The organism is Brevundimonas sp. M1A4_2e (assembly GCF_053345555.1).
In genome coordinates, this window is sequence record NZ_JBKFAI010000002.1 from 1 (window position 1) to 105,837 (window position 105,837).

A 105,837-nucleotide genomic window follows, 5' to 3' on the forward strand; every position below is an offset into this window, starting at 1 on the left:
ACGGCTGCGCAGGCCGCCCTATTGCCAACCCAACCAATCTCTACCCAGATCAACCTCGGACTCTTGTTATGGCTGGATGAGAAACGGGGGTCACGTCACTTGGAAGAGCTACTGAACTTGACCCGGCGTCAGATTCTGACCCGCCAAATAGACAGCGCGATTTGGCTGCTACGGGTTCGCAAAGAGCCCGTCGTCGCCAACTTAGTCGCACACGCAGCTATCGATGTGCTTCGTAGCCTTGCGAGGGAATCTGGCGCCAAAACCTTCAAGGGCTCGATGGAGGCTTTCATTAAGCCAGACCGCCTCAAGGAGTGGCGAGATCTTGATCGTGCGGCGTACAACCACTCTAAGCATGCTGACAAAGATCCAAATGCCGAACTAAAGGACTACAATCCATCGCTCGCCAGCTTTAACGTGTTGGCAGCGGTGATTGATTTTGGTGAAGTTTTTAAGAAGGTCACGCCTTCCATGCTTATATTTCGGACATTTGAGATGGCGGAATATCCCGAGCTCATTCAGGACGGGGACTTCAAGGATCTTCACGACAAGTTTCTTGATATGGCGAGGTCCTCCTTTGGCTCCAAACCACTACGCGAAGTGTGCGGCGACATGCTGCAGTATGTTGAAAGCAACCCACTCTCGATTGCAGGATGGCCGATGGAGCACTTGGAGCTGACCGAATAGGTTGCAGCGCCGCAGCTTGACAGCGGAGAGGTAATCCCTGACATAAGCCAAACAGGGCGTTTCGGCCCAAGCAAGGCTCCTCCCTCTCGGGCGGGGCCTTTTATTTTGCTCTCCGACCACGTTCTGAGCTGCGGCGTACGGCTGGATCGGAGGACACCCCACGACATTCGGAGATCAACCATGGTCCCCATGAAAGCCCTCGTCGGCTTCTCGCTGTCTGACGGCTCGGCCGCCGCCGGCGCCACCTTCAACGCCAAGGACGCCAAGGCTGCTGATCGCCTGGACGCGGCTGGCGTTGCGGAGCGGGTAAAGGCTGAGGCGCAGCCCTCGCCGAGGCCCCAAGCGAAATCAGTTGGCCGATCTAATTAACGGCCGCCATGAGCGGTTTGGTAGCGGCAGCTGATTGAAAAACAATCAAAGGAAATCAAACGATGGCCCGAGGAGGCGCACGCCCCGGCGCTGGCCGTCGTAAGGGCGCACCGAACAAGGCGACTGTGGTCGTTAGGGACGCTGCACAGGCGTTCACTGAGGACGCGCTGAGCACGCTCGCCAGCATCATGCGCGATGACGCTCAGCCCGCCGCCGCCCGTGTCGCTGCCGCCAATGCGCTGCTCGACCGGGGTCATGGCAAGCCGAAGCAGTCGCTGGACATCGACGCTCGGGTGACGACGCCCAAGACGCTCAACGACTTCTATGGCGGCGACGCTTAATCCAGCCCTGCGGGATTTCTGGCTAACGCCAGCCCGCAACCGGGTTCTGAAGGGTGGCCGGTCGTCATCGAAGAGCTGGGACGCAGCGGGGTTCGCGATCTTCCTGGCGGCCAACTACCGGGTCCGCTTCCTTTGCACCCGTCAGTTCCAGAACAAGATCGAGGAGAGCGTCTACACGCTCCTCAAGATCCAGATCGAGCGCTTTGGCCTGAAGGCAGAGTTCACGATCCTCAACAACCGGATCGTCCACAACACAACCGGCTCGGAGTTCATTTTCTACGGCCTGTGGCGCCACATCGACGAGATCAAGTCGCTCGAGGACATCGACGTCTGCTGGATCGAAGAGGCCCACAACCTCACGAAGGCGCAATGGGAGATTTTGGAGCCGACCGTCCGTAAGGATGGCTCGCAGTTCTGGATCATCTTCAACCCCAGGCTGGTGACGGACTTCGTCTATCGCCGCTTCGTCACGAACACCCCTCCCGACACGATCGTTCGGACGATCAACTACACCGAGAACCCATTCCTCTCGCCGACCATCCTGAAGGTGATCGAGGCCAAGAAGGCCGAGGACGAAGAGGAATACCGCCACGTCTATCTCGGGGAGCCTCGGGAAGACGACGACGCGGTCATTATCAAGCGCTCCTGGATCATGGCGGCCATCAACGCGCGGCATGTCCTGGGCCTGCCCGCAACGGGACGCCGTCGGATCGGCTTCGACGTGGCGGATGGCGGCGACGACAAGTGCGCGACTGTCGAGGCTCACGGCATCGAGGCGGTCCGGGTCGATGAATGGAAGGCCGGCGAAGACGAGCTGCTAAAGTCGGCCTCTCGGGTTCATGCCCAGGCCGTCGAGGCCGGGGCAGAGATCGATTACGACAGCATCGGGGTCGGGGCCTTTGCGGGCGCCCACTTCTCCACCTTGAACGAGCAGAAGAACGCTCGGGTCGCCTACCACAAGTTCAACGCCTCGGGCGCAATCCTGAACCCCAAGGCGCGGATCGACCCGAAAGACCCGAAGAGCCCGGCCAACGAAGACTTCTACCTCAACCTCAAGGCTCAGGCCTGGTGGGAGGTGGCGGCTCGGTTCCGCAACACGTTCAACGCGGTCGCTAAAGGCATGACGTTCGGCGAGGGGGAGCTGATTTCGATCTCTCCTGATTGCGAGCACCTGGACCTGCTGATCGACGAGCTTTCGACGCCACGGCGCGACTATGACGGGAGCGGCAAGGTGAAAGTTGAGAGCAAGAAAGACCTGGCCAAGCGGGACATCCCGTCGCCCAACAAAGCCGATGCGTTTGTGATGGCGTTCGCGCCGCGAGAAGCGCCAGTCACGCTCGACATCGACAGCCTTCTGTGAGGTCAGACCCATGGGTGAAGTGATCACCATCGGCGACGGCCTCGCCAATGCGCTTTCTGGCCTGGGCACGGAGCGGGACAAGGCGGCTTCGACCTACTACGCCGAGCCGACCGTCGACCCGCAGGAGTTGGTCAACGCCTACCGCGGGTCCTGGATGGCGCGGAAGATCGTGGACATCCCGGCGCTGGATAGCTGTCGAGAATGGCGCGCCTGGCAGGCTGCTGATGGCCAGATCGAACTGATCGAGGCCGAGGAGAAGCGGCTCAACATCAAGGGGAAGGTGCTGGAGGCCCGCAAGAAGGCCCGCCTGTTCGGCGGCGCTGCGGTTTATGCGGACTTCGGGGACGACGCGTCGCAGCCGCTGGACCTGAGCCGCGTCCAGAAGGGCGGCATTCGCTTCCTGAAGGTCTTCACGCCTCGCCGACTGGTGGCCGGAGAGATCGAGACGGATCCGCTGTCCGAGTTTTCGGAAATGCCAAAGGAGTTCACCGTCGCGGGCGGCGCGACCGGGCAGGCTCGCATCCACCCGTCCCGCTTGACCATCTTCTACGGCAACGAACTGCCAGAGCCGGACATCACCAGCAGCGCCTTCGGCTGGGGCGACAGCGTCCTGATCGCGGTCATGTCGGCGGTGAAGCAGGCCGAGAGCGCGTCGGCTAACATCAACAGCCTGATCTTCGAGGCCAACGTCGACGTCGTGTCGATCGAAGGCCTGGCCGAAATCCTCAAGATGGCCGGCGGCGAGGACAAGGTCCGCGACCTGCTGAAGATGAACCTGGACGCCAAGTCCAACCTGCGCGCCCTCGTGCTGGACGCCAAGAACACCTACGCCCGCAAGGCCGTCAGCTTCGCCTCTCTGCCCGACCTGCTTGACCGCTTCGACCAGCACGCCGCGGGCGCCGCAGACATCCCGATGACCCGGTTCATGGGCATGTCGCCGGGCGGACTCAACAGCGCGGGCGAGAGCGATCTACGCAACTATTACGACCGCATCGCTGCCGGGCAGACGCTGGAGATGGGGCCGGCCCTGACGCGGCTAGACGAGGCGCTGATCCGCTCGGCCACGGGCTCGCGTGACCCGGCCATCCACTACGACTGGAACCCGCTCTGGCAGCTGTCCGAGAAGGACAAGGCCGACATCTTCAAAACCAAGTCCGACGCCGCTCGCACCATCGCGGGCAATGGCGGCACGTCTGAGCCCCTGATGCCCATCGAGGCGCTGTCGGACGCCCTGGTCAACGAGCTGGTCGAAGACGGCTCCCTGGCCGGGCTGGAGGCGGCCATTGAGGAGTACGGCAAGCTCGGCGATCAGGATGAAGAGGGTGAGGACGATGCTGCGGCCCTGGTGCCGCCCGCCGACCAGCCGAACCCTACCGAGACCAAAGACGCCGCGCCGCGTACCCTCTACGTCCGCCGCGACCTGCTCAATGCCGCTGAGATCAACGCTTGGGCCAAGGCGCAAGGCTTCACCACGACCGTTGACGACCCGCACGTCACCATCGCCTACAGCCGTCGCCCGGTGGACTGGATGAAGGCTGGTGAGCCCTGGAGCAACGACAAGAACGGTAGCCTGACCGTGCCGGCCGGCGGCGCCCGCATCATCGAGACCCTCGGCGAAAAGGGTGCGGTCGTCCTACTGTTCAACTCGTCCGAGCTGTCGTGGCGCCATGAGGCGATCAGGCGGGACGCCGAGGCCTCATGGGACTTCCCGTCCTACCAGCCGCACGTGACCATCACCTACGCCGGCGGCGACATCGATCTGTCCAAGGTCGAGCCGTTCCGCGGCAAGCTGCAGTTCGGCCCCGAGATCTTCGAAGAGATCACTGAGGGCTGGGCCGAGAACCTCCGCGAGGCATAGCCGCATGCAACTGTTCGACGCCGTCACCCTCGGCGAGCCTCGGCTCACGCGGGATGGATACCTCGTGGCCGACGCCAAGATCGCGCGCACCGGCATCCAGCTCTACACGGGCAAGGAAGTGGACCCGGAGAACAAGGCCGGTTTCCGGGACAAGGCCATCGTCCGCGTCTTTAGGCCGGAGAGCGAGGTCTTCTCGTCCGACGCCCTGGCCAGCTTCGCCCATCGGCCGGTGACGAATGATCACCCCGCCGAGGCGGTCTCCGCTACGAACTGGAAGGCACACAGCGTCGGCATGACGGGCAACGAGATCGCCCGCGACGGCGACTTCATCCGCGTGCCCATGGTCGTGATGGATCAGGCCGCCATTCAGGACGTGAAGGCGGGCAAGCGCGAACTGTCCTGCGGCTACCAGAGCAAGATCGTTTTCGACGCCGGCACGACGCCCCAGGGCGAGGCCTACGACGCCATCCAGACAGACATCCGCGGCAACCACCTCGCCATCGTGGCGCGAGGCCGGGCCGGATCGGAATGCCGCATCGGGGACCAGGGCGCCCTCGAGACCGGCTCCCCCAAAGCGCCCAGCCACCATGGAGACCGTCGCATGACGCTCAAGACCATTATCGTGGACGGCCTCCCGGTCGAGACCACGGACGCGGGCGAGGCCGCGATCAACAAGCTGAAGGGGCTGCTGGATCAGTCCGCCAAGGCCCTCGAAACCGCGAACGCCAACCACGCCAAGGCCATCGCGGACAAGGACGCCGAACTGGCCAAGAAGGACGTCGAACTCGAAGAGACCAAGAAGAAGGTCGTCGAGGATGCCGCTCTGGACGCGCTGGTCGCTGACCGCGCCGCCGTCGTCACGAAGGCCAAGGCACTGGATCCGAAGGTCGTCACCGACGGCAAGTCCATCGCCGAGATCAAGCGCGCGGTCCTGGGCGATACGGTGAAGGACAAGTCCGAGGCCTACGTCGACGCCGCCTGGGACCTGAAGGTCGTGGACGCCAAGGACGACACGGTGCGTCACGCAATCCAGTCGCAGGACCACTCCATCAACGCGAACGATGCCTGGAACGACGCGGTCTTCGATCGCGCCGGCGTCGATCTGATCAAGAAGGGGGCCTAAGCGATGGCTCAACTCAACGAGAACCGCGGCACGGCCAACTTCATCGTGTCGGAAGCCAACGGCATGTACCGCTCGCGTGATGTCGGCACCGTGGCCGCTGGCGCCGCGCCTGGCCTGCTACCGGGCACCATCCTCGGCAAGCTGACGGCGGGCGGCAACTTCGTCCGGTATGACCCGGCCGCGTCGACTGGCGCTGAAACGGTCGCCGGCATCCTGTTCGAGGCGGCTGCCGGCACGGTCAAGAAGACCATCGTCGTGCGCGATGCCGAAGTGAACGGCGCGCATCTCATCTACCAGAACGGGGCGAATGACGCTGCGAAGGCTACGGCCAACGCGGCGCTGAAAGCCCTCGGCATCATCGTCCGCTAAGGAGGGCAGACACCATGGCGTCCATGGACATCTTCAACTCGTCGGCCTTCTCGATGACTTCGCTCACCGGCGCGGTCAACAAGGTCGGCTACAAGCCCCAGCTGCTGGGCTCGCTGAACATCTTCGAGCCCATGCCGGTGCGCACCCGCACGGTCTTTGTGGACCGCCGCGAGGGCAAGCTGACGCTGATCCCGTCGAGCCCGGTCGGCGCCCCGCCGAAGGAGCTGGTCGTGGACCCGCGCAATGCGGTGCCGCTGAAAACTACCCGTCTGGCCGAGGGCTTCACCCTCTACGCCGAGGAGATCCAGGGCATTCGCGCCTTTGGCTCCGAGACGGAGTTCGCCCAAGTCCAAGCCGAGTATCTGAAGCGCATGGCTTCGGTGCGCGACGACATGGACCTGACGCACGAGTTCCACCGCTTGGGCGCCCTGCAGGGCCTCCTGCTGGACGCGGACGGGACTACGGTGATCTACAACTACTTCACCGAGTTCGGCGTCACCGAAGCGGCGGCCATCGACTTCGACCTGGACAACGCCAACCCCGCCACTGGCGCGATCCGGCTGAAGACGGCCGAGGTCATCCGCTCCATGTCGCGTTCGGCCGGCGGCGCCTTCACGCCGGGCACTACCATCCACGCCCTCGTCGGTGACGCGTTCTACGACGCCCTGATCACGCATCCGGAAGTCGAGAAGACGTACCAGAACTGGGCGGCTGCTGCGGACCTTCGTCAGGACCGCACTTGGCAGGCGTTCACCTACGGCGGGATCACCTGGCACAACTACCGGGGCACGGACGACAACTCGACCGTCGCCATCGATCCGGACGAGGCCAAGTTCTTCCCGGTTGGCGCCAAGGACGTCTTCAAGAAGGCGATGGCTCCGGCGGAGTTCGGGCCGTACGTCAACACGCTGGGCCAGGACACCTACGCCATGAACATCCCCGACCGGGACCGCCAGGCGTGGACCCGCGGCGAGCTGTACAGCTACCCGCTGTATTTCTGCCAACGCCCGGACGTGCTGCGTAAGGGGGTGAAGTGATGGCAGACGTCACTACCTACGCCGTGAAGAACGGCTCGCCCCTCGACAAGGCCTTCAAGGTGCGCGGCGGCTTCCATGTCGTCGCGGCCAACTCCGAGGCGGAGGTCGCCAATGCGCGGCCGCTGACCGAAGAGCAGATCGACGCCTTCGCCCGTGATGGGGTGAAGGTGAAGCCTGCCGAGAAAGCCAAGAAGACCGAGAAGCCCGCCGAGGGCCCTCAGGCCGTTCACCGCGGCGCCGGCTCCTACTCGGTCGTCGAGGGCACCAAGGAACTGGTCGAAAAGCTGACGAAGGACGAGGCCGAGGCGTTCAACAAGATGGACGCTGACGCCAAGACCGCCTTCATCGCCAGCAAGACCAAGCCGGCGGAGTAAGGGGATGGCGGGTTACGGCACCGATCAGGGCTTTGAGGACTGGCTGACCATGAATGGCCATGTCCTGCCCGAGAGCGCGCCTGCGCCCGCCATCCTACGGCAGCGCGGGAGCCAGTACATCGACGGACTGTATGGCTCCCACTTCTCCGGCCAGCCGACCGGGGGCTTTGCTCAGGATCGCGCTTGGCCTCGTGCTGACGCTAGCGCCCATGGGCAGTCGATCCCCGCTGACGTTATCCCCGTAGCCATCGAGCAGGCGACCTATGCGGCTGCCCTTCAGGAAGCAATCAAGCCCGGCTCCCTGTCGGTTACGGCGACAAGCGCCGGCGCCCTGAAGCGCAAGAAGATCGACGTCATCGAAAAGGAATACTTCGAAGGCAGCGGCGACGCCGTGGCCGACAACACGCTGCGCTTGAGCGCCGTCGAGGGCCTGCTCGCGCCGTACTTCTCCGCCCCGCAGATCGCCGTGTTTGTGGTCTGACATGACCTGTGCGACTGTCCAGATCGTGACCCGCCGCATCGACGCAGATGATCCGCGCCTATCCGCCCATCGCATGCCGATGGCGCTGGCGACGGAAACGATCATGGATTGCGCCTCGACGGCCGGCCAGATGCAGCAGGCCATCGCTCACGGTCAGCCTCAGAGCGAAGTCCAGCGCTATCGTGATCTCGCTAAGGCGCAGTTCGAATCCTACCTCGACCTCATGGCCGAGGCCGCGCACCACGCCGGGCAGCTGAGGCCCTAAGCCCATGGCAAGACGACCGATCCAACGACAGCTCTTCGCGGAGCTGGCGGCGAAGTTTGGCGTGGAGATCGCAGCCGCCTTCTTGGAAGTGGTCGCGGACCTGAAATCCGGCGTGGAGTTCCAGCGTCTGCGGCTCGCCATTGAGCAAGGCGATCTGAACGGCGCCATGGAAGCGCTGCACCTCGACCGCGCCGCCTTCCACGCCCTGGAAGCCAAGATCAACGAGGCCTTCATCGCCGGGGGACAAGCGGCGACGTCTTCGATGCCAGCCAGCGTCGCGGTCGGGTTCCGCTTCGACCCCGGCAACCAGCGCGCCGCCGCCATCATCCGCGCGACAGCCGGGCGCCTCATCACCGGCCTGCTGGAGGCCGAACGCGAACAGGCCCGACAGTTCATCGCCGAGGGCATGGCGCGCGGCGCGCATCCTCGGGCGGTGGGGCTCGACCTGGTCGGCCGCATCAGCAGGCTGACGGGAAAGCGCGAGGGTGGGCTTATGGGGCTCTCGGCCCCGCAGCGGGCCTATGTCGTCACGGCGCGCGCTGAGTTGGCTTCAGCTGATCCGAAGCTGCTGAAGCACTATCTGACGCGGGGACGTCGAGATCGCCGCTTCGACCGCTCCATCACCAAGGCCATTCGAGAAGGCCGAGCCGTTGATCCTGAGATCGCCGCCAAGGCCATCACCGCCTATGAGCGCCGGCTCCTTCAACTGCGCGGCGAGATCATCGCGCGAACTGAGGGCATCCCCGCCATCCGGGCGGCCAAGAAGGAAGCCTATCAGCAGCTGGTCGATAGCGGCCGGATCACTGAAGCCGAGATTGAACGGGCCTGGCACAACGCCGGGGACCGCCGTGTCAGGGACACCCACGACGCCATGGGCGGTCAGAAGGTGCGCGGCCTGACGCTGCCTTTCCAGAGCCCGAGCGGCGCCCTGATGATGTATCCGGGCGACTCATCCCTCGGGGCCGGGGCCGACGAGATAGTGGCCTGCCGCTGCGACGAGAGTATTTCCGTGCGGAGGGCGGCATGAGCATCATCACGGGTGAAGCCGAAGCCGCCTATGAGGACTTCGCCGAGGACTTTGAAGACGGCGTCCTGACGGTGCCAGGGGAGGCGACCTCCGATGGTCAAGGCGGGTGGATACCGGGCGCTCCGGCGACGCATGGCTGCAAGGCGTTGGTGACCGACTACAGCGATTATCGCCGCATCAGCCTGGGCATCCCCGCGACGGATCGGCAGGTGCTGGTTCTCGGCGGGAGTCTCCCCGCAGGCGTTGTCCCGGCCAAGGGACACAAGGTCACCGCACCGGACCCCTCCAACGGCGGGGCTATGCGCACCTTCGACATCATCGCCAAGACCGGCGACCCAGCCAGCGCCCTCTACAAGCTGCAGGCTCGGTGATGACCAAGGTCACGCTCTACGACGGCGTTCTCGCCCGGATCGCTGCGGACGCCGGGGAGAAGGGCCTGCAAGGCGCGCTGGGCAAGGCTGAAACGATCCTGAAGGAAGACATCCTGCGCCGGCCCGGCTCCGGCAAGATTTACGGCAAGCACCAGGCCTCGGCCCCCGGCGAGCCGCCCGCGCCGGACTCCAACAACCTGCGCTCCAACACCAACGCCGATCCGAACATCCGTGAGGAGGGCGATGAGCTGGTCGGACGCATCGTCGCGAATGCCGGTTACGCCGAGGCGCTGGAGAAGGGCACTGAACGCATGGCGCCACGCCCCTTCCTCGGCCTGCTGGCGACCGACCATGCTGACGATCTGCGGCAAGCCTTCATCGAGGGAGCGAGGGATTGAACTCGACCGCAACGATCTTCGCCCGCCTGGCCGCTGTCGCTCCGTCGCTGGCCACCTGGAACAACGCCCCGGCCATCTTCAACGAGACAGCGCCCGACGACTTCCTCGACCAAGAGCCGAAGCCCACCAAGCCGTTTCTGATCATCGCCGTGCCAAGCCGTGACGAAGCGCTGGAGACATTCACCGAGACAGGCCGCCTGATCGTGCAGGAGGTGCGCGGTTATCAGCGCCGGACCGGCTCAGCCGCCCAGCTGGACACGCTGATGCGGCAAGTCCGCGACCTCTTCCACAACCGCCCCGGCGAACTCGTTGTCACCGGCGGCAAGTGCGACGTCGCCCGCGTCACCGGCCCGGTCCAAGCCCCAACCTCGGAGGAGGCCTACACCGGCCGCCGCGTCACGATCCGCCTGGATCTCGTCAACACCTGAACCCCGGCCCAGCCGGTCATCCCCAACGCGCCCAGGGCAGGCTGTGCGCGGCCTTTTCCATGCCTGCAACATAGGAGAGCGCCATGGCTGTTTTGGCCCAAGGTTTCATGAAGCTGCTGCGGGGCACTGGCGAGACCCCGACGTATGATACCGTCCGCGGCGTGTTCGGCGTCGACGGTGGCGGGTTCACGCCCAACAAGATCGACGCCACGGACTTCGACACGCCGGCCGGGACGCGCGAGTACATCTCTGGCCCGCGCGAGCCGTCGCCGTACACCTTCTCGATGCACTACGAGCAGGGCGACGTTCAACAGGAAGCGATGTTCGCCGCGATGGCCTCCAACACGCCCGAGCCCTATCGCATCACGTTCGGTTCGGGCGCCCAGGCCAAGCAGATCAGCTTCAACGCCGTTCCGAACCTGACCCTGTCCGCCCCCGTCGACGGTAAGGTCACCTATTCGGGCACGCTGGAGCCGATGGCCGCACCGGTCCGTGATAATCAGGGCGCCTGATGCAGCCGACCGATGAACGCCTCGGGATCGTCCGCCTGCCCTTGCCGGATGGGCGGGCGGTTCCGCTGCAACTGACCTACGCGGCCTTGGACGCCAAGGGCCATGACTGGCTGCTGGAACAGTTCAAGGCCATGCAGAAAGGCAAGCCGGGGGCGTCTCTGGCTATGGCCGAGGCTCTCGAGATCATGAGCGCCGGCCAGGTCCAGGCTGCGGACGTGATGGCCGCGCCGATGGCCGAATATCCGATGGCCGAATGCTTGAAGGCCTGCTGGAAGGCCTGGGAGCTAGCGCAGTACGGTCCGAGCGGGAGGCCTGCCACGGATGGCTCTGAAAACCCTCCGCGGAGCCCCCGCAGGACGTGGTGGGGGCGCATCTTCGGGCAGCGCTAAGGGCGGGTTTGAAAGAGGCCGAGTTCTGGGGTCTGACCCCCTTCCGGCTCTGCCAGCGCCTGGACGCTGCAATGGAGGCGTTTCTGTTCACCGGATGGTGGGGAGAGCGGTTCGCTCGCGAAGAGCGGTTGCAGGCGCCGCAGCACTATGTCGACACCATGCTCAAGCCCGCCGATCCCGCGCTGGCCGAAGCCGAAGCCCTCGCGAAGTTCCGCCGCATGGCTGAGGACTGGGGGTTGCAGGTCGAGGGCGGCGCGGAATAGCCTCGCGTCGGCATGACCCAGCCCATCCCCCGCTTCATTGGCCCAGCCGTTGTCGGCCTTGCGGTGCTGGCCGTGGCCTTTGCAGGTTTAGGCGGCATGCTCATGGGCGAGAAGGTCTATCCACTCTTCGGTGTTGGCGCTCTTTTCTGCCTATGCATGATCCTCGTGTTCGAGATCATCCTGAGCGGCCTTGTAACGCAGAGGGCTATGATCGGCTTGGCAGCGGGCCAAGGTGCGCTCATGGGCGCCTGCGCCAGCCTGTTTTTCCTTCCTGGCTCAGGTTTGCTGGTTCTCCTGGGCTACACGTCAGGCGGTGCAGTAGTCGGAGCCGTTTCCTTCTGGTGGTACAGGGTTCGCAACTCAATCCTGATTGATCGTTGAGCCCCAGGCGATCGCCTTCACTGCGGTCGATCTCACGGAGCATCCCTCTTCCGCCGTAGAAGGCGACTGACGATGCCTCTCCCGAACTCCCAATAGTCCCAATAGAGCACGTTGATGCCCAGGCCGACGGCGATGCAAAGGGCTAAGGTCAGGATCATCGTCACGACCGACATCTCGCCCTTTCCTTGCAGGACCATTAGGGCCCAGAGCAGCAGGCACCACGCGAGCACCGCGCGTCGAAACCATCGCCGGGCGAACAGTTCTCGCGGTCCGAGTTTGCGTGGGGGCGGCGACGGCGGCCGTTGTCGAACAACCACATCAGGCTTGGGAGCCCTCTGCTCAAGCCGCCTGATGCGCTCGTTCATATCAGCAAAGCGGTCGTCGGGGTCGATGGCCATGGCGGGAGACTATCAGGTGCCCAGGAGATCACCATGACTGAGGAAGAGGCGAGGGAGATCATCGAGCGGTATGAGCGTCTGCTTGCCCGAGTGGCCGGTCACAGCGCCCAGGACTGCGATCTTCCTCTGCACTTCGACGGCGCAGGCCACGTTCTCATCAGCCAGACGGAGCGAATGAGCTGGCCCTGCCTTCGCATTGTTCGGCCGGTTGGCGAAGTATTCGCGCCCGCTTAGAAGTCCAACAAGGCGTCGATTTGCTGGCGTTTGATCTGACCGGCTTCCGTTGATCCTAACGCTAACGCTTCGCCGAACGCGACAAGAGCCACCAACGCTTTGCCTGCTTGGCGTTTCACCAGATCGAAATCTATCATTCGCCATATCTGTGCGGCTTGGCGCATTTGCGCCTGGACGCTTTTGGCGGCTTCGATGGTAATCGGGCCCTGAGCGTTTAGGGTCTCGCTTTTGATGCTCAGGCGCCACATTGCAGCGGGCTCATAAAGGACTACGGCATCTGGATATTGGTCGTCCATGAGCCATATCCGATGCGAGATTGCATCTCGTCCTGCAGAAGCAGCTTTGCAGCAGTCCATGATCTTGATGAGTAGCGCTTTGTCGTCGGGAGATAACGTTTCGTTCGCTACTCGTTTCAGGGCATTTGCCTGAGCTTGCGCACCTCTCAAGCCTTCAAAAATTGCAATTGAAGCGCCGGGGTTCTTACCGAGAAGTTTTGTAAGGAGGTGGCTGACATGCGCCTCCATCAAGGAATGCTCCGCGACCGCCTCCATTCCGGCAGCGAAGAAGAGCATTCGCTTCAGCACCACCTGATCGTTGGTGAGTTGTGGTGAAACGTCATCCGGATACACGCTAGGCACTCTCTTCCCCTCGACCGCTTGTGCGAGTGATTAAACTGCCGCGTCCACAGAACGCCGTCACCCTGAACAGAATTCGAACAAGGCTCGCTCCGGCGGGCCTTTTTCTTTGGAGGCTCCATGGCTGAAGGCAACGTCGTCGGCAGCGCCGAGTTTGAGCTACGGGCCACCCGCAAGAAGCTTGCGGACGATCTGCGTCAGTCTGAGCGCGACGTGAAGGGCTTCATGGATCGCGTTGAGGGCGACGCGAACCGAAGCGCGAAAAGCGTCGGCAACTCCTTCGGCGGCGTGGTGCGCAGCCTGACGCTAGGCATCACGGCACTGACTGCTGTTTTCGCCGCCGGCTTGGCGATGGCACTCAAGTTCGGCCAGGCCAGCCTGAAGATGGCTGACGATATGGCCAACTCCGCGCGCCGCATCGGCATGTCCACTACCGCCCTTCAGGAATGGCAGTACGTGGCCCGTAAAAGCGGGTCTACGGCTACGGAAGCCGGGGCAGCCCTGGAGGCTTTCGCCTCGAAGTGGGAGCAGGCACAGGCGGGCCTATCGAAACAGGCCGGGGACGCGTTCAAGGCGCTCGGCTTCCAGCAGGAAGATCTGCGCCGTTTCGCAAGCGCTGAAGAAGCGCTGGACTCGGTTGTCGATCGCATTGGCGACCTCTCGAGCGCGTCCGACCGCGCCGCTATCGCCGAGAAGCTGGGGCTTGGCGCACTGGTTCCGGCGTTGCGGGAGGGTTCTGACGAAGTGGCGCGCCTCCGCGATGAAGCTGCGGCGCTCGGGTTTGTCATGGACGAGGAGCTTATCCGTAAAGGGGCGGAAGCCCAGGGCAAGCTCGACGACCTGTCGCAGGTCATCGGGATCCAGATGGCCGAGGCCTTCATCAACCTCAGCGACGAGGTCCTGGCATTTACGCAGGTCATCGCCGATGCCCTGAAGGGCCTGAACGATTTCATCGGGAAGTTTGACGCTTGGAAGCGCAGTACTGACGAGGCCTACGGCCCGGGCTGGACGGACAAGTTCCTCTGGCGGGACGCTCCCGGAGCGCTCCGCGACGCGTGGAACGCCGAGACCAGCGGTCGCGCCGGTGCTATGCGTCGAGCCGCCAAGACGCCAAACGGCGACGAAGACGATCCCGCTGTCACCCGCCAGTTGATTGCGCAGCTTGACGCCAGCGCCGGCCGCCGCAACCGAGCCTCCAGCAGTGGTCGAACTTCACTCACGCCGGTCCAGCCGAGAGGGCGGTCCAGCGGCAACAGCGCCCAACGCGAGGCCGAGCGCGAAGCCCGCCGTGCTGAACGTGTGGAGCAGGAAATCTTCCGCGCCCGCCAGCGCGCCCTTGGCATCTTCGACCGAGAGGCCCTGACGGTTCAGGAACGCTTCGACATCGAGCAGGCCCAGGTGAAACTGGAGCGCGAGGCCGAGCAGAAGCAGCTTGAGAGCCGTCTCGCTCGCAAGGACATAACCCAAGCCGAGTTCGACCAGCTCAAACTTCTGAACGACCAGACCGCGACGCTGGAAGACCGGGTGGCCGCGGACATCTTGGCCCGCGATCTGGCCGACGAGCGGCTCGCCCAGGAGCGCATGCTCTCCGACCTCTCGGCCGATCTGCTTTCGCTCCAATCGGGCGCCGCTCGCACGGCCAAGGAGCGCAGAGACATCGAGCTTCGCTTGCTGGCCATGGCGCAGCAACGGGCGCGAGACGAACGCGAGAACGATCCGAAGTTCAGGCAGCTTTCGCCCCAGCGGCAGCAAGCCATTCGCGATGAACAGGAACGCGTCTTCGGCCTGCAGCGAGATGCGGTGAACCGAGCCAATCTGTCGCCGCTGGACGCCTGGCGCGACCAGAGCCTCAAATCCATCGCGGAGGTTCGGGAAGCCTATGAGAGCGTCGCGGCTCGCGGGCTGGATGCGCTGAACGCGGGCATCGTCGACGCAATCATGAATACCCGCGACCTTGGCGAGGTCTTCTCGAACGTCGCGAAGCAGATGATGGCCGACATCGTGTCCATCGGCATCCGTCGCAACCTGACCGAACCGCTCGCCGAGATGCTGTTCGGCGGGGGCGGAGGCGGCGGTGCGAAAGCGGCCGCGCGGGCGGCGAAGGGTATTGGCGGCGGCTCGTCCAACTGGCTGTCGAAAATCTTCTCGGCGGGTCGTTCTTTCCTCGGCTTCTCCGAGGGCGGCTTCACCGGCGCTGGCGGCAAGCATGAGCCTGCGGGGCTGGTCCACAAGGGCGAATACGTCCTTCCTCAGGAGGCCGTCTCCCGCATTGGACTGGCCCGACTGGAGGTCATGCGGTTCGGCAACCTGCCAGGGTACGCGGAAGGCGGCTTGGTAGGCCTGTCGCTTCCGTCGTTCGCGCCGGCAATAGGTGGACTGGCTGCCGTTGGAGCTGGGCGCTCTTCGGAACCGATCATCTTCGACATGCGTGGGGCTTTTGTGCCTGAGACCTTCATGCGCGAGGTCGATCAAAAAGTCGCCGCCGGCGAGGCTCGCGCCTACGGCCGCGCCATGAACGATGCCCCCAAACTCACGATGAGCCAGACGGCCCGGCAGCAGCGCCAGGCGGTCGGGCGCCAGCGACGCGGTTCGTAGGGAAGCTCCATGCCTTTGATACTGCCGACCTCCCCGAGGCCGTCGAAGATGACGCCTCGGCCCGTCTTTGCGCGCAATGAGACCCGGCCGGGCTACGGCGGGCCTGTCGGTCGGAACCTGCGCCCGGGCACGCGCTGGGCTTGGGATTTCGAGTACCCGCCCATGTCGTACGTCGACAGTCTGGCGTTCGACGATCTGCTGACCGAGGACGAGACCATCGTCGCGGACATCCTGCAGCCGGGCCTCGCCATCGGTGATCCCGGCTCGCCCTTGGTCAACGGCGCCATGCAGTCCGGCCGCACCCTGCACCTCAAGGGCGTGGCCCCAGGCTACGTCTTCCGCAAGGGTCAGTGGCTGTCGGTGATCAGCCAGGATCAGCGCTACGCCTACAAGTCGCGCGCTGCGGCCACGGCCGACGGATCGGGCAATCTGGCCGTGCCGCTGCGCACGTTGATCCGCTACCCGTTGGTCAACAACGCCGTCGTCGAGATCGCCCAGCCCAAGGTGGAGGGGTGGGCGACCCTCGAACAGGACGCCCACGCAATCGACGCCGTGGACCGGCTGGTGCGTCTGCGCTTCACCATCGAGGAGCGTGAATAATGGAGCCGGCAGCCGTCGCCGGTCGCTCCGGCAAGGCCCGCTGGCTGGTGCAAATCCTGCGCCTGACCACGGCTGACTTCACCTTGCGCCTGACGACGGGCGGCTTCCTCGTCTGGAACGGCGAACTCTTCACCCAGCGGGACCGAACCTACGGCGTCATCAGCGACCTCCCAACCTTCGAGGACGGCGTCGACGGCCAGACCACGCGCGTGGACATCGGCTTCTATCCGGCCAGCTATGACGCCCTGGTCGCGATGGCCGACCGGAAGCACCAAGATGCCAAGGTCGAGATTTACGACTGCGCGCTGGATCCAGACACCGGCCTGCTGTGGGGCGAACCCGACCTGCTGTTCCAAGGCGAGTACGACTTCGCCCGCTTCATCATCGGCGAGACCGAAGAACTGATCCTCGAATGCGGGACCGAAGAGGCCCGGCTGAACGAGCCGAACGAGGACCGGCGCCTCTCCCATCCCTTCCACCAATCCGTCTGGCCCGGCGAGCTGGGGCTCAGCCACGTCACCGGCCTCGGCCGCAAGATCTACTGGCGGCAGAACGAGCCGCGCGGGTCGATCAGCGGAGGCGGGGGATACGGCGGCGGCGGGGGCGGCGGAAGCTCCAACATTGTGGCGAGCCAAGTATGAGCGACATCGACCACGCGCGCCGCGTGAAGAACCTCCAGCGTCGGATGAAGGCGGCCCAGGCGACCCGGAAGCGGTTTCAGGGCCTGGCCTACGAGCCGGGCAAGCGGGACTGCCCGAAGATGGCTCTGCACGTCCTGCATGGCCTCAGGATCAAGGTGCAGTTCGCCAAGGGCCTGAAGTGGCGAAACGAGGCCGAAGGCCTGCGCGCCCTGAAGGCGTTGGGTTTCGCCAATCTGATCGAGGCCATCGACAGCCTCGGCTTTGCCCGGATCGCTCCCGCTCGCGCTCTGGCGGGCGATCTGGTGGCGCTGGAGACCGACCACGAGGTCGGCTGCATCTCCGTTGCGATGGGCAACAGCAACTACCTGGCCTTCACCGATCACAGCCCGAACGCGGAAGTCCTGACCGGGCTGACGGGTTTCGCGCGCGACGACCTGGGCTACTGCGCATGGAGGACGCTCGATGGGTAAGGCCCTGAAGACGGCCGGCGCCATTATCGGCGGCGCGGTGCTGATGGCTACGGGCGTCGGGGCACTAGCCGGCCTGCAGGTCACGGCGATGGGCATCGCCGGCATCGGCACCATGTCCGTGGCGAACCTGCAGCTGATGTCCGCGGGCCTGATGGCCGCCGGATCGATGCTCGACAAGCCGAAGTCGACGGCCTCGGGCTCTCCCAGCGACTGGACGTCGAACCCCGATCAGGGAATCCCCTTCCTGTTCGGCCGCATGGGCGTGGCCGGGAAGATCGTCCACCGGGACGAGTACGGCCAGGACAACCGCCTGCAGGGCATCGTCTCCGTCTACTCCGGCGCGGGCCCGGTGAAGTCGTTCCAGGGCTTCACGGCTGACGAACTGCCCGTCTCCTTCGTCTCTAACGGCGGCACGGCTGTCGGGAAGTACAATCGCCAGATGTGGCGGTCCTGGCGGATGGGCGCACAGCCCGACACCGCCCTGAGCCTGCCGACCGGCCTCGACGGCGGCGCGGTCATGCCGATGTGGGGGGCGCTCTACAAGCTGTCGGGCAAGGCGTGCGATCTGCTGACGCTCCAGCAGGATTCGAAGTTCAGCGTCTACCCGTCTGGCGAGCCGAAGCCGATGCAGGTGCTGGAAGGCGTCTACGGCTACGACCCTCGTTACGATGACAGCTATCCGGGCGGAGCTGGCCCATGCCGCTACGGCGTGCGCTCGACGTATCGGTACATCGACAACGCCATCATCGCCGCTCTGAACTGGGCGCTCGGCATGGTCGAAAACGGCCAGGTCGTGGGGGGCATCGGCGCGTCGCTGCAGGGCGTGGACCTGCCAGCCTTCGTCGAGGCGGCCAACATCGCCGATGCGAACGCCTGGACAGTCGCGGCCTGGCCCGACACGTCGGAGGACGCTTCGGTCGTTCTGGATGAACTGCTGGAAGCCGGCGGGGCCAAGCGCTCCCGCGTCGCGGGCAAGATCAGCTGCGTCAGCCGCGGTGCTCCGCGTCCGTCCATCGTCACCATCACCCGCCGCGACACGGCAGGGGCCATCGAACTGGACACCGGGGCGAGCCGCTTCAACCGGCTGAACACGATCACGCCGGTGATCATGTCGGAGGCGCACAAGTGGGAGCACGCGCCGATGAACCCGGTGTCGTTCGCGCCGCTGGTGGCCGAGGACGGCGGCAAGCGCAGCGACCAGATCAAGTACCGCTTCGTCTCCAAGGTGAAGCAGGGCGCGGAACTGGCGGCCTACGACATCCTCGACGCGCGCGAGCCATTTGCGGGCACGATCCCCCTGCTGCCGCACCTGCGCCGTCTGAAACCGGGTGACTGCTTCGACATCGACGAACCGGGCTTCATGCTGGACGGCGTGAAGATGCTGGTGCTGGGCCGATCCTACGACCCCAAGGCCGGCGAAGTGCGCATCGCCTTCCGCTCGGAGACGGACAGCAAGCACCCGCTGGCGCTGGGCAAGACCACCACCATGCCGGACTATCCCGGCCTGACGGCGCCCGACCCGACAGAAGTATCGCCACCCCAGCCCGGGGACTGGACGATCATCCCCCGTCCGCCGGCCCCCGGCGGCGGCCAGCTTCCTGTCATCGACCTGAGCGGCATTGTCAGCAACGCCACCGCCGACGCCATGCTGATCAACTGGCGCGAGGTTGCGGCGGGCGAAGACCCTGACGCCCAGCCCCCGTTTATGGACGAGGAGGGCGAGCTTCTGCCCGGTTGGGTGGACGCTGGCGTCTGGCCTCCGACGACGCGCACCCTGTCCATCCAGGGGCCGCAGCCGGGCGCTCACATCTGGATCGCCGTTCGGTACAAACGGGGGAACAACGTCTCTGCGCCGGAGCTGGCGGGGCCGATCACCGTCGGCGACCTCGTCGCGGGCGACGTCATCCCAACCGCCCCGACCATCGTCGGCCTACAAGGTCAGATCAGCGCGGCGTTCGGCGACATCTTCAACGTGTCGGAGCTGGTCGGACGGGCGCGCGCTGATCTGGAGGCGGCGGACGCAACCCTCTACGGCAACATAGTGGTTCTGGATGAGCGCGCTGGCGTCCTGGAAGAGCAGACACAGAGCCTGGAGAACAACAAGGCATCGGTCTCTTCGCTGAACGCACAAATCGCTCGCATCGATGACGTTGAGGCTGTCAACGCGACCCAGGCGCTGGCGTTGGTCGATCTTGAAAACGGCAAGGTCGCACTGAGCGAATACGACACTTTGAAGGGGGAGGTTCAGGCCGCTCGCGATGGCGCTCCCTCTCTGCTCGGCCAGATCCAAAACCTGAAGTCGGTCGATCTCGACCTCCAGGAAAACAAGGCCAGCGTCGCCTCGGTCGACGCCTTGACGGCTCGGACTGCGCACACTGAAGCCGACATCATCGACCTCGAAAACGCTCTGGCCAATGAAGTGGCGGCGCGAGCGGAGGCGATCAGTCAGGTCTCGGCGCGTGCCGGACACCGGGCCAACCTGATCGACAACCCCAGCGGCGCGGATGATTTCAGGGGCTGGATCAAGGAGGGCAGCCCGGCGTCCTATGTAGATGACGACCGTCTGGCAGGCCGGATTTTCGTCGTCTACGGCTATATGGTCTCGCAGGTCTATCCTGCCGCGCCGGGCGATCAACACAGCCTCGGCTTTGTGTCGTCGCCTGTAGGCGATGGGGGCCATGTCCGCCTTCAATATGTGACGCCCGGCGGCTTTGTGGATGCGGCACCCGTTCCTTCGGGCGCGGGCGGGTATGATGTCCGTCGCCGCTCTACAACACCCTCAACGGCCCCGGCGGGCACAACCGGCTTCCGCGTGGTTGTCGTTCCTCCTCCGGGCGGGGTGCTTCCGGTATGGGCCATCAAGGTCAACTTCGGTTCCGTGGCGGCTGACTTCTCGGATGACTACTCGGCCACGGTGCTGGCTGCGACGGTCACCGAGCAGTCCCTCGCCATCGTCGATCTGGAGAACCAGCGGAACATCGCCTCTTGGCGCATCAAGTCGGCGGCGTCAGGAAGCAAGCCTGCGATCATCGAGGCTGTGTCGGCTTTGGGAGGCTCATATGTGGCCTTCGGCGCGGAGCAGATCTACTTCGGCGACAGCACCGTGTTCGACGATGCGACCGATACGATGCAAACCGTCGTCGGTGGCCGGGTTCGGGTAGTTGCGTACGGCGCTCCGTTCGGCGCGGCGAACAATCTGCTGGAGTGGTGGGGCCCCACCGGCGTCGCTCTAGGCGCGATGAACACGGTGAACGGACTTCAGGGCCGAATGACCTCTGCGCCATACGTCTTCGACAACACCATAACTGCGCCTTTCGTGGCCGTATGTAACCCGCCAAGCAGCGGTCGGGTGGTCACAACGCCTGGAACTTACGCCTCGGCTGTGGTCACGGTCGATGTCACCGGCGGGTCGGGCCTCTATGAATATCAGTGGGGCTATTTCGCCGGCAGCACTGGCGCCACCGCGACCAGTCCGACGGGCGCGGCGACCCAGATTAACCAGACGGTGGCCTCGGGCGAAACCAAGAGCGTCGTGTTCCTCTGCATGGTGAGGGACACGGTCACGGGCCGCACGACCACGGCGACCTATCGCTACACCCTGACCCACTCGGCCGCCTGAACCGAAAGCGCCACCATCTTCATCAACCACCCAAAGGAGCCTGAAAATGGAAGTCCTGATCGCACTCGCCTTCGCCGCAGCCGTAGTGGGCCTCATCGCCTACCTGCGCTCTCGCAGAGGTCCCTCCCGCCGCGGACCCGGTGCGGGTGGCCGCCCCGGCGCTGACAAGCATTGATCGGAGCAATCGACATGACCGAACTGACCGACGCCGAAAAACTGGCCGCCGCCGAGGCTGCCATGAAGGCTGCCGCCGAAGCCGCCAAGGCCGCGCGCCTGCCATCCGCCAGCGCCGCTGTGGCGCTGCTGGAGAGCGAAGCCGGCGCGGCCTTTCTGGCTGACCTTAAGGCGACCATAGCCGCCAGCGTAGACGACCTCCCGCGCCCGCTCGGCACGCCCGGCGCGGAAGGCACGAAGCAAATGCTCCAGCGCATCGTCACGTCGATGGAGAGCGGCCTATCCGCCGCTCAGGCGCGCGTCCAGGCTCTACAGCCGACGCCCGAGGCCCCGGTCCAGCCGGAAGCCTGACGAACCAGGTTCGTCCCTGAAGCCACGCCCACGCGTCGGCTGCCTCTCACCTATGGCCGATATTCTTGGAGGGGCGGATGCTCGACCCGAGGGATTTCCCCGCGTTCTGGGGCCTGTGCGGCGGCGTGCTTTTCGGCGCCGTCGGTCTGGTCACCGCCTATTCCGCCAAGGCCGGCAATCCGCTGGCCCAGCGCAAGGCGTGGCTGCATCTGGGGCTCGGCGTCGTAGCCGGTCCCATTCTGGCCGAAGCGTTCACGCCCAGCCTGATCGCCGTCGTTCCCGCGCTCGACATGCGCGGGGTGGCGATGACCTTGGGCTGGATCGCGGCGAACGACCCTCGCGGCTTCTTCGGCTTCACCAAGCGCCTGATCTATGCGGCGCTTCACGCGGTTCTGAAGGAGACACAGCGATGACCGCTCACGACTGGATGGTTCTGGCGACGGGGCTTCTCTTCCTGTCGGCCGGGGCGGTGCTGAGCCAGGTGTTCCGCCTGCTCGGGCCGACCTATCACACCAAGATCACGGCCCATTGGGCAGTGCGGGGCTTCTTCTTCGCCTCGACCCTCATTCTGGTGGCGCGTGGCCTGTCGTTCGTCTTCCCCGGCAGGGCCTTCGCGGCCCAGCATATGAGCGTGCTGGTCCCAGCTTCGGCCGTAGTCGTCCTGGGACTGGCGCTCGTCCTGCTGGAATGGGTGATGCGGGACCGGGCGCCGCCGCCGTGGACGGAGCGGCTGCTGGGCTTTGCTGTCCGCCGGGGCGTCTCTGATCAGGTGGTGGCAGAGATGGCTTTCGCCCTGCCACCTGAACCCCACGGACGATCCGCCAGCGAGCGCGAGCCTTGCCGCTGCCTGCGCCTGTGCATGATGACCGGGGCCGTCGCTGTCATCCTGATCATCGTGGCCGTGCTGCTTACCGCGGCGTGACCGGCCCGCGGGGCTACAGGCTGTTGCCTTCGCCGAATGCTCACGCCGCTCTTTTCCAAATGGGATCAGCGCGAATAGCCGTCAGCTCGATGTCAACTCCGTAATCGCGGAGGATCTGGGCCGCGAGTTCTATACAGCCGAGCACAGGCAAAGTCTCTCCAAAGTGCTGCATCCAAGCGTCAGCAATGATCTGCTCTTTCACCGATAGCATACCTACTCCTACGCGCTGCCGCCCAGCCCATAAGCAGCGCTGAAACGGCGCTTTCTGTTCCTCACAATCTGAACTGGAGACCGACATGGACCGTAAGGCCCTGTTCGACGCCGTGCGCCCCCATGCGCCGGGTGGAAAACTGAAGCCTGACTGGGTGCCGATGATCGACGCCCTTGCTGACGCCATGGGCCTGCCTCGGGCGGCCGACGCTCCTGGCGATCCCGACCCAGAACTGATCGCTGCATTGAAGAAGGACGAAGGGCTGCGGCTCAAAGCCTATCCCGATCCGCTTTCGCCTCGCGCCAAGGCCGGCAAGGGCTCGGGCGCCCCGTGGACGATAGGGTACGGCCGAGCGCGCGGCATCCAGGAAGGCCAGGTCATCACCGAAGCCACCGCCGAGGCTTGGCTGATCGAGGACGCCCGCGAGCACAACCGGGTGATCCACGCCGCCTTGCCATGGCTGAAGCGCCTCGATCCCGTGCGCCGTCGGGTGATCGAGAACATGCACTTCAACATGGGCTGGGACGATCCGAAGACGCCCCAGCGGGAGGGCCTGTCGGGTTTCGTCAACACGCTGGCGCATGTCGAGGCCGGCCGCTACGCCCAAGCCGCCGCCGGGATGCGCGCCAGCCTGTGGGCCAAGCAGGTCAAGGGGCGCGCTGAACGCCTCGCGCGCGAGATGGAAACGGGGCGGGCCGCGCAATGATCCGCCTCCGCGACATCACCGCGACCGGCTGGCTCGCCGTCGCCTGTCTAGTGCTCGCCATGATCCTAGTGACCATGTGCGTCGCCGATGACCGCCAGAAGGCCGCTGACAGGGCTCGGCAGGCCGACGCGAGCAAGACCCTAGCCGACGGCCGCACGGCCGCTGCACGCGACGCCAGCGCCATCCGCGACCGCGCCGACGCCCGAGACCAGTCCACCGCCTCCATCGTCACCCAGGCTGAAAAGGAAATCCGCCATGCGCCTGATCGCAATGCTGCCGCTGATGCTGCTCGCCGCAGGGTGTGCCAGCTCTCCGATTACCGTGACCCACAGTGCGCCGTGTTCCGCACTGATCCCGGCCGGGTGGACTGAGCCTGTCCCGTCCGCCGCCCTTCCGCAGGAGCCCTCCGACGAGCGGTCCTGGATGGCGTTCGGCGTGGCGCAGACCGGCGCCCTGCGGACAGCCAACGGCCGGACGGCGGACGTGATCGGGATCGTGCGGGCGTGTGAGGCGAGGGACGCGGAGGCGGTCGAGCGAATAGGGCGGCCGTGGTGGGCTCGCCTGAGGCCGGGCTAGGTGCCAACCGCCTACTATCCTTGCTGCGTCGAGCCTAAGGCTCCGCTATCGAGGCCCGCTCTCTTCGGAGGGCGGGCGTTTCGTCGTTTCCGGAGCGGAGGCCGCAGCGTGGCCTAGCGGCAAAAGCCTAGCTTCGATCGACATGGGAAACTTGCGCTCCGTGTCAGTCGATGCAAGCTTCGAGGACTAGCTCACGAGAATAAGAATGGCGGCCGAAAAAAAATCAAACTGGGCGCGGAATGTTGTCCTGGTCGTTATAGCGATCACCATCGGCGCCATCATCGGCTCGAAAGTTTATGAGATTTCTAAGACGGTCGATGCCTTGGAGGTCGCGCTTTACGGACCCGCCAAAACGGCTAGCACCGCTCACGGCTTCCAGTTGCGGGATGATTATTCGCCTGTGGAAGACGCAAGGCGCTCTCACTTGCAAAGTTTGGTTTCGTTTGAGCAGGAGCGGCTGACCAACTGGGCTGGGGGATTCATTGCTTATGTGATCGGCGCGCTGCTGTTTCTAACGTTCCTAATTTTCGTGTCTCCGCGATACTATATCGGGTCCCCTCGACTTGAAGACTATGAAGCATTTTTCGACATAGGGCGGAAAGCGGGCGCGAAGGTTACGACGGCCGCATCCTCGGTCAAACGAGCCATTCCCCGTCAGCCGACAGTAGCCGGGCTTTCAGCGGCTGATGAACTCCGCAAGTGGGAAGAGCTGCGGAAAGAGGGTCTCGTTACGGACGAGGAGTTCAAAAGAATGCGCGACAAGCTGGTAGGCTAACGGACGCGTACTTATCCCCGTGCCCCCCCGTGGCGGGGCTTTCTTCGTTACGGACGTCGCATTTCGGACGAGGTGATCAAGATCGGCTTCGACCCGTTGCAGACATGTTGCCAACCTGTCAGTTGCATACTGCGGAGCTTCGCGTTTCAACTGGCGGAACGACGTGTGTCCGCCTCTCTTGGGCGGCGGGATAGGAAAGCAAATGATGCTTCTGAGATTTGCGGTATTGGCGGCGTCATGCGCACTAGTGGGTTGCGGGCTTGCAGGCCAGAAATCTGATGTCGGGGTTCTGGTGCTCGAATGCACTGGCCAATGGAGCGCAACCGGGACAGCTGCTGAGCCTACGGAACGTTCTTACCGCGTGAATTTTGAGACCAAGACTATCGAATACAAAGATGTGCGTTTTGGGACGTGGCACTTCGACAACCGCGGTCAACGGACTTTCCGCGCCGACACGAACACTATCAGTCTCGATGGACAAGATCCGCCGAATACGATGCTCAACTTGTCGTCGACCTACACGCTTCAGTTCGACCGAAGGACAGGCCGTGTGGTGGACGGCCAACGGCAGATCGACATCAGCGGCCACGAGGCACCTATAGAAGAAGCGTTTGAGGGCACCTGTCATCCCGCGAGTGGAATGTCTAACGAGCAGAAATTCTAGGCTCGCTTACATCGGGTGCGTCCGCTTTCCACCCTAGCGGACCTCGCGTATATCCACCTTCTGGCTTATACCCTCGGCTTAAGATCGCGATAGGGCGCGCCCCGCTCTCCTGCGTCGGCGCGGGTCATCACGCGAGTGTCAAACGCGGAGGAGATGGCGATCTTGATCCCTCGATGTCGGACGCCTTCGTCTAATGACTTGGCCGTGTGTTCGATCTGATAGAGCGTTTCGCACCATTCGGCGCTGTTGATTTCGATGAGACCGGGCAAACGGTTGGGGTCGTCGGCAGCGGCCATGGCGTCGAGGTGGCGTTGAGTTCATCGGGGGTCATGGCGCAGCGGTGCAGCTGAGTCGCGAGCATGCGGCCTGGCACGTTCCAAAAATCGTGATTTTGCTGTCTAGACTTGTACGAACGGCGTGATATTCCGCCGTTATGCGCTTAGGCAGGGGGCTTGGGCGGATTAACTTCGGGGCATCCCAAAAAATGAACAAGATCGTCATTCTGGCGGCGCTTGGCGTCGCCACATCGCTCACGTCTGCCTGTGCCTCAGTCACGCGCGGCACCAAAACCGCGTGGGAAGTGACCTCGACACCGCCCGGCGCTCGAGTCGAGACGTCGAATGGCTTCCAATGCCAGGCCACGCCCTGCTCTATCAAAATGCCGCGCAAGTCGGAGTTCATCGCGACCTTGACCTTGGATGGGTATCAGCCCGCGACCGTAACCGTGACCAATAAGGTCTCGACCGGCGGCGGCGTGGCCATGGCTGGAAACGTGCTTGTCGGCGGCATCATTGGTGCGGGCATCGATGCGGGAACCGGCGCAATGCTCGACCTGACGCCTAATCCGGCACATGTCGATATGACCCAAGACCGCGCGCCCGTTACTGGGCGCCCGGAGTAAATTAGGACTCCCTTGGCAACGGCGGTTCTGCACAAGGCCGCCGTTGCTTTCGGACAATATCAGACATCCGAATCGCCAGCAGCGGAACGGCAGCGCTGCTTCAGCAGCCGCGCCGCCTCTTCCTTCCATAGCGCCCGCAAGCGAAGCAGGATCGAGCCGGGCAGGGTGCGGGCTGACCGCGACCGACGGTGCAGGTCGAGGGCTTCGGTCTCGAAGCGGGCAGCCTTCTCGAGATCGGTCTCGCTCATTGGATGACCAATGCGCCGTCTGGCAGCGCCCGCTGAAGCTGTCGCGCGATCTCCCAAGGCGCGTTCATCCAAGCCTCGATCTCTTCCGGCTCGGTCAGGATCACCGGCATGGCCTTGGGGTGAACCGACTTCACCGGCTCGTTGGGCTCGGTCGTCAGGAAGCCGCAGAGGTCGGTTGTGACTTCGCCCTCCTTGAGCTTTCGCACGCTGGTCCACTGCGGCACGAAGATGCCCGCAAAGAAGGCAGGCGCATCAGGGGCGGCGTCCACGAGGTCGAACCAAACGGGCTTGTACTTGCCGTCAGCATCGCGACCCGGCTCGCTAAAGCTGGTGAACGGAACGAGGCACCGGTTCCTGATCCCCTGCCATCGGCCCCAATGGGAGCTGCCAAGGTTACGGACGTTCGTGACGCCCTTGTCAGTCTTCTTTCCCTTCAGGGCGAAGGAGGGTGACGGTAGGCCCCAGCGCGCAGACGTCAGGATGCGGTCCTCGCCGTCCCACCGAACGATCGGGGCGCTGTAGTCGGGGTAGATGTCGCCCGGCGCCAGGTTGCCCACATCCGAACGCATGGCCCTGGCTGCATCCATGATGGCCTGAGGCCCTGAGCCCTGGCGGTAGAGGTTGCACATAAGCGGAACCGATCACGGCTTTCGCGCGCTGTCGAGTCGCAGAGGCGGCTGTAGGGGTGGTGGCCCGCCAGATTGCGCTACCCCATCTAGAACATCTCGACCTTGAGGCCGCGGCCTTCGGGCGGATAGGTCCAGAAGAGCATTCGGCCCTGACAGCGGCGCCGTCGACACCGGGCCGTCCGGCCCCAGAGCACAAAGTCCGGCCCGAGCGCTCGCCGCACGACCGACAGATCTACATCCATCTCCAGACCGCACCGCTGGCAGTGGGCTACGACCGGCCAGCCTTGGCGCTGCAGGTCGCCGACCTTGGCGGCGCGGCCCATCCACTGAGCGCGTGTCCAGGCGTTGTAGCGAGGGTTCATGCCCATGGATCATTTGCCGCGCTTCGCCGCCAGACGAGATCTGGGCCAGTAGTCAGCGCAGTGATGGCCGCCGTAGCTGAACAGGCTGATCACTTCCTTGGGCATCCCCGCCGCCGAAAGGCAGACGTGGTTCACGTCGCGCAGCAGGTAGGCGACATCATCCAAACGCAGCCCGCCCTCAGGCAGCCAGGCCAGCAGCCGGCGGATGCGCACAACCTCGGACGTGTCGCCCGGTCCCTCTCGAAAGCCCTGTGCTGACGGATCGTCGGCGATCGAGAGGGCCAGCCGCTGGGAGCCGCAGGCTTCGCAACGCAGCGTGCATGCCCACTCGCAAGCATCGCGGGTCAGCCAGTCCGGGAAGTCCCTGATCAGCTCCAGGCCCGAGATCTGCCTCCGTGCCCGACAGGCGCAGCAGAGGACGCGCAGCAGGTTTCCCCGGTCGGGCGCCTCGATCAATGGGAAGTGGCGCAGGCCGATGGGGAAGTCGTCGTCAGCGACGGATCCGATGCCGCGCCAGAAGGGGGTGTCCTCTTCCAAAGACATGGCTCAATGCGCCGTCGCCCCCCGCGTCGTGCAGGCTCTGCGCAGCCGGGCCAAAGCCCCAGGGGCCTTCGACTCGATCTCGCGCAGGATGCAACCGGCCCCAGCCCGACCGTCCGCCGTCGTCAGGTCCAACCCGGTCAGGCGCAGCATCAGCGCGGCGAGTTCCTTGTCCCGCTCACTCATTGCGGCCGCCCCACCAGGCGCATGCCGGCGACGAGCCCGGCGACGAGTTCGACTGTCGGAGCAGGGATGTCCGCGCGCTCGCGCTGTTCTAGGTCGCGGTCCAGCTTCTCCAGATCGCGAGCGAAGGCCTCATCGGGGCCAAGGGGTTTCGTTTCCATGTTCGTCCTCCTCAAGCACCGACCCGAGGCGGACTCCTACATGAGAACGAAATAAGAACAAGAGGGGGCGGCGCTGCCCGGATTTAGTTGGGAAAACGGCCGTAACCCATTGAAAACAAACACGGCGAAAGTGGGCCGGTTGGGCGTTAGGCTATTGATTTATCTATGACCCTTGGAGCTTCCCAAGCTGAATGTCGCGAGTTCGATTCTCGCTACCCGCTCCAACACCTCCCAGCGCTTTCTCCAGCATGCAGGGCTTCGACGCAGCGGCAGCGCTCGCGAGTTGTTCAGCGCCTACATTCTCCCTTAAGTTGTGTTGCGCATGATCGCTGCTCAGTCAGGAGCGCGACGATGCAGAAGGCGTGTGGTTCTGGTGTAGCGGGCAGGCGCACAGGCGCGGCGGCGATCGAGTTCGCCATCGTCGGTCCCTTCTTTCTGCTGCTGGTCGTGGGCATGATCGTCTACGGCGGCTGGCTGTGGATGGCCCATTCGGTTCAGGCGGCGGTGTCGGAAGGCGCGCGCGCGGCGGTCGCCGGGCTCGATCCCGCAGAGCGGGAGCAACTGGCCCGTGACGGCGTCGAGGGACATCTGCGCAATCTGGGGTTGAGGGGCGCAGACGCTTCTGTCGAGACCAGCGTTGACGGTCGGTTTTTCCGCGTCGTGGTGGCCTATGACGCCGCTCATCACCCTCTGATGGCCCTGGCGCCCCTGACCGTGTCGCCGCCCAAGGTCATCCGTCGCGCCGCCGTCATTCAGATCAATGAGGCCTGATGTGAACGGGTCGAACGGTCTGCGGCGGGCGATCAGGCGTCTGGGACGCAACCGGCGCGGCGGGGTGACGATCATGTCGGCGGCCTTCGGCGCGCTGATCTGCGTCAGCGCCGCCCTGGCGGTCGATGTGGGAATGGTGGTCCTGAAGGGGCGTGAGCTGCAAGGCGCAGTCGATCTGTCGGCCTTGGCGGCCGCGGGCTCGCTTCAGCGCGCCGAAGCGGCGGCGGAGGCGACGGCGCGCGCCAATCTGGCGGATATCGCGACCTTAAGCGTGCAGACGGGCGTCTATACGCCGGACCCCAGGCTGAAGCCGTCGCAGAGGTTCGTCGCGGCCGAAGGGCAGGTCAACGCCGCGCAGGTGACGGCGACGGCGCCCGCCCCCTTGTTCTTTGGCCGCGTCGTTCTGGGGCGCGATGCGGTGTCGGTCACCAAACAGGCGACAGCCGCGCGGCCAGGCGGCGCGCCGACAGCCCTGTTCTCGATCGGGTCGCGGCTGGGGTCGGTCGACGGGGGGCTGGCCAACAGTCTGTTGTCGGGCCTTCTGGGAGGCCGGGTGTCGCTGACCCTGATGGACTACAGAAGCCTGCTCGACGCCCAGGTCAGCCTGCTGCAGTTTTCGGACGCGCTGGCGGCGGATCTGGGGGTGACGGCGGGGGACTATGACGCCTTGCTGAAGCATGAGGTCGAGACCGGGCGTGTCCTACGCGTGCTGGAGCGGATCGCAGGCGCGGGGCCCAGCAGCGCGCTGAGCAAGCTGACGGGCGCGCCCGCGGACGCCCGTTTGAAACTCGGCGATCTGATCGGCGTGGAGGCCGACGCCCGTCAGGGACTGCGTGAGCGGTTGAACGCCCAGGTGTCTGTCTTTGACCTGCTGATGGCGAGCCTGCAGACGGCGAACAAGGAACGCCAGTTGGCGCTGGATGTGGGCGCGCGGCTCGGCATAGCCGACCTGGATGTCATGCTGGCCATCGGCGAGCGACCGAACCGGTCGCCCTGGCTGACGGTGACTAGTAGAGGCGAGCCGATCATCCGCACGGTGCAGACGCGGCTTTATCTTGAGGCGACGACCGCCAAGGCCCTGTCGGATCTCACCGCGATCAAACTTCCTGTCTTGATCGAAGCGGCGAGCGCGCAGGCGCGGCTGAAGCAGATCGACTGCGGCCCGGGACCCGGTGCAACGCTGGAGGTCAAGCCGGGCGTGGCGCGGGCGGCGATCGGCGCCGTCGACAAGACCAAACTGCGGGACTTCAAGTCTAAACTGACCGTCACGCCTGCGCCTCTGGTGTCGGTCCTGGGGCTTCTCGGCATCAAGGCGGCCAATGTGACCGGCCGGGCGGACATAGAGGCGGCCGACCCTGATTGGCGCCAGGTGCGTTTCACCGCTGCCGATATCGCCGCGGGCGAACCCAAGACAGTGGGCTCCAAACAGTTCGGCCAGGGGGTGATCGCGAGCCTGCTGACGAAACTGGACCTGAAGGTCGAGTTGCTGGGAGGACTGATCAGTCTGCCGGTCAGCGAGCTGTTGGGGAGCGTCCGCGGGCTGCTGACGCCGCTAGGCCCGGTTCTGGACGGGGTGGTTCAGCCCCTGCTGGAGCTTCTGGGCGTGCGTCTGGGCGAGGCGGACCTGCGGGTCCACGGCGTGCGGTGTCCGAATCAGCAAGGCGCGCCGCAACTGGTCGGCTGAGGCGCGACTGTCGCCCGGTATCAGCCTTCGGCGGGACGCAGGCCGTTGGCGGCCTGTTGCACGGCGGCGGGGCGGCGCTGGCCGCCGGCGGCGATGATGCGGTCGATGCGGGCCTTCTCGGCGCGGAAGGCGTTCAGGTCGGCGCCCGCCAGGACGGTGCCTTCCTGGGTCTTGATGCCAGAGGGATTGATCCGCTGGCCGTTGCGCCAGATTTCGTAGTGCAGGTGCGGTCCGGTCGAGGCGCCGGTCGAGCCGACATAGGCGACGACCTGGCCCTGGGTCACGCGCTGGCCCGCGCGCATGCCCGAGGCGTAGCGCGACAGGTGGCCGTAACCGCTTTCCAGGCCGTTGGCGTGGCGGATGCGCAGCCAGTTGCCGTAGCCGCCCCAGCGCCGAGCCTCGACCACCACGCCGTCGGCGGGGGCCACGACCGGGGTGCCGGTCGATGCGGCGAAGTCCATCCCCTGGTGCATCTTGCGATAGCCCGAGATCGGGTGGGTGCGGACGCCGAAGTTGGAACTGACGCGGCGGAAGTTCTGCAGCGGCGTGCGCATCATGGCGGTGCGCGTGTTCTTGCCGGTAGCGTCGAAATACTGGGCCGTCTTCGAGCCGGCGGGCTGGAAGCGATAGAAGGCGTGGCCCTTCAGCTCGGCGTAAAGAAGCTCGCCGGTTTCGACGGTGCGGCCCGATTCGGTGACCTTGCGGTCGAAGACGAGGGTGAATTCGTCGGCGGCGCGCACGTCGCGCTGCATGTCGAACTTGTGGGCGAACAGCTGGCTGGCGCGGCGCACCACGGCCGAGGTGGCGCCCAGTTCGCGGGCGCTGGCGGACAGCGAGCGCTGAACCTTGTCGTTGGCGACGACGGTTTCCTCGGTCACCTTCTCGTCCAGCGAGCGCAGGCGCAGCGCGCCGTCGAAGCTGCGCGACACGGTCAGCTGGCTGGCCGGGCCGGTGCGCATGGTCAGGCCGATCAGGCGGGCGTCGCCCATGCCGCCGCGCGGCTTGGACACGGCGGTTTCAAACTTCAGGCCGGCGCGCAGGTCCTTGAGGTCAAAGGCGCTGGCGACGGTGTCGGCCACGGCGCGGGCTTCTTCGGCGCCGACGCCGGTGCGGCGCACGGCCTGTTCGAACGTCTCGCCGCGACGAATCTGCACGGGAATGGCTTCGGGGGTGGTCATGCCGGCCGGAGCGGCGGCGGCGGCGTAGGCCTGGGCCTCAAGAAATTCGATCTGTTCCGCCGTCAGAGGTGGAACCTCCTCGGCCTTCACCTGTTCAAACCCTCGACCCGCCAGCAGGGCGATGCCGACGGCGGCGCAGGTGGTCAGCAGGTGCGGCGCAAGCCGAACGGGCTGGCGGCGTGGATCGAACTGAGCCATGGGTCCCCGGCGAATCAACGACGCGTGCTGCGCCAGACCAGTCGAAATTAGGTCACGCCGGACGTCCCCGACCGACAGTGAAGCGAGCCGTATAGCCCGGCTGATCCATGATGGGAAGCGGTCAGGTTACATTCGGTTAACTTGGCGGGGGATTGATGAAGTATTTCGACGTTCGCTGCGGTCCTGTCGTGAATCTTCGCCATTTTTAGGGTCTGATCGTCGTGTAGTGGCGACGATGACACGGTAGAGTTGTCGCAAGGCAACGACTGTCATCGTGGCGCATTTTGTGGCGTTGTCGCCTTCAACCGTTAGATGATGATCGTTCCGCGACCTTGACCGAAGACGCCGATCCTTCCTCGCCGCGCGAGCGACCTCGCAAGCCTTCCGCTGTGCGGACCCTGATGAAGGGCGTCGGGGTCGCCTTGATGGTGCTGCTCGTGCTGGCGGCGGCGCTTTATCTGAACCGTCGGGCGGCGGCGCGCGAACTGCTGGTCGGCTGGCTGGAGCGCAAGGGCGTCGACGCCGACGTCGAGGTCGAGCGGCTGGAGGTCAACGGCTTCGTCGGCAAGATCTCCATCGGCGATCCCAAGAATCCGGACTTCAAGGTCGAGCGGGTCGAGGTCGATTACGCCCTGGGCTTGCCCTGGTCGAAGGCCGGGCTGGGCGTGACGCCCAGTCGGGTGCGGCTGGTGCGGCCGATCGTCCGCGCGGCGTGGAAGGACGGCAAGCTGTCGCTGGGCAGTCTGGACCCTCTGGTCGAAGAGTTCACCGGCAGGCCCCCCAGGCCGGATTCGCGCGCGCCTCTGGTCATCGTCGAGCGCGGACAGGCGCGGATCGAGACGGAATACGGCCCGGTCAATCTGCTGGCCGACGCGCGCATCGACAACGGAAAGCTGATGCGGTTGTCGGGCCGGATGCCTGCGGCCTCGCTCAAGAGCGGCGGGATCGAGGCGCGCGGTCTGGGCGGCGTGATCGAGGCGACGACGACGGGCGACCGGCTTGCGGTCGCGCTTGATCTTCAGGCCGAACGGTTTGCGGCCAAGGATCAGGCGAGCGGCGAGGGCGCGGTCCTGCATCTGAAGGGCGACCTGCCTTATCCGGACATGAAGACGCGGCGTGGCGACGGGCGCGTCGCCCTGACCGGCCGGTTCACTGCGGATGCAGTCGGCGCGGCCGGCGTGAACACCCGCGCCGTCAACGCCGACGTGGCTTTCGATGGTCAGGTCGCGGGCTGGATCAATCGCTATGATCTCAAGGGCAAGGGCCGCCTGGCGACCACCGCAGGCTCGGTTACGGCCGAGGGGCTTCAGGCGCGCGCGCTGGATCTTGGTCTGACGGACGCCGAAGTGGCGGTCGCCGGGGGCGTGGAGGCCGACAAGGCGCGCTGGTCGGTGACGACGCGCGCGCGCCTCAACGTCGGGGCGGGCCGCGCAGGCGAGACGCGGCTGGAGGGCCTGAGCCTGAGCTCGGCCAGCGTGCGCGCGGGCGGCCATGGCGACGCGCTGGAGGTGCAGGCGCCGGTGGCGCTGCAGGCGCGATCCGTGCGGGCCAAGGACTTCAGCCTGCGCGGCGCCAGCGGCGCGCTGAATCTGGACATCGTGCGCGACGCGGTGACCCGGATCGATGTTCAGGGCGCCCTGAAGGCCGATCATGCCGCCGTGACCTCGCTGGGCGCGGCGACGGCGGACGACCTGCCGGAAATGGCCGCCTTGAAGCGCGGGCTGGGCGACTTCGCCCTGAACGCTCCGCATATCCGCCTGTCCAGCGACAACGCCGGACTGGAGCTGACGCTGTCGCAGCCGATCACGGCGCGCCCGGCCAACGGCGGCGAGCTGCGGGTGGAGGCGCATCATAAGCCGCTGTTCGCCTCGGGCGAGGGCGCAAGCGGGGGCGGGGCGCTGAGCCTGACCTCCACGCGCGGCGGCGGCCTGCCGGACGCTCGCTTTGAAGGGATCGAGTGGCGCCTGACGCGCGGCGGCTTTGCGGCGCGCCTCAAGGGGCGGGCGGGGCTGGACTTCGGCCCGGCGCGCGACATCGCCTTCAGCACCCAAGGCGAACTGGCCTCGTCGGGCGGGCGGCTGACCTATACGGCGGACGACTGCATCCCGCTGACGATCGGCAAGCTGGACCTGGGCGAGAACTCGGTCGAGGCGATCTCGGGCCGGGTCTGTCCTGGCGACGAGCCGCTGATCACGGCCCAGGGCGGGGCCTGGCGGGCGCGCGGCCGCCTCGCGGACGTGCAGACCACGGCGCCGTTTCTGGAGATGCGTTTTTCGCAGGCGGAAGGCCGCCTGGCCGTCGACGGCGCCGCCAAGGGGCTGTCGATGCGGGCCGCGATCTCTAAGGCCCAGGTTTCCGACGTCGCCGACCCGGCTCGCTTCCTGCCGCTTCAGGCCAAGGGCGAGGCTCAGTTGGCCGATGAGGTCTGGACCGCCGGTTTCGATCTCACCCGACTGGGCCATGAGGTCGGTCGCATCGACCTGCGCCACGACGGGCGCCTTCAGGCGGGCGGGGCGGCGATTGCCGCGCCCAACCTGACCTTCACCGAGCACGGCCTACAGCCGGCCGATCTCAGCCCGTTGGTGGCGGACTATGTAAAGTCGCCGGTCGAGGGCTCGGCCGGGTTCGAGGGGCGGTTCGACTGGACTGCCGAGGGGGCGACCAGTTCCGGCGTCCTGACCGTGCCGGATCTGGATTTCACCAGCCCGGCGGGCAAGGTTCAGGGCCTGAAGGGGGGGGTGGAGTTCACCAGTCTGACGCCCCTGATCACCGCGCCCGATCAGACGCTGACCGCCGATCGGGTGCAGACGGTGACGCCGCTGACCGATTTCCAGCTGACGTTCGGCTTGGACGAAAAGGCCCTGACCATCGGCGGCGGGCGGATCCAGGCGGCGGGCGGGCGCATCAGCGTCGAGCCCCTGTCCCTGCCGCTGACGCCGGGCGAAGGGTGGGGCGGGGTGATCGTCGTCGAGGGCGTGCAGCTGAACGAGCTGCTGAAGAGCGCCAATCTTCAGGACAAGGCGGAGCTGGACGCCGTGGTGTCCGGCCGTCTGCCCTTCACCTATGACCCCAAGGCGGGCTGGCGCATCGTGGGCGGCGTGCTGAACGGGGTGCGGCCCGGCCGTCTGTCGATCCAGCCGGAGGTGTTCGACGATCTGGGCGCCGGCGGGGCCAACTCGGCCGACCTGCCGCCCAACACCATGCAGGACCTCGCCTATCAGGCCATGCAGGACCTGGCGATCAGCGACCTGACGGCCGAAGTGAACAGTCTGGACGAAGGCCGTCTGGGCGTGCGCTTCCGCATCAACGGCCGCCATGATCCGCCTCAGCGCGAGCAACTGCGGCTGACCTTCATGGAGCTGATCCGCCGCGACTTCATGAACAAGAAGCTGAATCTGCCGTCCGATACGCCCATCGACCTGACGCTCGACACGACGTGGAACGCCAACCAGATCGTCTCGGATCTGCTGGAATATGCTCGGCGCGGCGAAGCGCCCGTGCTGACGACGGATGAGCAGCCTTGATCGGCGGCTTCGCTTTGTTCAGAACCCGTTCACTCGCCGCAGCGTTAGATGGCGGTGACTTCCAACGCCGCCTTCGGAGATCGGCCCCATGATCAGCAAGCGTCAGATCGTCGCCATGCTTGGCCTTAGCGCCGTCAGCCTGGCCGCATGCGCGCCTACGGTGAACATCAAGTTCAGCGAGCCGCTGCAAATCTACGCCAAGCTGGACGCCGATATCCGCATCAAGCTGGATCAGGAACTGCAGAACCTGCTCCGCGAAAACCCCAACCTGTTCTGATACGAAAGGGGGCTTTGACATGACGAACCGCAAACTCTTCGTGGCCGTGGCCGCTGTGGCCGCCCTGGGCGTCGCCGCCGGCGCCGCCGTGGCCCAGACCGCTTCGCAGAAGGCTCTGGTCGACCGGGCCAAGGCCGCCGGCGCGGCGGGCGAACAGGCCGACGGCTATGTCGGCGTGCGCACCTCGGTCGACGGCGACACCCAGGCCGCCATCAGCGCGACCAACGCCGGCCGCCGCCAGGCCTACGCCCGCAGCGCCGCCGACGCCGGCACCACCGCCGAAGTGGCTGGGGCCCGGATGTTCGAAACCCAGCTGCTGCCGCGCATCAGCACGGGCCAGTGGTACAAGAACGCCCAGGGCCAGTGGGTCCAGCGCTGAGCTGAACCATGACCAAGACCTCCAGAGGCGGGCGGCTGGTCCGGCTTCTGCGGTCGCTGGTTCTCGCCGTGGCCATATCGGCCGTCAGCACGCTTGGGCTGGCGGCCTATTGGCGTCTGATCGGCGGCGGCGAGATGAGCCTGCACGGCTGGATCGCCATGGGACTGGGCGTGCTGGGCACGGTCGGCCTGGCCTGGGGGTTGATGGCCCTGGCGTTCCGGTCGGATCGCGACGGTTGGGACGACCGGGTCGACAACCACCTGGACCCCGGCATCGAAGGCTCCGAGGACCGCAAGAACGACGACCTCTATTACTGACGGTTCAGGCTGCGGCTTCGGCGCTGTCGGTCAGGGCGGGCAGGAACAGGCCGCGCGTCAGGGCCGCGACGACGGGCACGGCCACGGCGTCGCCCATCAGCTTCAGCGCCGCGCTTTCGCTGGCGGGCAGGCGATAGGCCTCGTCCACGCCCATCAGCCGCGCCGCCTCGCGCCCGGTCAGGCGGCGCAGGGCGACCTGGCCGTCCTCCACGATGACCACATACTGCCGCGATGACCCGCCCGAGGGGGTGCGCAGACAGCCCGCCAGCCCGTCGAAGCGCAGCTCCAGCCGTTGCAGCTTCCGCCCGTCCTTGGTCCGCACCCGGCGGAAGGCGGCGCCCACGCGCCGTTCGCCCGAGGCCTGGATCGCCTCCAGCCGCGCCCGGTGCAGCGGCGACAGCATGGCCAGCAGGGTCTGCGCCTCCGCCTCGTCGAAGCAGGGAACGTCCGGCTCCAGCAGCGCCGCCAGATCGAGATTGCGGCGCGGCGGCGCCTCAAGCCCCCACCAGGCCCAGTTCGCCTTCAGGCTCGGCGGCAGCCGCGCCCAGGCGGCGGTCAGACGCGGCGAGTGGAAGGGCAGGGCGGGGCCTTTCAGGCGCGGCCCCTCGATCCCCCGCATGGCGATGATGAACAGGCGGGGGCGCGACTGGGGCAGCCACAGTCCGGCGTCCAGCTCCAGCGCCCCGACCGTGTAACCGGCCTCGACCATGGCCCCGCATACGGCGGCGAAGTCCTGTCCCTCGCCCGAGGTCAGCAGGCCGACCACGTTTTCCAGCACGATGACGCGCGGCGCGCGGCCCTCGGCGTCCAGCCCCTGCATCAGCTTCCAGAAGCCCCAGAAGGCACCCGACCGCTGCGCCTTCAGACCCCCGCGCGCGCCCGCCAGACTGACGTCCTGACATGGCGAGGAGGCCCAGCACAGGTCAGGCGCGCCGGGCACTTGATCGGGCGTCACCGCCCAGACGTCGCCGTGGATCAGCGGCGTGTCCGGTTGGTTGGCGCGAAAGGCGCGCGCCTTGGCCGCGTCGATGTCGTTGGCCAGGACGGTGCGGAAACCGGCGCCGTCCAGATGCAGCCCCAGCCCCGCCAGCCCGCCGCCCGCAAAGAACTCGCAGGCCGTGAAGGCGGCGCCTGAGTCTGTGGCGGGTGCGGGACGAATCGGCATGGGGCCACATTAACCCAGCCGCGCCGCTTTGGCGCCTGTCTTGACGAGGCGGCGGCGAACCCTGACCTTGGCCGACAAACCTCAGAAAGGATCGCCCATGCGCGCCGTATTCCTGTCAGCCGCCGCCCTGTCGCTGGTCCTCGCCGCCTGCTCCCAACCGGCCCAAAAGGCGCCGGAAGCCGCCAAGGCCGAGCCGCGCGTCCTAGCGGGCGTCGATCTGGACCAGCCGGTGCGCGTGCTGGGAACCGAGCCCTTCTGGGCCGTGGAGATCACGCCGCAGGGTCTGACCTATTCCGGCGTCGACCGGCCGGAGCAGAAGGCCGCGAACCCCGGCCCGACGCTTCAGGGCAATCTCGTCAGTTGGACGACGAAGACGGAAGCGGGCGCCGATCTGGCCGTCACCCTGACGGCGACCGACTGTTCGGACGGCATGAGCGACCGCACCTATCCCCTGACCGCCAAGGTCGAGATCGGCGGCGAGACCCTGACCGGCTGCGCCGCCGCCGTCGCCGCCATCGAGCGCGCGGGCGAGAGCGGCCGCGTAGAATAAGGTCAAGCTGGCGCCGGGCTTGCACTGATCCCCTCAGCGCGGCCGGGCTGTCCCCGGTCGGTTCACCGGCCAGGATGGTCTCATGACGCCCGCAGCGACGCCGATCGACATCCGTCCCCTGACTTCGCTCAGGTTCCTCGCGGCCCTGTGGGTCGTGGTCTATCTGATGTGGCCGAACCTGGCGGTCGGCGGCATGCCCGCCCTGGCGGCCAAGGGTTATCTCGGCGTCGAACTCTTCTTCGTCCTGTCGGGCTTCATCCTCAGCCACGTCTATCTGCAGGCCTTCGGCGAGAAGCGGTTCGGCTACAGAAGCTTCCTGTGGGCGCGCATAGCCCGCATCTATCCGCTGCACCTATTCACCCTGTTCGGCGTCATGGCCCTGGGCCTGGCGGCGACGGCGGCGGGCATGGCGATCGATTCCGGCATCCTCAGCTGGAAGACCCTGCTGCCCAATCTGTTGATGGTCCACGCCTGGGGCTTCGCCGGCGAGGCGGGCTGGAACCATCCGTCCTGGTCGATCTCGGCCGAGTGGTTCGCCTATCTGACCTTCCCCATTTTCGCCGCCGCCGCATGGAAGCTGCGTGATCGGCCGTGGGTGGCGACGGGGGCGGCGGCCCTGTTGCTGGCCGCCCTCTATGTCGGGTTCGAGCGCGTCGCCGGCTATCGCCTGACCGAGGCGACGTTCAAATGGGGGGCGCTGCGGATCGTGCCCTGCTTCGCCTACGGCTGCGCCCTTTATCTGGTCTATCGCCGCGCGCCCCTGCCGCGCGCGGGCTTGCTGGCTGCGGCAGCGGCGGTCGTGATGGCGTTCAGCGCCGCCCTGTTGAGCTGGGACGGGATCACTGTCCTGTCGGGCGGTCTTCTGATCCTGGCCCTGGCCAGCATTCCGGCGAGCAAGGCGGGCGTTCTGGGCTCGGCGCCCGCTGTCTATCTCGGCGAGATCAGTTACGCCGTCTATATGCTGTGCGCCCCGTGGCAGATACTGGCGGTCAATGTGGTGGCGCGTCTGATCGGAGCGGAAGACAAGCAGCTTCCGCTGGCGTTGTGGCTGGCGATCATCGCGGGACTGATTGTCGCCGCTGCGATTGTTCATCGGCTGATCGAGCGCCCGGCCCGCAGTTTCCTGCGCGGATGGGCGAAACGGCGTCGATCATCTGTGGATCGACAGGGGAAACAGTCGGAAACAGTTCTTCAACATTCTGATCCTATCGTCTAAGGCTTGTCCGCGTTCAGTCGGGAGCACGCCAGATGATGAAACGGCTCACAGCCGCCGCCCTTGCGGCGACCCTTGGGTTCTTCGCCTTCAGCACCACCCCCGCCCAAGCCGGCGACCCCTATTGGCAGTGCGTGACCTTCGCGCGCATGTTCTCGGGGATTCAGATTTTCGGCGACGCCTGGACCTGGTGGCGTCAGGCCGTCAGCAAGTTCCGCACCGGCGATGCGCCTGAGACCGGCTCGGTGCTGGTGTTCCAGCCCCACGGCCGCATGAGCGCCGGCCACGTCGCCGTCGTCTCCGACGTCCTGACCGACCGCGTGATCCGCGTCACCCACGCCAACTGGGGCGGCAGCCGCGGCAAGGTCGAAGAGAACGTCACCGTCGTCGACGTCTCCTCCTCGGGCGACTGGAGCCGGGTGAAGGTCTGGTACAACCCGATCAACGATCTGGGCACCACGGTCTATCCGACCTACGGCTTCATCTATAACGGCGCCCGCGACGCCTTCGCCAACGGCCGCCAGATGGCCGCCAACGCCGTCGCCGACGACCGCGCCGCCAACTAAGGCCAGGGCGCGGCCGCGTTGAAAAAGGGTCTGGCCCCGCCCGGCTGATCGGGCGATAGCTGGCTCATGACCGACGCAAACGACATTCGCGGACACGCTATCGAGACGGCTAAGCACGAGCCGCAGGGCGTGACCTACGCCGGCTATCTGGCGCTTGACGACATCCTGTCCGCCCAGAAGCCGCGCTCCGACCAGCATGACGAGATGCTCTTCGTCATCATCCACCAGACCAAGGAACTGTGGCTCAAGCAGATCCTGCACGAGGTGGCCCTGGCGCAGACGCTGGTGCGCGCCGGCGATCTGGTGCCCGCCTACAAGAGCCTGGCCCGCGTCAGCCGCATCCAGTCGGTGATGACCCAGAGCTGGGACATCCTGGCCACCATGACGCCCGCCGACTACCTGAAGTTCCGCGGCGACCTGGGCGCCAGCTCGGGCTTCCAGAGCGATCAGTTCCGCCGTCTGGAGACCATGCTGGGTCTGAAGGACCCTCGGTTCCTGCGCTTCCACGTCGAACGCCCCGCCGCCCATGCGGCGCTGAAGGCGGCGCTGGAATCGCCCAGCCTTTATGACGACGCCTTGCTCCAGCTGGCCAAGGCGGGCCTGCCGGTGCCCGACGCGGTGCTGAACCGCGACGTCAGCCAGTCCTATGAGGCGAACGAGGGCGTCGAGGCCGCCTGGCTGGAGGTCTATCGCGACACCGAGCGCTGGTGGCCCCTGTACCAACTGGCCGAGAAGCTGGTCGATCTGGACGACGCCCTGCTGACGTGGCGGCATAAGCACGTGGTCACGGTCGAGCGCATCATCGGCCGCCGCCAGGGCACGGGCGGCACCGACGGCGTGGGTTACCTGGTCGAGACCCTGAAGCGCCGCTGCTTCCCGGAACTCTGGTCTCTGCGCACCAAGCTGTAGAGCGCGGGCAGGTCGGCAACCTTCGCTGCTGGCAGGGATTGAACCTGTGAAACGGCCAAGGGAGGTTTCCGATGAGCGGCAACAGTCACGACATCAAGGTCCTCAACGGTCTGGTCGAGGGGCTGATCGACAGCGCCCAGGGCTATCATGAGGGCGCGGTCAACGCGCCCGGCGAGGCCTATCGCGACTGGTTCGAAGGGCGGGCGTCCGAGCGCCGCCGCGTGGCCGAAGAGCTCAAGGCGGCTGTGCGCGAGCGCGGCGGATCGCCGGAGGAGGATCGGTCCATCCTGTCCAAGGCCCAGCGCGCCTTCAGCGACATCAGCCACGCCCTGCTGCGCAACGAGGTCTCAATGATCGACACGGTCGAACGCGGCGAGGATCAGTTGAAAAGCCGGTTCGAGCGGGCCCTGGCGGACGAGGCCCTGTCGGCCACGACCAAGGAAAGCATACGCCGCGCCTATGGCGAGGTCTGCGCGGGCTCTGATCAGCTCAGCGCGTTGAAGCACAGCCTCGCGGGCGTCGGCCCGCGCTCAAGCAGCGAGCCGCCGAGCGGCGAGCGCTAGCGCACTCCACCCGCTCAAGCAGCGAGCCGCCGGGCGGCGAGCGGGAGCGCACCAAACCAGCTCAAGCAGCGAGCCGCCGCGCGGCGAGCGGTAGCGCCCTCAAAGAAGAGCACTAAAAAAGCCCCGGCGTTTCCGCCGGGGCTTTTGATCTTCAGCGCGAAGCCGAAGCCTGAAATCAGGCCTCGTCGCCCGCCTTTTCGACCGTTCCGGTGGCCGGGACGGCGACCTTGCGGGCCGTCTGGCGCTCGGCGATCCGGGCCGACTTGCCGCGACGGTCGCGCAGGTAATACAGCTTGGCGCGACGGACGACGCCGCGACGCTTCACTTCGATGGAGTCGACGTTCGGCGACAGGATCGGGAAGCGACGCTCCACGCCTTCACCAAACGAAATCTTGCGGACCGTGAAGGTCTCGTTCACGCCGCCGCCGTCACGGGCGATGCAGACGCCTTCGAACGCCTGGATGCGTTCGCGCTCGCCTTCCTTGATGCGCACGTTGACGCGCAGGGTGTCGCCCGGCTGGAAGTCGGGGATGGTCTTGCCTTCGAGCAGGCGGGCTTTTTCTTCGGCAGCGAGCTGCTGGACGATGTTCATGTCATTTCTCCGGAGCTTGTTTGCTCTTTACCTGTAAGTTGGCGAGATGCCGCTCCCAGAGATCCGGGCGCCGCTCCCGCGTCGTCGCTTCCCTTTGCTCCTGGCGCCATTTGGCGATCTTCTTGTGATCGCCTGACAACAGGACTTCCGGGATGTCGTGGCCCTCGAACGTCCGCGGTCGCGTGTACTGCGGATGCTCAAGCAGGTCGTCCTCGAAGCTCTCGGTGGACAGGCTTTCCGCCGCACCCAGAACCCCCGGAACCAACCGGACGCACGCCTCGATCGCCACCATGGCCGCCGCCTCGCCGCCGGCGAGCACCGCGTCCCCGACGGAGACCTCCTCGAACCCCCGGGCGTCGAGCACCCGCTGGTCCACCCCCTCGAAACGGCCGCACAGCACGACGATGCCGTCGGCCTTGGCCCATTCCGTAACCCGCGCCTGCGTCAGGGGTCGACCGCGTGCGCTCATGTACAAAAGCGGCCTAGGCGGGCCTTCCAGGCTGTCGAGAGCCCTGGCCACCACGTCCGCTTTCAGCACCTGACCGGGACCGCCACCCGCAGGGGTGTCGTCCAGGAAGCCGCGCTTATCTTCGGAAAACGCGCGAATGTCCAGCGTCTGCAAGTCCCACAGCCCCTTCTCGCGCCATGCGGTGCCGATCAGCGACACGCCGAGCGGTCCGGGAAAGGCCTCGGGAAACATGGTCAGGACGGTGGCGGTAAAGGGCATGGCGGCGGCTCATACACCAGAAACGCGGAAAAGACTGCCTCCCTCTCCCGGCGGGAGAGGGCTTGAGCCTCCAAGAGCGAAGCGATTGGCTAAGGCGAAAGGGTGAGGGGTTTGTCCAGTCGGCGTCAGCCGTCACGCGACGGCCTTTGGCCGACTTCCGCCGCGAACCCTCACCCTTTCGCGCAAACGATCGCTAACGCTCTCGTGCGCTCAATCCCTCTCCCATCGGGAGAGGGAAGCAGATTAGGCCGGCTGGCCGCCGCCCTTGGCGATCCAGGCGTCGACCAGGTCGCCCAGCACGTCCAGCGGCACGGCGCCCGAGCCCAGGACCACTGTGTGGAAGTCCTTGATGTCGAACTTGTCGCCCAGCGCGGCCTCGGCCTTGGCGCGCAGCTCCTCGATTTTCAGCTCGCCGATCTTGTAGCTGGTCGCCTGGCCGGGATTGGTGATGTAGCGCTCGACCTCTTTCTGGATGTCGCGCTCGGACAGCAGGGAGTTGTGGCGGAAGTAGTCCATCGCCTGCTCGCGGCTCCAGCGCTTGGCGTGCAGGCCGGTGTCGGTCACCAGACGCACCGCGCGCCACAGCTCGGTCGAGAGGCGGCCGAAGTCGGAGTAGGGGTCCTGATAGAAGCCCATCTCCTTGCCCAGGCGCTCGGAATACAGGCCCCAGCCTTCGGAATAGGCGCCGTAGCCGCCGAAGCGACGGAAGCTGGGCAGGTGCTCCATCTCCTGCGCATAGGCGATCTGGAAGTGGTGGCCCGGCGCGCCCTCGTGATAGCTGATGCCCTCGATCTGGGGCTTCAGCACCTGGGTCATGTCGGACAGGTTGACGTAGTAGATGCCGGGGCGCGAGCCGTCCGGCGCGGGCGAGTTGTAAAAGGCGATGGAGGCGGTCGCCTCACGGAACGGCTCCACCGCGCGGACCTCCAGCGGGGCCTTGGGCAGGTTGGAGAACCACTGAGGCGCCACGGCCATGACCTGGGCCACGAAGGCGCGGGCGTCGGTCAGATAGGCTTCCTTGCCCTCGGGCGTGTTCGGATACTGGAACTGCGGATCGGTCTTCAGGAAGGCGAAGAAGTCCTGCAGCGAGCCGGTGAAGCCGACCTGGGTCTTGATCGTCTCCATGTCGCGCTGGATGCGGGCGACCTCGTCCAGGCCGATCTGGTGGATCTGGTCGGCGGTCAGGTCGGTGGTGGTGGAGAGCTGCAGGCGCGCGTTGTAATAGGCCTCGCCCTGCGGCAGGCGCCACACGCCCGCGTCGCTGTCGGCCTGGGTCCGCACCTGGTCCAGCGCGGTCAGGACGGTGTCGAAGCCGCGCTTGTAAGGGCCGGTCAGGGCCGTGCGCGCCGAGGCCAGCAGCCGGTCCTGGGTCGCCTGATCGGCGTCCAGGGCGGCGATCTTCTTCTGGAAGTCGGCCCAGACCGGGTTGTCGGCGCCGCCGTCGAACGGGGCGCCGGCGATCACCGCGCGGGTGTTGTCGATCGACGGCTCGAACACGAAGCGCGGCGAGACCACGCCCTTGGCGGCGCGCGCGGTCAGGGTGTCGGCGACCTGGCCCATGTAGCGCTCGGCGGCGTTCAGGCGGGCGACATAGGCCTCGGCGTCCGCAACGCTTGAGATGCGGTGGTTGTTGATCAGGAACACCGGCAGGCCCGTGGTCGGATTGCCGTTGGCGGCGAACTGGAAGCCCCAGTCGCGCCACTGGTTCGACAGGCGCGCCTGCTGCACCCCGTGCTCGAACAGGCGCCAGGACAGGCGGCTCTGCTCGCTCAGCTTGGCCGGATCGAACTGGGCCTTCATCTGCGCCAGCTGGGCTTCCTGCAACGCCAGCGAGCGTTCGGCGGCGGCGTCGGAGACGTCGTCCAGCTTGTCGTAGTCGGTCTTGCGGCCCAGCGAGGTCATGCGCTGGGGGCTCAGCGCCACGCGCGCCTCGAAGGCCTGTTCGAAGAAGGCGTTGAGCCGCGCGTCCTCGCTTTGGGCCTCAGCGGGCGCAGCGGCGGGCGCCGCCTGCGCCATGACGGCGGGCGCCGCGGCGCAGAGCGCCAGGACGGCGACGGATGAAATCAGAAGACGACGCATGAGAAAGACCCCCCTCGGTACAATAAGGGGCGCACTCTTTCGCGAAGCGTGGCGGGACGCAAGCCGCTAAGGGGTCGCCCTCTTCCGCCGAGAGAGGGTTCAGGCGCCGCGAAGTTGCGTGATCGTCCGTCCCGGGGCGATCTGTTCGGCGTCGGTGATCAGGTGAATCAGCGCCGGGCGCCCGCCCGCCGCCGCCTCGCGCGCCGCCGCCAGAGCCGCCGGGAAGTCGCTGGTCGTCTCGCAGCGCACGGCGAAGGCGCCGAAGGCTTCGGCGTATTTGACGAAGTCGGGGTTCTTCAGCTCGGTGGCGATGACGCGGGTCGGATATTCCCGCTCCTGGTGCATGCGGATGGTGCCGAAGGCGCCGTTGTCCACGACCACCACGACGACGCCGAGGCCGTATTGGGCGGCGGTGGCAATCTCATTGGCGCTCATCATGAAGTCGCCGTCGCCGGCGATGCAGACCACCTCGCGCTCCGGCTGGGTCGCCTTGGCCCCCAGCGCGGCGGGATAGCCATAGCCCATGGCGCCCGAGGTCGGGGCCAGCTGGGTGCGGCGGGCCTGATGGCGATGGAAGCGGTGCAGCCAGGCGGCGAAATTGCCTGCGCCGTTGGTGATGATGGCGTCCTCGGGCAGGGCCTCGGCCAGATGGGCGATGACCTCGCTCATGTTGACGGCGCTCTCGACCTCGATGGGCGAGGAGAAGGCGAGGAAGTCGGCGTGGGCCGCCGCGCCCTGATCGCGCCAGGTCCGGCCCGGCTCGATGGTCGCCAAGGCCAGGGCGGCCAGCGCGTTGTCCGCCGCCGCCGACAGGGCGGGGGCCCAGACGCGGCCCAGCTCCTCCGGACCCGGATGGATGTGCACCAGGGTCTGCGCCGTCTTCGTGCGGTCCAGCAGGGTGTAGCCCTGCGTCGGATTCTCGCCCATGCGCGCGCCGATCACCAGCAGCAGGTCGGCCGCCTTGACCCGCGCCACCAGTTTGGGGTTGGGCCCCAGGCCCAGGTCGCCCGCATAGCCGGGATGGTCGTTGCGGATCAGGTCCTTGCGGCGGAAGGACAGGGCGACCGGCAGGCCCAGACGCTCGGCCCAGCCGGAAATCGCGTCGGTCGCTTCATCGCTCCAGCCCGAGCCGCCGAGGATCAGCATCGGACGTTCGGCTTGGCTCAGGCGTTCGCGCACCTGTTCGACGAAGGCCGAGTCCAGCGCGGCCTTCGCCGGAGCGACCGGACGGACGGGCGCGGGGCCGCCGTTTTCGTGCAGGATGTCCTCGGGCAGGGCGACGACGACCGGACCCATGCGGCCCTGCTGGGCGACGGCGAACGCGCGCTCCACGACCTCCACCGTGCGCTGCGGGCTTTCGATCTCGGTCGCCCACTTGGCCAGGCCGCCGAAGACCTCGCGATAGTCGACCTCCTGGAAGGCGCCGCGGCCCCGGTCGGTCAGGGCGATCTGGCCGACGAACAGGATCATGGGCGTCGAATCCTGATGCGCCGTGTGCACGCCGATGCTGGCGTGGGTCGCGCCCGGCCCGCGCGTGACCATGCAGACGCCGGGACGGCCGGTCAGCTTGCCGTAGGCCTCTGCCATGTTGGCGGCGCCCGCCTCGTGGCGGCAGACGATGACCTCGATCTTGTCGCGCACGTCGGCCAGGGCGTCGAGCACGGCCAGATAGCTCTCGCCCGGCACGCAGAAGACCTTGTCGACCCCGTTCATCACCAGGGTTTCGACCAGACGGCGGGCGGCGGTGTCAGAAGCTTGCGTCATGCTTTGGCCGTTAGCAGATCGGAGGATATGTTGGCCATGCAACCTTACGGCCAAGCTTCACGTTGAAGCGCTCTATCGATCTACGGGGATTTCATCATGCGCAAGCTCATCGTTCTGGGCGTCATCGCCGCCGCCCTGACCACCGCCGCCTGCAACACGGTGTCCGGCATCGGCCGCGACCTGTCCGCCGCCGGTCAGGCCGTCACCTCGGGCTCGGAACGCGCCAAGAGCTGAGGCGCCCGCCGGCGCCCGGCGCCATGTTTTACCTTCCGGCGGCGAACGGGTCGGAAAAACCGACTAACGTGACGCCTCAATCGGAGGAATGAGCATGGGACTTCTGGATAATATCCTGGGCGGTCTGGGCGACGGCGCGGCTGGGGGCGTGGCCGATCTGCTGAAAAGCCAGGGCGGGGTGTCGGGCCTGACGGAAAAGTTCGGCCAGAAGGGGCTGGGCGATGTGGCGGCCTCGTGGGTTGGCAAGGGCGGCAACGCCCCGATCAGCGCCGAGCAGATCGCCGCCGTGATCGGCTCCGGCCCCATCGCCGACTTCGCCAAAAAGCTGGGCGTCTCGCCGGAACAGGCCAGCGCGACGCTGGCCGCCGTCCTGCCCCAGGTCATCGACCGCCTGACGCCGGACGGCGCGGCCGCCGGCGCTGACGATATGCTGGGCGGTCTTCTGAACAACCTGCCGGGCGGCCTCGGCGGCGCCCTGGGCGGTCTGTTCAAGCGGTAGAGGCGAGACGCCAGAAGCTGCCCTTTTTCTCTCCGTCATCCTCGGGCTTGACCCGAGGATCGGACTTTCCGCCCGCTCGACGGTGGCCGGCTAGGGCGACAGTGCGGGGCCTCTACATGCCGCTGCAGAGCCGACGGCTCGATCCTCGGGTCAAGCCCGAGGATGACGGAGAGCAGGGGCGAGGCGTCAGGTTTCCGTCTCATAGGTGACGCCCGTCAGGTACAGCCCATCTGACGGCGCCACCGGACCGCAGCGCGCGCGGTCCCTGGCCGCCAGGGCTTCGGCCAGGTCGGCGGGGCTCCAGCGGCCCAGGCCGACTTCGGCGAGGCTGCCCGCCATCGAGCGCACCTGCCGATGCAGGAAGCTGCGCGCCTCGAACACCAGGTGCACCTCTTCGCCGATGCTGGCGACGCGGGCCACGTCCAGCGTCTTGACCGGGCTGGCCGCCTGACAGGCGGCGTCGCGGAAGGTGGTGAAGTCGTGCTGGCCGATCAGATGTTGCGCCGCCGCGTGCATGGCCTCGACGTCCAGCGGCTTCTTGACGTGCCACACCCGGCCCCGGTCCAGCGCCGGGCGGCCGGGCCGGTTCAGGATGCGATACAGGTATTTACGCCCGGTCGCGGTGAAGCGCGCGTGCCAGTCGTCGCTGACGGGCGTGCAGTCCAGAACCGCGACCGCTTCCTTCACCAGATGGGCGTTCAGGGCGTTCATCACCGTCTGCGCCGGCCACTCCTTGTCCAGATCGACATGGCAGGTCTGGCCCGTGGCGTGGACGCCCGTGTCGGTGCGCCCGGCGGCGGCGATGCGCACGCTCTGACCGCTGAAGGCCGTAATCGCCGTCTCAATAGCGCCCTGGACGGTCGGCTGGTCGGTCTGAGCCTGAAAGCCGTTGTAAGCGGAGCCGTCGTATTCGACCGTGAACCGATACCGGGGCATTATCCTTGGGGGCCGCGCTCAGAAGGCTCCGCATTCTCGACCCGACGCGCCCCGTCCAGCCCGGTTCCGGCGGGGAGGGGAAAGCCGCGCAGCATTTCCTCGGCCGACTGCGCGGCCTTGCCCGGACGCTGCACGCGGGTCAGGCGCACCGCGCCGGTTCCGCAGGCGACCGTCAGGGCGTCGTCCAGCACCTGACCGGCCGGGCCTTCGCCGTCGGCCAGAGCCGACATCAGGGCCTTGATGCGGACCGGCTCGCCGTCGGCCTCGACCTCGAACCAGGCGCCGGGGAAGGGCGACAGCCCGCGGATGTGGGCGTCCACCTCGGCCGCCGGGCGGGTCCAGTCGATGCGGGCTTCGGCGGAGGTGATCTTTTTGGCGTAGGTCGGCTCGCCTGCCTGCTGCGTCTCGGTGAAGCCGCCGCGCTCGATGGCCGCCAGGGCGCGGGGCCACAGGGCGGCGCCGACATGGGCCATGCGGTCGCTGAGGCTGGCGGCCGTGTCGTCGGCGTAGATGTCCATCAGTTCCGACAGGATGATGGCGCCTTCGTCCAGGCCCTCGCTCATCCGCATGATCTGGGCGCCGGTCTGGCGATCCCCGGCCATGATGGCGCGCTGGATCGGAGCGGCCCCGCGCCAGCGCGGGAGCAGCGAGCCGTGCAGGTTGAAGCAGCCCAGGCGCGGCGCATCCAGCACCTCCGCCTTCAGGATCTGGCCGTAGGCGACGACGCAGGCGGCGTCGAGGTCCAGGCTCTTGAAGGTGTCGATGGCTTCAGGGGCCTTCATGCTTTCGGGCGTGAAGACCGGCAGGCCCATGGCCTCGGCGAAGGCGTGAACCGGCGACGGCGTCAGCTTCTGGCCCCGGCCCTTGGGGCGCGGCGGTTGCGAATAGACGGCGACGATCTCGTGCCCCGAGGCGATCAGCTCGGCCAGCGACGGCACGGCGAAGTCGGGGGTTCCCATGAAGGCTAGGCGCATGGGCAGGCCTTTAGACCGTGGGGCCGATTACATCCAGCGGGTATAGACGCCGCCGCCTTCGTCCCACTCGCCGCCCGCATCCAGGGCGTCGTCGAAATCGAGCAGCCGGTCGACGATCAGGCCCGCCACCACGCCGACGGCGGCGACCGCCACCAGGGTCGCCAGGCTGGCGACGCCGACCTTTTCGTTGCGGGTCAGACGGCGACGCTCTCTCTGATCGATGATGCGGGTCTTGCGGGACATCAGGCGGCCAACCTCGCTTGTTTCTTGACCTTGGCGACCGCGCGGTCGCGGCGCAGGCGCGACAGGTGGTCGATGAACAGGACGCCGTTCAAATGGTCCAGTTCGTGCTGGAAGCAGACGGCGTAAAGGCCCTCGATCTCTTCCTCGATCGTCTCGCCCTGATAGTTCAGGTAGCGAACGCGCACGCGGGCCGGACGCTCGACCGAGTCGAAATAGGTCGGCACCGACAGGCAGCCTTCCTCGTAGGAGAACATCTCCTCGGAGGACCACAGGATTTCCGGGTTGACGAAGAAGCGCGGGTTGCGGCGCTCCAGCGCCTCTTCCTCGGTCTGCGGCTCGTCAGAGGCGCCCTCGACCGGCTTGTCGCCCAGGTCCATGACGACCACGCGGGTCAGTTCGCCGATCTGCGGCGCGGCCAGGCCGATGCCGGGCGCGTCGTACATCGTCTCCAGCATGTCATCCATCAGGGCGCGCACGGCGTCGGTCACCCCGCCCTCGACGGGCGCGGCGACGGTCTTCAGGATCGCCAGATCGGCGGCGTTATCGATAGTCAGGATGCGACGAATGGCCATGCGGGGGAGGTAGGGCCGCCGCCCCCGAAGGTCAAGAATTTCCGACTGTCGCGCTGGGACTTCCGGCCGTCCTCAGGCCGGCGGCACCTCGCGCGGTTTGCGGTCCTGGTCGATGGCCACATAGGTGAAGACGCCCTCGGTCACGCGGACCGACAGGGCCTCGGCCTGGCCGCGCGCCCGCTTCCAGGCCTCGACATGCACGCGGATCGAGGTGCGGCCGACGCGGATGATCTTGGCGTAGGTGGACACCTCGTCGCCGACCGACACCGGCTGGTGGAACACCATGCCGTCCAGCGCCACGGTGGCGCAGCGGCCGCCCGCGCGCTCGAACGCCGGGGTCGCTCCGGCCAGGTCCATCTGCGCCAGCAGCCAGCCGCCGAAGATGTCGCCCTCGGGATTGGTGTCGGCCGGCATGGCGATGACGCGGCCGACGGGCTGGCCTTCAGGCAGGGTGGCGATGGGCTTTTCGTCGGACACGGCGATTTCTCGATCAGGCGGAGGGGAGGGCGGATTTCATGCGCCCTTGGGCTCCAAGGCGCAAGTTCCGTGCGTCTAAGTTCGCGAACGCGCGGCGAATCTCAGGATGGCGGGCAGGCTGGCGAACGGCGTCGATCCGTGGTCCTCGTCGGCCAGGACCGAGACGGCCGCGCCGGCGGCCCCCGCCAGATCGCGCAGGTTGGAGACCATGCGCCGCGCCAGATGCGGGCCGGGCAGGCCGGGCGCCTCCTCCTGCGCGCCGACGGCCAGGAACAGTTCGCTTTGGGCCTGCGACGGCTGGGCGTCGATGACGGCGGGGTTCCACCAGATCGACGGGCTGAGGGCGGCGAAGCGGGCGAAGGGCGCCGAGCGGGCGCGCGCCTCCAGCACGAACTGGCCGGACATGGAGTGGCCCATCAGAACGGCGCGCGTCGGGTCGGCGCCATGCTGGACCGCCAGCGGCAGCACATCATCGACCAGTCGGCGCAGCAGGCCGGCGCCGCGCGGGGCAGGCGCGCCGTCGCCCCTGTCGGGGCCAGGCGTAAAGGCGAAGGCCCCCACACGCTCGGCGCCGGGGGCCAGGGCCACGCCCATCACCATCATCGGCCCCACGCGCGTCTTTTGCGGGCGGCGGGCCAGGCGGCGCGCGCACTCGGCGGCGGCGGTGAAATAGGCCTCGCCCTCCAGCACGACCAGCAGGGGCCAGCCCTCAGCCGGCGGCTCGCCGTCGGGCGCGCTCAGCCACAGGGTCAGGCCAGGGGCCTCGCCCTCGGCGGCCAGGCTCAGGGCGCGGCAACCGCCGGACAGGGGCGGCGCGCAGGGCGAAAAGACGCAAGCGGCGGAATCCATGGCTTCACCCTAGCCCATCTCGGCCCCGAGATGTATTGCGACGCAGTCGCTGAATGGAGTGTGCTGTTGGCGAGTCTCGAACCTGTCGCGTCCAAGGCGGCCTCCGGCGCGACGCCCGGCGCCACGCCCGACGCGATCGCGGCCTATGGGCGCGACGTGCGCTTACGGTTCCTGGCCATCGGCGGGCTGGCGGCTCTGGCCCTGTGCAGCCTGCTGCTGGACGTGGTGACCGGGCCGTCGTCGATGTCGCCTCTGACGGTGCTCCAGGGCGTGTTCGATCCGTCCAGCCTGTCGACGGCCCAGCAGGCCATCGTCTGGCAGGTGCGCCTGCCCTACGCCCTGATGGCGATGATGGTCGGCGCCGCCCTGGCCCTGGCCGGGGCCGAGATGCAGACGGTGCTGAACAATCCGCTGGCCAGCCCCTTTACGCTGGGCGTGTCCTCGGCCGCCTCCTTCGGCGCCTCCCTGGCCATCGTGCTAGGCGTGGGGGCCAGCTTCATCGGCGCCGACTGGCTGGTGCCGCTGAACGCCTTCGTCTTCGCTTTCGGCTCGGTGCTGGCGCTTCAGGCCCTGGCGCGGATGAAGGGCTCGGGCGTCGAGAACATCGTCCTGTTCGGCATCGCCCTCGTCTTCGCCTTCAACGCCCTGACGGCGCTGGTGCAGTTCCTGTCCTCGGCCGAGGCGCTGCAGCAACTGGTGTTCTGGACCATGGGCTCGCTGTCGCGCGCCACCTGGGGCAATGTCGGGGCGCTGGGCCTAGTGCTGGCGGCGGTCGCGCCCTTTTCCCTGCTGTCCTCTCGCGGCCTGACGGCGCTTCGCCTCGGCGAGGACCGGGCCATGAGCTTTGGCGTCGACGTGAAGCGCCTGCGCTTCCTGTCGCTGCTGCGCGTCAGCCTGTTGTCGGCGACGGCCGTGGCCTTTGTCGGCGCTATCGGCTTCATCGGTCTGGTCGGGCCGCACATCGCCCGCCTGCTGGTGGGCGAGGATCACCGCTTCTTCCTGCCCGCCAGCATCCTGTCGGGGGCCGTCATCATGTCGCTGGCCTCGGCGGCGTCCAAGATCATCGTGCCGGGCGTGCTGATGCCGGTCGGCATTGTCACCGCCGTGATTGGGGTGCCGGTCTTCCTGGTGCTGATCTTCCGCAACGGAGGACGGGCATGAGCGGGCTGCACATCCAGAACCTCAGCGCCGGCTATGGCGGCCGCCCCATCGTCGAGGGCCTCACCCTGCCGCTGCTCAGCCCCGGCGAGGTGGTGTCGGTGGTCGGCCCGAACGGCGCGGGCAAAAGCACCTTCCTGCGGGCCCTCGCTGGTCTGATCCCAGCCCACGGGACGATCCGGCTGGACGAGACGGAGCTGACCGGCCTGTCGCTGGCCGACCGGGCCAAGCGCGTCACCTACATGCCCCAGACCCTGCCGCAGGGCGTGGCCCTGAGCGTGCTGGAGACGGTGGTCGCCTCGATCCGCGCCACGCCGCTGGGCGGCGCCAGCTTCACCGACCAACAGGCGGTCGAGCGCGCCTATGAGGTGCTGCAACGCATCGGCGCCGAGGCTCTGGCCGGGCAGCGTCTGGACCGGCTGTCAGGCGGCCAGAAACAGCTGGCGGGCCTGGCCCAGGCCTTGGCGCGCGAGCCGCGCCTGTTGCTGCTGGACGAGCCGACCAGCGCCCTGGACCTGCACTATCAGTTGCGCGTGCTGGACCTGGCGCGCGAGGCGGCGGCCGAGCGGGGCATGACGGTGATGATCGTCCTGCACGACCTGCAGGCGGCGGCGCGCGTCTCGGACCGGATCGCCGTCATGGCCAAGGGGCGGCTGGTCGCCTTCGGCACGCCGGACGAAGCCGTCACGCCCGCCATCCTGGCTGAGGTCTATCGCGTCTCGGCCCGCGTCCAGCGCTGCGATCGCGGCGTGCTGCAGGTGATGATCGACGACGTACTGACGAGCTGACCAGTCAGCGTCATCCGACAAAAAGGCCCGGCTGCTTCTGCGGCCGGGCCTTTCCTTATGGGCTCACTTCAGGATTAGGGACGGATCAGCGTCACCACGTCGCCGGTCGGGTCGACCGGGACCGGCGTGCCGGCCGGGGCGCCGCGCGGCAGGCCGCGCGCCTTGTTCGAGACGTAGACGGCGTTGGTCGCGCGATCGATGGCGATGGTCTGGGGGAAGGTCCCGGTCTCAAGGTTCGCCTTCACGGCATAGGTGTCCGAATCCAGCACCGTCACCGTGCCCGCCTGACGGTTGGCGACGTAGATCTGCTTGACCGCGCCGTTATAGGCGACGCTCAACGCGCCCGCGCCGGTGGCGGCTTTGTGGATCAGGGCGCCGGTGTCGGCGTTCAGCACCGTCAGCTCGCCCGACTTCTGGTTGGCGACGAACAGGCGGCGACCTTCGGAATCGACGGCGACGTTGATGGCGGAATCGCCGTGCGACGGCCATTTGCCGACCGTCTCGCCGGTGGCCAGGTCGATGGCGGCGACTTCATTGCTGCTCATGCCCGTGACGTAGAGGCGGTTGGTCGCGGGATCGAACGCCGCGCCCGTCAGGCCGCCGACGGTGGCCGTGATGGTGCGCTCGACCATATTGGTCGCGCCGTCGATGACCCAGATCAGGTTCGGCTTGGCGGCGTCGCCCGCCTCGCCGCCGACGACGCTGACGTAGACCTTGTTGTTCGCCTCATCGACGACGACCTGGCGGACGTGAGCGCCTTCTTCGTCGCCGTTGCGGATGGTGGAGATGACTTCTCCCGTGCGGGCGTTGATGGCCGTGACCGCGCCGGCGCGGGTGTCGGTGCCGTACAGGACCTGGGTGCGGGTGTTCAGGTTCAGGCCGTAGAGCGGATTGGCCGAGACGTCGACCGAGGACTCCGGCGCCAGGCTCTGGCCCTGCAGGCGAACGATCTGGGCCTGATTGGCGCCGCGCGGGCCGACGGCGGCGACATAGAGGTCGTTGTCGGCCGGGTTGAAGACGATCTCATAAAGGCCGCCGGGGGCGACCTTGACGGTCTTCTCGATCGTCTGGGCCGAGGCGGTCGACGCGATCGCCAGGGCGGCGAAGGCGGCGACGGTCATCAGGCCGTGGCGCAGGGTGGTCATGGCGGTTCTCCGTGGTGAAATCAGGCGGCGGAATATCAGGCAGTGGGGACCAGATCGGTCCAGTAGTCCCCGCGATAGGGGACGGCCAGGAAGTCCTTGTTGATCGCGTCCAGCGTCGCGCGCGGGTCCAGATCGGCGAACAGCTCGGGCTGGATCCACTTGGCCAGCACCTCTGTGGCGACGATGTCGATGGGCGAGTTGATCAGCTGGTGCGACAGGCCGTGCACCTTGCCCTCGCGCACCGCTTTCAGGGTCGACAGGCCGCGCCGTCCGGCCACCCGGCGCAGCGAGGCGCGCGAGGTCTCAGCGTCGTATTTCGGACCGACGACGAAGCCGCCGGTCTTCTCCAGGTGCGGGCCGCCGGTGGCGATGTAGATGTCGGGATCGCGCTCGACCACGAACTCGAGGTTCAGCTTGCCCGACGGCTGTTTCAGCACCTCGGCGCCGATGTTGCGGGCGCCGACGAAGGTCAGATAGTCGCCGATGTTCCCGGCCCCGACCGAGTTGCAGCAGTCCGGCCCGTTGCCCGCGTGGGCCTCCAGGAAGACGGTCGGCTTCTGCGCGTCCGTCAGCCCGGCGACGCGCTCGGAGATGGTTTTCAGCTTCGCCGCGCGGAAAGCGTTGTAGGCTTCGGCCTGTTCCTCGCGGCCGATCATGGCGCCCAGCAGCGACAGGCTGCGCGGCTGATTCTCGAACGGGTGCTGGAAGAAGTCGATATAGGCGACGCGCACGCCGGCCTGCTCCAGTTGCGCCGTCTGGGCGTCGGTCGGGCCGGAATCCAGCGACACCAGGGCGACCTGCGGCTGGGCGCCCAGCACCGCCTCGACGTTGAAGGCGGCGGCCGAACTGGGCGTCTTGGGCAGGCTGGCCAGCGCCGGGGATTTCTCCAGATAGGCGGCGTAGATTTCCGGGCTGAGTCGGTTCACGTCGCCCGCCCAGGCGGCCAGCAGGCTGACCGGATCGGGGTGGATCAGCGACAGAGCGATCAGGAAACGGCTGTCGTCGATCGACAGCTTCGTCACCGGCGGGGTGATCGCCACGGGTCGCTCGCGCAGGTCGGTCAGCAGCGACGACGGCGCGGCCTCATCACGCCGCGCGCAAGCGCCGGTTCCGGCGGCAAACAGGGCGGCCGCGCCCAGCAGAAGGGCGCGACGGCCCGGTTTCAATGGGGTCGCAGCTCCGGTCGTCAAGCGTCTCATTCCCATGCATCGTCAAGATGGATGGGATAGTAATAATCACTCGCACTTGCAAGCGCATTGATCGGACATGCTGACGCACAGGGTCCGCCGCGCGAGGGCTCGGATCAGGGGGCGGGCGGCGTCGGCAGGCTGGGCGAAGGCGCCTCGGCCGCGAGCGTAGCCGAGCTCGCCGGCGTCCCCACCAGGAAGGGCCCCAGGGCGAAGGCGGCCGCGGCGGCGCCCGCCGACAGGGCCAGGACCGCGACCACCACATAGGCGGTCATGGCGCGCGCGCGACGGCGGCGTGAACCGCTCGATCTGACGTGCGTGATCAGCACATACTGTCGATTGCTGAAGGCCTCGGAGCCCACGATGTTATGCTGGGACAAGAATACGCTCCCGACTGTCCTGTAGCGGACGAGTCAGAGAGCGGTCCGATAAGGCCAAAGGATGGCGAACGTCGGTCGGATTTTGTAATTCGCCTGCGTTGTCAATGGCCAAGGTTGACGTTGATCGCGCGTCCGCCGCGGGTCTGGACCCGTCGCATCACCACCACGATCTCGTCTCCCGCCTTGACCGGGGAGATCAGGAACCAGCCGCCGTCGGGCAAGCGGGTGAAGCGGAACCCGTTGTCGGTGCAGGCTTCCGCGCGCTCGAACGACCGATAGTCCGCGCCCTGTTCGCCGGCGGAGCGGGCGCGCACCACGGCGGCCGGCACGGCGGCGCGATCGGTCGATCCGTACAGGCGCTGCATGCGCGCGCGGGTGTAGGGGGTGTCGGGGATCAGGCCGACATTGCCGACGCACTGGAAGGCGCGGCCGTCCTGAATGAATTCGACGCGGCCGTTGATCGAGCCTTGGCCGGCGCGGGCGGACCAGGCGAAGTCGTCGGCCGTGAACACGGCCGGGCCGCTGGTCCCGCCGCCCATCGGCGTGGTGGCGCAGGCGGCCAGCGTCAGGCCGGCGAGGGCGACGGCGGCGAGGGCGATGCGGCGCGGGCGGCGCGCGTTCGAGGGGCGGTCGGTCATCGTGTGTGGGCTCCGGCTTTGCTCGATCAGGCGTGTTCCGGCATGAGCCCCGTCGCAGGGGTGAGTCAAGGTTGCCCGCCGCCGCAGCCTGTTCCACAAGAGGCGCAGCAGACCGGACGACAGAGGCCGGCCACAGTGTTTTAGGGACTTCATGACCGTCACCATCGACGACATCCGCGAGGCGCAAAAACGCATCGCCGGCCAGGTCGACCGCACGCCCGTCCGTTATTCCCGCCGCTTATCGCAACTGACCGGCGCCGAAATCTGGATCAAGTTCGACAATCTGCACTTCACCGGCAGCTTCAAGGAGCGCGGTGCCCTGAACCGGCTGATGCAGCTGACGCCGGACGAGAAGAAGCGCGGCGTCGTCGCCGCCTCGGCCGGCAACCACGCCCAGGCCCTGGCCTACCATGGCGGCCGCCTCGGCGTGCCGGTGACCATCGTCATGCCCGAGGGCACGCCCTTCGTGAAGGTGGACGGCACCCGCGCCCACGGCGCCAATGTCGTCATCCACGGCCTCGACTTCTCGGCCTCGACCGAGGAGGCCAAGCGGCTCCAGGCCGAGCACGGCTACGTCTTCGTCTCGGCCTTCGACGATGAAGGCATCGTGGCGGGGCAGGGGGTCTGCGGCCTGGAGTTCGTCGAGGACGCGCCCGATCTGGACGCCCTGATCATCCCCATCGGCGGCGGCGGTCTGATCGCCGGCAGCGCCATCGCCGCCAAGGCCATCAAGCCGGACATCAAGATCTTCGGCGTCGAGGCGGCGCGCTATCCGTCCTTCACCGCGCGCCGTCGCGGCGAGCCCGCCAAATGCAGCGGCCAGACCATCGCCGAGGGCATCGCCATCAAGGCGGTGGGCGAGATCCCCTTCGCTTTGGCTGATGCGCTGATCGACGAGGTCTTCGTCTGCGAGGAGGCGGATTTCGAAAAGGGCGTGGCCCTGCTGGCGACGCTGGAGAAGACGGTGGCCGAGGGCGCCGGGGCCGGCGGCCTGGCCGCCATCCTGGCCAACCCCGAGCGCTTCAAGGGCATGAAGATCGGCGTCGAGCTGACCGGCGGCAACATCGACGCGCGCATGCTGGCCGTGGTGCTGAACCGCGAAATGGTCCGCGAGAAACGCCTGATCGTCTATCGCATCCTGGGCGACGACCGCCCCGGCATGCTGTCGGCCATGGCCGCCGTCATCGGCGGTTTGGGCGGCAACATCATCGACGTCGTGCACAACCGGCTGGCGCTGGACGTGCCCGCCAAGGGCGCCGAGTTCGACATCATGGTCGAGACCCGCGACGCCCGTCATGCCGAGGAAATCGGCGCCGCCTTGAAGGACCAGGGTTATGAACTTCGCATGGGCTGAACGCCCCGCCGCCGCCGCCCTCGCCGCGACCGCCCTCTTGGCCCTGGCCGCCTGCGGCCGCCCGGCCGCCGCGCCCGAGGACCTGGCCAAGAACGCCGCCGAATCCGCCGCCTTCATGAAGCAGAACGCGACGGAAGAGGGGGTGAAGGCCCTGCCGTCCGGCCTGCAGTACAAGGTCGTGGCCTCCGGCCCGGCCGGCGGCGTCAGCCCCGACCGCAACGACCTCGTCCGCGTCGATTACGAGGGCACGCTGACCGACGGCACGGTGTTCGACAGCTCGTTCAAGCGCGGCGCCCCGGCGGTCTTCTCGCCCGAGGGCGTGGTGCCCGGCTGGACCGAGGCCCTGCAGCTGATGAAGCCCGGCGACGAGTGGATCCTCTTCCTGCCGCCCGAACTGGGCTACGGCGAGATGGGCGGCCCGCCGATGATTCCCGGCAACGCCGTGCTGGTGTTCCGCCTCAAGCTGCTGGACGTTGCGCCGGTCCCCGGCGGCGGGCGCGGCGTCGGCCAGGCGATGGGGTAAAGCGTCTTCCTTCTCCCCTTGGGGGAGAAGGTGGGCGCCGCAAGGCGCTCGGATGAGGGGTGTCATCGCGGCGGCCTGAAGGTTTGATCACGCCGTCGCCGCATCCTTGCTGAATGTCGCGTCGACACCCCTCATCCGTCTCGCTGCGCGAGCCACCTTCTCCCTCAAGGGGAGAAGGGTTCTAGATGCGTTCGCTGATCTTGATGGCGGCCTTACAGCCGACCTTGATGACGCTGCTGAGCAGGCGGTAGGCGGGGGCCTCGCGGCTGCCGTGCTCGATGGCGTGATCGTGGTGGGCCAGTTCCTCTTCGCGGAACTTGGTCAGTTCGGCGGCCAGTTCGGGGTCGCGCTCGCGGATCTCCTCGATCTGGTCGGCGTAGTGTTTCTCGATGACGCTCTCGACCGCCTCGGTGCAGGCGTGCGCCGCCTTTTCCGAAATCAGGGCGGTGCCGGCGCCCAGCGCCGTGGCCGCCAGCTTCCACAGCGGGATCATGGCCGTCGGGCGCACCCGGTTTTCGGTCAGCAGCGCCTCGAAGCGGGCCAGGTGGACGGCCTCGTGCCCTTCCATCTCGGTCAGGTCGGCGGCGATGGCGTCCTTGCCCTTGCGGCCTTCCAGCACGGCGCGCTGGGCGCGGTAGATGTGGACCGCGGCGAACTCGCCCGCATGATCGACGCGCAGGATTTCGGCCAGGCGCGCCTTGTCCTGACCCACGCCGGGGCGCGGCAGGGGAATGCGGCGGGCGGCGGCGATGTCTTCAGCGGATTGGGTCATGACGCCCCTTCTTAGCTCTTGGGCGCGCGCGCGTCCTTGGGACGTTTCGCCGCCAGCAGGCTGATGATAGCCAGCGCCAGGGAGATGACAAAGTTCCAGCCCGCCATCGACAGGCCCGCAAAACTCCACGGCGCGTCGCCGCAGGAGACGAAGGCCGTCCCGCCGCCCGTCCCGTCGATCAGCGCCGTCAGCGCCGACAGGTCGATCGAGGTCGAGGGCGCGGCCATGCAGGTCGCGGGCAGGCTCCACCATTTCAGCTCGCCCCCGGCGTGATAACCCGCCGTGATCGCTCCCGTCAGGAAAACGACGGCCAGCAGGAAGGAGGCGATGCGCGGCGTGCCCCGGCTGGCCCGGCTGAACAGGGCCCAGAAGGTGGCGGCCCCGGCGATGGCGACGGCGGCCCAGTAAACCTCGCGCTGCTTCAGGCACAGGCTGCACGGCGGCAGTCCGCCGAACCGCTCGAACGCATGGGCGGCGCCCAGCATGGCCAGGGCGGCGGCCAGGGCGAAGGCCGTCCACCAGCGGGTCAGCAATTTGTAGATCGCGCTCATCTGCGCCTCACAGGAACCGGGCGCCTCTCATAAACCGTGCCGGGGGCGGCGTCGATCAGTGTCCGATAAGCTTGACCATAAAGAAGGCGCCGATCAGCAGCACCAGGAACAGCACGGTGAACAGGGCCAGCCGCTTTTCCACGATCGCCAGCATCGGCGGCCCCCAGCGCTTGAGCACGAAGGCCACCAGGAAGAAGCGGGCGCCGCGCGTCACGACGCACAGGGCGATGAACAGCGCCAGATTGAACTGGAAAATGCCCGAGGCGATGGTGATCAGCTTGAAGGGGATGGGCGTCAGCCCCTTGATCAGGATGACCCAGGCGCCGTGCTGCTGGAACAGGGCCTTGGAGGTCTCGAAGGTGTCGGCCTTGCCCAGCCAGGCCAGCATCTGCAGGCCGACCGGCTCCAGAAAATAGCCGATGGCGTAACCCAAAAGGCCGCCCAGCACCGAGGCGATGGTGCAGACCGTCGCATAGAAATAGCCGCGCTCGGGCTTGGCCAGCACCATCGGCGCCAGCATCACGTCCGGCGGAATCGGGAAGAAGGAGCTCTCGGCGAAGGAGACGACGGCCAGCGAGCGGGTGGCGTGACGATGGCGGGCCAGAGAGAAGACCCAGTCGTAGAGCTTGCGCAGCATTCAGGCGTCCTGATCGAGGCCCCCGCCTCTTGTCATCCCGCCCGATAGCAGGCTGCGCCGATGCGGGCGAGAGGTCAGGGCGCGGCTGCGACACCGGAACGTGCGCCCTTTCCGCTGAAACCCGCCTTGCGCCCCATGCCGCCCCGCCAGTAGGTTCCGCCCCAATCAGCGGCCGCGCCATCACGGTCCCGGCCGCGCCAAACCATAAGAGAGAGGAGACGCGTCATGCAGGACGCCGCCAAACTCGACCAGGAAAACCCCCTTGGCGTCGACGGCTTCGAGTTCGTCGAATTCACCGGCCCCGAGCCCGAGGCGATGATTTCGCGTCTGGAGCTGATGGGCTTCACCCCGACCCATGTGAACCCGGCCAACGATGTTGTGCGCCTGAAGCAGGGCGACATCACCATGCTGGTCCATCGCACCCCCGCCGGACAGGCGGCGGACTTCGCCAAGGATCACGGCCCATCGGCCAACGGCATGGCCTTCCGCGTCGCCGACGCCAAGGCCGCCTATGAAGGCGCGCTGGCGCGCGGCGCCCGCGCCGCCGAGGGCGTGCATGGCGGGGCGCTGGCGCACGACTACCCCTATGTGCTCCAGGGCATCGGCGGCAGCCTGCTCTACGTCATCGACCAATATGGCGAGACCGGCTCCCTCTATGACGCCTGGGACGAGATCGAGGGCTGGGAAGAGGCCGAGCGCAAGAACAGCGTCGGTCTGGAGATCCTGGACCACCTGACCCACAACGTCCGTCGTGGCGAGATGCGGACCTGGTCGGGCTTCTACAACTCGGTGTTCAACTTCGAGGAGCAGAAGTATTTCGACATCAAGGGCAAGGCGACCGGCCTGTTCTCCCAGGCCATGATCGCGCCCGACCGCGCCATCCGCATCCCGCTGAACGAGAGCCAGGACGAGAACTCCCAGATCGAGGAATTCATCCGTCGCTACAACGGCGAAGGCATCCAGCACATCGCCCTGACGACCGAGAACATCTTCGAGACGGTCGAGGCCATGCGCGCGCGCGGCGTCGAGTTCCAAGACACCATCGAGACCTATTTCGAGCTGATCGACAAACGCCTGCCGGGCCACGGCGAGGACGTGGAGCGGATGCGCAAGAACCGCATCCTGATCGACGGTTCGGACGAGGAAGGCCTGCTGTTGCAGATCTTTACCCAGGACACCTTCGGCCCGATCTTCTTCGAGATCATCCAGCGCAAGGGCAATGAAGGCTTCGGCAACGGCAACTTCCAGGCCCTGTTCGATTCGATCGAGCTGGACCAGATCCGTCGCGGCGTCATCAAGGTCGACGCCTGAATGCGGTTCCGGCCGCCGCACTGGCTGCCCTGGCTCGGCCCGCTTCTGGCGGCCGGCGCCGGGGCGCTCGCGGGCGAATACTGGCTGGGCGGCGGGTTCTGGATGGTCCTGATCGCCGCCCTCGTCTGCGGCTTCGCTCCGATCCTGGCCTATCGCGTCTGGCGACGCCTGCATCAGAAACGCTAGCCTTGCTCTCCTCCCCATGGAATGGGGAGGGGGACCGCGAAGCGGTGGAGGGGTCTCTTCAGCGGAACCAAGCAGCCCCTCCATGTCGTCCGCTACGCGTCCGATCCACCTCCACATGCAATGGGGAGGAGAAACACACTGGGGAGCCTGAAATGAAGTCCATCGCCTTCGCCGCTGCTGCGGCCGCCGCCGTTCTGGCCGCGCCGGCCCTCGCTCAGGAGGCGCCGACCTGGTCGCTGGCCATCCACGGCGGCGCGGGCGTGATCGAGCGCGCCCAGCTGAGCCCTGAGCGCGACGCGGCCTATCGCGCCGGACTGCAGGCGGCGCTGGACGCGGGCTCGGCCGTGCTGGCGCGCGGCGGCTCCTCGCTGGACGCGGTTCAGGCCGCCGTCGAGGTGATGGAGGACAATCCCCTGTTCAACGCCGGGCGCGGCGCCGTCTTCACCTCGGCGGGCAAGAACGAACTGGACGCCGCCGTCATGGACGGCACGGACCTGAACGCCGGGTCCGTCGCGGGCCTGACCCGCACGCGCCACCCCATCGCCGCCGCCCGCGCGGTGATGGAGAAGTCGCCCCACGTCATGCTGATCGGCGAGGGCGCCGAGACCTTCGCCCGCTCGGCGGGTCTGGAAGAGGTCGGCCCCGGCTTCTTCTTCACCGAAAGCCGCTGGCAGGCCCTGCTGAAGGCCCTGCGCGACGCCGGCCAGCCCCTGCCGCCGCGCCCGGAAGGCGCGCCGGCCGAACCGGCCCGCCTAGGCCCGGCCGCGCCCCTGGCCTTCAACCTGCATGAAGCCCCGCTGGACGAGCGCAAGTTCGGCACGGTCGGCGCCGTGGCGAGGGACAGCCAGGGCCGCCTGGCCGCCGCCACCTCGACCGGCGGCATGACGGCCAAGCGCTGGGGCCGGGTCGGCGACGTGCCGGTCATCGGCGCCGGGACCTACGCCTCCAACGCCGACGGCTGCGCCGTCTCGGCGACGGGCTCGGGCGAATACTTCATCCGCGCCACCGTGGCCCGCGACATCTGTGCGCGCACCGCCACGGGCGCCTCCGTGCAACAGGCGGCCGACGCCGAGATCGCCGAGGTCGGCTCGATCGGCGGCGACGGCGGCGTCATCGTCATGGGCAAGGACGGCGTCCACGCCTTCTCGATGAACACCTCGGGCATGTATCGCGGCGCGGTGTCCTCGACCTCGCCCGCGCGCGTCGCCATCTACGGCGACGAAGAAGCCGCGCGTTGACGCCCACGAAGCCGGGCAGGGGCGATCATTCGGGCGTCGTCGTGCCGCCGCCCGCCATCTATTTCGCCTTCCTGCTCGGCGGCTGGGGGTTGGGCCAGTGGCTGGGCGAGCCGTCGCTCGGTCTGGCGACAGAGGTTCGGCGCGGCCTCGCCCTCGTATTGATCTTGGGCGGCCTGCTGCTGGACGGGGCGGCGGCGGGCTATTTCCGCCGCCTCGGCACCCCGCCCGAGCCGTGGAAGCCGACGACGGTGCTGGCCACCGGCGGCCTCTACCGTTTTAGCCGCAACCCGATCTATCTGGGGTTCGCCATCACCTATCTGGGGCTGGCGGTCGCCATGGACAGTCCGATCGCCCTGGGCCTGCTGATCCCCTGCCTGATCGTGATCGACCGCTTCGTCATCGCCCGCGAGGAGCGCTATCTGTCCGCCCGTTTCGGCCCCGAGTACGAGGCCTATCGCCAGGAGGTCCGTCGATGGCTGTAAGCCCTGAAACGCCCGAACCCCACGCCGACGAACTGTCGGAAATGGCCATAGAGGAGCTGGACGCCGCCTGCGCCCTGCGCTGGGTCGAGATGAAGGCGATCACTCCCTGGGGCGACACCTATGAGGGCATGGCCCCGTCCGGTCGCGAGGTCGAGGTCGAGCGTCGCTATCTGTGGGCGCACGACCCCGTCGGCGCCATCATCATCGAGGTCGAGGTGCGCGACCCGGCCAAGCGCACGGGCGCCGAAGCGCGCGCCGTCATCAGTCCGCCGGGCGTCCAGACCGTCTGACGCGTCTGCGCCCCTCGCGCAGACTTCCCTCCGCCCCTGCTTCGGATTAGCTTCAGCTCATGAAACTCGCCTCGCTCAAGCACGGCCGTGACGGCCGCCTCGTCGTCGTCTCGAATGACCTGAACTGGTTCACGGACGCCTTCCTGATCGCGCCGACCCTGCAGGCGGCGCTGGACGACTGGGAGCGGTGCGAGCCGCTGCTGCGCGCCCTGGCCGAAAGCCTGGAGCATGAAGCCGTGCCGCGCGGCCGTTTCCGCGAGCACGAGGCCGCCGCCCCCCTGCCGCGCGCCTATCAGTGGGCCGACGGCTCGGCCTATGTGAACCACGTGGAACTGGTGCGCAAAGCCCGCGGCGCCGAGATGCCTGAGAGCTTCTGGACCGATCCGCTGATGTATCAGGGCGGCTCCGACGGCTTCCTGTCGCCGCGCGACGCCATCCCGCTGAAGGACGAGGCCTGGGGCTGCGACCTGGAGGCCGAGATCGTGGTCGTGACCGGCGACGTAGCCCTGGGCGCCAGCCGCGAAGAGGCCCTGGCCTCGATCCGCCTGGTGGGCCTGGTCAACGACGTCAGCTTGCGCAACCTGATCCCCGGCGAACTGGCCAAGGGCTTCGGCTTCGTCCAGTCCAAGCCGGCCAGCGCCCTGTCGCCGGTCTTCGTCACGCCGGATGCGCTGGGCGACCGCTGGAAGGACGACAAGCTGTCCGGCGCCCTGCTGGTCCAGGTCAACGGCCAGGACTTCGGCCGCGCCGACGCGGGCGTCGACATGACCTTCGACTTCGGCACCCTGATCGCCCACCTGGCCAAGACCCGCGCTCTGGGCGCCGGAACCGTCATCGGCTCGGGCACGGTGTCGAACAAGGACGCCGACGGCGGCCCCGGCAAGCCGGTGTCCGAAGGCGGTCTGGGCTACAGCTGCATCGCCGAGGTCCGCACCGTCGAGACCATCCAGACCGGCGCCGCCAAGACGCCCTTCCTCAAGCACGGCGACACCGTCCGCATTGAAATGCTGGACGACAAGAACCGCACCGTCTTCGGCGCCATCGAACAGACGGTCGAGCCGGCCTGAGCAACCCGATAAAAACTGGCGACGGCTGCGCTTCATCGATTGACGCGACCTCAGCCGTCGCTAGATTGCGCCGCCTTGAGCCAGGCCGTGCCGGTGTGGTGGAATTGGTAGACGCGCCGGACTCAAAATCCGGTTCCGCAAGGAGTGTCGGTTCGAGTCCGACCACCGGCACCACCGGCCCCTGAGCCGGCTTCCAGACAATATCCAAATGTTCCGTCGCAAAGACGTTCGCGGCGCAGCTTGCGCGCGACTTGCGCATTCAAGGCAAGACAGCCCTTGAACAACCGGACACCCGTGTCCACTTAGCGCGCCATGACCCGTCCGTTGCGACAAGACGCCGCAGAACGTCGTGAGAAGCTGCTTCAGGCGGCGCAGGCCGCCTTTGCGCGCGACGGGCTGGATGCGCCGCTGCACCTGATCGCCGAGCAGGCGGGCGTGGGGCGTGCGACCCTGTATCGAAACTTCGCCGATCGCTCCGAGCTGGCCCTGGCGGTTTTCCTGAAGCAGATCGACGACCTGGCGGGGCGCACCCGCGCGCGGCTGGACGATCCGGACGTCTTCATCTGGTTCCTGGAGCAGATGACCCGGCTGATGCTGGACAGCGCGGGCCTGTCCAGCGCGATCCGCGATCTGAAGGACGAGGCTCTGGCCCCGATCCGTCAGGGCCTGAAAGCCGCCGGCGCCGAGGCCCTGGTCGTGTCCCAGGCGGCGGGGCGGGTGCGGCCGGATCTGAGCGTCGAGGATATCCGCGTCCTGGCCCTGATGCTGGGCGCCCCGTCGCGGACGGCGCCGGCGAAGGCGCGCGAGGCGCTCAGCCTGCGGTCCCTGGCCCTGGTGCTGGACGCGGTGCGGCCGCGCGGCGAGGCCGCATGAGCCGCCGTCACTGGGACCTGCCGTGGGAGGATTACCTCGCCACCCTGAAGCCGCACGAGCGGCCGGTCCTGCCCGGTTCGCCCGCGACGCCGGATCACACGACGCCCTGGCGGCTGGCCTACGCCTTCGTCGGGGTGCTGGTGGCCCTGACCGGCAGTCTGGGCAACGCCGCCGTGACGGCCGACCTGCCGCAACTGGCCGGAGCCCTGGGCGTGACCATGACCGAGGCGGCCTGGCTGCCCGTGGTCTTCGTCATGACCAACGCCTGCATGAACCTGCTGCTGGTCAAGTTCCGCATGCAATACGGCCTGCGCCTGTTCACCGAGATCATCCTGGTCGTCTTCCTGGCCACGGCGGCGGCGCATCTGTTCCTGGAGGATTTCGGCTCGACCCTGGTCGTGCGCGGCGTGGCCGGGATGGCGGCGGCGGGGATGTCGACCCTGGGCATCCTCTACATCATCCAGGCCTTTCCAGCGCAGCACCGGCTGAAGGGCATCATCATCGGCGTCGGCCTGTCCAGTCTGGCCATTCCGCTGGCGCGGCTAGGGGTCATGCGCCTGCTGGATCTGGATCAGTGGCGGGCCTTCTACATGTTCGAACTGGGGCTGGTGCTGGTGGCCCTGCCCGCCGTCTTCGCCCTCAGGATGCCGCCGTCGCAGCGTGTGCGCGTGTTCGAGCGCCTGGACTTCGTCACCTTCGCCCTGTTCGCGCCGGGCGTGGCTCTGCTGACGGCGGTGCTCGGGCTGGGCCGCGTCGTCTGGTGGACCGAGGCGGCGTGGATCGGCTGGGCCCTGGTCGGGGCGATCCTGCTGCTGACCGCCGCCGCCCTGATCGAATACAACCGGACCAACCCGCTGATCGACCTCAAGTGGCTGGCGGGCCGGGACTTGGTGCGGCTGCTGCTGGCCATCCTGCTGGTGCGGATCGTCCTGTCGGAACAGACCACCGGCGCGGTCGGCTTCCTGCAACAGATGGGGCTGGTCCCGCAGCAGATGCAGGGCCTGTTCCTGGTCATGCTGGTCGCCACGGCGGCCGGGACGCTGGTCAGCGCCTTCACCCTCAATCCGATGAAGCTGTGGAAGCCGATCTCGATCGCCCTGGTCATGATCGCCGTCGGCGCCTTCATCGACACCCACGCCACCGTGCTGACGCGCCCGACCCAGCTCTATTTCAGCCAGGCGCTTCTGGCCTTCGCCGCCGCTTTCTTCATCGGCCCGACGATGATCCTGGGCTTCGGCCAGGTGCTGCAGGGCGGGGGCAAGAACATGGTCAGCTTCATTGTCCTGTTCTCGATCGGCCAGAACGTCGGCGGACTGATGGGCTCGGCCCTGGTCGGCACGATCCAGACCCTGCGCGAGAAGTTTCACTCCAGCCAACTGTCCGAGAGCATCGGCCTGGGCGATCCGGAGACCGTGCTGCGCCTGCAGCAGTTGGGCGGCGCCTACGCCCACGTCATCGGCGACGCAGCCCAGCGTCAGGGCGCGGCCCTGCGCCTGCTGCAGCAGCAGGTCAGCCAGCAGGCCCAGGTGCTGGCCTACAACGACGTCTTCCTGCTGATCTCGGGGGCCGCCGCGATCGGCGCCGCCTGGGTCGCCCTGAACCACTATCGGCCCAGGCTGGAGGCGCGCCGCGCCGCCCGCCTGGCCCAGACGCAAGCCTCCGACGCCGCCGCCTCCGTCGCGGCGGCCGTCGATTGAACCGGACAAGACCATGACCGACGCCGCCCCCCCGCCGTCCGCTGCCGCCGCGCCTCCTGCGCCCCCTCCGTCTGGGCCGACTCCTGCCGCGCCGCCGCCGTCCAACGGTCGTCGCGTGATGTGGAGCGTGGCCCTGATCGCCATGGCCGTGGTGGGGATCGGCCTGATCCTGCACGCCTGGCGCCTGCCGCCCTTCTCGGGCGGGCCGCAGACGACGGACAACGCCTATGTGCGCGGTCAGGTGACCATCATCAGCCCCCAGGTCAGCGGCTATGTCACCTCGGTCGAGGTGCAGGACTTCCAGACGGTGAAGCAGGGGCAGCTTCTGGCGACCATCGACGATCGCATCTATCGCCAGCGGCTGGAGCAGGCCCAGGCCTCCCTGCACGCGGCTGAGGCGGCGCTGGCCAACTCGGCCCAGAGCCAGGCCTCGGCGCGCGGATCGGTGGCCCAGACGCGCGCCGCCATCGCCGCCGCCCAGTCGGCCGTGACCAAGGCCCGCGCCGACGCGACGCGCGTGCGCACCCTGTTCGAGGGCGGCTGGGTCGCCCAGGCCCAGGTGGACACGGCCCAGAACGCCCTGCGCGCCGCCGAGGCCCAGCTGGCGCAGGCTCGCGCCGCCGAGGAGGTGGCCCAGACCGGCGTCACCTCGGCCGTGGTCGGCAGAGGCTCGCTGGAGGCCGCCGTCGAGAACGCCCGCGCCCAGGTGCGTCTGGCGCAGATCGATCTGGACAATACGCGCATCACCGCGCCGCGCGACGGACGGCTGGGCGAGGTGACCGTGCGTCAGGGCCAGCAGGCGGCGGTCGGGACGCAGTTCATGGCGCTGGTCCCCGACGTGGTCTGGGTCACGGCCAATATGAAGGAGACGCAGATGCGCGACGTGCGCGTCGGCCAGCCTGTCGAGATCACGGTCGATGCTCTGGGCGGTCGCGTCCTGACCGGCAAGGTCGAGCGCATCTCGCCCGCGACCGGCTCCGAGTTCAGCGTCATCCGCCCCGACAACGCCACCGGCAATTTCACCAAGGTGGCCCAGCGCATCCCCGTCCGCATCGCCGTTGATCCGGGGCAGGAGGGCGTCGAGCGCTTGTCGCCCGGCATGTCGGTGACGGCCCGGATCAAGGTGAAGGCCTAGGCGGCGGGCGTTAGACTCGGCGCAAAAGGAGCGCCTGACTTTTTGTTGCAGTGCGGAAAACTTCGCCGGTCCGGGGTTGCGTCAGCCTGACGCAGGCCGCATCTGGAGCCGATGACCAGCGCCCCTTCTCCCGCGATCAAGACTCCGTCCAAGGGGCCGGGCTTCGCTGAATTCGTCTGCCTGATCGCCGTGATGATGGCGCTGAACGCTTTGGCGATCGACGCCATGCTGCCGGCCTTGCCCCACATCGGCGAGGATCTGGGCGTGACCAATGAGAACAGCCGCCAGTGGGTGATCACCGCCTATCTGCTCGGTTTCGGCGTGGCTCAGCTGTTCTATGGGCCGCTGTCGGACCGTTATGGACGGCGACCGGCCCTGTTCGCGGGCATCGGCGTCTATGTCGTCTTCAGCATTCTGGCGGCCTTCGCCCATACGTTCGACATGCTGATCCTGTCGCGGATCGGCATGGGGATCGGCGCGGCGGCGACGCGGGTGCTGGCCGTGTCTATTGTGCGCGACCGCTATGTCGGGCGGACGATGGCGCGCGTCATGTCGCTCAGCTTCCTGGTCTTTCTGGGCGTGCCGATCATCGCGCCCGCGATGGGTCAGCTGGTCATGCTGGTGGCGCCCTGGCCGTGGATCTTCGGCGTCTTCGCCCTGTCGGGCGGGGCCTTCCTGATCTGGGCGGCCTTGCGTCTGCCCGAGACGCTGCATCCCGAAGACCGGATGCCGATCGACGTCAGCCGGATCGCCGCCGCCTTCCGCTTCGCCTTCACCCACCGTCAGGGCATGGGCTACACCCTGGCCATGACCGTCATCAGCGGGGCGCTGTTCGGCTTCATCAACTCCTCGCAGCAGATCTTCTTCGACGTGTTCAAGGCGCCCGGCCTGTTCCCGGTGGTCTTCGCCCTGGTGGCGGCGGGCATCGCCGTGGCCTCGATCCTGAACGCGCGTCTGGTCGAGAAGCTGGGCTCGCGCCTGATCGCCCACGCCGCCCTGATCGGCTTCATCGGCTTCAGCGTCCTGCACGCCGTAATCGCCTGGCTGGGCCATGACAGCCTGTGGATGTTCGCCGCCATGCAGGCCTGCAAGATGTTCTGCTTCGGCTTCATCGCCGGCAACTTCGGCGCGATGGCGATGGAGCCGATGGGCCACATCGCCGGCACGGCCTCCTCGGCCCAGGGCTTCATCTCCTCCATCGGCGGCGCCCTGCTGGGCTTCGCCATCGGCCAGAAGTTCGACGGCACGACGGTGCCGATGACGGTCGGCTTCGCCCTGCTGGGCGTGGCGGCTCTGGCGCTGGTTCTGGCGGCCGAGCAGGGGCGGCTGTTCAAGGCCCGCCATCTGCCGCCGGTTGTCGCCGAGACTTGATCTTTCGGCCGCGAGGGAGCCTCTTCGGGCGCATCTGAATACGGAGCGTTCGATGACCCTGAAGCTGGTCGGGCGGGTTTCCGCCCTCGCTATAGCCGCCGCCCTCGCCACATCCCTGGGCGCCTGCGCCACGACCGGAGACGCTGTGCCGATGTCGCCTCTGGCTCCCGCCGCGTCGGTCCCGGCGAACGATTACGTCAACGACGCCCACTCCTACGCGCGGCCGGCCGAGGCGCGGGTGACGCACGTGGATCTGGACCTGGCTGCCGACTTCGCCGCCAAGACCCTGTCGGGCAAGGCGACGCTGGACGTGACCGGCCGCCCCGGCGCGACCGAGGTGGTGCTGGACGCCAAGATGCTGGACATCAAGGCCGTGACCGACGCCGCCGGCCGTCCGCTGGACTGGAGCCTGGGCGCCGAAGACCCGATCAAGGGTCAGCCGCTCAGCGTGCGCCTCCCAGCCTTCCGCGGCGGCGAGACGCAGAAGATCGTCGTCGCCTATTCCACCCGCCCCGACGCCTCGGCCTTGCAGTGGCTCAGCCCGCAGCAGACGGCGGGCGGCCGGAAGCCCTATCTGTTCAGCCAGGGCCAGGCGATCCTGACCCGCACCTGGATCCCGACCCAGGACAGCCCGGGGATTCGTCAGTCATACAGCGCGCGGATCACCGCCCCGGCCGACCTGACCGTGGTCATGGCCGCTGAGCAACTGACGCCGAACGGCGAGGCGGCCGGCGCCGGGACCAAGGCCTGGCGCTTCAAGCTGGACAACCCCATCCCCCCCTATCTGATCGCCGTCGCGGTCGGCGACCTGGCCTTCGCCCCGTTCGACGCCCGCACCGGCGTCTGGGCCGAGCCCAGCCAGCTTCAGGCCTCGGCGCACGAGCTTCAGCCGACCGCCCAGATGGTCGACGCGGCCGAGGCGCTTTACGGCCCCTATCGTTGGGGCCGCTATGACCTGTTGGTCCTGCCGCCCAGCTTCCCCTTCGGCGGCATGGAGAACCCGCGCCTGACCTTCGCCACCCCGACCATCATCGCCGGCGACCGCTCGCTGGTGTCGCTGGTGGCGCACGAACTGGCTCACTCCTGGTCGGGCAATCTGGTGACCAACGCCACCTGGGACGACTTCTGGCTGAACGAAGGCTTCACCTCCTATTTCGAGAACCGGATCATGGAGGCGGTCTACGGTCGCGACGCCGCCGTTCAGGAACAGGTGCTGGCCTGGGACGGGCTGCAGGACGAGCTGAAGACGCTGGCCGCCGCCGACACCCGCCTGCACCTCGAACTGGCGGGCCGCGATCCCGACGAGGGCATGAACACCATCGCCTACGACAAGGGCGCCGCCTTCCTGCGCACCATCGAGCAGATCGCCGGGCGCGAGCGGTTCGACGCTTGGCTGCGCGGCTATTTCGAGCGCAACGCCTGGCGGCCGATGACGTCGGAGCGATTCCTTGAGGACATCCGCACGCATCTGATCAAGGGCGACGCGGGCCTGGAGCAAAGGCTGCAACTGAACGCCTGGGTCTATGATCCCGGCCTGCCGTCCAACGTCCAGGCGCCGGTCTCGCGGGCCTTCGAGCCCGTGGATGCGGCGGCCGAGGCCTTCTACGTCGCCAAGGGCCCGGCGTCGGCCGTGCCGTGGAAGGACTGGAACACCCAGCAGCGCCTGCGCTTCCTGTCGTGGCGTCCGCAGGGGCTGGCGGCGGGGGCCGACTGGCTGACCCCGGCGCAACTGGCCGATCTGGAACGCACGCTGAAGCTGGACAGCGAGGGCAACGCCGAACTGACCTTCGCCTGGCTGCAGGCGGCCCTGGCCAACCGCTACGAGCCGGCGGCGGCTGTGGCTGACCGCTTCCTGACCAGCCAGGGCCGACGCAAATTCGTCCTGCCCCTGTTCCAGACCCTGTGGGCCGAAGGCGACTGGGGCCGGCCGATCGCCACGCGCATCTACGCCAAGGCCCGGCCGCTGTATCACCCGGTGACCAGCAACTCGGTCGATCAGGTGGTGGGCCGCCCGTAAGCTATAGGTTCATCACCTCGACGCCGTCTTCGCGGGCCAGCCGGTCGGCGAGGACGGCGCGGTGGCAGCCGCAGGCGTCGGCCTCGAAGCACAGCAGGGCGACGCGCTTCTCGCCCGCGACATGGCGCAGTTGCTGAAAGGCCGCCTCGGCGTCGGGTTCCTGCATATGGGCGTTGAAGATCGCCTGCATGGTCGCGACGTCGCCCTTGCGCGCCGCGTCGCGCCCGGCCTTGGGCGTTCCCAGGGCGCGCAGCTGCAGATAGTCGAGCCCTTCCGCCTTCAGGCTTTCGCCCAGCACGGTCTTGGAGAAGCCGGCGATGCGGGACGAGGCGACGGCGCGCACGTCGGCCACGAGCTCGACCCCGGCGGCCTTCAGCCGGTCGAGAACCTGGGCTTGCGTCGAGCCTTCGTAGCCGATGGTGAACAGTTTCATGGGCCGATCATGCGACGGCGGCGGCTTGACGCCAAGCGCGGCGGCGGCTCCCTTGGCCGCGACTGGAGGCGCTGATGACCCGAACCCTGAAGACGACCCTGCCGCTGGCGGCCGCGCTGTTGCTGGCCGCCGCGCCTGCGGCCTACGCTCAGAACCTGTTGATCCGGGGCGGGACTATCCATACCGGCGTCGAGGCCCAGCCGACGGCCGAGGTCGTGGTCGTGCGCGACGGGCGCATCGCCTATGTCGGCGCGGCGAACGGCGCGCCGTCCGCCGAGGGGCTGGAGGTCGTCGATCTGAAGGGGGCGACGCTGTTTCCCGGCTTCACCGACGGCCACGCCCACCTGGACGGCATCGGCTGGCGCGAGATGACGCTGAACCTCGAAGGCGCGGCCTCGCTCGCCGAGGCCATGGCGCGCCTGACGGCCTGGGCCGAGGCCCACCCCGAAGGCGTTATCGTCGGGCGCGGCTGGATCGAGACCCACTGGCCCGAGAAGCGCTTCCTGACCGCCGCCGATCTGGACGCTGCGGCGCCCGGCCGGGTCGTGCTGCTGACCCGGGCCGACGGCCATGCGCGGGCGGTCTCCAGCGCGGCCCTGGCGGCGGCGGGAATCGATGGGACGACGCCGACCCCGTCGGGCGGAGAAATCCTCAAGGGCGCGAACGGACAGCCGACCGGCCTGCTGGTCGACGGCGCCATGACCCTGCTTGAAGGCCTGACGCCCGAGGCCGACCCGGCGGCGACGCGCGAGGCCTATCGCGCCGGGTTCGGCGTCTACGCCCGCTATGGCTGGACCGGCGTTCACTTCATGAGCGCGCCGTGGAAGGACGTGCCCCTGCTGGAGGCGATGGCCGAGGCGGGCGAGGCGCCGCTGCGGGTCTACAACGCTATCGACATGGGCGATGCGCGCGCCCTGATGGCGGGCGGGCCGCGCGACGCGGGCGACGGGCGCGTCATCACCCGGGCGATCAAATTCTACGCCGACGGCGCCCTGGGCTCGCGCGGGGCCAAGCTGTTCGAGCCCTATGCCGACCGGCCCGACACCTCCGGCCTGATGCTGGCCTCGCGCGACGAGGTCATGCCGCTGTATCAGCAGGCGCTGCGGACGGGCATCCAGATCGCCACCCACGCCATCGGCGACCAGGGCAACCACGACGTCGCCGCCTGGTATGAAGAGGCCCTGCGCTCGACGCCCAAGTCCGAGTGGAAGCTGGCCGACCCGCGCTGGCGCATCGAGCACGCCCAGATCATCCGGCCGGCCGACTATCACTATTTCAACGACCTGCCGATCATCGCCTCCATGCAGCCCAGCCACGCCATCGGCGACCTGCATTTCGCCGCCGACCGCCTGGGCGACGCGCGGTTGGACGGCGCCTACGCCTGGCATACGCTGGTGGAACGCGGCGTGATCGTGGTCGGCGGCTCGGACGCGCCGGTCGAGCGCGGCGACCCGCTGATCGAGTTCTACGCCGCCGTGGCGCGCCGCGACCTGAACGGCTTTCAGGGGCCGGACTGGCGCCCGAACGAGGCGGTGGACCGGTCGACGGCGCTGAAGATGTTCACCCTATGGCCGGCCTACGCCAGCTTCCGCGAGAATGAGCTGGGCACGATCGAAGTCGGCAAGCGCGGCGACTTCACCGCCTTCGACATCGACCTGATGACCGTCCCCGCCGCCGACATTCCCAAGGGCCGGGCCGTGCTGACGGTGGTCGACGGACAGATCGTCCACCGGGCCGACTAGGAGGGATTGATCGCGCGGAATCCCGCCCTTCTCGTTGCGGGGCGTGGCCGCTTCGGTTAAGCCCCGCGCATAGGATTTTATCTCCGGCCGGGTCTGCGGCCGGGGCTTGGCGTTTGGAGCGTCTGAGATGGCTGATTTCGCCCCCGGTCTGGTCACTGTGTTCGGAGGCTCGGGCTTCATCGGGACCCAGGTGGTGCGCGCCCTGGCCCGTCGCGGCTGGCGCGTGCGCGTCGCGGCCCGCAACGCCAAGAGCGCGCCCGTGCTGCACATGGCCGGCGACGTCGGCCAGGTTCAGGTCGTGCGCTGCGACATCACCGACAAGGCCGCCGTCGCGGAGGCCGTGCGCGGCGCCGACGCCGTGATCAACCTGGTCGGCATCCTGTTCGAGACCGGCGGCCGCAAGTTCCAGACCCTGCACGTCCAGGGCGCGACCAACGTCGCCGAGGCGGCTGCGGCGGCGGGCGTCAAGCGCCTGACGCAAATCTCGGCCATCGGCGCCGATGCCAACGGCAAGGCCGACTACGCCCGCACCAAGGGGGAGGCCGAGGCCGCCGTGCGCGCCGCCTTCCCGGGCGCGGTGATCGTGCGTCCGTCGATCGTGTTCGGTTCGGGCGATCAGTTCCTGAACCGCTTCGCCGCCATGGCCAGCTGGTCGCCGGTCCTGCCGCTGATCGGCGGCGGCCAGACGAAGTTCCAGCCGGTCTATGTCGCCGACGCCGCCGAGGCCATCGCCCGCGCCACCGTCGCTCCCGAGGCTGTGGGCGAGACCTATGAGCTGGGCGGACCGTCGGTCTGGACCTTCGAAGACATCCTGAAGTTCATCCTGCGCGAAACCAATCGCAAGAACATCCTGCTGCCGCTGCCCTTCCCGGTGGCGCGCATGATCGGCTCGCTGGCTCAGATCCCGGCCATGATCGGCCTGGCGCCGCAGCTGACCAAGGATCAGGTGACGCTGCTGGAGACGGACAACGTCGTCTCTCCGGGCGCCAAAGGCCTGGCCGACCTCGGCGTCGAGCCCTCGGGCATCGAGGCCATCGCCCCGGGTTATCTGTGGCGCTATCGCGCCGGCGGCCAGTACGCCGAAAGCCCCGCCGCCTGATTTCCAGCGCCTCGGCGGCGCCTGACGCGCGCCTTTTTTCCTCCCCATGAAATGGGGAGGGGGACCGCGAAGCGGTGGAGGGGTAGGCCCGGCCCGAAGCCGCCCCCCCGTCTCGGCGTCTATGCCGCCGATCCACCTCCCCACGGCGTGGAGAGGAAATGGCCTACAGCGCCCCCGTCGCCGCCAGGCCGATGATGCCGACGACGCCGACCGCGATCCGCCACCAGGCGAAGGGGCCGAAGCCGCGCTTGGACACGAAGTCGAGCAGGAACCGGACCACGGCCAGGGCCGAGATGAAGGCGGCGATGAAGCCGATGGCGATCAGGCCGAAATCGCTGAAGTCCAGCACGTCGCGGTTCTTGAACAGGTCATAGGCCACCGCCGCCCCCATGGTCGGCAGGGCCAAGAAGAAGCTGAACTCGGCCGCCGACCGCTTGTCCGTGCCCAGCAGCAGCCCCCCCGCGATGGTGGCGCCCGAGCGCGACACGCCGGGGATCATGGCCAGGCACTGGAACAGGCCGATCAGGAAATAGACCCGGAACGGATAACGGTCCGCGTCCAGATAGGCCGGGATCTTGTTCATCCGGTCCAGCCACAGCAGCAGCACCCCGCCGATGATCAAGGCGACGCAGATGACCAGCGGCGTCTCGAACAGCACCGTCTTGATGAAGCCGTAGGCCAGAAAGCCGATCACCACGGCGGGGGCGAAGGCGACCAGCAGGCCGATCAGAAAACGCCGCGCCTCGGCGTCGAAAGGCCAGCGCGTCGCCAGCGTCCACAGTCGCTTGAAATAGACGCTGATGATGGCCAGCAGGGCGCCCAGCTGAATGACGATCTCGAACGTCTTGCCGGTGCTCTGAAAGCCAAGAAAATGCCCCAGCAGCAGCAGGTGGCCGGTGGACGACACCGGAATGAACTCGGTCAATCCCTCGACCAGACCCAGAAGGATCGCCATCAGCCAGTCCGCCATGAATTCTCCGTCTTGTCCGCCAGGTCGGGGGGTCAGGCACGCGCCGTGCGGCGTCGCGTCCGCCTTCCTTAGCGTCCCGGGCATCGCGCCGCCATTGGCGCGGGCGCGGTTTTAGGCGACAAGGTCGGGAAATGACCGTCTCTCCCCTCGACGCCGCCCACGAGACCACCCGCCGGATCACCACCCTGTCGGTGGCGACGGCGGTCCTGCTGATCGTCATGAAGGCCTTCGCCCTGGGGGCGTCCGGCTCGGTCTCCATCCTGGCCAGTCTGGCGGATTCGACGCTGGACCTGATCGCGTCGCTGGCGACCTTCGTCGCCGTGCGCTGGGCGGCCCTGCCGCCGGACGATTCGCATCGCTATGGCCACGGCAAGGCCGAGGGCCTGGCCTCCCTGGTGCAGGCGGGCATGGTGCTGGCCTCCAGCGTCTTCATCGGCTGGGAGGCGGTGCAGCGCATCTTCGACCCGCGCCCCGTCACCTCGGGCGGATGGGCGATCGGCGTGGTCGTCTTGTCTATCGCCATCACCGCCGGCCTGGTGTGGATGCAGACGCAGGCGGTGAAGAAGACCGGCTCCCTGGCGGTGGCGGGCGACCGCGCCCACTACGCCGCCGATCTGGCCGCCAACGTCGTGGTGCTGATCGGCGTCGTCTCCGGCGCCCTGCTGCGGGCGCCCGGGCTGGATGCGGCGGCGGGTCTGGTGGTCGCGGTCTGGCTGGCCTGGGGGGCGTTGAATCTGTTGAAGGGCGCGGCCGATCACCTGCTGGACCGGGCCGCCTCGGACGCGGAGCGCGCCGCCATCGTCGCTGCGGTGACTGAGGACGCCCGCATCGCCAACGTCCACCAACTTCGCACCCGCATGGCCGGGCAGGCGCTGATGGTGCAGATGCACGTCGACCTGGACCCCGATCTCAGCCTGAAGGCCGCGCACGACATCACCCTGGACGCCGAAAAGCGGGTGTTGCAGGCCTTTCCCCACGCCGACATTCTGATCCACGCCGACCCCCGGGGCGCGGCAGAGCCGCACGGCGGCGCCTTCGCCTCGCCGCAGCCTGAGACGCCGGATCGCGATGCGCCCCCATCACCCCGCTCTGAAGGGCCCTCAACCGATGCGTCCCTGTCTGGATCGCGGGCGCCCCAGGCGCCGGACTCGCCTTCGGCGCGCGTCGGACCCTGGTCCTGAGCCCTGCGACAATCGCGCGCGGTAAACGGAGCCTTAACGGGCGAGGGCGCATTGAAGGCGGACAATGTCCACGCCCGCCGTCCTGTATCATTTCGCCTTTCACCCGGCTTCGCGCACGGCGCGGCTGGCGCTGGGCGAGGCCAAGGTCGAGTACGGCGAGGAGTTGGTCCGGCCGTGGGAGGGCGACTGCCCCCTGTTCGAGATGAATCCCTCGGGCATGCCGCCGGTCCTGAGCGTGACCGAGAAGGGCAGGGGCCTGACCCTGTGCGAACAGGACGCCATCCTCGGCTGGCTGGAAGACCGCGCCAAGGGCGACTTCCTGCTGCCGTCCGACATGGCCGAGCGGGCCGAGGCGCGCCGTCTGGCGACCTGGTTCAGCCGCCGTTTCACCGATGAGGTCGACGCCGTCCTGCTGCATGAGCGGATGGAGAAGCCGCTGCTGCGCATGGGGCCGCCCGACGCCCGGATGCTGCGCGAGGGCCGCGAATTCCTGAAGGGCCACCTGACGGTCCTGGAGCCGCTGGCGGCCGGTCGCGAGTGGCTGGCGGGGCGCCGGCTCAGCCAGGCCGACCTGATCGCGGCGGGCCATCTGTCGGTGCTCGACTATTTCGGCGAGATCGCCTGGGCGTCCTGGCCCTCGCTGAAGCTGTGGTATTCCAAGCTGAAGTCGCGCCCCTGTTTTCGCCCCCTGCTGGGCGACCGCTTCCCCGGCGTCCACCCCGCGCCCTGGTACGCCGACCTCGACTTCTGAGGCCCCACAGGGCTAAAGCGCCCTCATGGCGGCCGATCCCCGCATCTTCATCCGACAGCGCGCCGCCGAACTGGGCTTCGGCGTGTGCCGCTTCGCCTCGGCCGCTGAGCCGTGGAGCGCGGGCGAACGGCTGGCCTATTTCGTCGATGCGGGCCGCCACGGCGACATGGGCTGGATGGAGACGACGCTGGAGCGCCGCGCCCACCCCACCGCAATGTGGGACGGCGCCAAGACGGCCATCGTCCTGGGCATGAACTACGGCCCTGACGAAGACCCCCGGCCAGAGCTTCAGGAGGCGTCGGCGGGCTACATCTCCGTCTATGCGCGCGGCGACGACTATCACGAGGTCATCAAGGGTCGGCTGAAGATCCTGGCGGGCCAGATCGCCGCGCGGCTGGGTCAGGAGGTCAAGGTCTTCGTCGACACCGCCCCCCTGATGGAGAAGCCCCTGGCGCAGCGCGCAGGGCTAGGCTGGCAGGGCAAGCACACCAACCTGCTCAGTCGCACCCACGGCAACTGGTTGTTCCTGGGGACCATCCTGACCGCCGCTGAGATCGAGCCGGATGCGGCCGAGAGCGAGCACTGCGGCCGCTGCACCGCCTGTCTGGACGCCTGCCCGACCAAGGCCTTTCCGGCGCCGTTCCAGATCGACGCCCGACGCTGCCTCTCCTATCTGACCATCGAATATGCAGGCGCCTGGCCGCGCGAGTTCCGCCTCGCCACGGGCAGTCGCATCTACGGCTGCGACGACTGTCTGGCCGCCTGTCCGTGGAACAAGTTCGCCCAAAGCGCGTCGGAGGCCCGGCTGCAGGCGCGCGACGCGCTGAAGTCGCCGCCGCTGATCGACCTGCTGGCGCTGGACGACGCCGCCTTCCGCGCCCTGTTCACCAAGAGCCCGGTCAAGCGCATCGGCCGCGACCGCTTCATCCGCAACGCCCTCTATGCGGCGGGCAATTCCGGGGACGCTGCGCTGGTCGCGCCGGTCGAGGCCCTGCTGGACGACCCCGCCCCCGTGGTGCGCGGCGCGGCGATCTGGGCGCTGGCGCAACTCGCGCCCCAGCGGTTCGAGCCGGCTCGTGAAACGCGGCGGGCGAACGAAACAGACGAAGAGGTTCGCCAAGAATGGTCCTTCTCCCCTTGAGGGAGAAGGTGGGCGCCGGAGGCGCTCGGATGAGGGGTGTCGGCGCGACGTTCAAAGCTTGAGGGCGCGCGCTTGAGTTCAAGCGGCAGGGCGAATGCGTAGCCACCCCTCATCCGTCAGGCTTCGCCTGCCACCTTCTCCCACAAGGGGAGAAGGATCACTCGACATCAAACGCCAGCAGCAGCGTCTTCTGCGCCGGGTTGGCGTTATCGTCGGACAGGATGTAGAGGCGCACGCTGTCGCCCCTCGTCTCGGCGGCGATCCCCTCGAAATTGTCCGTCAGCCCCGGCAGCTTCAGCTCGACCAGCGCCGGGCCCAGCGCGCCCTGCGCGTCCATGCGGCGCACGCGGGCGCGCACGTCGAAGGGCGGCCGCCATGAGCGTTCCACCGCGAACCAGCCGCCGCCGCGCGGATCGCGCTCAAGGCCCGTCAGGCGCCAGCTGTCGGCGGGCGGGTTCGGCCGGGTCACGACGCGGCAGCCTTGCGTCGAGCAGTCCCACACGCCGCCGCCTTCGCCCCCGACGCGCCAGCCGCCGGGCGCGCTCGCCAGCGCCTCCATGCCTTCGTTTAACGGAAAGTCCGCCGCCGGGTGCGGCTGCGCCTGCGGCCGTTCGCGCAGGGCGTCCAGCCGGCCGTAGCTCCAGATGCGGTGCTCGCGCTCGAAGCTGACCAGCACCTCGCCGTCGTCGGTCAGGGCCAGCCCTTCGGCGTCGCCCATGCGTTTCTCAGTGATCGGTGCGCCGTCGGTCAGCGTCAGTCGCCGCACCCGCAGGTCGTGCAATCCCGCCAGCCGCCCCTGCGCATCCAACTCCAGCCGCCCGCGCACCAGGTCGCCGGAGTCGGACACGGCGACGAAGCCGCCGTCGCCCGTCAGCTTCAGGTCCGACAGGCCGTGCAGGGTGGAGGCGGGCGCGGCGACCAACTGCACCCCGCCCGCATAGCGCACGCCCTTGGCCAGTTTGGCGCCGCCCGGCCAGCCCAGACCGACCTGCCGGGTCGAACCGCCTGCGGGCGACCAGCCGTCGGCCGTCGCCTCGGGCGTCCAGGGATGGGAGGTCGCCGCCGCCCCGGCGCAGGCGGCCAGGGCGAGGGAGATCAGGGCGGCGACATAGAGGCGCCGGTTCACGCCGCGCGCTGGTGCGAGGGGCGTCCCGTCCTGGCGCTGACAGCCTTGGGCTCGGCCTCGAACAGCTCGGCCAGCTTTTCGGTCATGGCGCCCGCCAGCTGCTCCACATCGACGATGGTCAGGGCGCGGCGATACCAGCGGGTCACGTCGTGGCCGATGCCGATGGCCAGCAGTTCGACCGAGCTGCGCGTCTCGATCTTCTCGATCACCTGACGCAGGTGCTTGTCCAGATAGAGGGCGGCGTTGGCCGACTGGGTCGAGTCATCGACCGGCGAACCGTCCGAGATGACCATCATGATCCGCCGCGCCTCGGGCCGGGCCAGCAGGCGGTCGTGCGCCCATTCCAGCGCCTCGCCGTCGATGTTTTCCTTCAGCAGGCCTTCGCGCATCATCAGGCCCAGGTTCTTCTTGGACCGGCGCCACGGCGCGTCGGCGCTTTTGTAGATGATGTGGCGCAGGTCGTTCAGGCGGCCGGGGTTGGCGGGCTTGCCCGCGCTGATCCAGGCCTCGCGGCTCTGCCCGCCCTTCCAGGCGCGGGTGGTGAAGCCCAGGATCTCGACCTTGACCCCGCACCGTTCCAGCGTCCGCGCCAGGATGTCGGCGCAGACCGCCGCCACCATGATCGGCCGCCCGCGCATCGAACCCGAGTTGTCCAGCACCAGGCTCACCACCGTGTCGCGGAACGGGCTTTCGCTCTCCATCTTGAACGACAAGGGACTGGTCGGATCCGTGATGACGCGGGTCAGGCGCGCCGTATCCAGCATCCCTTCCTCAAGGTCGAACATCCAGCTGCGGTTCTGTTGCGCCAGCAGGCGCCGTTGCAGCTTGTTGGCCAGGCGCGACACGACGCTGCCGAGGGTCGACAGCTGGGCGTCCAGCAGGGCGCGCAGCCGGTCCAGCTCCATCGGGTCGCACAGGTCGGCCGCGTCGATGACCTCGTCGAAGGCGGTGGTGAAGGCGTGATAGACCTCGACCGCGCGGCCGTCGTCCTGGGTCTGCTGATGGTTCGGGCGGTCGCCTTCGCTCAATTCGGGGGCCTCTTCCTGGCCCTCGCCGTCCGTCTCGCCCGGCGCGCCGTCGGGGCGGGCGGGGCGCTCGTCATCGGCGGACTGATCGTCGGCCGAGCCGTCCAGAGAATCGCCCCCGTCGCCGCCGTCCTGTTCTTCCTGTTCGTCCGGTTCGGCCTGGTCTTGATCCGGCTTTTCGGCGTCGTCCTCGCCGTCTTCCTCCGACTCGCCCCCGTCGGCGTCGCCGGGGTCCAGGTCCAACGCGCGCAGAAGGTCTTTCAGCCGCGCGCCGAAGGCCGCCTGATCGTCGCCGGACGCCGCCAGGTCGTCCAGTTCCGCCCCCGCCTTGGCCTCCAGCTCGGCGCGGACGCGGTCCAGCATGGTCTTGGCGCCGTCGGGCGCGGGCTCGCCCGTCATCCGCTCGCGCAGCAGAAGGGCGGCGGCCTCGGCCACCGGCACCTGCTCCGCCTGGGCGCGCAGGGCGCCCGACTTCTCCAGCCGGGTCAGCAGCGCCGAATCCAGGTTGCGCCGCACGCCCTTCAGCTCGCGCGCGCCGACGGCCTCGACGCGGGCCTGTTCGACGGCGTCGAACACCTCGGCGGCGTTGATGTCGGTCGGACGCAGCCGCGCGTCCAGGCCTGCGTCGTGATTGGCCAGGCGCAGCGCCAGCCGGTCGGCCTGACCGCGCAGGGCGGCGCTTTCGGGCCCGCGCGGATCGCGCGGCGGGTGCGGCAGGGTCAGCACGCCGCCGGACAGCCTCGGCCCGTCCGAGCCGAAGCGCACCTCCAGCTCGGCCTGTTCGGCCAAGGCTCGCGCCGCGTGCGACAGGGCGCGTTTAAAGGTCTCGACGGGGGTCTCTGCGGCGGCCATGCGCCACACATAGACCATGCCGCGCCGGGGGGAAGAGGCGAGACGCCCTACTTGGCCTTCACCCGGACGTTCATCGCGCCGTTCGGCCCGGCCTTGACCTCGAAACGGCCGGTGGCGCGGATCAGGTCCGACAGTTTCACATGGCCGTAGGTGCGCTGGTCGAAGTCGGGATAGGCGTTGCGCAGCCGACTGCCGATGCCGCCCATCGCCACCCAGCCGTCGCCGTCCTCGTCCATATCGGCGATGGCCTTGGCGATCAGACGCCCGGCTTCGGACGGCTTGCGGCGAGCGGGGGCGGGGGGCGTCGCCGCGGCCTCGTCATTGGTCTCGGGAGACGGGACCGTCAGGTTCTCCGTATAGATGAAGCGGGTGCAGGCCTGACGGAAGCTCTCGGGCGTCTTCTGTTCGCCGAAGCCGTAGACCGGGACGCCCTGTTCGCGGATGCGCGCGGCCAGCCGGGTGAAGTCGCTGTCTGACGACACCAGGCAGAAGCCGTCGAACCGTCCCGAATGCAGCAGGTCCATCGCGTCGATGACCAGGGCGATGTCGCCCGAGTTCTTGCCCTTGGTGTTCTGGAAGTTCTGCTGCCACTGGATCGCCCAGCGCGGCAGGACGTCGATCCAGCCCTTCAGCGATGGGTTGGCCGCATCGCCGTAGATGCGCCGGGCCGAGGCCTCGCCCAGGGTGGCGATCTCGCTAAAAAGCGCCTCGGCGATCCGGGCCGAGGCGTTCTCGCCGTCGATCAGCACGGCCAGGCGCGGGGCGCGGGCGGAAGGGATCAGGGCGTCGGTCGGCATGCAGACTCCAGCGAGGGAAGGCGATGACCGAAGGCTCGCCCTCCCGGCCCTGCGGGTCAACCGCAAAGCAAAACGGCCGGCGGGTCGCCCCGCCGGCCGTCTCGTTCAGGTCTGGATCGAAGCGGCTTACTGGGCCGGCTTCGGCGCCTCGGCGGCGCGCACCTCGACCGGCAGGCCCAGGGCGTCCAGCTGCGGCTTGACCACCGCAGCGTCGCCGACCACGACCCAGACGAAGCTGTCGGGCTTGATCGCGGCGCGGGCGGCGGCGTCCATCTGTTCGGCCGTCAGGGCGTTGATGCGGCCCGCCAGCGTCTCCTGATAGTTGTCCGGACGGCCGTACAGCGCGTTCGAGCGCAGCGCGTTCAGCACCTGGAACGAGGTCTCATAGCTGCCCGACAGGCCGCGCGTATCGCCCAGGACGGTGCGCTCGCGCTCGGCCTGCGTTACGCCGTCGGCGGTCAGGAAACGCTCGTACTGGCCGATCAGGGCGGCGATCGACTCGCCGGTGCGGTTGGCCTGCACCGGGGCGTTGACGATGTAGGGCGAGCGGTTCTGCAGGGGGCTGACGTTGCCGCGCACCCCGTAGGACCAGCCCTTGGTCTCGCGCAGGTCGGCGTTGATCCGCGACAGGAAGTCGGCGCCCAGGACCGTATTGGCCGTGGTCAGGGTCAACAGATCGTCCGTGCCGGCCACCGGCAGAACCTGGCCGCCATAGATCAGCGACTGCGGCGACTGCGGCCGGTCGATCAGCACGATGCGGGCCGAGGTCTGGGGCAGGGCGGCGTCGAAGGCTTTGGTCCCCTTCGGCGTCGAGGGCGCGCGCCAATTGCCGAAAGCGGCTTCCAGCTGCGGCTTCAGCTCGGCCAGCGGCAGGTCGGACACCACGAACAGTTTGGCGTTGTCCGGACGGATCCAGCGGGCGTGTTCGGCCATCAGGTCGTCGCGCGTCAGGCTGCGGATCACCGCCTCGTCGCCCGTGCCGCTGAACGAGCGGCCATAGGGGTGGGTCTCGCCATAGATCAGCGGCGGCAGGGCGCGGCCGGCGATGGCGGCCGGCTGCGTCTTCTCATTGGCCAGGCCCGCCAGACGGGTGGCGCGCAGGCGCTCGATCTCGGCCGGGGCGAAGGCCGGGTTGCGCACCACGTCCGACAGCAGGGCCAGCGACGGCTGCAGATTGGTCGTCACCGCCGACAGATTGGCCACCGTGCGGTCCATCGACGAGCCGACGGAGACGCTGGCGCCCAGGCGCTCCTGCGCCTCGGCCAGGGCCTTGGAGTCGCGCGTCGTCGTGCCTTCCTGCATGACGTTCAGCATCAGGGTGTGGGCGCCCAGACGGTCGGCGCGGTCGGCGGCGACCCCGGCGTCGAACTCCAGCGCCACGCGCGTCACCGGCACGGTGGTCGAGCGGGCGTAGACGATCTCGACGCCGTTCGACAGGGCGGCGCGCTCCACCGCCGGGAAGACGACGTTGGAGACCTGGCCGATGGCCGGGGCGGGATCGCGGGCGACGCGCTGGATCGGCTCGGCCGGGGTCGGGGTCGCGCCCGACGGGGCGGCGGCGGCTTCGGCATAGGCCTCACGCTCGCCCGGCATGACGATCTGGCTGTAGACGGGGCGGCTCAGCCACTTCTTCATGGCCGCCTGGACCTGGGCCGGGGTCACCGCCGCATAGGCCGCCAGCTCCTTCTTGTAGAAGTCCGGATCGTTGGCATACAGCTGCCCCTCGGCCAGGACCGAGGCCTTGCCGTTGGCCATTTCCAGGCCCTGGATGCGCTGCGAGGCGTAGCGCGTGACCACCCGGTCGATCTCGTCCTGGGTCGGGCCGTTGGCGATCAGGTCGGCCAGCACCTCGTCCATGCGCTTGGCCACGGCGTCGGCGTCGGCGCCCGGCTTGACCATGGCGGAATAGCTGAACATGCCGACGCGCTGGAACACCTGGTTGCCGGCCGAGACGCCCGAGGCCGTCTGCTCGTCGCGCACCAGGACGTTGTCCAGACGCGAGCTGGCCAGGCCGCCCAGCACCGAGGCGCCGACGCTCAGCGGCACGGAGTCCGGATCGCCCAGGCCCGGCACGGCCCAGGTGCGGCTGATGCGGGTCTGGGCCACGCGGTCGTGCAGCACCTGTTCGACCGGCGCCGCCAGGGTCGGCACGGGGGCCGCCGCCGGGGTGTTGACCGGGCCGCGCGCGATGGAGCCGAAATACTTCTGCGTCAGTTCGCGGGCCTTGGCTTCATTGATGTCGCCGGACAGGACCAGGACGGCGTTGTTCGGGCCGTAGTTCTGGCGGAACCAGTCGCGCACCGTCTCCATGCTGGCGGAGTCCAGGTCGTCCATCGAGCCGATGGTCGAGTGGCGATAGGGGTGGCCCTCCGGGAACAGGGCTTCCAGCGTGGCGTAATAGGTCATGCCGTAGGGCTGGTTGTCGCCCTGGCGCTTCTCGTTCTGAACCACGCCGCGCTGCAGATCCAGCACCTCCTGGCTGACCTGGCCGAGCAGATAGCCCATGCGGTCGGATTCCAGATAAAGCGTGTATTCCAGCGCCGGGGTCGGCACCGTCTGGAAGTAGTTGGTGCGGTCGAACCAGGTCGTGCCGTTCAGGCCCGTGGCGCCGGCCGCATTCATCGTCTGGATATGGCTGGAGGGCGAGTTCTCCGACCCGCCGAACATCAGGTGTTCGAACAGGTGCGCGAAGCCGGTCGAGCCCTTGGGTTCGTCCTTGGAGCCGACGTTGTACCAGACCGACACCGCCACCACGGGCGCCTTGCGGTCCTCGTGCACCAGAACGGTCAGGCCGTTGTCCAGCTGGAAGCGCTGCCACGGAATGTCGACGCGGGCGATCAACTCAGACACCGGCGCGCCGCGCAGAGGCTGGGCCTGGGATTGGGCCTGGGTTGCTGTAGTCGCGGCGGCGGCGGTCGCGACGGGCGCGGCCAGAACGGGCGTGCTCACGGCCAGAAGGGCGGCGAGGGCTACGGAAGAGGCGGCAAGGCGCATGGTGTTTGGTCCCCAACGGATCATGTTGGGCCGGACCTTAGCCGCCTAAACGCGCCCCGCAACGCGGCACATGGTTACATGAACGATTGTTCATGTTGGGAGCAAGCGCCGCTCAGGCGCGCTTGCTGGGCAGGAAGGGCGAGAAGGTGATGACGGTGAAGGTGTCGCGGATGTGCGGACGCGTCTGCACCTGCTTGGTCACGAAGGTGCCGATGTCGGCGTCCTTGGGCAGCTGGAACTTGGCCAGCAGATCGTGCTGGCCCGAGGTCGAATAGACCTCGCTCACATTCTCGACATTGTCGACCAGATCGGCCGCAACATCGTTCGCAAAGCCCAACTCGCATTTGATGAAGACGAAAATGGCGGTCATCATGGCCTTCAAGCCTCCCGTTCAAGCGGAGGTCTCTAGCGGATGGAGACGACATGGGTAAGGCTTTGTCGCCCGAGGCGACGCAGAACGAACGGGCCGCGGCCTATGAGGCGGCCTATAACAACCGCGCCCGCGTGCCGGGCCACCCCGCCATCCTGGACCGCTGGCGCAAGGAGTCGCTGCGGGTGATCGACGCCCGGCGCCCCGAGACGATCGAGTACGGCCCGTCCGAGCGCCAGAAGATGGAATGGTTCGACGCCGGGCCCGGCGCCCCCGTCGCCGTCTTCATGCACGGCGGCTATTGGCAGGCGCTGGACCGGGGCTGGTTCGCCTGGGTGGCGCCCGCCCTGCTGGAGCACGGGATCAGCGTCGTCGTGCCGGGCTATGACCTGGCGCCGGGCGTCTCGGTCGGAAAGATCATCAGCCAGATGCGCGAGGCGACGGAGTTCGTGCGCGCCCGCAGCGGCAAGCGGCCGCTGGTGTTCGGCCATTCCGTCGGCGGCCACATGGCGGCGGCCATGCTGTCCGAGGGTCGGGCGCGCGCGGCGCTGGCGATCTCGGGCGTGTTCGATCTGGAGCCGCTGGTCCACACCTCGCTGAACGACGCTCTGGGCCTGGATGCGCCGGTCGCCCGCGCCCTGTCGCCGATCCACTGGCCCGCGCCGAACGGGGCGACGCCCGGCGGCACGACGCTGGACTGCTGGGTCGGCGGGGCCGAGAGCAATGAGTTCGTTCGCCAGAGCCGAGAGATGGCCGCCGCCTGGGGCGGCAAGGGCGCCGACACCCATGTCGAGATCGTCGACGGCGCCGACCACTTCACCGTGCTGGACCCTCTGGCCGATCCCGACAGTCCGATGGTCAAGCGTCTGGTGGAACTGGCGACCGCCGAATAGGCTTCGATCCGTTAGGCCGTAAGGAGTTTTCATGCGTCACGACCGCCTCGCCGTGCTGACCGCCATCGAGACGCAAGGGGTGGTGCCTGTCTTCTACCACCCCGACGCCGAGGTCTGCGCCGAAGTGATCCGCGCCTGCGCGCGCGGCGGGGCGCGCGCGGTGGAGTTCACCAATCGCGGCGACTTCGCCTGGGAGACGTTCACCGCCCTGTCAAAGGAGTTCGCGCGCACGGACCCCGACATCATCCTGGGCGTCGGCTCGATTCTGGATGCGCCAACGGCGGCCCTCTATCTGGCCTCGGGCGCGCGGTTCGTGGTCAGCCCCTGTCTGGTTCCCGAGGTGGCGCAGGCCTGCAACCGCCGCATGGTCGCCTATGCGCCGGGCTGCGGTTCGGTGCGCGATATCTCTGAGGCGCAAGAGCTGGGCTGCGAGATCGTCAAACTGTTCCCCGGCGCCTCGGTGGGCGGGGCGGACTTCGTCAAGGCGGTGCTGGGGCCGATGCCGTGGACCAAGATCATGCCGACCGGCGGCGTCGACCCGGACGAAGCCTCCATCCGCGACTGGTTCGGGGCGGGTATCGTCGCGGCGGGCATGGGGTCCAAGCTGATCACCAAGGCCGCCATCGAGGCGAAGGACTGGGCCGGGATAGAGGCTCAGGTGCGCCAGACAGTCCAGACGATCGCGGCGTTTCGGAAGAAAGGCTGACCCTCTCCCTCCCCGTCCCGGGGAGGGTGGCTGAGCCTGAAAGGCGAAGCCGGGTGGGTGCGGCTGGGTCATTCAGTCGCCGAGCCCAGGATCGCCTGGCCCTCCCCACCCGGTCTCCGCTTCGCTCCGACCACCCTCCCCGGGACGGGGAGGGAGAGGCGTCGCGCCTATATTGCGCTCAAGCAAAGCCCCACGCACAAAAAAGGCCCCGCCGTTTCCAGCGGGGCCTTCTATTCAAACGCCTTCGCCGATCAGGCGGCGGCTTCGTTCTTGGCGGCCAGCTTGGCCTGGTGGGCGGCCATGCCGGCGGCGATCAGCTCGGCGGCTTCGCCCGCGTCGCCCCAGCCGTTGACCTTGACCGACTTGCCCTTCTCCAGATCCTTGTAGCGGGTGAAGAAGTGCTCGATCTGCTCGATCAGGATGGCGGGCAGCTGACGATAGCTGGAAACCTCGGTGTAATAGGGGTTCAGCTTGTCGACCGGCACGGCCAGGATCTTTTCGTCGCCGCCGGCCTCGTCGACCATCTTCAGCACGCCGATCGGGCGCGAACGGATGACGCAGCCCGGCACCACCGGCGTCGGGTTCAGCACGATCACGTCGCAGGGGTCGCCATCGTCCGACAGGGTGTGCGGCACGAAGCCGTAGTTGCCCGGATAGTACATGGCGGTGTGCAGGAAGCGGTCGACGAACAGGGCGCCGGAGTCCTTGTCCATCTCATACTTCACCGGCAGGCCGCCCTGCGGGATCTCGATGATGACGTTGATGTCCCACGGCGCGTTGGGGCCGACCGGGATGGCGTCGATGTTCATGGTACGCTCTTATTGCAGGTGCGAACGGGGGAGAATTGACGCGCGTGATAAGCTTTGCGCGTCTTTACGGCAAGCGTCGCGGCGATCACGCTTGCCTTGCGCGGGCCGACGTGGCGTCAATCAGGCATGAGTCTGTTTGATTGGATCGCCCTGTTCGTCTTCGTCATCGCCTGGTTGGGCTATGGCCCGCTGATGCGTCTGACAGCGCGCCGCAGCGGCTCGCTCAACGTGGACATGCTGTCGGTGCGCGACGCCTGGATGCGCGCCATGACCCACCGCGAGATGCGATTGATCGACAGCCAGCTGCTGGGCCATTCGATCAACTCGGGCTCCTTCTTCGCCTCGACCAATCTGCTGCTGATCGCCGCCGTGGCCGGCGTGCTGTTCGGGGGGGAGGCGGCCCTGCGCGGTTTCGCCGCCGTCGGCGCCGAGGCCGTCACGCCGCGCCTGATGGAGGCCAAGCTGGCCCTGGTGTTGCTGTGCCTGGCGCGCGGCTTTCTCGACTTCATCTGGGCGCTGCGCCAGCTGAACTACACCGTCGCCCTGATCGGCGCCGCGCCGGAAATCCATGAAGAAGCCGACCGCGTCGCCTATGGCCGGGCCGTGGCGCGGGTGCTGAACCCTGCGTTGGCCAACTTCAATCAGGGCGTGCGGGGCTATTATTTCGCCCTGGCCGCTGCGGCCTGGCTGTTCGGTCCGCTGTGGCTGCTGCTCGGCGCAGTGTCGGTGTTCGCCCTGCTGGCCTGGCGCCAGCTGGCCTCGCCCGCCGCCTCCGCCATACGTCAGGCCCGGCGTCTTCTGGAGCAGGCCTAGCTATCTCGCAGGTGCGAGATAAGCGCCGCTGACGACCCATCCGGCGCTCCGCTCTGACCGTGAACTCCGTAACATCCCGTGATTGCATAAGGCCGAAACGGCCCTTGTTTTTTTGTGCGCTGCAAACTAACTTCTTTTTCGACGCTTTCGAGCGTCTTGCCCTTCCTGGGCGTTTCCTCCCTATAGACTTTCAAAGCCGCGCCGTTTGGCGCGGCTCTTTTTTTGTCCTGGGACCCGCAGTCAGACGCGCCAGTCGGCGCACAGTTCGGCGATCACCCGCCGCAGCGCGGAGCGGCAACGGTTCCAGCCGGGGGAGGGGGCCCAGGCGGCCTCATCCCAGTACAGCCCTCGGCTCAGCTCCACCTGAATGGCCTCAAAGCCCTCGTCCGGCCGGCCCCACCGCTGGGTCGCATAGCCGCCGGCGTAGGGCCGGTTCAGCCCCACCGTCAGCCCCTGCGCCTCGAACAGCCGCCGCAGCCGCCGCGTCAACGCTGCGTCGCAGCTGCTCCCATGCCGGTCGCCCAGCACCACGTCCACCGCGCCGCCTGTCGCCCGCGCAGGCATGGAGTGCCAGTCGACCAGCACCGCCCGTCCGGCGTGCGATCGCGTCGCCTGCATCATCTGCTCCAGGGCCGCGTGATAGGGCGCATGAACCTGCGCCACCCGCGCCTCGGCCTCGCTCTTGGTCAGGCGCCGGTCGTACAGAGGCGTCCCGTCCCCCGCCAGGCGCGCCACCACGCCGTATCCGGCCAGAGCCTTGGCGTTGGCGGGACTGTCGTCCGCGTCGATGATCAGGGCCGGATCCCACTCGTCCGGCGTCCGGTTCAGATCGACATAGGCCCGGCCGAACCGCGCGGCGATCACGGCCGCGCCTTGCTCAGGTCCGCAGTCGATCAACTGGTCCACCGCCGCGTCCTCGGCGCTGCGCACGGCGCGGACCGAGGCGGATGCGTTCATGTCCGCCGGATACACGTCGCCCGAATGCGGTGAGGCGAACACCAGCGGCGTCGCGCGCCCGGCGGCGGCCGGCGCGATCCAGAAGGGCGACTGAGGCGCGTCCATGCTTCGCCCATAGCCTGCTTCGCGCGCAAAGGCGCGTCCGGCGAGCCCGCCGTTCGTCTTCATCGCCGGTTTACCCGGCCCGCCTAGTCTGGCGACTGAATTCCAACGGTTTAGACTCGATCATGGCGCGCATTCTTCTGGCCGAAGACGACAACTCCCTTCGCGGCTTCCTGACCCGCGCGCTTGAGCGGGCCGACCATGAGGTCGTGGCTTGCGAGAACGGCGACGACGCCATCGACGCCCTGGACCAGGGTCCCTACGACCTGCTGCTGACCGACATCGTCATGCCCGGCGCCGACGGCATAGAGGTCGCCCGTGTCGCCGCCGCCCGCCAGCCGGGCCTGCGCATCATGTTCATCACCGGCTTCGCCGCCGTCGCCCTCAGCGCCGCCCAGGCCTCGCCCCAGGCCAAGGTCCTGTCCAAACCCGTCCACCTGCGCGACCTGGTGACCGAGGTCGAACGCATGATCGCGGCTTAAGCGAAAGAAAAGTCGAAGAAAGGCGCCGAACCCCCTTGCAGCCTGCGCAAACTGCGGGTTATAGACGCCGCCTTCCCGCCCACCGGCTCAACCGCCGAGGGGCCGCAGAACAGGCGGACGCGTAGCTCAGCGGGAGAGCACTACGTTGACATCGTAGGGGTCACAGGTTCAATCCCTGTCGCGTCCACCATTCTTTTTCCCTTATAGAACAAGCTCTAAGCTCACCGCCTTGCTGCGTAGCAATTGAGCCTTGAAGCGCTGCTACCCAGAATGCTCCCCGGAATGGGGGCCTGATAGACGGGTAGGGGGCGCGCGCCGCACGATTCAGCTACACCGCCGCGCCATGACACCCGATCAGTTGAACGACGCCCTCGACGCCATGGCTGCAGCCGCCGGCGACGACCCCCAACCTGGCACCCGGCCTGATCACAGTTGAGAGTGGCCATCGGGTGAACGTGCTGTCGGCAGTACGCGCTACCTGCGCGGCGCTGAACGACGGGCTGCGCCACCGCAACATGGTTATCCAGGTCGGATCGCAACAGGAAACGAAGGTGCTGACGCGCGCGGAAGCGGGAGAGCGGGGCGCGCCCTATCGCGACCTGGAGCCGAGAACCTGATAATCACAAGCGGCGGTTCGAAATGTCCGCCAAGGGTTGAAAGCTGCCATTACTATGACTCCCATGAGCGTAGCATTGCCATTGCCTTCTGGAAGGTCGCTTCAAGCGCCGGGATTTCATCATCCTTCAATTTGATCGTGAGAGCCAAGTCGTCAACGCCGAGTGTCGCTGAACAAAGACCAGAGCGACCTTCTGTTTCCATCTTGAAGCAACTTATAAAGGGGGTGTTCGCGCCAGAAGATGTATTCGGGCTGTAGGTCCAGAACGTATCGTCACCATTCCTGAGCCACTCATGGCCTTGCCATTCTATTGGCTTCGGGCTGCAAATTGTTTTTGAAACGTATCCACTTCCATTAGCCCGCCGACATACCTCTGCCCTGCCTTCAACCACGACAAGTATCCGTCGTCGTAAATCGGCTTCAGGATTGAGAATGAAGAGGAACCCTTCGTCTTTCGGCTCAGGCAGAAAGAACGGAAAAGAACTCCCAGGAATTAGATAAGCGACGGGAACATCATAACGATGACCAGAGACTTGATGCTGTCCATTGGTGCAACTGACCAAAAGCAGGGCCGTCGCGCCGACTGCGAAGCTGAAAGCTGACGATTTTTGGCGAGCAGCACCCATAGCCCAATAATAACGGTTCTCGGAAAAGTCCGCTACGGGTCGCAAGCGGCCGTTTACTCCTCGACCGAAAGTCTACGCCCGAAAACGCAGAAAACCCCGCCACCCGGTGAAGGGCGACGGGGCGTATAGCGGAGCCTTAGAGGCTCGACGCCTTGCAATCCGGCCTCTAAGCCCCATTTAGGATAGGAGCCTCGGCTCAATGCCCGTCTGAGTGCCAATCTGGCAGACGGGACGTGCCCGTCAGCCAGGCCTGGGCGGAAGTTCAGGCGGCGGCGGGCAACTCAGGCCCTTCAACCCCATCTCATCGAAGAACCGGCACAGGCGCCCGACCTGCGCCCAACCCGCCTCGCCCCAGGCCTCGATGGCGTTGTCGTGCAACTCGCCGGCGATCCGGCTGGTCAGCACATCGTCGGGCGGGACCGGCTTAGGCTGGACCCTCAAGTCCTCGACAGGCGGGCGGGATGCGCCCAGCGTCCCGCAACTGGCGACACCGGCGCCTAAGCTCACGCTCATCAGGCACGCCGTCAGGAAGGGCTTGCGCGGCATGGTCTCTCTCCTCTTGCCGGTTGCGGATCGTGGTGGTGTCGGTCAGGCGCTCGCTGGCCGCCGCTTCCCGGGCGGCTGACGCCTTCGCCTCGACCTTGGCTTGCTCGGCCGCCTGACGGTCGCGAACGCCCTCAGCGCCCCTGCGAGCGCAGTAGCCGCCGAAGATCAGGAAGGCGGTGAGGAGGGCAATGGCCAGCCAGGTGGTCGGGGCGAGGGCGCGGCCGAGGCCGAGGGCCAAGGTCAGCATGTCCGCCACTCCCCATTGGTGAGGAAGCCGTGCCACTCGCACCCGCCCCGGAATAGGACCGAAGGCGTAAGCGTCGGGTGCTCACGGTTGCCGTCCCAGTCCCAGCGCGGCTCGATGGTGTTGGTCTCGACCGGCAGATATCCCTCACGCTTGCGGCCGCAGGGGCAGATGAAGGCGATCCCGCCGACGCTACCGTCTGGATATGAACGGATCTCCACCGCGCCGGGCGTGTCGTTGTGGTGGTCGATGTCCTCGACAATGAAGCCGGCGATCATCGCGCGAGCTCCCAATGAGGGCTGTCCGTCTCGCCCCGCTCGCGCGGCTTGCCGTTGCGGTTCCAGTCGGCGCCCCAGCGGATCGCCACGCCCAGCTCGGCCGACGCCGCGAACATGGCCTCGGCGATCGCGTCGAACTTCGGGACCCGAACCGGCCCTTCCCAGTCCACCGGGAACGGGATCAGATCGACGGTGTGGTCATAGCCCGTCTGCGCGTTGACGAAGTGGTTGCTGGTCAGCGTCCAGGTGACCTTGGGGCCGGGCTTCGTGCGGCCCTGCGCGTAAAGCTCGCGCTGGCGCTGGGGCGTCCGAACGCCCTCCAGCACCGAGAAGTCGACGGACGACAGCTGGATGGCCCGCTCGACCACGCGGATGAGGTCCGGGTGCACGCCAGCGAGCCGGGCGCGCGATTGCGCACCAAGGCGAAAGGCCATCATGGTCTCCAGTTCAGATTGTGAGGGTCGGATTTGCGCTTTCCGCCAATCGCGGGTAGGCGGTGCGTCTGCTTAGGGGAGAGGCGATTTGAAGAAGCTGTTTGCGACGACTGTCATGATTGCTGGGCTACTGTCGTGCGCAGGGGCAGCTGCAGCAGGAACATATCAGGGCGTTGCAAGTCATGACGGCACGCGATGGGAAATCACTTGGAGCAATGTCTCGCCAACATGCTCAGCTAGCCCTCTGTCGACTGCCGCGTCTTCAGTAGTAGCTACAATTGATGGCGTAGATGAAGCTTTATTTACATATTTGACCTTCAATAATATTTCGGCCAACACGAATTCAGTGACGTTTGGCCCAAGTCCTGCTGGCGTCATGAGTAAGATTACATTCAAGGGGCAAGACTCATTTCAATGTGACGGCCACACATTCCTCCTGCCCGGCTACGTAGCGCCGCCAACCCCTGTCCCCACCCTCTCCGAATGGGCGATGATCCTGCTGGGCGTGATGTTGGCTGGCGGGGCGGCCTTGACGCTACGCCGAAGGCGTCAAGTGGGCTGATTGTGACGCGCGACTGCGACCAAGGCGATAGGCCATGATGATCTCCAGGTCAGCTTGTGAGGGTCGGATTTGCGCTTTCCGCCAATCGCGGTTAGGCGATGCGTCTACTTAGGGGAGAGGCGATTTGAAGAAGCTGTTTGCGACGACTGTCATGATTGCAGCATTACTGTCGTGCGCAGGCACCGCTGCTGCTGGAACCTATCAGGGCGTTGCAAGTCATGACGGTACACAGTGGGAGATTTCTTGGAGTAATGTTTGGCCAACATGCTCATTTAAATCTCTATCTTCTTCTTCACCTTCTGTAGTATTAGCTACTATTGACGGCGTAGATAGAGATTTAACTAGATATAATATCGGTGTTAATAACATAACCGGCAAGAATTATTTGACATTCCTCCCGAGCCCTCCTGGCGTCTTGAATAAGATGACATTTCAGGGCCAAGACTCATTTCAGTGTGACGGCCACACTTTCCTTCTTCCTGGATATGTCGCTCCCACCGCCATTCCCACCATGTCCGAATGGGCGATGATTTTGCTGGGCGTCTTGCTGGCTGGCGGTGCGGCGCTGATGATCCAGCGGCGGCATCAGGCGGCCTGATCCCCACTCTGGTTGCGCCCGAAGTAGAAGCCGAGGATCAGCAGCATCCCGTCCTTGAACATCGACGCCACCAGCATGACAGCGTCGGCATAGCGCTCGGCCACCATGTCGCCCAGCCAGGCGATCATCGGCAGGAACAGCAGGTTGCCGGCCAGGAAGCCGAGGGCGAGGATCGTCGTGGTGCGCGGCAGGTTGATCACCTGAGGCCACCAGCGGGGCGGTTTGCGCCTTATGCTCCGGATCCGTTCTTGATGCTGATGCCCGCGACGAAGGCGGCGATGCCGGCCAGCAGCCACGGCGCGGTCTGACGCAGCCAATCGACCAGGGCCTTGGCGCCCTTCTGCTGATCCCGCGTCCCCTCCAGATCGTCGATGCGCTTGAAAGCGGCCGACAGGCGGTCGTTCAGGGCCTCGATCTGGCGCTCGTACTCGCGCGCCTCCAGCTTGATGACCCGCTCGCGCATGTCATCGACCTTGGCGTTCATCCGCTCGACCTGACGGCCAAGGGCTGACACCGCGTCGGTCAGACCGCGCATGGCATGAATTTCGGCCATGCTGACGGCCTCCGGCTTGGTCACCGGAGTAATGATCTCGTCGCCTGCGGACATGCGGGCTCCTACGCGATGGGTTTGGAGAAGAGACGAACCGGGTTCGTCAGGCAGCCGGTTCGGCCGGTTCCGCCTGAGGCGGCTGCGGCAGCCCGAAGTTCTTGGCCAGTTGCCCGGCCAGGAATCGGGCCTGCGCGCCGCTGTTCGCGAGACGGTCGGGCGGGCCGCCGTGCCAGAGCGCGAACCCATCCAGATCCGACGTCTTCATGGCCACGACCTCGGCGCTGATGATCATCAGCTTGTCGATGATGGCCTGCACCTGGGCGTTCCGGGCATCCAGCAGTTGTTGTGCGTGGGATAGGGCGTACCGCCCTCGGGATTGTTTTGCGTAGTCGACATTATGCGCTCCTTTGCTATGCGCCGAAGTAACCAGACACGTTGAAGTGGTCGATGAAATCCCCAGTGTTCTGGTTGTAGAGGTAGACATCAAAGCCGAAGCTGCGTCGGCCGCCCGTCGTATTCAGGACCACGGCGAAGCGGATGCTGTCGCCGTTATAAACGGTCATGTAGCTGGTGCCGTTGTACAGCTGCGTCGTCAGGATATCGCCGCGCTGGGTCTGGCAGGCCATAACGCTGTCGCGGATGGGACCTGACACGGAGTAGTTGGCGATCTGAACGGCGACAGTAACCGGCTAATTGATGCCCGATGCCGACTGATAGTTGTTATAGGTGTAGTAACCGCCGTCGTAGGTATCGAACCAGATATTCCCTAAATCCATGTGGTTCAGGGAATAGTCGGCGACATTGTAGTTGTCGTCGTTATCAACCGTCAGCGTTAGACGGCCGCCCGTCAGGCTGACGTGGCCCACGCTTTCGTTCCAGAAAGCGATGTCCCACTGCCCCCACCGCCGCCCGGACGAGGTGTCGCCATAGGCGTAATAGTAAACCCAATCGCCGTTGTTCACGGTGAAATCGACATACCGCGTGGCCCATCCCCGAGAGTCGATCTCGGCCACCTTCGTCCACGGCCCATTCGGCCCCGGCCCTCGATAAACGTAGGTGACCGCCGTCGTCAGATTCCCCGAATAGTTGAACCGCTCGACCCGCAGCGTCACGGTGCGGTTGATGCTGGTGAACTGAATGACGGTCTCGACGCCATGGCCGCAGCCGACGGCCATAACCCCGACCTGGCGCCCGGCCTGATCGCCATAGAGACCGATCATTGGATCCAGGTCTTGTCGGCCGTGCGCGCATGCTCGGCTTTGCACGACGGCTCGCGCCACAGGGAGATTGTGATCCACGTCGGATCGCAGCAGGAAACGGAGGTGCTCGCGCGCGGTGAGGCGGGAGAGCGCGGCGCGCCGTTCGCCCGGCGTCTCGATCAGCGCCCTGTTCGCTTTTTCAGCGCGCCGTCGCCGTCTGCAAGATTTCGTAAAGAGGTCCGGCTCTACGCAGATATCCAACCAGCAGGGAGCGCGAGCGATGGCGACGGGATGCGAGGGCTGCCGCGACGGCGCCGGGTTCGATCTGCCCTTCTCGATGGCCTTCCAACCCATCGTGGATATCGCCAACCAGACGATCTTCGCGCACGAGGCCCTGGTGCGCGGCGTCGGCGGCGAAGGCGCCTATTCGGTTCTGAGCCGGGTCGCGGACGACAACCGCTATGCTTTCGACCAGCAGTGCCGGGTCAAGGCCATCGAAATGGCCACCGCCCTGGACCTGCCGCGCGACGGCGCGCGACTGTCGATCAACTTCATGCCCAATGCGGTCTATGAGCCGCGGGCCTGTATTCGCCTGACCCTGGCGACGGCCATGCGCACCGGCTTTCCGCTCGACCGGATCATCTTCGAGTTCACCGAAGACGAGAAGCTGGACGCCAACCACCTGCTGAATATCCTGCGCACCTACCGCGCCATGGGCTTCAAGACGGCGATCGACGATTTCGGCGCCGGTTATGCGGGTCTGGGCCTGCTGTCGAAATTCCAGCCCGACATCGTCAAACTGGATATGGAGTTGATCCGCGACATCGACCGCGATCAGGCCAAGCAGAAGATCGTCAAATCCCTGCTGGGCCTGATGGCCGACCTGGGCATTCAGACCATCTGCGAAGGCGTCGAAACCCAGGACGAGCTGCGGGCGCTGGAGGATCTCGGAGCCCACCTGATCCAGGGCTACGCCCTGGCCCGACCGGCGTTCGAGAGCCTGGTGAACGCCGACGCCCTGACCCCCATACAGGCGCGCCAAGTCGCCTGAACCCACAATGCGACAACTGATCTACGTCAGCAGGGTCGTTCCCGGCTTGCAGGACGAAGACGCCTTGCTGCGATCCATCCTCGAGGTCTCGGTCCGAAACAACACCGCCGTGGCGGTGAGCGGCATGCTGCTGCGCCATCGCGACCATTTCTTCCAGGCGCTGGAAGGGTCGGCTGCCGCCGTTGAAGCCATCTATCGCCGGGTGCGGCGAGACCCGCGCCATCAGGACCTCAAGCTTCTTCAGGACGCGACGCCGACATCCAGAAGTTTCGCCGGCTGGGCGATGTGCGGCCACAATATGGGGCCGGCAGACAATGAAATCCTGGAAGTCCTGGCGCTGAGACGCGGGTTTGATCCGCAACGAATCAGCGGTCCTGGCGCCTTGTCGCTGTTGAGAACAGTGCACGCTGTGCAGCAGCGCGTAGACCTACGGACCCAGCCGGCGATCGTTATTGAAGCTTGAACCGTCGCACCGGGTTTCTGCCCGAAGCCGGACTCTTACGCATGGCCGCCTGCGGTTATCAGTGCTCGACGAAGGCGCTTCGGACGCTTCGGCGCCGACAAGCTACGGAAAACTCATAGAGCGCCCGGGTTTTCACCGTGGGGGTCAAAGGTTCAATGCCTGCCCGCCGCCATTCTTTACAAGCCGTTGGATGGCTTGAGCGGCGCGAGGCTTGCTTCGCTGAAGCGTGATTCGCCTCTGGCGGCCTGCGGCGGGTTGTTCGCCAGCTCAGAATCTCTTCCTCTCTCGCGCCGTGTTTTCTTCGGGGATTGCCCCGGGACCCATTGATCCGTCCGGGATTATTGCGCTGCCGCCCGGTTTACATTCGGCTCAGCTTGCCGCCCAATCCCCCATTGGGCGACGCTTGTCCGCGCGCCTGGCTCTCGAGGGGAGCCGTGACGCTTATTGGGGGTTGAGGATGAAGAAACTGCTTGTCGCCGCAGTGTCGGCGCTGGCTCTGGCCGGGCCGGTCATGGCTCAGGACGCGGCGCCGGCCGGGGCGCGCTCGGACGCGGCGCGTGAGCGCGGCGAGGCGGCCATTCCGCCGCCCGTGATGTCCGAGACCCGCCACACCGGCGTCTTCGGCGGGCAGCGCATCGCCTATCGCGCCATCGCCGGCGAGACCTATCTGAAGGACAAGGACGGCAAGCCGCTCGCGGCCATGGTGTCCTACAGCTATATCAAGGAAGGTCCGAAGGATCCGAACCGTCCGGTCACCTTCCTGTGGAACGGCGGCCCCGGCTCGGGCTCGCTGTGGCTGCACATGGGCGCCTTCGGGCCCAAGCGCGTGGTCGTGCCCTCGGACGCCAAGGATGACGGCGCGGCGCCGTTTCCGATCATCGACAACCCTGAGTCCCTGCTGGACGTCACCGACATCGTCTTCATCGACCCGATCGGCACCGGCTTCAGCCGCGCCCTGGGCAAGACCGATCCGGCCGACTACTGGGGCGTGACCAAGGACGCCAAGTCGATCGCCGAGTTCATCCGCATGTGGCTGAACACGCATGAGCGCTGGAACGCGCCCAAGTTCATCGGCGGCGAAAGCTATGGCACCACCCGTTCGGCCGCCGTCATCAATGAACTGGAAGGCAGCTACACCGACGTTTCGATTAACGGCATCCTGCTGATCTCGTCGATCCTGGACTTCAGCTTGGCCGCCGATGCGCAGGGCAACGAGCTGGGCTTCGTCACCAATCTGCCGTCGATGGCGGCCACGGCCTGGTATCACGACAAGGTGCCGAACAAGCCCGCCACGGTGGAGGAGTTCGTCGCCGAGGCCCGGGCCTGGGCCATCGGCCCCTACGCCACGGCCCTGCTGAAAGGCAACGACCTGACGGCCCAGGAGCGCGCGGCCATCCTGCCGCAGCTGTCGCGCTACACCGGTGTGTCCCAGGCTTATCTGAGCAACGCCAACCTGCGCCTGTCGCCCAGCCGCTTCTACAAGGAGCTGCTGCGGGATCGGGGACTGACCATCGGCCGTCTGGACACCCGCTACACCGGCGTCGACTACGACAACGCCGGCGACCGCCCGGACAACGACCCCAGCTTCTACGGCATCGACGGCGCCTATACCGCCGCCATGAACGCCTGGGCGCGCGAAGGGCTGAAGTATTCGCCCGACGTGGTCTATTCCTCGATCGGCGGCACCCGCAACTGGGACTGGAACCTGCCGACCGCCGGGCGCGGCGGCGCCGAGTATCTGAACGTGGCCCCCTATATCGGCCGCGCCCTGCGCGAGAACAGCGCCCTGCGCGTCTGGGTGGGGCAGGGCTACTACGACTTCGCCACGCCCTTCTTCGGCGCCGAATATTCGCTGAACCGTCCGGGCTTCCCGACCGACGGCCGCATCGAGTGGCACTACTACCACTCGGGCCACATGATGTACGTGCGTGAAGACGACCTGAAGAAGCTGTCCAGCGACATCCGCTCCTTCATCCGCGCGCGCTAACCCAGCGCCGCCAAGGCAGCAGACGCCGCCCGTTCCTGATGCAGGGACGGGCGGCGTTTTTCGTCGGCTCCCCAGCGGAAGCTCCAGGGCCTGTGGCCCTTGCGGACTGATCTTGGGCTCCTTGCGCGTCAGCGTCGTGGCGCAAAGCCGCGCGCCGTGCTACGCGCGCCGGACCATGACGACGCCCCCTATCGAACGCATCCGCAATTTCTCGGTGGTCGCCCACATCGACCACGGCAAGTCGACCTTGTCCGACCGCCTGATCCAGTTCACGGGCGGCCTGACCGCGCGCGAAATGTCCGAGCAGGTGCTCGACAACATGGACATCGAGAAGGAGCGCGGCATCACCATCAAGGCGCAGACCGTGCGCCTGAACTACAAGGCCAAGGACGGGCTCGACTACGTCCTGAACCTGATGGATACGCCGGGCCACGTCGACTTCGCCTATGAGGTGTCGCGCTCTCTGGCCGCTTGTGAAGGCTCGATCCTGGTGGTGGACGCCTCGCAAGGGGTCGAGGCCCAGACGCTGGCCAACGTTTATCAGGCCATCGACAACAACCACGAGATCGTCCCGGTCCTGAACAAGATCGACCTGCCCGCCGCCGAGCCGGAGCGGGTCAAGGCCCAGATCGAGGACGTCATCGGCCTGGACGCCTCGGACGCCATCGAATGCTCGGCCAAGTCGGGTCTGGGCATCGAAGACGTGCTGGAAGGCATCGTCGCGCGCCTGCCGGCGCCCAAGGGCGACGTCAACGCCCCGCTGAAGGCCATGCTGGTCGACGCCTGGTATGACCCCTACCTGGGCGTGGTGCTGCTGGTGCGCGTGTTCGACGGCGTGCTGAAGGCGGGGATGCGCGTCAAGATGATGCAGACCGGCTCGTCGCACCTGGTCGACCGCGTCGGCGTCTTCCTGCCCAAGAACACCCCGGTCGAGCAGCTTGGCCCCGGCGAGGTCGGCTTCATCACCGCCCAGATCAAGGAAGTCGCTCACGCCGCCGTCGGCGACACCATCACCGACGAGAAGAAGCCGACCGCCGAAGCCCTGAAGGGCTTTAAGGAAGTCCAGTCGGTGGTCTTCTGCGGCCTGTTCCCGGTCGACGCCGCCGACTTCGAGGACCTGCGCGCCGCCATCGGCAAGCTGCGCCTGAACGACGCCAGCTTCACCTATGAGATGGAGAGCTCGGCCGCCCTGGGCTTCGGCTTCCGCTGCGGCTTCCTCGGCCTGCTGCACCTGGAGATCATTCAGGAGCGCCTGAGCCGCGAGTTCAACCTCGACCTGATCGCGACGGCGCCCTCGGTCGTCTACAAGATCGGCCTGCGCGACGGGACCGAGATCGACCTGCACAACCCGGCCGACCTGCCGGACGTCATGCAGATCGAGACCATCAGCGAGCCGTGGATCAAGGCCACCATCCTGACCCCCGACGAATACCTCGGCGGCGTGATCAAGCTGTGTCAGGACCGTCGCGGCAGCCAGATCGAGCTGTCCTATGTCGGCAGCCGCGCGCTTGTGGTCTACGAGCTGCCCCTGAACGAAGTGGTGTTCGACTTCTACGACCGGCTGAAGTCGATCTCGAAGGGCTACGCCTCGTTCGACTATGAGATCACCGACTACAAGGTCGGCGACCTGGTGAAGATGTCGATCCTGGTCAACGCCGAGCCGGTGGACGCCCTGTCGATGCTGGTGCACCGCGCCCGCGCCGAGACGCGCGGCCGCGGCATGGTCGAGAAGATGAAGGAGCTGATCCCTCCGCACATGTTCACCATCCCGATCCAGGCCGCCATCGGCGGCAAGATCATCGCCCGCGAGACGGTGCGCGCCCTGCGCAAGGACGTAACGTCCAAGTGCTACGGCGGCGACGCCACCCGCAAGAAGAAGCTGCTGGAGAAGCAGAAGGCGGGCAAGAAGCGGATGCGTCAGTTCGGCAAGGTCGAGATCCCGCAGGAAGCCTTCATCGCCGCCCTGAAGATGGACGAGGACTGACGGCCGAGCCCGCCGTCTTCATCCCTGTTCGCACAAGGATGATGCCGGGGCGGGTTTGATCCAAGGCAAAGTCATCCCCCTCGGGGTGACGCTGCGATGCGGATCGCTTACATCTCTCGCCAAGGGAGAAACGATATGACGCGATCCAACGCGCCCGCCTATCAGAGCGGCTTCGCCAATCACTTCGCCACGGAGGCCGTGGACGGCGCCCTGCCGGTCGGGCGCAACTCGCCGCAGCGCCCGGCGCTGGGCCTCTATGCCGAACAGCTGTCGGGCACCGCCTTCACCGCGCCGCGCGACCACAATCTGCGCAGCTGGCTGTATCGCCTGCGGCCCTCGGCCCAGCACGGGCCGTACCAGCCGTTCGCGCAAGGCCGGGTGCGCTCCGGCCCCTTCACCGAGACGCCGCCCAATCCCAACCGGATGCGTTGGGACCCGCTGCCCATGCCGGACCAGCCGACCGACTGGGTCGAGGGGCTGACCACCTATGGCGGCAACGGTTGCGCCGATTCCGGCACGGGGGTGGGCGTTCACCTCTATGTCGCCAACCGCTCGATGGTCGACCGCGTCTTCTATTCGGCCGACGGCGAACTGCTGATCGTGCCGCAGCAGGGGGCGCAGCGCTTCGTCACCGAGATGGGCCTCATCGAGGCGGCGCCGGGCCACATCGTCGTCATTCCGCGCGGCGTGCGTTTCCGCGTCGAGGTGGACGGCGAGGCGCGCGGCTATGTCTGCGAAAACTACGGCGCGCCCTTCCGCCTGCCGGACCTGGGCCCCATCGGCTCCAACGGCCTGGCCAATCCGCGCGACTTCGAGACGCCCGTCGCCTGGTTCGAGGACGTGGACCGTCCGACCCAGTGCGTTCAGAAATACGGCGGCCAGCTGTGGGCCACGACCTTCGATCACAGCCCGCTGGACGTGGTCGCCTGGCACGGCAACTACGCCCCCTGCCGCTATGACACGGCGCGGTTCAACACCATCGGCACGGTCAGCTTCGACCACCCTGATCCGTCGATCTTCACCGTCCTGACCTCGCCCAGCGATACGCCAGGCACCGCCAACTGCGACTTCGTCATCTTCCCGCCGCGCTGGATGGTGGCCGAGGACACCTTCCGTCCGCCGTGGTTCCACCGCAACGTCATGAGCGAGTTCATGGGGCTGATCTTCGGCGAGTATGACGCCAAGGCGGGCGGCTTCGCGCCGGGCGGCGCTTCCTTGCACAACCGCATGAGCGGCCACGGCCCCGACCAGGCCAGCTGGGACGGCGCGACCAAGGCGGAGCTGAAGCCGCACAAGATCGAGAACACCCTGGCCTTCATGTTCGAGACGCGGATGCCGATCCGCACGACCCAGTGGGCTGAACAGACGCCGCTGATGCAGCTCGATTACGACGACTGCTGGACCGGGTTCCAGAAGGGCGCGGCCGGCTGAGGCCTGGCGCTCCAGCCTGAACTCTAGGCAAGAAAAAGCCCCCACCGCCAGCGCGGTGGGGGCTTGATCATTCTGGACCGTCTCTTAGTTCGACGGGGCCGGCGGATTGGTGCTCGGCGAGGTGTTCGGCGTATTCTCGGTGGTCATGCCGCCGTCGGCGTTGCCCGCTTGTTGCTCGATGCGGTCGGCCTCGGCGTTCAGGGCGCGCTCTTCGGCTTCATTCGGCGTGGCGGCGGCCTGAGCTTCCAGGGCGTCGGCCTTCTGTTCCGCAGCCCGGTCGGCGGCGCTTTCGCCGCAGGCGGCCAGGCCGGCGAAGGCGGCGATGGAGACGGCGGTCAGAACCAGTTTACGCATGGTGTTCCTCCAAAGGTTGAGGCCCGAGTAACGCCTCGTCCTCACATTCGGTTCACGCCCCTGTGATCATTTTTATCGCTCTTGTGCGAGCGCGACGCGCGCGGCCCCCAGCAGGGCGGCGTGTTCGTGCAGGATCACCTTCGTCGGGATGGCGGCCATATAGTCCTGGAACCGCCCCTTGCGCTCGAACCGGCGACGAAAGGGACTGGCCTGAATGAAGGGCAGGATGCGCGGGACGATGCCCCCGGCGATATAGACCCCGCCGCGCGCGCCGGTGGTCAGGGCGATGTCGCCCGCCACGGCCCCCAGCATGGCGCAGAAGCGGGCCAGGGTGGCGCCGCACGGGCTGTTCGGGTCGTCCAGGGCCTGGGCGGTGATCTGGGCGGGGTCGTCGATATGGGTCTCGCGGCCGTCGATCTCGGCCAGGGCGCGATGCAGGTTCAGCAGGCCGGGCCCGCAGATCAGCCGCTCGATCGACACCCGTTCATAGCGGCGGCGCAGGATGCGCAGCACTTCGTCCTCGACCGCGTCGCCGGGGGCGAAACAGGCGTGGCCGCCTTCACCCGCGAGCGCCGTCTCGCGCCCCTGGGCGTCGCGCGCCAGGGCCGACACGCCGAAGCCCGTGCCGGGCCCGACCACGGCGATGGTCGCGTGCGGATCGCCCTCGTCCGGCCCGCCCAGCGACGCCAGCTGATCCGGCGGCACGACCGGCGCGCCCCAGGCCTGGGCCTCGAAGTCGTTGATCAGCCGCACCGGATCGAGGCCCAGCGTCTGCAGCTCCTGCTCCGACACCCGCCAGGTCGAGTTGGTCATGTCGATGGCGCCGTGCGCGACCGGCCCCGCCACGGCGATCACCCCGCCGCTGGGCCGAACCTCGCACCCGTCCAGATAGGCGGCCACGCCCTCCAGAAAGGTCGGGTAGGTCCGGGCGGGAAAGCTGTCGAAATGCTCCAGCACCGTGCGGCCCTCGACGATGCGGGCCAGGGCGAACCGGGCGTTGGTGCCG

126 protein-coding genes and 2 tRNA genes (1 of these 128 only partly in view) are annotated in these 105,837 nt (G+C 67.3%); 79 read left to right on the plus strand and 49 right to left on the minus strand.

Annotated elements, in window-relative coordinates; genetic code table 11:
- The 19 genes from ACLBV5_RS04460 to ACLBV5_RS04550 all read left to right on the plus strand — a co-directional run.
- On the plus strand, positions 1–684 hold a 684-nt coding region (locus ACLBV5_RS04460; RefSeq protein WP_447604926.1), incomplete at its 5' end, for a hypothetical protein.
- A gap of 180 nt (positions 685–864) precedes the next feature.
- Positions 865–1,053 carry a hypothetical protein gene (locus ACLBV5_RS04465; protein WP_447604927.1) on the plus strand — a complete coding sequence of 63 codons (189 nt, stop codon included), beginning with the start codon at positions 865–867 and terminating at the stop codon, positions 1,051–1,053.
- A 62-nt stretch (positions 1,054–1,115) separates the two neighbouring features.
- Positions 1,116–1,394 (plus strand): hypothetical protein, encoded by a 279-nt coding sequence (locus ACLBV5_RS04470; RefSeq protein WP_447604928.1) that lies wholly within the window; start codon positions 1,116–1,118, stop codon positions 1,392–1,394.
- The gene (locus ACLBV5_RS04475) at positions 1,378–2,754 is read left to right on the plus strand and encodes a PBSX family phage terminase large subunit (RefSeq protein ID WP_447604929.1); all 1,377 of its coding nucleotides are present in this window, start codon (positions 1,378–1,380) and stop codon (positions 2,752–2,754) included. Before ACLBV5_RS04470 ends, ACLBV5_RS04475 begins: the two co-directional genes overlap by 17 nt.
- A 10-nt stretch (positions 2,755–2,764) precedes the next feature.
- Positions 2,765–4,612, plus strand: coding sequence for an anti-CBASS protein Acb1 family protein (locus tag ACLBV5_RS04480; RefSeq protein ID WP_447604930.1), 1,848 nt, complete (start codon positions 2,765–2,767; stop codon positions 4,610–4,612).
- A gap of 4 nt (positions 4,613–4,616) precedes the next feature.
- Entirely contained in the window at positions 4,617–5,735 is a 1,119-nt protein-coding gene (locus ACLBV5_RS04485) for a DUF2213 domain-containing protein (RefSeq protein WP_447604931.1), read from the plus strand.
- Between the two features lie 3 nt (positions 5,736–5,738).
- The gene (locus ACLBV5_RS04490; protein WP_447604932.1) at positions 5,739–6,104 is read left to right on the plus strand and encodes a head decoration protein; all 366 of its coding nucleotides are present in this window, start codon (positions 5,739–5,741) and stop codon (positions 6,102–6,104) included.
- 14 nt (positions 6,105–6,118) lie between these two features.
- Complete coding sequence (locus ACLBV5_RS04495) at positions 6,119–7,141, plus strand: major capsid protein (RefSeq protein WP_447604933.1); 1,023 nt, start codon at positions 6,119–6,121, stop codon at positions 7,139–7,141.
- Entirely contained in the window at positions 7,141–7,515 is a 375-nt protein-coding gene (locus ACLBV5_RS04500) for a hypothetical protein (RefSeq protein WP_447604934.1), read from the plus strand. The genes ACLBV5_RS04495 and ACLBV5_RS04500 overlap by 1 nt, the downstream gene beginning before the upstream one ends.
- Before the next feature lie 4 nt (positions 7,516–7,519).
- The gene (locus tag ACLBV5_RS04505; protein ID WP_447604935.1) at positions 7,520–7,996 is read left to right on the plus strand and encodes a DnaT-like ssDNA-binding protein; all 477 of its coding nucleotides are present in this window, start codon (positions 7,520–7,522) and stop codon (positions 7,994–7,996) included.
- A 1-nt stretch (position 7,997) separates the two neighbouring features.
- Complete coding sequence (locus ACLBV5_RS04510; RefSeq protein WP_447604936.1) at positions 7,998–8,261, plus strand: hypothetical protein; 264 nt, start codon at positions 7,998–8,000, stop codon at positions 8,259–8,261.
- Positions 8,262–8,322: 61 nt separating this feature from the next.
- The gene (locus ACLBV5_RS04515) at positions 8,323–9,288 is read left to right on the plus strand and encodes a hypothetical protein (RefSeq protein ID WP_447604937.1); all 966 of its coding nucleotides are present in this window, start codon (positions 8,323–8,325) and stop codon (positions 9,286–9,288) included.
- The gene (locus ACLBV5_RS04520; protein ID WP_447604938.1) at positions 9,285–9,659 is read left to right on the plus strand and encodes a hypothetical protein; all 375 of its coding nucleotides are present in this window, start codon (positions 9,285–9,287) and stop codon (positions 9,657–9,659) included. Before ACLBV5_RS04515 ends, ACLBV5_RS04520 begins: the two co-directional genes overlap by 4 nt.
- Positions 9,659–10,057, plus strand: a complete 399-nt coding sequence (locus ACLBV5_RS04525; protein ID WP_447604939.1) for a hypothetical protein — start codon at positions 9,659–9,661, stop codon at positions 10,055–10,057. Before ACLBV5_RS04520 ends, ACLBV5_RS04525 begins: the two co-directional genes overlap by 1 nt.
- Positions 10,054–10,485: a hypothetical protein gene (locus ACLBV5_RS04530; RefSeq protein ID WP_447604940.1), complete on the plus strand. Its 432-nt coding sequence runs from the start codon at positions 10,054–10,056 to the stop codon at positions 10,483–10,485. Before ACLBV5_RS04525 ends, ACLBV5_RS04530 begins: the two co-directional genes overlap by 4 nt.
- Before the next feature lie 83 nt (positions 10,486–10,568).
- Positions 10,569–10,997 carry a phage tail tube protein gene (locus tag ACLBV5_RS04535; RefSeq protein ID WP_312446703.1) on the plus strand — a complete coding sequence of 143 codons (429 nt, stop codon included), beginning with the start codon at positions 10,569–10,571 and terminating at the stop codon, positions 10,995–10,997.
- Positions 10,997–11,386 (plus strand): hypothetical protein, encoded by a 390-nt coding sequence (locus ACLBV5_RS04540; RefSeq protein WP_447604941.1) that lies wholly within the window; start codon positions 10,997–10,999, stop codon positions 11,384–11,386. The genes ACLBV5_RS04535 and ACLBV5_RS04540 overlap by 1 nt, the downstream gene beginning before the upstream one ends.
- Positions 11,387–11,457: 71 nt before the next feature.
- Positions 11,458–11,649 carry a hypothetical protein gene (locus ACLBV5_RS04545; protein WP_447604942.1) on the plus strand — a complete coding sequence of 64 codons (192 nt, stop codon included), beginning with the start codon at positions 11,458–11,460 and terminating at the stop codon, positions 11,647–11,649.
- Positions 11,650–11,661: 12 nt separating this feature from the next.
- Positions 11,662–12,030 carry a hypothetical protein gene (locus ACLBV5_RS04550; RefSeq protein WP_447604943.1) on the plus strand — a complete coding sequence of 123 codons (369 nt, stop codon included), beginning with the start codon at positions 11,662–11,664 and terminating at the stop codon, positions 12,028–12,030.
- A 32-nt stretch (positions 12,031–12,062) separates the two neighbouring features.
- Here ACLBV5_RS04550 and ACLBV5_RS04555 read toward each other — a convergent pair whose 3' ends face one another.
- Entirely contained in the window at positions 12,063–12,428 is a 366-nt protein-coding gene (locus ACLBV5_RS04555; protein ID WP_447604944.1) for a hypothetical protein, read from the minus strand.
- A 230-nt stretch (positions 12,429–12,658) separates the two neighbouring features.
- Complete coding sequence (locus tag ACLBV5_RS04560) at positions 12,659–13,291, minus strand: hypothetical protein (RefSeq protein WP_447604945.1); 633 nt, start codon at positions 13,289–13,291, stop codon at positions 12,659–12,661.
- 126 nt (positions 13,292–13,417) lie between these two features.
- Here ACLBV5_RS04560 and ACLBV5_RS04565 point away from each other — a divergent pair, with 126 nt between their 5' ends.
- The 12 genes from ACLBV5_RS04565 to ACLBV5_RS04620 all read left to right on the plus strand — a co-directional run bounded on the left by ACLBV5_RS04565 (position 13,418) and on the right by ACLBV5_RS04620 (position 25,601).
- Positions 13,418–15,892: a hypothetical protein gene (locus ACLBV5_RS04565; RefSeq protein ID WP_447604946.1), complete on the plus strand. Its 2,475-nt coding sequence runs from the start codon at positions 13,418–13,420 to the stop codon at positions 15,890–15,892.
- A gap of 48 nt (positions 15,893–15,940) precedes the next feature.
- Positions 15,941–16,492, plus strand: a complete 552-nt coding sequence (locus ACLBV5_RS04570) for a hypothetical protein (protein WP_447604947.1) — start codon at positions 15,941–15,943, stop codon at positions 16,490–16,492.
- Positions 16,492–17,133: a hypothetical protein gene (locus ACLBV5_RS04575; RefSeq protein ID WP_447604948.1), complete on the plus strand. Its 642-nt coding sequence runs from the start codon at positions 16,492–16,494 to the stop codon at positions 17,131–17,133. The genes ACLBV5_RS04570 and ACLBV5_RS04575 overlap by 1 nt, the downstream gene beginning before the upstream one ends.
- A complete protein-coding gene (locus ACLBV5_RS04580; protein ID WP_447604949.1) occupies positions 17,130–17,603 on the plus strand; it encodes a DUF6950 family protein in 474 nt (157 codons plus the stop codon). Before ACLBV5_RS04575 ends, ACLBV5_RS04580 begins: the two co-directional genes overlap by 4 nt.
- Entirely contained in the window at positions 17,596–21,222 is a 3,627-nt protein-coding gene (locus ACLBV5_RS04585; protein WP_447604950.1) for a hypothetical protein, read from the plus strand. The genes ACLBV5_RS04580 and ACLBV5_RS04585 overlap by 8 nt, the downstream gene beginning before the upstream one ends.
- Positions 21,223–21,411: 189 nt before the next feature.
- Positions 21,412–21,747 carry a hypothetical protein gene (locus ACLBV5_RS04590; RefSeq protein ID WP_447604951.1) on the plus strand — a complete coding sequence of 112 codons (336 nt, stop codon included), beginning with the start codon at positions 21,412–21,414 and terminating at the stop codon, positions 21,745–21,747.
- A 77-nt stretch (positions 21,748–21,824) separates the two neighbouring features.
- Entirely contained in the window at positions 21,825–22,160 is a 336-nt protein-coding gene (locus ACLBV5_RS04595) for a hypothetical protein (protein WP_252969931.1), read from the plus strand.
- On the plus strand, positions 22,157–22,669 hold the full coding sequence (locus tag ACLBV5_RS04600) for a hypothetical protein (RefSeq protein WP_447604952.1): 513 nt from the start codon (positions 22,157–22,159) through the stop codon (positions 22,667–22,669). Before ACLBV5_RS04595 ends, ACLBV5_RS04600 begins: the two co-directional genes overlap by 4 nt.
- 296 nt (positions 22,670–22,965) lie before the next feature.
- The gene (locus tag ACLBV5_RS04605) at positions 22,966–23,586 is read left to right on the plus strand and encodes a glycoside hydrolase family protein (protein ID WP_447604953.1); all 621 of its coding nucleotides are present in this window, start codon (positions 22,966–22,968) and stop codon (positions 23,584–23,586) included.
- The gene (locus ACLBV5_RS04610; RefSeq protein ID WP_447604954.1) at positions 23,583–23,957 is read left to right on the plus strand and encodes a hypothetical protein; all 375 of its coding nucleotides are present in this window, start codon (positions 23,583–23,585) and stop codon (positions 23,955–23,957) included. The genes ACLBV5_RS04605 and ACLBV5_RS04610 overlap by 4 nt, the downstream gene beginning before the upstream one ends.
- A gap of 410 nt (positions 23,958–24,367) precedes the next feature.
- Entirely contained in the window at positions 24,368–24,937 is a 570-nt protein-coding gene (locus tag ACLBV5_RS04615; RefSeq protein WP_447604955.1) for an SHOCT domain-containing protein, read from the plus strand.
- 202 nt (positions 24,938–25,139) lie between these two features.
- A complete protein-coding gene (locus ACLBV5_RS04620; protein ID WP_447604956.1) occupies positions 25,140–25,601 on the plus strand; it encodes a hypothetical protein in 462 nt (153 codons plus the stop codon).
- 65 nt (positions 25,602–25,666) lie between these two features.
- Here ACLBV5_RS04620 and ACLBV5_RS04625 read toward each other — a convergent pair whose 3' ends face one another.
- Positions 25,667–25,897, minus strand: a complete 231-nt coding sequence (locus tag ACLBV5_RS04625) for a hypothetical protein (protein ID WP_447604957.1) — start codon at positions 25,895–25,897, stop codon at positions 25,667–25,669.
- A 188-nt stretch (positions 25,898–26,085) separates the two neighbouring features.
- Here ACLBV5_RS04625 and ACLBV5_RS04630 point away from each other — a divergent pair, with 188 nt between their 5' ends.
- Complete coding sequence (locus tag ACLBV5_RS04630) at positions 26,086–26,502, plus strand: translation initiation factor 2 (RefSeq protein ID WP_447604958.1); 417 nt, start codon at positions 26,086–26,088, stop codon at positions 26,500–26,502.
- 59 nt (positions 26,503–26,561) lie between these two features.
- On the opposite strand, the gene ACLBV5_RS04635 is transcribed toward ACLBV5_RS04630, so the two are convergent.
- From ACLBV5_RS04635 to ACLBV5_RS04660, 6 genes are all read right to left on the minus strand, one after another.
- Positions 26,562–26,750, minus strand: coding sequence for a hypothetical protein (locus ACLBV5_RS04635; RefSeq protein ID WP_447604959.1), 189 nt, complete (start codon positions 26,748–26,750; stop codon positions 26,562–26,564).
- Positions 26,747–27,379: an SOS response-associated peptidase family protein gene (locus ACLBV5_RS04640; RefSeq protein WP_447604960.1), complete on the minus strand. Its 633-nt coding sequence runs from the start codon at positions 27,377–27,379 to the stop codon at positions 26,747–26,749. Before ACLBV5_RS04640 ends, ACLBV5_RS04635 begins: the two co-directional genes overlap by 4 nt.
- An 86-nt stretch (positions 27,380–27,465) precedes the next feature.
- On the minus strand, positions 27,466–27,741 hold the full coding sequence (locus ACLBV5_RS04645) for a hypothetical protein (protein WP_447604961.1): 276 nt from the start codon (positions 27,739–27,741) through the stop codon (positions 27,466–27,468).
- Positions 27,742–27,750: 9 nt separating this feature from the next.
- Positions 27,751–28,278, minus strand: coding sequence for a hypothetical protein (locus ACLBV5_RS04650; RefSeq protein WP_447604962.1), 528 nt, complete (start codon positions 28,276–28,278; stop codon positions 27,751–27,753).
- Between the two features lie 9 nt (positions 28,279–28,287).
- Entirely contained in the window at positions 28,288–28,467 is a 180-nt protein-coding gene (locus ACLBV5_RS04655; protein ID WP_303682985.1) for a hypothetical protein, read from the minus strand.
- Positions 28,464–28,625, minus strand: a complete 162-nt coding sequence (locus ACLBV5_RS04660) for a hypothetical protein (RefSeq protein WP_447604963.1) — start codon at positions 28,623–28,625, stop codon at positions 28,464–28,466. Before ACLBV5_RS04660 ends, ACLBV5_RS04655 begins: the two co-directional genes overlap by 4 nt.
- Before the next feature lie 351 nt (positions 28,626–28,976).
- On the opposite strand from ACLBV5_RS04660, the gene ACLBV5_RS04665 reads away from it, so the two are divergent.
- Complete coding sequence (locus tag ACLBV5_RS04665) at positions 28,977–29,396, plus strand: TadE/TadG family type IV pilus assembly protein (RefSeq protein ID WP_447604964.1); 420 nt, start codon at positions 28,977–28,979, stop codon at positions 29,394–29,396.
- A 1-nt stretch (position 29,397) separates the two neighbouring features.
- Positions 29,398–31,080 (plus strand): TadG family pilus assembly protein, encoded by a 1,683-nt coding sequence (locus ACLBV5_RS04670; RefSeq protein WP_447604965.1) that lies wholly within the window; start codon positions 29,398–29,400, stop codon positions 31,078–31,080.
- A gap of 20 nt (positions 31,081–31,100) precedes the next feature.
- On the opposite strand, the gene ACLBV5_RS04675 is transcribed toward ACLBV5_RS04670, so the two are convergent.
- On the minus strand, positions 31,101–32,456 hold the full coding sequence (locus ACLBV5_RS04675; RefSeq protein WP_025976132.1) for a M23 family metallopeptidase: 1,356 nt from the start codon (positions 32,454–32,456) through the stop codon (positions 31,101–31,103).
- Positions 32,457–32,788: 332 nt separating this feature from the next.
- Here ACLBV5_RS04675 and ACLBV5_RS04680 point away from each other — a divergent pair, with 332 nt between their 5' ends.
- The 4 genes from ACLBV5_RS04680 to ACLBV5_RS04695 all read left to right on the plus strand — a co-directional run bounded on the left by ACLBV5_RS04680 (position 32,789) and on the right by ACLBV5_RS04695 (position 36,953).
- Positions 32,789–35,980 carry an intermembrane phospholipid transport protein YdbH family protein gene (locus tag ACLBV5_RS04680; RefSeq protein ID WP_447604966.1) on the plus strand — a complete coding sequence of 1,064 codons (3,192 nt, stop codon included), beginning with the start codon at positions 32,789–32,791 and terminating at the stop codon, positions 35,978–35,980.
- An 88-nt stretch (positions 35,981–36,068) separates the two neighbouring features.
- A complete protein-coding gene (locus ACLBV5_RS04685) occupies positions 36,069–36,257 on the plus strand; it encodes a YnbE family lipoprotein (protein ID WP_025976134.1) in 189 nt (62 codons plus the stop codon).
- 19 nt (positions 36,258–36,276) lie between these two features.
- Positions 36,277–36,636 (plus strand): YdbL family protein, encoded by a 360-nt coding sequence (locus tag ACLBV5_RS04690; RefSeq protein ID WP_312446043.1) that lies wholly within the window; start codon positions 36,277–36,279, stop codon positions 36,634–36,636.
- A gap of 8 nt (positions 36,637–36,644) precedes the next feature.
- Positions 36,645–36,953: a hypothetical protein gene (locus ACLBV5_RS04695; protein ID WP_313633757.1), complete on the plus strand. Its 309-nt coding sequence runs from the start codon at positions 36,645–36,647 to the stop codon at positions 36,951–36,953.
- A 4-nt stretch (positions 36,954–36,957) separates the two neighbouring features.
- On the opposite strand, the gene ACLBV5_RS04700 is transcribed toward ACLBV5_RS04695, so the two are convergent.
- Positions 36,958–38,118, minus strand: coding sequence for a DNA cytosine methyltransferase (locus tag ACLBV5_RS04700; protein ID WP_447604967.1), 1,161 nt, complete (start codon positions 38,116–38,118; stop codon positions 36,958–36,960).
- A gap of 97 nt (positions 38,119–38,215) precedes the next feature.
- On the opposite strand from ACLBV5_RS04700, the gene ACLBV5_RS04705 reads away from it, so the two are divergent.
- The 5 genes from ACLBV5_RS04705 (at position 38,216) to ACLBV5_RS04725 (ending at position 41,919) form a co-directional block, all read left to right on the plus strand.
- Positions 38,216–38,668 (plus strand): hypothetical protein, encoded by a 453-nt coding sequence (locus ACLBV5_RS04705; RefSeq protein ID WP_313633758.1) that lies wholly within the window; start codon positions 38,216–38,218, stop codon positions 38,666–38,668.
- Positions 38,669–38,750: 82 nt separating this feature from the next.
- Positions 38,751–39,884, plus strand: a complete 1,134-nt coding sequence (locus ACLBV5_RS04710; RefSeq protein WP_025976139.1) for an acyltransferase family protein — start codon at positions 38,751–38,753, stop codon at positions 39,882–39,884.
- 32 nt (positions 39,885–39,916) lie between these two features.
- Positions 39,917–40,447, plus strand: coding sequence for a CHAP domain-containing protein (locus ACLBV5_RS04715; protein WP_025976140.1), 531 nt, complete (start codon positions 39,917–39,919; stop codon positions 40,445–40,447).
- A 66-nt stretch (positions 40,448–40,513) separates the two neighbouring features.
- Positions 40,514–41,356 (plus strand): tryptophan 2,3-dioxygenase, encoded by an 843-nt coding sequence (locus ACLBV5_RS04720; RefSeq protein WP_447604968.1) that lies wholly within the window; start codon positions 40,514–40,516, stop codon positions 41,354–41,356.
- Positions 41,357–41,427: 71 nt separating this feature from the next.
- Complete coding sequence (locus ACLBV5_RS04725; RefSeq protein ID WP_253122960.1) at positions 41,428–41,919, plus strand: PA2169 family four-helix-bundle protein; 492 nt, start codon at positions 41,428–41,430, stop codon at positions 41,917–41,919.
- Between the two features lie 175 nt (positions 41,920–42,094).
- Here ACLBV5_RS04725 and rplS read toward each other — a convergent pair whose 3' ends face one another.
- From rplS to ACLBV5_RS04745, 4 genes are all read right to left on the minus strand, one after another.
- Positions 42,095–42,511: a 50S ribosomal protein L19 gene (gene rplS, locus ACLBV5_RS04730; RefSeq protein WP_025976143.1), complete on the minus strand. Its 417-nt coding sequence runs from the start codon at positions 42,509–42,511 to the stop codon at positions 42,095–42,097.
- A 1-nt stretch (position 42,512) separates the two neighbouring features.
- Entirely contained in the window at positions 42,513–43,238 is a 726-nt protein-coding gene (trmD, locus tag ACLBV5_RS04735; RefSeq protein WP_121482067.1) for a tRNA (guanosine(37)-N1)-methyltransferase TrmD, read from the minus strand.
- A 243-nt stretch (positions 43,239–43,481) separates the two neighbouring features.
- Positions 43,482–45,317: a DUF885 domain-containing protein gene (locus ACLBV5_RS04740; protein ID WP_447604969.1), complete on the minus strand. Its 1,836-nt coding sequence runs from the start codon at positions 45,315–45,317 to the stop codon at positions 43,482–43,484.
- Between the two features lie 99 nt (positions 45,318–45,416).
- Entirely contained in the window at positions 45,417–47,081 is a 1,665-nt protein-coding gene (locus tag ACLBV5_RS04745) for a thiamine pyrophosphate-binding protein (RefSeq protein ID WP_447604970.1), read from the minus strand.
- A gap of 96 nt (positions 47,082–47,177) precedes the next feature.
- On the opposite strand from ACLBV5_RS04745, the gene ACLBV5_RS04750 reads away from it, so the two are divergent.
- On the plus strand, positions 47,178–47,315 hold the full coding sequence (locus ACLBV5_RS04750; protein ID WP_003166208.1) for an entericidin A/B family lipoprotein: 138 nt from the start codon (positions 47,178–47,180) through the stop codon (positions 47,313–47,315).
- An 88-nt stretch (positions 47,316–47,403) separates the two neighbouring features.
- Entirely contained in the window at positions 47,404–47,814 is a 411-nt protein-coding gene (locus tag ACLBV5_RS04755) for a YidB family protein (protein WP_447604971.1), read from the plus strand.
- 186 nt (positions 47,815–48,000) lie between these two features.
- Here ACLBV5_RS04755 and truA read toward each other — a convergent pair whose 3' ends face one another.
- The 6 genes from truA to ACLBV5_RS04785 form a co-directional block, all read right to left on the minus strand.
- Entirely contained in the window at positions 48,001–48,750 is a 750-nt protein-coding gene (gene truA, locus ACLBV5_RS04760) for a tRNA pseudouridine(38-40) synthase TruA (protein WP_447604972.1), read from the minus strand.
- Positions 48,750–49,724: a methionyl-tRNA formyltransferase gene (gene fmt / locus ACLBV5_RS04765; protein WP_447604973.1), complete on the minus strand. Its 975-nt coding sequence runs from the start codon at positions 49,722–49,724 to the stop codon at positions 48,750–48,752. The genes truA and fmt overlap by 1 nt, the downstream gene beginning before the upstream one ends.
- A gap of 27 nt (positions 49,725–49,751) precedes the next feature.
- A complete protein-coding gene (locus ACLBV5_RS04770; protein ID WP_025976151.1) occupies positions 49,752–49,967 on the minus strand; it encodes a hypothetical protein in 216 nt (71 codons plus the stop codon).
- Complete coding sequence (gene def, locus ACLBV5_RS04775) at positions 49,967–50,539, minus strand: peptide deformylase (RefSeq protein ID WP_253122979.1); 573 nt, start codon at positions 50,537–50,539, stop codon at positions 49,967–49,969. Before def ends, ACLBV5_RS04770 begins: the two co-directional genes overlap by 1 nt.
- A 72-nt stretch (positions 50,540–50,611) precedes the next feature.
- Positions 50,612–51,016, minus strand: coding sequence for an acyl-CoA thioesterase (locus ACLBV5_RS04780; RefSeq protein WP_025976153.1), 405 nt, complete (start codon positions 51,014–51,016; stop codon positions 50,612–50,614).
- A 75-nt stretch (positions 51,017–51,091) separates the two neighbouring features.
- Positions 51,092–51,865 carry an alpha/beta hydrolase gene (locus ACLBV5_RS04785; protein WP_447604974.1) on the minus strand — a complete coding sequence of 258 codons (774 nt, stop codon included), beginning with the start codon at positions 51,863–51,865 and terminating at the stop codon, positions 51,092–51,094.
- Between the two features lie 60 nt (positions 51,866–51,925).
- On the opposite strand from ACLBV5_RS04785, the gene ACLBV5_RS04790 reads away from it, so the two are divergent.
- Both ACLBV5_RS04790 and ACLBV5_RS04795 read left to right on the plus strand, forming a co-directional pair.
- On the plus strand, positions 51,926–53,026 hold the full coding sequence (locus tag ACLBV5_RS04790) for a FecCD family ABC transporter permease (RefSeq protein WP_253122981.1): 1,101 nt from the start codon (positions 51,926–51,928) through the stop codon (positions 53,024–53,026).
- Complete coding sequence (locus ACLBV5_RS04795) at positions 53,023–53,811, plus strand: ABC transporter ATP-binding protein (RefSeq protein ID WP_253122983.1); 789 nt, start codon at positions 53,023–53,025, stop codon at positions 53,809–53,811. The genes ACLBV5_RS04790 and ACLBV5_RS04795 overlap by 4 nt, the downstream gene beginning before the upstream one ends.
- 74 nt (positions 53,812–53,885) lie before the next feature.
- Here ACLBV5_RS04795 and ACLBV5_RS04800 read toward each other — a convergent pair whose 3' ends face one another.
- From ACLBV5_RS04800 to ACLBV5_RS04815, 4 genes are all read right to left on the minus strand, one after another.
- Complete coding sequence (locus tag ACLBV5_RS04800) at positions 53,886–54,956, minus strand: YncE family protein (protein WP_447604975.1); 1,071 nt, start codon at positions 54,954–54,956, stop codon at positions 53,886–53,888.
- Positions 54,957–54,991: 35 nt separating this feature from the next.
- Entirely contained in the window at positions 54,992–56,122 is a 1,131-nt protein-coding gene (locus tag ACLBV5_RS04805) for an ABC transporter substrate-binding protein (RefSeq protein ID WP_447604976.1), read from the minus strand.
- A gap of 137 nt (positions 56,123–56,259) precedes the next feature.
- Positions 56,260–56,523: a hypothetical protein gene (locus ACLBV5_RS04810; protein ID WP_134582234.1), complete on the minus strand. Its 264-nt coding sequence runs from the start codon at positions 56,521–56,523 to the stop codon at positions 56,260–56,262.
- A gap of 101 nt (positions 56,524–56,624) precedes the next feature.
- Positions 56,625–57,161 carry a hypothetical protein gene (locus ACLBV5_RS04815; RefSeq protein WP_313633777.1) on the minus strand — a complete coding sequence of 179 codons (537 nt, stop codon included), beginning with the start codon at positions 57,159–57,161 and terminating at the stop codon, positions 56,625–56,627.
- A gap of 151 nt (positions 57,162–57,312) precedes the next feature.
- On the opposite strand from ACLBV5_RS04815, the gene ACLBV5_RS04820 reads away from it, so the two are divergent.
- The gene (locus ACLBV5_RS04820; protein WP_253122987.1) at positions 57,313–58,515 is read left to right on the plus strand and encodes a threonine ammonia-lyase; all 1,203 of its coding nucleotides are present in this window, start codon (positions 57,313–57,315) and stop codon (positions 58,513–58,515) included.
- Positions 58,496–59,038, plus strand: coding sequence for an FKBP-type peptidyl-prolyl cis-trans isomerase (locus tag ACLBV5_RS04825; RefSeq protein WP_447604977.1), 543 nt, complete (start codon positions 58,496–58,498; stop codon positions 59,036–59,038). Before ACLBV5_RS04820 ends, ACLBV5_RS04825 begins: the two co-directional genes overlap by 20 nt.
- Before the next feature lie 181 nt (positions 59,039–59,219).
- On the opposite strand, the gene ACLBV5_RS04830 is transcribed toward ACLBV5_RS04825, so the two are convergent.
- Genes ACLBV5_RS04830 through ACLBV5_RS04840 form a run of 3 tightly spaced genes read right to left on the minus strand, consistent with a single transcriptional unit; the run spans position 59,220 to position 60,998 of the window.
- Positions 59,220–59,810 (minus strand): demethoxyubiquinone hydroxylase family protein, encoded by a 591-nt coding sequence (locus ACLBV5_RS04830; protein ID WP_134582237.1) that lies wholly within the window; start codon positions 59,808–59,810, stop codon positions 59,220–59,222.
- An 11-nt stretch (positions 59,811–59,821) separates the two neighbouring features.
- The gene (locus tag ACLBV5_RS04835; RefSeq protein ID WP_025976164.1) at positions 59,822–60,361 is read right to left on the minus strand and encodes a disulfide bond formation protein B; all 540 of its coding nucleotides are present in this window, start codon (positions 60,359–60,361) and stop codon (positions 59,822–59,824) included.
- A 55-nt stretch (positions 60,362–60,416) separates the two neighbouring features.
- Positions 60,417–60,998 (minus strand): YqaA family protein, encoded by a 582-nt coding sequence (locus ACLBV5_RS04840; protein ID WP_447604978.1) that lies wholly within the window; start codon positions 60,996–60,998, stop codon positions 60,417–60,419.
- 225 nt (positions 60,999–61,223) lie between these two features.
- Between ACLBV5_RS04840 and hppD the strand changes: the two genes are divergently transcribed.
- From hppD to ACLBV5_RS04900, 12 genes are all read left to right on the plus strand, one after another.
- The gene (hppD, locus tag ACLBV5_RS04845; RefSeq protein ID WP_278070313.1) at positions 61,224–62,309 is read left to right on the plus strand and encodes a 4-hydroxyphenylpyruvate dioxygenase; all 1,086 of its coding nucleotides are present in this window, start codon (positions 61,224–61,226) and stop codon (positions 62,307–62,309) included.
- Complete coding sequence (locus ACLBV5_RS04850) at positions 62,310–62,495, plus strand: hypothetical protein (RefSeq protein WP_025976167.1); 186 nt, start codon at positions 62,310–62,312, stop codon at positions 62,493–62,495.
- A 152-nt stretch (positions 62,496–62,647) separates the two neighbouring features.
- The gene (locus ACLBV5_RS04855) at positions 62,648–63,733 is read left to right on the plus strand and encodes an isoaspartyl peptidase/L-asparaginase family protein (RefSeq protein WP_025976168.1); all 1,086 of its coding nucleotides are present in this window, start codon (positions 62,648–62,650) and stop codon (positions 63,731–63,733) included.
- A complete protein-coding gene (locus tag ACLBV5_RS04860) occupies positions 63,730–64,215 on the plus strand; it encodes an isoprenylcysteine carboxylmethyltransferase family protein (RefSeq protein WP_313633781.1) in 486 nt (161 codons plus the stop codon). The genes ACLBV5_RS04855 and ACLBV5_RS04860 overlap by 4 nt, the downstream gene beginning before the upstream one ends.
- Positions 64,206–64,505, plus strand: a complete 300-nt coding sequence (locus tag ACLBV5_RS04865) for a hypothetical protein (protein WP_025976170.1) — start codon at positions 64,206–64,208, stop codon at positions 64,503–64,505. The genes ACLBV5_RS04860 and ACLBV5_RS04865 overlap by 10 nt, the downstream gene beginning before the upstream one ends.
- A gap of 59 nt (positions 64,506–64,564) precedes the next feature.
- A complete protein-coding gene (locus tag ACLBV5_RS04870; protein ID WP_447604979.1) occupies positions 64,565–65,572 on the plus strand; it encodes a fumarylacetoacetate hydrolase family protein in 1,008 nt (335 codons plus the stop codon).
- A gap of 89 nt (positions 65,573–65,661) precedes the next feature.
- Positions 65,662–65,746: transfer RNA gene (locus ACLBV5_RS04875), tRNA-Leu, on the plus strand.
- A 138-nt stretch (positions 65,747–65,884) separates the two neighbouring features.
- Positions 65,885–66,445, plus strand: a complete 561-nt coding sequence (locus ACLBV5_RS04880) for an SbtR family transcriptional regulator (RefSeq protein WP_447604980.1) — start codon at positions 65,885–65,887, stop codon at positions 66,443–66,445.
- The gene (locus ACLBV5_RS04885) at positions 66,442–68,142 is read left to right on the plus strand and encodes an MFS transporter (RefSeq protein ID WP_447604981.1); all 1,701 of its coding nucleotides are present in this window, start codon (positions 66,442–66,444) and stop codon (positions 68,140–68,142) included. The genes ACLBV5_RS04880 and ACLBV5_RS04885 overlap by 4 nt, the downstream gene beginning before the upstream one ends.
- A gap of 13 nt (positions 68,143–68,155) precedes the next feature.
- The gene (locus ACLBV5_RS04890; RefSeq protein WP_447604982.1) at positions 68,156–69,277 is read left to right on the plus strand and encodes an HlyD family secretion protein; all 1,122 of its coding nucleotides are present in this window, start codon (positions 68,156–68,158) and stop codon (positions 69,275–69,277) included.
- A gap of 111 nt (positions 69,278–69,388) precedes the next feature.
- The gene (locus ACLBV5_RS04895) at positions 69,389–70,648 is read left to right on the plus strand and encodes a multidrug effflux MFS transporter (protein ID WP_447604983.1); all 1,260 of its coding nucleotides are present in this window, start codon (positions 69,389–69,391) and stop codon (positions 70,646–70,648) included.
- A 52-nt stretch (positions 70,649–70,700) separates the two neighbouring features.
- The gene (locus tag ACLBV5_RS04900; protein WP_447604984.1) at positions 70,701–72,665 is read left to right on the plus strand and encodes a M1 family metallopeptidase; all 1,965 of its coding nucleotides are present in this window, start codon (positions 70,701–70,703) and stop codon (positions 72,663–72,665) included.
- A 1-nt stretch (position 72,666) separates the two neighbouring features.
- Here the strand turns inward: ACLBV5_RS04900 and ACLBV5_RS04905 are convergent, their stop codons facing one another.
- Positions 72,667–73,098, minus strand: coding sequence for a DUF488 domain-containing protein (locus ACLBV5_RS04905; RefSeq protein WP_447604985.1), 432 nt, complete (start codon positions 73,096–73,098; stop codon positions 72,667–72,669).
- 74 nt (positions 73,099–73,172) lie between these two features.
- Here ACLBV5_RS04905 and ACLBV5_RS04910 point away from each other — a divergent pair, with 74 nt between their 5' ends.
- Positions 73,173–74,840 carry an amidohydrolase gene (locus tag ACLBV5_RS04910; RefSeq protein WP_447604986.1) on the plus strand — a complete coding sequence of 556 codons (1,668 nt, stop codon included), beginning with the start codon at positions 73,173–73,175 and terminating at the stop codon, positions 74,838–74,840.
- A 127-nt stretch (positions 74,841–74,967) separates the two neighbouring features.
- Positions 74,968–75,939, plus strand: a complete 972-nt coding sequence (locus tag ACLBV5_RS04915; RefSeq protein WP_313633791.1) for a complex I NDUFA9 subunit family protein — start codon at positions 74,968–74,970, stop codon at positions 75,937–75,939.
- 163 nt (positions 75,940–76,102) lie between these two features.
- Here ACLBV5_RS04915 and ACLBV5_RS04920 read toward each other — a convergent pair whose 3' ends face one another.
- Positions 76,103–76,909: an undecaprenyl-diphosphate phosphatase gene (locus tag ACLBV5_RS04920; RefSeq protein ID WP_025976180.1), complete on the minus strand. Its 807-nt coding sequence runs from the start codon at positions 76,907–76,909 to the stop codon at positions 76,103–76,105.
- Positions 76,910–77,040: 131 nt separating this feature from the next.
- Here ACLBV5_RS04920 and ACLBV5_RS04925 point away from each other — a divergent pair, with 131 nt between their 5' ends.
- The 3 genes from ACLBV5_RS04925 to queG all read left to right on the plus strand — a co-directional run bounded on the left by ACLBV5_RS04925 (position 77,041) and on the right by queG (position 79,982).
- Positions 77,041–78,090, plus strand: coding sequence for a cation diffusion facilitator family transporter (locus ACLBV5_RS04925; RefSeq protein WP_447604987.1), 1,050 nt, complete (start codon positions 77,041–77,043; stop codon positions 78,088–78,090).
- A gap of 64 nt (positions 78,091–78,154) precedes the next feature.
- Positions 78,155–78,841 carry an FtsZ-binding protein FzlA gene (gene fzlA, locus ACLBV5_RS04930; protein ID WP_447604988.1) on the plus strand — a complete coding sequence of 229 codons (687 nt, stop codon included), beginning with the start codon at positions 78,155–78,157 and terminating at the stop codon, positions 78,839–78,841.
- A 25-nt stretch (positions 78,842–78,866) separates the two neighbouring features.
- Positions 78,867–79,982: a tRNA epoxyqueuosine(34) reductase QueG gene (gene queG / locus ACLBV5_RS04935; RefSeq protein WP_447604989.1), complete on the plus strand. Its 1,116-nt coding sequence runs from the start codon at positions 78,867–78,869 to the stop codon at positions 79,980–79,982.
- A gap of 157 nt (positions 79,983–80,139) precedes the next feature.
- Here the strand turns inward: queG and ACLBV5_RS04940 are convergent, their stop codons facing one another.
- The 5 genes from ACLBV5_RS04940 to ACLBV5_RS04960 form a co-directional block, all read right to left on the minus strand.
- Positions 80,140–81,108 carry an esterase-like activity of phytase family protein gene (locus tag ACLBV5_RS04940; RefSeq protein ID WP_313633795.1) on the minus strand — a complete coding sequence of 323 codons (969 nt, stop codon included), beginning with the start codon at positions 81,106–81,108 and terminating at the stop codon, positions 80,140–80,142.
- A complete protein-coding gene (gene cobT, locus ACLBV5_RS04945) occupies positions 81,105–82,985 on the minus strand; it encodes a cobaltochelatase subunit CobT (protein WP_313633796.1) in 1,881 nt (626 codons plus the stop codon). Before cobT ends, ACLBV5_RS04940 begins: the two co-directional genes overlap by 4 nt.
- A gap of 47 nt (positions 82,986–83,032) precedes the next feature.
- Positions 83,033–83,782, minus strand: a complete 750-nt coding sequence (locus tag ACLBV5_RS04950) for an NYN domain-containing protein (protein WP_134582253.1) — start codon at positions 83,780–83,782, stop codon at positions 83,033–83,035.
- A 126-nt stretch (positions 83,783–83,908) separates the two neighbouring features.
- Positions 83,909–86,776 carry a M16 family metallopeptidase gene (locus tag ACLBV5_RS04955; RefSeq protein ID WP_447604990.1) on the minus strand — a complete coding sequence of 956 codons (2,868 nt, stop codon included), beginning with the start codon at positions 86,774–86,776 and terminating at the stop codon, positions 83,909–83,911.
- Positions 86,777–86,888: 112 nt separating this feature from the next.
- Positions 86,889–87,149 (minus strand): Lrp/AsnC ligand binding domain-containing protein, encoded by a 261-nt coding sequence (locus ACLBV5_RS04960; RefSeq protein ID WP_003167792.1) that lies wholly within the window; start codon positions 87,147–87,149, stop codon positions 86,889–86,891.
- A gap of 50 nt (positions 87,150–87,199) precedes the next feature.
- On the opposite strand from ACLBV5_RS04960, the gene ACLBV5_RS04965 reads away from it, so the two are divergent.
- Positions 87,200–88,039 carry an alpha/beta hydrolase gene (locus ACLBV5_RS04965; protein ID WP_447604991.1) on the plus strand — a complete coding sequence of 280 codons (840 nt, stop codon included), beginning with the start codon at positions 87,200–87,202 and terminating at the stop codon, positions 88,037–88,039.
- A 31-nt stretch (positions 88,040–88,070) separates the two neighbouring features.
- A complete protein-coding gene (locus ACLBV5_RS04970) occupies positions 88,071–88,745 on the plus strand; it encodes a bifunctional 4-hydroxy-2-oxoglutarate aldolase/2-dehydro-3-deoxy-phosphogluconate aldolase (protein ID WP_447604993.1) in 675 nt (224 codons plus the stop codon).
- A gap of 251 nt (positions 88,746–88,996) precedes the next feature.
- Here the strand turns inward: ACLBV5_RS04970 and ppa are convergent, their stop codons facing one another.
- A complete protein-coding gene (gene ppa, locus ACLBV5_RS04975) occupies positions 88,997–89,554 on the minus strand; it encodes an inorganic diphosphatase (protein WP_025976190.1) in 558 nt (185 codons plus the stop codon).
- A 126-nt stretch (positions 89,555–89,680) separates the two neighbouring features.
- Here ppa and ACLBV5_RS04980 point away from each other — a divergent pair, with 126 nt between their 5' ends.
- A complete protein-coding gene (locus ACLBV5_RS04980; protein WP_025976191.1) occupies positions 89,681–90,367 on the plus strand; it encodes a DUF599 domain-containing protein in 687 nt (228 codons plus the stop codon).
- Between the two features lie 240 nt (positions 90,368–90,607).
- Here ACLBV5_RS04980 and ACLBV5_RS04985 read toward each other — a convergent pair whose 3' ends face one another.
- Positions 90,608–91,429, minus strand: coding sequence for an N-formylglutamate amidohydrolase (locus ACLBV5_RS04985; RefSeq protein WP_447604994.1), 822 nt, complete (start codon positions 91,427–91,429; stop codon positions 90,608–90,610).
- Between the two features lie 122 nt (positions 91,430–91,551).
- Here ACLBV5_RS04985 and cpdR point away from each other — a divergent pair, with 122 nt between their 5' ends.
- From cpdR to ACLBV5_RS05000, 3 genes are all read left to right on the plus strand, one after another.
- Positions 91,552–91,908 (plus strand): cell cycle two-component system response regulator CpdR, encoded by a 357-nt coding sequence (gene cpdR / locus ACLBV5_RS04990; RefSeq protein ID WP_025976193.1) that lies wholly within the window; start codon positions 91,552–91,554, stop codon positions 91,906–91,908.
- A 115-nt stretch (positions 91,909–92,023) separates the two neighbouring features.
- Positions 92,024–92,098 (plus strand) — tRNA-Val (locus tag ACLBV5_RS04995).
- Between the two features lie 259 nt (positions 92,099–92,357).
- Positions 92,358–92,525, plus strand: coding sequence for a hypothetical protein (locus tag ACLBV5_RS05000; protein WP_447604995.1), 168 nt, complete (start codon positions 92,358–92,360; stop codon positions 92,523–92,525).
- A 52-nt stretch (positions 92,526–92,577) separates the two neighbouring features.
- On the opposite strand, the gene ACLBV5_RS05005 is transcribed toward ACLBV5_RS05000, so the two are convergent.
- From ACLBV5_RS05005 to ACLBV5_RS05025, 5 genes are all read right to left on the minus strand, one after another.
- Positions 92,578–93,195, minus strand: coding sequence for a hypothetical protein (locus ACLBV5_RS05005; RefSeq protein ID WP_447604996.1), 618 nt, complete (start codon positions 93,193–93,195; stop codon positions 92,578–92,580).
- Positions 93,196–93,390: 195 nt separating this feature from the next.
- Positions 93,391–93,591, minus strand: a complete 201-nt coding sequence (locus tag ACLBV5_RS05010; RefSeq protein WP_278070336.1) for a hypothetical protein — start codon at positions 93,589–93,591, stop codon at positions 93,391–93,393.
- Positions 93,575–93,943, minus strand: coding sequence for a hypothetical protein (locus ACLBV5_RS05015; RefSeq protein WP_278070337.1), 369 nt, complete (start codon positions 93,941–93,943; stop codon positions 93,575–93,577). Before ACLBV5_RS05015 ends, ACLBV5_RS05010 begins: the two co-directional genes overlap by 17 nt.
- Positions 93,937–94,218, minus strand: a complete 282-nt coding sequence (locus ACLBV5_RS05020; protein ID WP_278070338.1) for a DUF6527 family protein — start codon at positions 94,216–94,218, stop codon at positions 93,937–93,939. The genes ACLBV5_RS05015 and ACLBV5_RS05020 overlap by 7 nt, the downstream gene beginning before the upstream one ends.
- Positions 94,215–94,652, minus strand: coding sequence for a M15 family metallopeptidase (locus tag ACLBV5_RS05025; RefSeq protein WP_278070339.1), 438 nt, complete (start codon positions 94,650–94,652; stop codon positions 94,215–94,217). Before ACLBV5_RS05025 ends, ACLBV5_RS05020 begins: the two co-directional genes overlap by 4 nt.
- Before the next feature lie 88 nt (positions 94,653–94,740).
- Here ACLBV5_RS05025 and ACLBV5_RS05030 point away from each other — a divergent pair, with 88 nt between their 5' ends.
- Together ACLBV5_RS05030 and ACLBV5_RS05035 are read left to right on the plus strand one after the other, a co-directional pair.
- Complete coding sequence (locus ACLBV5_RS05030; RefSeq protein WP_447604997.1) at positions 94,741–95,214, plus strand: IPTL-CTERM sorting domain-containing protein; 474 nt, start codon at positions 94,741–94,743, stop codon at positions 95,212–95,214.
- A 124-nt stretch (positions 95,215–95,338) separates the two neighbouring features.
- On the plus strand, positions 95,339–95,812 hold the full coding sequence (locus tag ACLBV5_RS05035; protein ID WP_447604998.1) for an IPTL-CTERM sorting domain-containing protein: 474 nt from the start codon (positions 95,339–95,341) through the stop codon (positions 95,810–95,812).
- Here the strand turns inward: ACLBV5_RS05035 and ACLBV5_RS05040 are convergent.
- From ACLBV5_RS05040 to ACLBV5_RS05060, 5 genes are all read right to left on the minus strand, one after another.
- Positions 95,800–96,012 (minus strand): hypothetical protein, encoded by a 213-nt coding sequence (locus ACLBV5_RS05040; RefSeq protein WP_447604999.1) that lies wholly within the window; start codon positions 96,010–96,012, stop codon positions 95,800–95,802. The two genes, ACLBV5_RS05035 and ACLBV5_RS05040, sit on opposite strands and share 13 nt — an antisense overlap.
- A gap of 29 nt (positions 96,013–96,041) precedes the next feature.
- A complete protein-coding gene (locus ACLBV5_RS05045) occupies positions 96,042–96,419 on the minus strand; it encodes a hypothetical protein (RefSeq protein ID WP_447605000.1) in 378 nt (125 codons plus the stop codon).
- Between the two features lie 46 nt (positions 96,420–96,465).
- The gene (locus ACLBV5_RS05050) at positions 96,466–96,678 is read right to left on the minus strand and encodes a hypothetical protein (protein ID WP_447605001.1); all 213 of its coding nucleotides are present in this window, start codon (positions 96,676–96,678) and stop codon (positions 96,466–96,468) included.
- A 94-nt stretch (positions 96,679–96,772) separates the two neighbouring features.
- Entirely contained in the window at positions 96,773–97,015 is a 243-nt protein-coding gene (locus ACLBV5_RS05055; protein ID WP_447605002.1) for a hypothetical protein, read from the minus strand.
- A 36-nt stretch (positions 97,016–97,051) separates the two neighbouring features.
- The gene (locus ACLBV5_RS05060) at positions 97,052–97,582 is read right to left on the minus strand and encodes a hypothetical protein (RefSeq protein ID WP_447605003.1); all 531 of its coding nucleotides are present in this window, start codon (positions 97,580–97,582) and stop codon (positions 97,052–97,054) included.
- 259 nt (positions 97,583–97,841) lie between these two features.
- On the opposite strand from ACLBV5_RS05060, the gene ACLBV5_RS05065 reads away from it, so the two are divergent.
- The 5 genes from ACLBV5_RS05065 (at position 97,842) to hmgA (ending at position 104,477) form a co-directional block, all read left to right on the plus strand.
- The gene (locus ACLBV5_RS05065) at positions 97,842–98,612 is read left to right on the plus strand and encodes an EAL domain-containing protein (protein ID WP_447605004.1); all 771 of its coding nucleotides are present in this window, start codon (positions 97,842–97,844) and stop codon (positions 98,610–98,612) included.
- A gap of 7 nt (positions 98,613–98,619) precedes the next feature.
- Entirely contained in the window at positions 98,620–99,075 is a 456-nt protein-coding gene (locus ACLBV5_RS05070; protein ID WP_313633821.1) for a BLUF domain-containing protein, read from the plus strand.
- A 457-nt stretch (positions 99,076–99,532) separates the two neighbouring features.
- On the plus strand, positions 99,533–101,062 hold the full coding sequence (locus ACLBV5_RS05075) for a S10 family peptidase (protein ID WP_025976204.1): 1,530 nt from the start codon (positions 99,533–99,535) through the stop codon (positions 101,060–101,062).
- Between the two features lie 175 nt (positions 101,063–101,237).
- Positions 101,238–103,046 (plus strand): translation elongation factor 4, encoded by a 1,809-nt coding sequence (lepA, locus tag ACLBV5_RS05080; RefSeq protein ID WP_313633822.1) that lies wholly within the window; start codon positions 101,238–101,240, stop codon positions 103,044–103,046.
- A gap of 135 nt (positions 103,047–103,181) precedes the next feature.
- Positions 103,182–104,477: a homogentisate 1,2-dioxygenase gene (hmgA, locus tag ACLBV5_RS05085; RefSeq protein WP_447605005.1), complete on the plus strand. Its 1,296-nt coding sequence runs from the start codon at positions 103,182–103,184 to the stop codon at positions 104,475–104,477.
- Positions 104,478–104,561: 84 nt separating this feature from the next.
- Here hmgA and ACLBV5_RS05090 read toward each other — a convergent pair whose 3' ends face one another.
- Positions 104,562–104,831, minus strand: coding sequence for a hypothetical protein (locus ACLBV5_RS05090; RefSeq protein ID WP_025976207.1), 270 nt, complete (start codon positions 104,829–104,831; stop codon positions 104,562–104,564).
- Between the two features lie 72 nt (positions 104,832–104,903).
- On the minus strand, positions 104,904–105,837 hold the 3' portion of the coding sequence (gene glk / locus ACLBV5_RS05095) for a glucokinase (RefSeq protein ID WP_447605006.1). 35 nt of this gene lie beyond the right edge of the window; 934 of the gene's 969 nt are visible here — the last part of the coding sequence; its start codon lies beyond the right edge, outside the window; the stop codon is at positions 104,904–104,906.

Excerpts from the sequence above, each read along its gene's own strand:
- ACLBV5_RS04465 (WP_447604927.1), top strand. The coding sequence starts at position 865 with ATGGTCCCCATGAAAGCCCTCGTCGGCTTCTCGCTGTCTGACGGCTCG.
- ACLBV5_RS04470 (WP_447604928.1), top strand. The coding sequence starts at position 1,116 with ATGGCCCGAGGAGGCGCACGCCCCGGCGCTGGCCGTCGTAAGGGCGCA.
- ACLBV5_RS04475 (WP_447604929.1), top strand. The coding sequence starts at position 1,378 with ATGGCGGCGACGCTTAATCCAGCCCTGCGGGATTTCTGGCTAACGCCA.
- ACLBV5_RS04480 (WP_447604930.1), top strand. The coding sequence starts at position 2,765 with ATGGGTGAAGTGATCACCATCGGCGACGGCCTCGCCAATGCGCTTTCT.
- ACLBV5_RS04485 (WP_447604931.1), top strand. The coding sequence starts at position 4,617 with ATGCAACTGTTCGACGCCGTCACCCTCGGCGAGCCTCGGCTCACGCGG.
- ACLBV5_RS04490 (WP_447604932.1), top strand. The coding sequence starts at position 5,739 with ATGGCTCAACTCAACGAGAACCGCGGCACGGCCAACTTCATCGTGTCG.
- ACLBV5_RS04495 (WP_447604933.1), top strand. The coding sequence starts at position 6,119 with ATGGCGTCCATGGACATCTTCAACTCGTCGGCCTTCTCGATGACTTCG.
- ACLBV5_RS04500 (WP_447604934.1), top strand. The coding sequence starts at position 7,141 with ATGGCAGACGTCACTACCTACGCCGTGAAGAACGGCTCGCCCCTCGAC.
- ACLBV5_RS04505 (WP_447604935.1), top strand. The coding sequence starts at position 7,520 with ATGGCGGGTTACGGCACCGATCAGGGCTTTGAGGACTGGCTGACCATG.
- ACLBV5_RS04510 (WP_447604936.1), top strand. The coding sequence starts at position 7,998 with ATGACCTGTGCGACTGTCCAGATCGTGACCCGCCGCATCGACGCAGAT.
- ACLBV5_RS04520 (WP_447604938.1), top strand. The coding sequence starts at position 9,285 with ATGAGCATCATCACGGGTGAAGCCGAAGCCGCCTATGAGGACTTCGCC.
- ACLBV5_RS04525 (WP_447604939.1), top strand. The coding sequence starts at position 9,659 with ATGACCAAGGTCACGCTCTACGACGGCGTTCTCGCCCGGATCGCTGCG.
- ACLBV5_RS04535 (WP_312446703.1), top strand. The coding sequence starts at position 10,569 with ATGGCTGTTTTGGCCCAAGGTTTCATGAAGCTGCTGCGGGGCACTGGC.
- ACLBV5_RS04540 (WP_447604941.1), top strand. The coding sequence starts at position 10,997 with ATGCAGCCGACCGATGAACGCCTCGGGATCGTCCGCCTGCCCTTGCCG.
- ACLBV5_RS04545 (WP_447604942.1), top strand. The coding sequence starts at position 11,458 with ATGGAGGCGTTTCTGTTCACCGGATGGTGGGGAGAGCGGTTCGCTCGC.
- ACLBV5_RS04550 (WP_447604943.1), top strand. The coding sequence starts at position 11,662 with ATGACCCAGCCCATCCCCCGCTTCATTGGCCCAGCCGTTGTCGGCCTT.
- ACLBV5_RS04555 (WP_447604944.1), bottom strand. The coding sequence starts at position 12,428 with ATGGCCATCGACCCCGACGACCGCTTTGCTGATATGAACGAGCGCATC.
- ACLBV5_RS04565 (WP_447604946.1), top strand. The coding sequence starts at position 13,418 with ATGGCTGAAGGCAACGTCGTCGGCAGCGCCGAGTTTGAGCTACGGGCC.
- ACLBV5_RS04570 (WP_447604947.1), top strand. The coding sequence starts at position 15,941 with ATGACGCCTCGGCCCGTCTTTGCGCGCAATGAGACCCGGCCGGGCTAC.
- ACLBV5_RS04575 (WP_447604948.1), top strand. The coding sequence starts at position 16,492 with ATGGAGCCGGCAGCCGTCGCCGGTCGCTCCGGCAAGGCCCGCTGGCTG.
- ACLBV5_RS04580 (WP_447604949.1), top strand. The coding sequence starts at position 17,130 with ATGAGCGACATCGACCACGCGCGCCGCGTGAAGAACCTCCAGCGTCGG.
- ACLBV5_RS04585 (WP_447604950.1), top strand. The coding sequence starts at position 17,596 with ATGGGTAAGGCCCTGAAGACGGCCGGCGCCATTATCGGCGGCGCGGTG.
- ACLBV5_RS04590 (WP_447604951.1), top strand. The coding sequence starts at position 21,412 with ATGACCGAACTGACCGACGCCGAAAAACTGGCCGCCGCCGAGGCTGCC.
- ACLBV5_RS04595 (WP_252969931.1), top strand. The coding sequence starts at position 21,825 with ATGCTCGACCCGAGGGATTTCCCCGCGTTCTGGGGCCTGTGCGGCGGC.
- ACLBV5_RS04600 (WP_447604952.1), top strand. The coding sequence starts at position 22,157 with ATGACCGCTCACGACTGGATGGTTCTGGCGACGGGGCTTCTCTTCCTG.
- ACLBV5_RS04605 (WP_447604953.1), top strand. The coding sequence starts at position 22,966 with ATGGACCGTAAGGCCCTGTTCGACGCCGTGCGCCCCCATGCGCCGGGT.
- ACLBV5_RS04610 (WP_447604954.1), top strand. The coding sequence starts at position 23,583 with ATGATCCGCCTCCGCGACATCACCGCGACCGGCTGGCTCGCCGTCGCC.
- ACLBV5_RS04615 (WP_447604955.1), top strand. The coding sequence starts at position 24,368 with ATGGCGGCCGAAAAAAAATCAAACTGGGCGCGGAATGTTGTCCTGGTC.
- ACLBV5_RS04620 (WP_447604956.1), top strand. The coding sequence starts at position 25,140 with ATGATGCTTCTGAGATTTGCGGTATTGGCGGCGTCATGCGCACTAGTG.
- ACLBV5_RS04625 (WP_447604957.1), bottom strand. The coding sequence starts at position 25,897 with ATGGCCGCTGCCGACGACCCCAACCGTTTGCCCGGTCTCATCGAAATC.
- ACLBV5_RS04630 (WP_447604958.1), top strand. The coding sequence starts at position 26,086 with ATGAACAAGATCGTCATTCTGGCGGCGCTTGGCGTCGCCACATCGCTC.
- ACLBV5_RS04635 (WP_447604959.1), bottom strand. The coding sequence starts at position 26,750 with ATGAGCGAGACCGATCTCGAGAAGGCTGCCCGCTTCGAGACCGAAGCC.
- ACLBV5_RS04640 (WP_447604960.1), bottom strand. The coding sequence starts at position 27,379 with ATGTGCAACCTCTACCGCCAGGGCTCAGGGCCTCAGGCCATCATGGAT.
- ACLBV5_RS04645 (WP_447604961.1), bottom strand. The coding sequence starts at position 27,741 with ATGAACCCTCGCTACAACGCCTGGACACGCGCTCAGTGGATGGGCCGC.
- ACLBV5_RS04655 (WP_303682985.1), bottom strand. The coding sequence starts at position 28,467 with ATGAGTGAGCGGGACAAGGAACTCGCCGCGCTGATGCTGCGCCTGACC.
- ACLBV5_RS04660 (WP_447604963.1), bottom strand. The coding sequence starts at position 28,625 with ATGGAAACGAAACCCCTTGGCCCCGATGAGGCCTTCGCTCGCGATCTG.
- ACLBV5_RS04665 (WP_447604964.1), top strand. The coding sequence starts at position 28,977 with ATGCAGAAGGCGTGTGGTTCTGGTGTAGCGGGCAGGCGCACAGGCGCG.
- ACLBV5_RS04675 (WP_025976132.1), bottom strand. The coding sequence starts at position 32,456 with ATGGCTCAGTTCGATCCACGCCGCCAGCCCGTTCGGCTTGCGCCGCAC.
- ACLBV5_RS04685 (WP_025976134.1), top strand. The coding sequence starts at position 36,069 with ATGATCAGCAAGCGTCAGATCGTCGCCATGCTTGGCCTTAGCGCCGTC.
- ACLBV5_RS04690 (WP_312446043.1), top strand. The coding sequence starts at position 36,277 with ATGACGAACCGCAAACTCTTCGTGGCCGTGGCCGCTGTGGCCGCCCTG.
- ACLBV5_RS04695 (WP_313633757.1), top strand. The coding sequence starts at position 36,645 with ATGACCAAGACCTCCAGAGGCGGGCGGCTGGTCCGGCTTCTGCGGTCG.
- ACLBV5_RS04700 (WP_447604967.1), bottom strand. The coding sequence starts at position 38,118 with ATGCCGATTCGTCCCGCACCCGCCACAGACTCAGGCGCCGCCTTCACG.
- ACLBV5_RS04705 (WP_313633758.1), top strand. The coding sequence starts at position 38,216 with ATGCGCGCCGTATTCCTGTCAGCCGCCGCCCTGTCGCTGGTCCTCGCC.
- ACLBV5_RS04710 (WP_025976139.1), top strand. The coding sequence starts at position 38,751 with ATGACGCCCGCAGCGACGCCGATCGACATCCGTCCCCTGACTTCGCTC.
- ACLBV5_RS04715 (WP_025976140.1), top strand. The coding sequence starts at position 39,917 with ATGATGAAACGGCTCACAGCCGCCGCCCTTGCGGCGACCCTTGGGTTC.
- ACLBV5_RS04720 (WP_447604968.1), top strand. The coding sequence starts at position 40,514 with ATGACCGACGCAAACGACATTCGCGGACACGCTATCGAGACGGCTAAG.
- ACLBV5_RS04725 (WP_253122960.1), top strand. The coding sequence starts at position 41,428 with ATGAGCGGCAACAGTCACGACATCAAGGTCCTCAACGGTCTGGTCGAG.
- rplS (WP_025976143.1), bottom strand. The coding sequence starts at position 42,511 with ATGAACATCGTCCAGCAGCTCGCTGCCGAAGAAAAAGCCCGCCTGCTC.
- trmD (WP_121482067.1), bottom strand. The coding sequence starts at position 43,238 with ATGCCCTTTACCGCCACCGTCCTGACCATGTTTCCCGAGGCCTTTCCC.
- ACLBV5_RS04740 (WP_447604969.1), bottom strand. The coding sequence starts at position 45,317 with ATGCGTCGTCTTCTGATTTCATCCGTCGCCGTCCTGGCGCTCTGCGCC.
- ACLBV5_RS04745 (WP_447604970.1), bottom strand. The coding sequence starts at position 47,081 with ATGACGCAAGCTTCTGACACCGCCGCCCGCCGTCTGGTCGAAACCCTG.
- ACLBV5_RS04750 (WP_003166208.1), top strand. The coding sequence starts at position 47,178 with ATGCGCAAGCTCATCGTTCTGGGCGTCATCGCCGCCGCCCTGACCACC.
- ACLBV5_RS04755 (WP_447604971.1), top strand. The coding sequence starts at position 47,404 with ATGAGCATGGGACTTCTGGATAATATCCTGGGCGGTCTGGGCGACGGC.
- truA (WP_447604972.1), bottom strand. The coding sequence starts at position 48,750 with ATGCCCCGGTATCGGTTCACGGTCGAATACGACGGCTCCGCTTACAAC.
- fmt (WP_447604973.1), bottom strand. The coding sequence starts at position 49,724 with ATGCGCCTAGCCTTCATGGGAACCCCCGACTTCGCCGTGCCGTCGCTG.
- ACLBV5_RS04770 (WP_025976151.1), bottom strand. The coding sequence starts at position 49,967 with ATGTCCCGCAAGACCCGCATCATCGATCAGAGAGAGCGTCGCCGTCTG.
- def (WP_253122979.1), bottom strand. The coding sequence starts at position 50,539 with ATGGCCATTCGTCGCATCCTGACTATCGATAACGCCGCCGATCTGGCG.
- ACLBV5_RS04785 (WP_447604974.1), bottom strand. The coding sequence starts at position 51,865 with ATGGATTCCGCCGCTTGCGTCTTTTCGCCCTGCGCGCCGCCCCTGTCC.
- ACLBV5_RS04795 (WP_253122983.1), top strand. The coding sequence starts at position 53,023 with ATGAGCGGGCTGCACATCCAGAACCTCAGCGCCGGCTATGGCGGCCGC.
- ACLBV5_RS04800 (WP_447604975.1), bottom strand. The coding sequence starts at position 54,956 with ATGACCACCCTGCGCCACGGCCTGATGACCGTCGCCGCCTTCGCCGCC.
- ACLBV5_RS04815 (WP_313633777.1), bottom strand. The coding sequence starts at position 57,161 with ATGACCGACCGCCCCTCGAACGCGCGCCGCCCGCGCCGCATCGCCCTC.
- ACLBV5_RS04820 (WP_253122987.1), top strand. The coding sequence starts at position 57,313 with ATGACCGTCACCATCGACGACATCCGCGAGGCGCAAAAACGCATCGCC.
- ACLBV5_RS04825 (WP_447604977.1), top strand. The coding sequence starts at position 58,496 with ATGAACTTCGCATGGGCTGAACGCCCCGCCGCCGCCGCCCTCGCCGCG.
- ACLBV5_RS04830 (WP_134582237.1), bottom strand. The coding sequence starts at position 59,810 with ATGACCCAATCCGCTGAAGACATCGCCGCCGCCCGCCGCATTCCCCTG.
- ACLBV5_RS04835 (WP_025976164.1), bottom strand. The coding sequence starts at position 60,361 with ATGAGCGCGATCTACAAATTGCTGACCCGCTGGTGGACGGCCTTCGCC.
- ACLBV5_RS04840 (WP_447604978.1), bottom strand. The coding sequence starts at position 60,998 with ATGCTGCGCAAGCTCTACGACTGGGTCTTCTCTCTGGCCCGCCATCGT.
- hppD (WP_278070313.1), top strand. The coding sequence starts at position 61,224 with ATGCAGGACGCCGCCAAACTCGACCAGGAAAACCCCCTTGGCGTCGAC.
- ACLBV5_RS04850 (WP_025976167.1), top strand. The coding sequence starts at position 62,310 with ATGCGGTTCCGGCCGCCGCACTGGCTGCCCTGGCTCGGCCCGCTTCTG.
- ACLBV5_RS04855 (WP_025976168.1), top strand. The coding sequence starts at position 62,648 with ATGAAGTCCATCGCCTTCGCCGCTGCTGCGGCCGCCGCCGTTCTGGCC.
- ACLBV5_RS04865 (WP_025976170.1), top strand. The coding sequence starts at position 64,206 with ATGGCTGTAAGCCCTGAAACGCCCGAACCCCACGCCGACGAACTGTCG.
- ACLBV5_RS04870 (WP_447604979.1), top strand. The coding sequence starts at position 64,565 with ATGAAACTCGCCTCGCTCAAGCACGGCCGTGACGGCCGCCTCGTCGTC.
- ACLBV5_RS04880 (WP_447604980.1), top strand. The coding sequence starts at position 65,885 with ATGACCCGTCCGTTGCGACAAGACGCCGCAGAACGTCGTGAGAAGCTG.
- ACLBV5_RS04885 (WP_447604981.1), top strand. The coding sequence starts at position 66,442 with ATGAGCCGCCGTCACTGGGACCTGCCGTGGGAGGATTACCTCGCCACC.
- ACLBV5_RS04890 (WP_447604982.1), top strand. The coding sequence starts at position 68,156 with ATGACCGACGCCGCCCCCCCGCCGTCCGCTGCCGCCGCGCCTCCTGCG.
- ACLBV5_RS04895 (WP_447604983.1), top strand. The coding sequence starts at position 69,389 with ATGACCAGCGCCCCTTCTCCCGCGATCAAGACTCCGTCCAAGGGGCCG.
- ACLBV5_RS04900 (WP_447604984.1), top strand. The coding sequence starts at position 70,701 with ATGACCCTGAAGCTGGTCGGGCGGGTTTCCGCCCTCGCTATAGCCGCC.
- ACLBV5_RS04905 (WP_447604985.1), bottom strand. The coding sequence starts at position 73,098 with ATGAAACTGTTCACCATCGGCTACGAAGGCTCGACGCAAGCCCAGGTT.
- ACLBV5_RS04910 (WP_447604986.1), top strand. The coding sequence starts at position 73,173 with ATGACCCGAACCCTGAAGACGACCCTGCCGCTGGCGGCCGCGCTGTTG.
- ACLBV5_RS04915 (WP_313633791.1), top strand. The coding sequence starts at position 74,968 with ATGGCTGATTTCGCCCCCGGTCTGGTCACTGTGTTCGGAGGCTCGGGC.
- ACLBV5_RS04920 (WP_025976180.1), bottom strand. The coding sequence starts at position 76,909 with ATGGCGGACTGGCTGATGGCGATCCTTCTGGGTCTGGTCGAGGGATTG.
- ACLBV5_RS04925 (WP_447604987.1), top strand. The coding sequence starts at position 77,041 with ATGACCGTCTCTCCCCTCGACGCCGCCCACGAGACCACCCGCCGGATC.
- fzlA (WP_447604988.1), top strand. The coding sequence starts at position 78,155 with ATGTCCACGCCCGCCGTCCTGTATCATTTCGCCTTTCACCCGGCTTCG.
- queG (WP_447604989.1), top strand. The coding sequence starts at position 78,867 with ATGGCGGCCGATCCCCGCATCTTCATCCGACAGCGCGCCGCCGAACTG.
- cobT (WP_313633796.1), bottom strand. The coding sequence starts at position 82,985 with ATGGCCGCCGCAGAGACCCCCGTCGAGACCTTTAAACGCGCCCTGTCG.
- ACLBV5_RS04950 (WP_134582253.1), bottom strand. The coding sequence starts at position 83,782 with ATGCCGACCGACGCCCTGATCCCTTCCGCCCGCGCCCCGCGCCTGGCC.
- ACLBV5_RS04955 (WP_447604990.1), bottom strand. The coding sequence starts at position 86,776 with ATGCGCCTTGCCGCCTCTTCCGTAGCCCTCGCCGCCCTTCTGGCCGTG.
- ACLBV5_RS04960 (WP_003167792.1), bottom strand. The coding sequence starts at position 87,149 with ATGATGACCGCCATTTTCGTCTTCATCAAATGCGAGTTGGGCTTTGCG.
- ACLBV5_RS04965 (WP_447604991.1), top strand. The coding sequence starts at position 87,200 with ATGGGTAAGGCTTTGTCGCCCGAGGCGACGCAGAACGAACGGGCCGCG.
- ACLBV5_RS04970 (WP_447604993.1), top strand. The coding sequence starts at position 88,071 with ATGCGTCACGACCGCCTCGCCGTGCTGACCGCCATCGAGACGCAAGGG.
- ppa (WP_025976190.1), bottom strand. The coding sequence starts at position 89,554 with ATGAACATCGACGCCATCCCGGTCGGCCCCAACGCGCCGTGGGACATC.
- ACLBV5_RS04980 (WP_025976191.1), top strand. The coding sequence starts at position 89,681 with ATGAGTCTGTTTGATTGGATCGCCCTGTTCGTCTTCGTCATCGCCTGG.
- ACLBV5_RS04985 (WP_447604994.1), bottom strand. The coding sequence starts at position 91,429 with ATGGACGCGCCTCAGTCGCCCTTCTGGATCGCGCCGGCCGCCGCCGGG.
- cpdR (WP_025976193.1), top strand. The coding sequence starts at position 91,552 with ATGGCGCGCATTCTTCTGGCCGAAGACGACAACTCCCTTCGCGGCTTC.
- ACLBV5_RS05015 (WP_278070337.1), bottom strand. The coding sequence starts at position 93,943 with ATGCTGACCTTGGCCCTCGGCCTCGGCCGCGCCCTCGCCCCGACCACC.
- ACLBV5_RS05020 (WP_278070338.1), bottom strand. The coding sequence starts at position 94,218 with ATGATCGCCGGCTTCATTGTCGAGGACATCGACCACCACAACGACACG.
- ACLBV5_RS05025 (WP_278070339.1), bottom strand. The coding sequence starts at position 94,652 with ATGGCCTTTCGCCTTGGTGCGCAATCGCGCGCCCGGCTCGCTGGCGTG.
- ACLBV5_RS05045 (WP_447605000.1), bottom strand. The coding sequence starts at position 96,419 with ATGTCCGCAGGCGACGAGATCATTACTCCGGTGACCAAGCCGGAGGCC.
- ACLBV5_RS05060 (WP_447605003.1), bottom strand. The coding sequence starts at position 97,582 with ATGATCGGTCTCTATGGCGATCAGGCCGGGCGCCAGGTCGGGGTTATG.
- ACLBV5_RS05065 (WP_447605004.1), top strand. The coding sequence starts at position 97,842 with ATGGCGACGGGATGCGAGGGCTGCCGCGACGGCGCCGGGTTCGATCTG.
- ACLBV5_RS05070 (WP_313633821.1), top strand. The coding sequence starts at position 98,620 with ATGCGACAACTGATCTACGTCAGCAGGGTCGTTCCCGGCTTGCAGGAC.
- ACLBV5_RS05075 (WP_025976204.1), top strand. The coding sequence starts at position 99,533 with ATGAAGAAACTGCTTGTCGCCGCAGTGTCGGCGCTGGCTCTGGCCGGG.
- lepA (WP_313633822.1), top strand. The coding sequence starts at position 101,238 with ATGACGACGCCCCCTATCGAACGCATCCGCAATTTCTCGGTGGTCGCC.
- hmgA (WP_447605005.1), top strand. The coding sequence starts at position 103,182 with ATGACGCGATCCAACGCGCCCGCCTATCAGAGCGGCTTCGCCAATCAC.
- ACLBV5_RS05090 (WP_025976207.1), bottom strand. The coding sequence starts at position 104,831 with ATGCGTAAACTGGTTCTGACCGCCGTCTCCATCGCCGCCTTCGCCGGC.